The organism is Planctomycetaceae bacterium, from assembly GCA_039680605.1.
GTDB lineage: Bacteria > Planctomycetota > Phycisphaerae > SM23-33 > SM23-33 > JAJFUU01.
In genome coordinates, this window is sequence record JBDKTA010000009.1 from 1 (window position 1) to 115343 (window position 115343).

At 64.8% G+C, this 115343-nt stretch carries 87 protein-coding genes and 2 tRNA genes (1 of these 89 running past the window's edge); 37 read left to right on the top strand and 52 right to left on the bottom strand.

The window, feature by feature from the left end:
- On the bottom strand, positions 1 to 403 hold a 403-nt coding region (locus ABFD92_02720), incomplete at its 3' end, for a dethiobiotin synthase (GenBank protein MEN6503429.1).
- A complete protein-coding gene (bioA, locus tag ABFD92_02725) occupies positions 387 to 1742 on the bottom strand; it encodes an adenosylmethionine--8-amino-7-oxononanoate transaminase (GenBank protein MEN6503430.1) in 1356 nt (451 codons plus the stop codon). The genes ABFD92_02720 and bioA, both read right to left, overlap by 17 nt.
- Positions 1743 to 2078: 336 nt before the next feature.
- Here bioA and ABFD92_02730 point away from each other — a divergent pair, with 336 nt between their 5' ends.
- Entirely contained in the window at positions 2079 to 2762 is a 684-nt protein-coding gene (locus ABFD92_02730) for a PEP-CTERM sorting domain-containing protein (protein ID MEN6503431.1), read from the top strand.
- Between the two features lie 6 nt (positions 2763 to 2768).
- On the opposite strand, the gene ABFD92_02735 is transcribed toward ABFD92_02730, so the two are convergent.
- Positions 2769 to 3647, bottom strand: a complete 879-nt coding sequence (locus tag ABFD92_02735) for a hypothetical protein (protein ID MEN6503432.1) — start codon at positions 3645 to 3647, stop codon at positions 2769 to 2771.
- 258 nt (positions 3648 to 3905) lie between these two features.
- Here ABFD92_02735 and ABFD92_02740 point away from each other — a divergent pair, with 258 nt between their 5' ends.
- Positions 3906 to 4271 (top strand): LysM peptidoglycan-binding domain-containing protein, encoded by a 366-nt coding sequence (locus ABFD92_02740; protein MEN6503433.1) that lies wholly within the window; start codon positions 3906 to 3908, stop codon positions 4269 to 4271.
- A 16-nt stretch (positions 4272 to 4287) separates the two neighbouring features.
- Positions 4288 to 6363: an ATP-dependent DNA helicase RecG gene (gene recG / locus ABFD92_02745; GenBank protein MEN6503434.1), complete on the top strand. Its 2076-nt coding sequence runs from the start codon at positions 4288 to 4290 to the stop codon at positions 6361 to 6363.
- A 2-nt stretch (positions 6364 to 6365) separates the two neighbouring features.
- Here recG and ABFD92_02750 read toward each other — a convergent pair whose 3' ends face one another.
- The gene (locus ABFD92_02750; GenBank protein MEN6503435.1) at positions 6366 to 7154 is read right to left on the bottom strand and encodes a PEP-CTERM sorting domain-containing protein; all 789 of its coding nucleotides are present in this window, start codon (positions 7152 to 7154) and stop codon (positions 6366 to 6368) included.
- Positions 7155 to 7517: 363 nt separating this feature from the next.
- Here ABFD92_02750 and ABFD92_02755 point away from each other — a divergent pair, with 363 nt between their 5' ends.
- Positions 7518 to 7793: a glycogen-binding domain-containing protein gene (locus ABFD92_02755; protein MEN6503436.1), complete on the top strand. Its 276-nt coding sequence runs from the start codon at positions 7518 to 7520 to the stop codon at positions 7791 to 7793.
- A 21-nt stretch (positions 7794 to 7814) separates the two neighbouring features.
- On the top strand, positions 7815 to 8453 hold the full coding sequence (locus tag ABFD92_02760) for a class II aldolase/adducin family protein (protein ID MEN6503437.1): 639 nt from the start codon (positions 7815 to 7817) through the stop codon (positions 8451 to 8453).
- Between the two features lie 25 nt (positions 8454 to 8478).
- Here the strand turns inward: ABFD92_02760 and ABFD92_02765 are convergent, their stop codons facing one another.
- Positions 8479 to 9408: a GNAT family N-acetyltransferase gene (locus ABFD92_02765; GenBank protein MEN6503438.1), complete on the bottom strand. Its 930-nt coding sequence runs from the start codon at positions 9406 to 9408 to the stop codon at positions 8479 to 8481.
- Positions 9409 to 9763: 355 nt separating this feature from the next.
- On the opposite strand from ABFD92_02765, the gene ABFD92_02770 reads away from it, so the two are divergent.
- Together ABFD92_02770 and ABFD92_02775 are read left to right on the top strand one after the other, a co-directional pair.
- Complete coding sequence (locus ABFD92_02770; GenBank protein MEN6503439.1) at positions 9764 to 10435, top strand: hypothetical protein; 672 nt, start codon at positions 9764 to 9766, stop codon at positions 10433 to 10435.
- A 45-nt stretch (positions 10436 to 10480) separates the two neighbouring features.
- Positions 10481 to 10849: a hypothetical protein gene (locus tag ABFD92_02775; GenBank protein ID MEN6503440.1), complete on the top strand. Its 369-nt coding sequence runs from the start codon at positions 10481 to 10483 to the stop codon at positions 10847 to 10849.
- Positions 10850 to 11011: 162 nt separating this feature from the next.
- Here the strand turns inward: ABFD92_02775 and pdxA are convergent, their stop codons facing one another.
- Together pdxA and ABFD92_02785 are read right to left on the bottom strand one after the other, a co-directional pair.
- A complete protein-coding gene (pdxA, locus tag ABFD92_02780; protein ID MEN6503441.1) occupies positions 11012 to 12019 on the bottom strand; it encodes a 4-hydroxythreonine-4-phosphate dehydrogenase PdxA in 1008 nt (335 codons plus the stop codon).
- A gap of 276 nt (positions 12020 to 12295) precedes the next feature.
- Positions 12296 to 12940, bottom strand: a complete 645-nt coding sequence (locus ABFD92_02785; GenBank protein MEN6503442.1) for a riboflavin synthase — start codon at positions 12938 to 12940, stop codon at positions 12296 to 12298.
- Between the two features lie 192 nt (positions 12941 to 13132).
- Here ABFD92_02785 and ABFD92_02790 point away from each other — a divergent pair, with 192 nt between their 5' ends.
- The 5 genes from ABFD92_02790 to ABFD92_02810 all read left to right on the top strand — a co-directional run bounded on the left by ABFD92_02790 (position 13133) and on the right by ABFD92_02810 (position 22615).
- Positions 13133 to 14203, top strand: coding sequence for a DUF933 domain-containing protein (locus ABFD92_02790; protein ID MEN6503443.1), 1071 nt, complete (start codon positions 13133 to 13135; stop codon positions 14201 to 14203).
- A gap of 149 nt (positions 14204 to 14352) precedes the next feature.
- Positions 14353 to 18480: a hypothetical protein gene (locus ABFD92_02795; GenBank protein ID MEN6503444.1), complete on the top strand. Its 4128-nt coding sequence runs from the start codon at positions 14353 to 14355 to the stop codon at positions 18478 to 18480.
- Positions 18467 to 20320 (top strand): hypothetical protein, encoded by a 1854-nt coding sequence (locus ABFD92_02800; protein ID MEN6503445.1) that lies wholly within the window; start codon positions 18467 to 18469, stop codon positions 20318 to 20320. The genes ABFD92_02795 and ABFD92_02800 overlap by 14 nt, the downstream gene beginning before the upstream one ends.
- A 22-nt stretch (positions 20321 to 20342) precedes the next feature.
- Positions 20343 to 21533 carry a glycosyltransferase gene (locus tag ABFD92_02805; protein ID MEN6503446.1) on the top strand — a complete coding sequence of 397 codons (1191 nt, stop codon included), beginning with the start codon at positions 20343 to 20345 and terminating at the stop codon, positions 21531 to 21533.
- A gap of 242 nt (positions 21534 to 21775) precedes the next feature.
- Positions 21776 to 22615, top strand: a complete 840-nt coding sequence (locus ABFD92_02810) for a thymidylate synthase (protein ID MEN6503447.1) — start codon at positions 21776 to 21778, stop codon at positions 22613 to 22615.
- A gap of 364 nt (positions 22616 to 22979) precedes the next feature.
- On the opposite strand, the gene ABFD92_02815 is transcribed toward ABFD92_02810, so the two are convergent.
- Together ABFD92_02815 and ABFD92_02820 are read right to left on the bottom strand one after the other, a co-directional pair.
- The gene (locus tag ABFD92_02815) at positions 22980 to 25220 is read right to left on the bottom strand and encodes an ankyrin repeat domain-containing protein (GenBank protein ID MEN6503448.1); all 2241 of its coding nucleotides are present in this window, start codon (positions 25218 to 25220) and stop codon (positions 22980 to 22982) included.
- A 266-nt stretch (positions 25221 to 25486) separates the two neighbouring features.
- Positions 25487 to 26083 (bottom strand): HEAT repeat domain-containing protein, encoded by a 597-nt coding sequence (locus ABFD92_02820; protein MEN6503449.1) that lies wholly within the window; start codon positions 26081 to 26083, stop codon positions 25487 to 25489.
- A 210-nt stretch (positions 26084 to 26293) separates the two neighbouring features.
- On the opposite strand from ABFD92_02820, the gene ABFD92_02825 reads away from it, so the two are divergent.
- Positions 26294 to 27271, top strand: a complete 978-nt coding sequence (locus ABFD92_02825; protein ID MEN6503450.1) for a hypothetical protein — start codon at positions 26294 to 26296, stop codon at positions 27269 to 27271.
- Positions 27272 to 27386: 115 nt separating this feature from the next.
- On the opposite strand, the gene ABFD92_02830 is transcribed toward ABFD92_02825, so the two are convergent.
- From ABFD92_02830 to ABFD92_02840, 3 genes are all read right to left on the bottom strand, one after another.
- Positions 27387 to 28070: a hypothetical protein gene (locus ABFD92_02830; GenBank protein MEN6503451.1), complete on the bottom strand. Its 684-nt coding sequence runs from the start codon at positions 28068 to 28070 to the stop codon at positions 27387 to 27389.
- Positions 28071 to 28127: 57 nt separating this feature from the next.
- Positions 28128 to 29375 (bottom strand): alpha-L-fucosidase, encoded by a 1248-nt coding sequence (locus tag ABFD92_02835; GenBank protein MEN6503452.1) that lies wholly within the window; start codon positions 29373 to 29375, stop codon positions 28128 to 28130.
- 381 nt (positions 29376 to 29756) lie between these two features.
- Entirely contained in the window at positions 29757 to 30518 is a 762-nt protein-coding gene (locus ABFD92_02840; protein ID MEN6503453.1) for an MBL fold metallo-hydrolase, read from the bottom strand.
- A gap of 146 nt (positions 30519 to 30664) precedes the next feature.
- Here ABFD92_02840 and ABFD92_02845 point away from each other — a divergent pair, with 146 nt between their 5' ends.
- Together ABFD92_02845 and ABFD92_02850 are read left to right on the top strand one after the other, a co-directional pair.
- Positions 30665 to 31981, top strand: a complete 1317-nt coding sequence (locus tag ABFD92_02845; protein ID MEN6503454.1) for a 4Fe-4S dicluster domain-containing protein — start codon at positions 30665 to 30667, stop codon at positions 31979 to 31981.
- The gene (locus tag ABFD92_02850) at positions 31978 to 33258 is read left to right on the top strand and encodes an RnfABCDGE type electron transport complex subunit D (GenBank protein ID MEN6503455.1); all 1281 of its coding nucleotides are present in this window, start codon (positions 31978 to 31980) and stop codon (positions 33256 to 33258) included. The genes ABFD92_02845 and ABFD92_02850 overlap by 4 nt, the downstream gene beginning before the upstream one ends.
- Positions 33259 to 33343: 85 nt before the next feature.
- Here the strand turns inward: ABFD92_02850 and ABFD92_02855 are convergent, their stop codons facing one another.
- The 17 genes from ABFD92_02855 to ABFD92_02935 all read right to left on the bottom strand — a co-directional run bounded on the left by ABFD92_02855 (position 33344) and on the right by ABFD92_02935 (position 57953).
- Positions 33344 to 33970: a hypothetical protein gene (locus tag ABFD92_02855; GenBank protein MEN6503456.1), complete on the bottom strand. Its 627-nt coding sequence runs from the start codon at positions 33968 to 33970 to the stop codon at positions 33344 to 33346.
- 240 nt (positions 33971 to 34210) lie between these two features.
- A tRNA-Asp gene (locus tag ABFD92_02860) sits at positions 34211 to 34284 on the bottom strand.
- A 100-nt stretch (positions 34285 to 34384) separates the two neighbouring features.
- On the bottom strand, positions 34385 to 34711 hold the full coding sequence (locus tag ABFD92_02865; protein MEN6503457.1) for a hypothetical protein: 327 nt from the start codon (positions 34709 to 34711) through the stop codon (positions 34385 to 34387).
- A gap of 85 nt (positions 34712 to 34796) precedes the next feature.
- On the bottom strand, positions 34797 to 34997 hold the full coding sequence (locus tag ABFD92_02870) for a hypothetical protein (GenBank protein ID MEN6503458.1): 201 nt from the start codon (positions 34995 to 34997) through the stop codon (positions 34797 to 34799).
- A 116-nt stretch (positions 34998 to 35113) separates the two neighbouring features.
- Entirely contained in the window at positions 35114 to 35692 is a 579-nt protein-coding gene (gene folE / locus ABFD92_02875; protein ID MEN6503459.1) for a GTP cyclohydrolase I FolE, read from the bottom strand.
- Positions 35693 to 35741: 49 nt separating this feature from the next.
- Positions 35742 to 36764 (bottom strand): tRNA epoxyqueuosine(34) reductase QueG, encoded by a 1023-nt coding sequence (gene queG / locus ABFD92_02880; GenBank protein ID MEN6503460.1) that lies wholly within the window; start codon positions 36762 to 36764, stop codon positions 35742 to 35744.
- Positions 36765 to 36785: 21 nt separating this feature from the next.
- Positions 36786 to 37973, bottom strand: coding sequence for an NPCBM/NEW2 domain-containing protein (locus ABFD92_02885; GenBank protein MEN6503461.1), 1188 nt, complete (start codon positions 37971 to 37973; stop codon positions 36786 to 36788).
- Positions 37974 to 37982: 9 nt separating this feature from the next.
- Entirely contained in the window at positions 37983 to 39206 is a 1224-nt protein-coding gene (locus ABFD92_02890) for a hypothetical protein (protein ID MEN6503462.1), read from the bottom strand.
- The gene (locus ABFD92_02895; protein MEN6503463.1) at positions 39203 to 41449 is read right to left on the bottom strand and encodes a hypothetical protein; all 2247 of its coding nucleotides are present in this window, start codon (positions 41447 to 41449) and stop codon (positions 39203 to 39205) included. Before ABFD92_02895 ends, ABFD92_02890 begins: the two co-directional genes overlap by 4 nt.
- A 62-nt stretch (positions 41450 to 41511) precedes the next feature.
- The gene (locus tag ABFD92_02900) at positions 41512 to 43725 is read right to left on the bottom strand and encodes a hypothetical protein (GenBank protein MEN6503464.1); all 2214 of its coding nucleotides are present in this window, start codon (positions 43723 to 43725) and stop codon (positions 41512 to 41514) included.
- Between the two features lie 7 nt (positions 43726 to 43732).
- Positions 43733 to 44830, bottom strand: coding sequence for a glycoside hydrolase family 172 protein (locus ABFD92_02905; GenBank protein ID MEN6503465.1), 1098 nt, complete (start codon positions 44828 to 44830; stop codon positions 43733 to 43735).
- Positions 44831 to 45057: 227 nt separating this feature from the next.
- Complete coding sequence (locus ABFD92_02910) at positions 45058 to 47625, bottom strand: vWA domain-containing protein (GenBank protein MEN6503466.1); 2568 nt, start codon at positions 47623 to 47625, stop codon at positions 45058 to 45060.
- The gene (locus ABFD92_02915; GenBank protein MEN6503467.1) at positions 47622 to 49940 is read right to left on the bottom strand and encodes a vWA domain-containing protein; all 2319 of its coding nucleotides are present in this window, start codon (positions 49938 to 49940) and stop codon (positions 47622 to 47624) included. The genes ABFD92_02910 and ABFD92_02915 overlap by 4 nt, the downstream gene beginning before the upstream one ends.
- Positions 49941 to 50063: 123 nt before the next feature.
- The gene (locus ABFD92_02920; GenBank protein MEN6503468.1) at positions 50064 to 51005 is read right to left on the bottom strand and encodes a DUF58 domain-containing protein; all 942 of its coding nucleotides are present in this window, start codon (positions 51003 to 51005) and stop codon (positions 50064 to 50066) included.
- Complete coding sequence (locus tag ABFD92_02925) at positions 51006 to 52049, bottom strand: AAA family ATPase (protein ID MEN6503469.1); 1044 nt, start codon at positions 52047 to 52049, stop codon at positions 51006 to 51008.
- A gap of 185 nt (positions 52050 to 52234) precedes the next feature.
- Complete coding sequence (locus ABFD92_02930) at positions 52235 to 53374, bottom strand: prenyltransferase/squalene oxidase repeat-containing protein (GenBank protein MEN6503470.1); 1140 nt, start codon at positions 53372 to 53374, stop codon at positions 52235 to 52237.
- Entirely contained in the window at positions 53361 to 57953 is a 4593-nt protein-coding gene (locus tag ABFD92_02935; GenBank protein ID MEN6503471.1) for a PQQ-binding-like beta-propeller repeat protein, read from the bottom strand. The genes ABFD92_02930 and ABFD92_02935 overlap by 14 nt, the downstream gene beginning before the upstream one ends.
- Before the next feature lie 490 nt (positions 57954 to 58443).
- Between ABFD92_02935 and ABFD92_02940 the strand changes: the two genes are divergently transcribed.
- A complete protein-coding gene (locus ABFD92_02940; GenBank protein ID MEN6503472.1) occupies positions 58444 to 59157 on the top strand; it encodes a hypothetical protein in 714 nt (237 codons plus the stop codon).
- Between the two features lie 254 nt (positions 59158 to 59411).
- Positions 59412 to 60350 (top strand): glycosyltransferase, encoded by a 939-nt coding sequence (locus ABFD92_02945; GenBank protein ID MEN6503473.1) that lies wholly within the window; start codon positions 59412 to 59414, stop codon positions 60348 to 60350.
- A 41-nt stretch (positions 60351 to 60391) separates the two neighbouring features.
- On the opposite strand, the gene ABFD92_02950 is transcribed toward ABFD92_02945, so the two are convergent.
- The 6 genes from ABFD92_02950 to ABFD92_02975 form a co-directional block, all read right to left on the bottom strand.
- On the bottom strand, positions 60392 to 62647 hold the full coding sequence (locus ABFD92_02950; protein MEN6503474.1) for a hypothetical protein: 2256 nt from the start codon (positions 62645 to 62647) through the stop codon (positions 60392 to 60394).
- Complete coding sequence (locus ABFD92_02955; GenBank protein ID MEN6503475.1) at positions 62644 to 63603, bottom strand: biotin--[acetyl-CoA-carboxylase] ligase; 960 nt, start codon at positions 63601 to 63603, stop codon at positions 62644 to 62646. The genes ABFD92_02950 and ABFD92_02955 overlap by 4 nt, the downstream gene beginning before the upstream one ends.
- A 254-nt stretch (positions 63604 to 63857) precedes the next feature.
- Positions 63858 to 64751 carry a carboxylating nicotinate-nucleotide diphosphorylase gene (gene nadC, locus ABFD92_02960; GenBank protein MEN6503476.1) on the bottom strand — a complete coding sequence of 298 codons (894 nt, stop codon included), beginning with the start codon at positions 64749 to 64751 and terminating at the stop codon, positions 63858 to 63860.
- A gap of 372 nt (positions 64752 to 65123) precedes the next feature.
- Positions 65124 to 65945 carry an alpha/beta hydrolase gene (locus ABFD92_02965; GenBank protein MEN6503477.1) on the bottom strand — a complete coding sequence of 274 codons (822 nt, stop codon included), beginning with the start codon at positions 65943 to 65945 and terminating at the stop codon, positions 65124 to 65126.
- 231 nt (positions 65946 to 66176) lie between these two features.
- A complete protein-coding gene (gene uvrB / locus ABFD92_02970) occupies positions 66177 to 68207 on the bottom strand; it encodes an excinuclease ABC subunit UvrB (GenBank protein MEN6503478.1) in 2031 nt (676 codons plus the stop codon).
- Between the two features lie 115 nt (positions 68208 to 68322).
- Entirely contained in the window at positions 68323 to 69540 is a 1218-nt protein-coding gene (locus ABFD92_02975; GenBank protein ID MEN6503479.1) for an MFS transporter, read from the bottom strand.
- 228 nt (positions 69541 to 69768) lie between these two features.
- Between ABFD92_02975 and ABFD92_02980 the strand changes: the two genes are divergently transcribed.
- The 5 genes from ABFD92_02980 to ABFD92_03000 all read left to right on the top strand — a co-directional run bounded on the left by ABFD92_02980 (position 69769) and on the right by ABFD92_03000 (position 76853).
- On the top strand, positions 69769 to 70446 hold the full coding sequence (locus ABFD92_02980; protein ID MEN6503480.1) for an endonuclease III domain-containing protein: 678 nt from the start codon (positions 69769 to 69771) through the stop codon (positions 70444 to 70446).
- Between the two features lie 81 nt (positions 70447 to 70527).
- A complete protein-coding gene (locus ABFD92_02985) occupies positions 70528 to 71994 on the top strand; it encodes an FGGY-family carbohydrate kinase (GenBank protein MEN6503481.1) in 1467 nt (488 codons plus the stop codon).
- A 42-nt stretch (positions 71995 to 72036) separates the two neighbouring features.
- Positions 72037 to 73899: an L-fucose isomerase gene (gene fucI, locus ABFD92_02990; protein ID MEN6503482.1), complete on the top strand. Its 1863-nt coding sequence runs from the start codon at positions 72037 to 72039 to the stop codon at positions 73897 to 73899.
- 201 nt (positions 73900 to 74100) lie between these two features.
- The gene (locus ABFD92_02995) at positions 74101 to 75717 is read left to right on the top strand and encodes a glycoside hydrolase family 43 protein (protein MEN6503483.1); all 1617 of its coding nucleotides are present in this window, start codon (positions 74101 to 74103) and stop codon (positions 75715 to 75717) included.
- A gap of 2 nt (positions 75718 to 75719) precedes the next feature.
- Positions 75720 to 76853: a uroporphyrinogen decarboxylase family protein gene (locus ABFD92_03000; protein MEN6503484.1), complete on the top strand. Its 1134-nt coding sequence runs from the start codon at positions 75720 to 75722 to the stop codon at positions 76851 to 76853.
- 13 nt (positions 76854 to 76866) lie between these two features.
- Here the strand turns inward: ABFD92_03000 and ABFD92_03005 are convergent, their stop codons facing one another.
- The 6 genes from ABFD92_03005 to ABFD92_03030 all read right to left on the bottom strand — a co-directional run bounded on the left by ABFD92_03005 (position 76867) and on the right by ABFD92_03030 (position 82751).
- Positions 76867 to 77334 carry a PaaI family thioesterase gene (locus ABFD92_03005; protein MEN6503485.1) on the bottom strand — a complete coding sequence of 156 codons (468 nt, stop codon included), beginning with the start codon at positions 77332 to 77334 and terminating at the stop codon, positions 76867 to 76869.
- Positions 77318 to 78535 carry an iron-sulfur cluster carrier protein MrpORP gene (locus tag ABFD92_03010; GenBank protein ID MEN6503486.1) on the bottom strand — a complete coding sequence of 406 codons (1218 nt, stop codon included), beginning with the start codon at positions 78533 to 78535 and terminating at the stop codon, positions 77318 to 77320. Before ABFD92_03010 ends, ABFD92_03005 begins: the two co-directional genes overlap by 17 nt.
- 5 nt (positions 78536 to 78540) lie before the next feature.
- Positions 78541 to 78903, bottom strand: coding sequence for a NifB/NifX family molybdenum-iron cluster-binding protein (locus ABFD92_03015; protein ID MEN6503487.1), 363 nt, complete (start codon positions 78901 to 78903; stop codon positions 78541 to 78543).
- A gap of 466 nt (positions 78904 to 79369) precedes the next feature.
- A tRNA-Val gene (locus tag ABFD92_03020) sits at positions 79370 to 79443 on the bottom strand.
- Between the two features lie 137 nt (positions 79444 to 79580).
- Positions 79581 to 80516 carry a sigma-70 family RNA polymerase sigma factor gene (locus tag ABFD92_03025; protein ID MEN6503488.1) on the bottom strand — a complete coding sequence of 312 codons (936 nt, stop codon included), beginning with the start codon at positions 80514 to 80516 and terminating at the stop codon, positions 79581 to 79583.
- Positions 80517 to 80855: 339 nt separating this feature from the next.
- Positions 80856 to 82751, bottom strand: a complete 1896-nt coding sequence (locus ABFD92_03030; protein MEN6503489.1) for a chloride channel protein — start codon at positions 82749 to 82751, stop codon at positions 80856 to 80858.
- 330 nt (positions 82752 to 83081) lie between these two features.
- Between ABFD92_03030 and ABFD92_03035 the strand changes: the two genes are divergently transcribed.
- Entirely contained in the window at positions 83082 to 84980 is a 1899-nt protein-coding gene (locus tag ABFD92_03035) for a KamA family radical SAM protein (protein ID MEN6503490.1), read from the top strand.
- A gap of 3 nt (positions 84981 to 84983) precedes the next feature.
- On the opposite strand, the gene ABFD92_03040 is transcribed toward ABFD92_03035, so the two are convergent.
- From ABFD92_03040 to ABFD92_03050, 3 genes are all read right to left on the bottom strand, one after another.
- The gene (locus ABFD92_03040; protein ID MEN6503491.1) at positions 84984 to 85268 is read right to left on the bottom strand and encodes a hypothetical protein; all 285 of its coding nucleotides are present in this window, start codon (positions 85266 to 85268) and stop codon (positions 84984 to 84986) included.
- A gap of 308 nt (positions 85269 to 85576) precedes the next feature.
- Entirely contained in the window at positions 85577 to 87457 is a 1881-nt protein-coding gene (locus tag ABFD92_03045; protein ID MEN6503492.1) for a von Willebrand factor type A domain-containing protein, read from the bottom strand.
- A 534-nt stretch (positions 87458 to 87991) separates the two neighbouring features.
- Positions 87992 to 88495 carry a sigma-70 family RNA polymerase sigma factor gene (locus ABFD92_03050; protein ID MEN6503493.1) on the bottom strand — a complete coding sequence of 168 codons (504 nt, stop codon included), beginning with the start codon at positions 88493 to 88495 and terminating at the stop codon, positions 87992 to 87994.
- Between the two features lie 322 nt (positions 88496 to 88817).
- On the opposite strand from ABFD92_03050, the gene murI reads away from it, so the two are divergent.
- From murI to ABFD92_03080, 6 genes are all read left to right on the top strand, one after another.
- Entirely contained in the window at positions 88818 to 89666 is an 849-nt protein-coding gene (gene murI, locus ABFD92_03055; GenBank protein MEN6503494.1) for a glutamate racemase, read from the top strand.
- Positions 89663 to 90463 (top strand): HEAT repeat domain-containing protein, encoded by an 801-nt coding sequence (locus tag ABFD92_03060; GenBank protein ID MEN6503495.1) that lies wholly within the window; start codon positions 89663 to 89665, stop codon positions 90461 to 90463. Before murI ends, ABFD92_03060 begins: the two co-directional genes overlap by 4 nt.
- Positions 90464 to 91126: 663 nt before the next feature.
- A complete protein-coding gene (locus ABFD92_03065; GenBank protein ID MEN6503496.1) occupies positions 91127 to 92131 on the top strand; it encodes an alcohol dehydrogenase catalytic domain-containing protein in 1005 nt (334 codons plus the stop codon).
- Between the two features lie 397 nt (positions 92132 to 92528).
- Positions 92529 to 94352 (top strand): DUF3352 domain-containing protein, encoded by a 1824-nt coding sequence (locus ABFD92_03070; protein ID MEN6503497.1) that lies wholly within the window; start codon positions 92529 to 92531, stop codon positions 94350 to 94352.
- 23 nt (positions 94353 to 94375) lie between these two features.
- On the top strand, positions 94376 to 96607 hold the full coding sequence (locus ABFD92_03075) for a DUF3352 domain-containing protein (protein MEN6503498.1): 2232 nt from the start codon (positions 94376 to 94378) through the stop codon (positions 96605 to 96607).
- A 21-nt stretch (positions 96608 to 96628) separates the two neighbouring features.
- On the top strand, positions 96629 to 97945 hold the full coding sequence (locus ABFD92_03080; GenBank protein ID MEN6503499.1) for an alpha-L-fucosidase: 1317 nt from the start codon (positions 96629 to 96631) through the stop codon (positions 97943 to 97945).
- Between the two features lie 125 nt (positions 97946 to 98070).
- On the opposite strand, the gene ABFD92_03085 is transcribed toward ABFD92_03080, so the two are convergent.
- Both ABFD92_03085 and ABFD92_03090 read right to left on the bottom strand, forming a co-directional pair.
- A complete protein-coding gene (locus ABFD92_03085; protein ID MEN6503500.1) occupies positions 98071 to 98499 on the bottom strand; it encodes a thioesterase family protein in 429 nt (142 codons plus the stop codon).
- Complete coding sequence (locus ABFD92_03090; GenBank protein ID MEN6503501.1) at positions 98499 to 98828, bottom strand: carboxymuconolactone decarboxylase family protein; 330 nt, start codon at positions 98826 to 98828, stop codon at positions 98499 to 98501. Before ABFD92_03090 ends, ABFD92_03085 begins: the two co-directional genes overlap by 1 nt.
- 227 nt (positions 98829 to 99055) lie before the next feature.
- On the opposite strand from ABFD92_03090, the gene rpsU reads away from it, so the two are divergent.
- The 4 genes from rpsU to argS all read left to right on the top strand — a co-directional run bounded on the left by rpsU (position 99056) and on the right by argS (position 104224).
- On the top strand, positions 99056 to 99244 hold the full coding sequence (gene rpsU, locus ABFD92_03095; protein ID MEN6503502.1) for a 30S ribosomal protein S21: 189 nt from the start codon (positions 99056 to 99058) through the stop codon (positions 99242 to 99244).
- A 135-nt stretch (positions 99245 to 99379) separates the two neighbouring features.
- A complete protein-coding gene (locus ABFD92_03100) occupies positions 99380 to 101839 on the top strand; it encodes a sodium-translocating pyrophosphatase (protein ID MEN6503503.1) in 2460 nt (819 codons plus the stop codon).
- A 9-nt stretch (positions 101840 to 101848) separates the two neighbouring features.
- Positions 101849 to 102229 carry a ribosome silencing factor gene (rsfS, locus tag ABFD92_03105; protein ID MEN6503504.1) on the top strand — a complete coding sequence of 127 codons (381 nt, stop codon included), beginning with the start codon at positions 101849 to 101851 and terminating at the stop codon, positions 102227 to 102229.
- A 201-nt stretch (positions 102230 to 102430) separates the two neighbouring features.
- Positions 102431 to 104224 (top strand): arginine--tRNA ligase, encoded by a 1794-nt coding sequence (gene argS, locus ABFD92_03110; GenBank protein ID MEN6503505.1) that lies wholly within the window; start codon positions 102431 to 102433, stop codon positions 104222 to 104224.
- A gap of 187 nt (positions 104225 to 104411) precedes the next feature.
- On the opposite strand, the gene ABFD92_03115 is transcribed toward argS, so the two are convergent.
- Both ABFD92_03115 and ABFD92_03120 read right to left on the bottom strand, forming a co-directional pair.
- Positions 104412 to 106184, bottom strand: a complete 1773-nt coding sequence (locus tag ABFD92_03115; protein ID MEN6503506.1) for a sugar-binding domain-containing protein — start codon at positions 106182 to 106184, stop codon at positions 104412 to 104414.
- Positions 106185 to 106370: 186 nt separating this feature from the next.
- Positions 106371 to 106568 carry a hypothetical protein gene (locus ABFD92_03120; protein ID MEN6503507.1) on the bottom strand — a complete coding sequence of 66 codons (198 nt, stop codon included), beginning with the start codon at positions 106566 to 106568 and terminating at the stop codon, positions 106371 to 106373.
- Between the two features lie 166 nt (positions 106569 to 106734).
- Between ABFD92_03120 and lsrF the strand changes: the two genes are divergently transcribed.
- From lsrF to ABFD92_03135, 3 genes are all read left to right on the top strand, one after another.
- A complete protein-coding gene (gene lsrF, locus ABFD92_03125) occupies positions 106735 to 107616 on the top strand; it encodes a 3-hydroxy-5-phosphonooxypentane-2,4-dione thiolase (protein ID MEN6503508.1) in 882 nt (293 codons plus the stop codon).
- Between the two features lie 284 nt (positions 107617 to 107900).
- Positions 107901 to 108068, top strand: a complete 168-nt coding sequence (locus tag ABFD92_03130) for a BrnT family toxin (GenBank protein MEN6503509.1) — start codon at positions 107901 to 107903, stop codon at positions 108066 to 108068.
- On the top strand, positions 108040 to 108267 hold the full coding sequence (locus ABFD92_03135) for a CopG family transcriptional regulator (GenBank protein ID MEN6503510.1): 228 nt from the start codon (positions 108040 to 108042) through the stop codon (positions 108265 to 108267). The genes ABFD92_03130 and ABFD92_03135 overlap by 29 nt, the downstream gene beginning before the upstream one ends.
- 134 nt (positions 108268 to 108401) lie before the next feature.
- On the opposite strand, the gene ABFD92_03140 is transcribed toward ABFD92_03135, so the two are convergent.
- From ABFD92_03140 to ABFD92_03155, 4 genes are all read right to left on the bottom strand, one after another.
- Positions 108402 to 109349 (bottom strand): PEP-CTERM sorting domain-containing protein, encoded by a 948-nt coding sequence (locus tag ABFD92_03140; GenBank protein ID MEN6503511.1) that lies wholly within the window; start codon positions 109347 to 109349, stop codon positions 108402 to 108404.
- A gap of 365 nt (positions 109350 to 109714) precedes the next feature.
- Positions 109715 to 110980 (bottom strand): PEP-CTERM sorting domain-containing protein, encoded by a 1266-nt coding sequence (locus ABFD92_03145; GenBank protein MEN6503512.1) that lies wholly within the window; start codon positions 110978 to 110980, stop codon positions 109715 to 109717.
- A gap of 439 nt (positions 110981 to 111419) precedes the next feature.
- The gene (locus ABFD92_03150) at positions 111420 to 112814 is read right to left on the bottom strand and encodes an amidophosphoribosyltransferase (GenBank protein MEN6503513.1); all 1395 of its coding nucleotides are present in this window, start codon (positions 112812 to 112814) and stop codon (positions 111420 to 111422) included.
- 254 nt (positions 112815 to 113068) lie between these two features.
- The gene (locus ABFD92_03155) at positions 113069 to 114553 is read right to left on the bottom strand and encodes an amidophosphoribosyltransferase (protein ID MEN6503514.1); all 1485 of its coding nucleotides are present in this window, start codon (positions 114551 to 114553) and stop codon (positions 113069 to 113071) included.
- Between the two features lie 418 nt (positions 114554 to 114971).
- On the opposite strand from ABFD92_03155, the gene ABFD92_03160 reads away from it, so the two are divergent.
- Positions 114972 to 115343: the 5' end (the start) of a DUF4349 domain-containing protein gene (locus ABFD92_03160; GenBank protein MEN6503515.1), read on the top strand. Its footprint extends 429 nt past the window's final position; 372 of the gene's 801 nt are visible here — the first part of the coding sequence; the start codon lies at positions 114972 to 114974; its stop codon lies beyond the right edge, outside the window.

Here is a 115343-nt window from a genome sequence, read left to right on the forward strand (position 1 = left end):
CGATGCCTTCGACGACGGCCACCTCGCCAAACCGCGGCAGTTGGCGATAGGCGTCGAAGATGGCGTCGAGGTCGACGCTCTGGCCGAGCTTTTCGGCGGCCACGTTTGGCGCCAGCGGCTGGGCGAAGCGAACAGGGGCGATCTGCGCCAGCGACTGCGTGGTGTCGGCGCAGGCGGCGAGGAACTCGGCGTCGGCGCTGACGAGGTCGTTTCGATAGCGGCGGCAACCGCTGGCGGCCGGCTTGAAGACCGCCACCCGCCGCCCGTCCAGGCGCAGGCGGCGCGCGATAGCTCCGGCAATGAGCGTCTTGCCCACGCCGGTGTCGGTGCCGACGACCATCAGCCCGCGCAGGCGCGGCAGCGGCGGCCATCGCGAGATGTCAAAATCAAATCCTTGTTCCATCGAAGTACTCGCGGATGCTCGTTACGGTTGCCTTGAGCAGTTCGTCCAGCGTGGCCAGATCCATCGCCGGGGCGGGCATGAGGACGACAACATCGCCCAGCGGCCTCGTGAGCACGCCGTGTCGCCGCGCGTGCATGCAGACCCCCGCCCCGGTCCGCAGGGCCGGGTCGAACTCCTGCCGCGCCGCGCGATCCTGCACGAGCTGGACCCCCACCATCATGCCGCGCTGGCGAACCTCGGCCACGTGCGGATGGTCCGCCAGTTCCCCCAGGCGGCGGGCGATCAGTTCCTCCTTGGCCGACAGCGTATCGAGCAGGCCGCTGGAGAAGATCAGGTCGAAACTCGCCACGCCGGCCGCACACGCCAGGGCGTTTCCGGTGAACGTGTGTCCGTGAAAGAACGTCTTGTCGCCGCCGTCGCTGAAGGCGTCGAAGATCTCCCGCGTCGCCAGCGTAGCCGCCAGGGGCAGATACCCGCCGCTGAGGCCTTTGCCCAGGCACATCAGGTCCGGCGCGACGTCTTCGTTTTCGCAGGCGAACAAGCGCCCGGTTCGGCAAAAGCCCGTGGCGACTTCGTCGACGATCAGCAGCACGTCGTGGCGGCGCGTGATCTCGCGCACCCCGGCGAGGAACCCCTCGCCGTGCGTCAGCATGCCGCCGGCGCCCTGGACCAGCGGCTCGACGATCATCGCGCAGTACTCCTCCGGCGCGGCGGCCAGCGCCTGCTCGATCTGCTCGAGCACGGCGGGCACGGCCGAGGCGCCCAGCGGATGCACATACGGACAGGGCGAGGGCATGAGGGTCGTCTCGAACAGCATCGGGCGAAAGATCTGGTGGAAGCTGTCGATCCCGCCGACGCTGACGGCCCCGATCGTGTCGCCGTGGTATCCGTGCTGCAGGGCCATGAACCGCCGGCGCGGGCGGCCGCGATTCAGCCAGTACTGGTACGCCATCTTGAGGGCGACCTCGACGGCGGTGGCGCCGCTATCGCTGTAGAACACGCGGGCCAGGCCCGGCGGCGCGTGCTGCACGAGTCGCCGGCCCAGTTCGATGCTGGGCCCGCTGGCGTGGCCCAGCAGCGTCGTGTGGCTGACCTTCTCAAGCTGAGCGCGGATCGCGGCGTCGATCTGCGGCACGCGATGACCGTGCAGATTGCACCAGAGGCTGGAGAATCCGTCGATGAACGAGTCCCCGCGGCTGTCGATCAGTCGGAAGCCTTGGGCCTCGACGATCAGGCGCGCGGGTTCGTCGCCGCTGTCGAGCCAGATCTGCCCGGGCGTGAATGGATGCCACAGGCACTGCTTGTCGGCTGCGATGAGATCGTCGGCGGGTTTCTTCATGGGCATATCGTACGGAGGCGTCAAATTTCCTGCAAGGCGATTGGCCCGGCGGTGGGGCGAATCCTACGGTGCTGATGCATCGCCCGGAGGGACGGTGCCCAGAAACGATAGTTTGAGCAGGAGGTGATTTGTCCTTAGAGGAACCTCTGCGCAGGGCGGCGGGCTTATTCGTGCGCGGCTCGTCCGGCTCACGCCCTGCGCAGGCAGGAGGTACGGCCCGTCCGGATTCGATCCGGGACGGGGAGTCTATCGGTCGACCCCGGCGCGGCGTGTGCTGCGCAGGTGGCGGCCTTGTCGCAGAGCTGATCTGCCATGGAGGCGGAGAATGCTATGAACATGATCAGGACAATGCGTTTGGCGTCACGACCGCTGGCGGTTGCGGCGTGTGTCGTGGCGATGGCGGCGTCGGCCGCGTCGGCGGAGATTATCGGCGGGATCGAGTTCCCCCAGGGAATCGCGGCGTTCGCCGACGAGGTGGTGGCGTATACGCCCGGCGCGGGGATCGACGCCCCGGACGTGCGGTGGCAGAACCCCGCCGACGCTCTGGGCACGCCGAACTACACCCCCCCGCTGCCCGGGGCCACCGAGCATAACATCGGCCAGTTCGTTTCGCTGGGCAACGGCGGCAGTTTGACGCTGAAGTTCACGGACAACTTCCTGTCCGGCTGCGGAACCAGTTGCTACGACTTGTGGATCTTCGAAGTCGGACCGGTCGTCGAGTCGATGTCGGTCGAGATCAGCAAGGACGGCGCGACCTGGTACTCCGTCGGCAGCGTCGGCGGCGCGACGGCAGGGGTCGACATCGACGCCTACGGATTCTCCCACAGCGACCACTTTTACTACGTGCGCCTGACCGACGACCCGAACCAGTGGCCGCAGTCGGACCACTACGGCAAATGGTCCGGGGCCGACATCGACGCCGTGGCGGTGATTCACGCCCCTGAACCGGCGACGATGTTGATGACGCTGCTGGGCGTGCCCTACCTGGCGATGCGCTGGCGCCGCAACCGCCGGGCGTAGGACCGGCTACCTGCCCCCGCCGTGTGGGACGGGCACCCACTGGTCGGGCGTCACCACGGCTGGCGCGGGTGAAGGCGGGTCGGCCCGGGCAGCGGGAGGATGGGACGGACTTGCCACTTCCGCCGCCTGCGTTGACAGGATCCACGGCGCGGGAACTTCCGCGACGAAGTCCGGACTTGTCGAGGCGAAGTGCGCGCTGCCGCGCCCGCTCACCGGTTGCTGCGTCAACCGCATGTAGGCATCTATGCTGGCCGACGAAGCGTCATCCTGGTCCGGCGGCCGGAAACCGTTGAGACCGGCTGACGCTCCGTGCCCGCCGTCGAGGTTGCCCAGGATCGCCGTCCCGACACCCAGCAGGGCGACATCCTCGGGATTGTAGCAGTTCAGGATTCCGCGCCTGCACATGCCCAGGGCCTTGGTCAGGTCGTATCCGGAGGAGATGCTCGCCGACAGCAGCACCAGCCCGTCAATGGGCTGGGCCTGGCGTTTTGACGCCAGCGACTCGGCGACAAACACCGCCAGCGCCCCGCCGGCGCTGTGCCCGACCACGTGTACCGGCCTGCCCGGAAACGCCTGCTGGTAAGCCACAATCCGCCCGGCGATGGCCGAGGCGTCGATGCGAGCGCCGAGGACGTCGACCTGGTTGATCAGGACGCCGGCCAGCGGAATCGGTTTGCCCCAGGACTGCACCACGATGGCGCGGTCGGCGCCGCCGTCGATCAGACCACGCCGGATGTTCGACGTCAGGGCGTCGGGCCCCTGCACGCCCGGAAGGACGATGATCAGTCCCCGCTCCGCCCCCGACTGCCGCGTGTAATCGGCGCATCCCCCGGCCAGGCACGCCCCCAGCAAAGCTACACTGATCATGATATTCTGTCCGCTCATCGCTCACCATCCCCCGGCGTTGGTCGTCTACTCATGCGTTGGAGAAAAGTCGCGGCGGAGGCACCAAGTATCTATCGAAGCCATCTTTTGGGCTTCGATGGATACTTGCCGCGGTAAGCGTTACCGGCACGACTTTTCCCCCCGTGACTGAGGCATCACACCGTTGGCTGCCTCCCGCTTGACACGCGGCTGGACAATGATATCATCCCCGGCGGGGCAAGAGTGATCTTTTCCCCCCAGACAGGGAAGGAATAACCTATGAAGTATTGTGTGCTTGCCGCGACATGGGCGGCGTTTTTCACCCTCGGATGCAACCAGACCAAGGCCCCCGAGCCCGAGCGGATGACCCTGGCCCAGCCGCGGCCGCTCGAATCGGTTCAGCCGTACACGCCGCGCTATCGCAGCGGCGACGATGACGTCACGCCGGTTCCGGGCGGGCCCAAGCCCCAGCCCGTGCTGCCGCAGTACGTCAACTACACCGTCCAGAAGGGCGACACCTTCTGGTCCATCGCCCAGCGCACGCTCGGACAGGGCAAGCGCGCCTCAGAGATCATGGAAGCCAACCCCGGTCTGTCGCCTTCGGCGCTCAAGGTCGGGCAGGTCATCAAGATCCCTTCCCGGTAACGCCAGCGAGGGCCGCGTGGCCGATCTCACGCTCGACACGCCCGTGCAGTACGTCAAGGGAGTCGGGCCGGTGCGCGCCCAGCAGCTTGCGCAGCTCGGCATCGTCACCGTCGAGGACCTGCTGACCTACTTCCCCTTCCGCTTCGACCTGCGCCGGCAGGTGCAGCCGATGAACACGCTGCGCGGCAGTGAAGAGGCCGCCACCGTCGCCGGCGAAGTGATGGCCGTCCACGAGCACAACTGGGGACCCAAGCCGTTCTTTCAGATCGAGCTGGCCGACCAGACCGACCACGTGATGGTCAAGTGGTTCCACGGCGGGTACCTCGCCGCGCGCATCCGCCCGGGCGTACACCTGGCCGTCAGCGGGCGCGTGGGCCTCTATCGCGAGCAGCTTCAGCTCGTCAACCCGCGCTTCCAGGTGCTCTGGGATCCGCAGGAGACCAAGCTCGATCGCGACGAGCTGCTGCCGGTGTATCCCGCCGGCGGGGCTCTGACCAGCGGGATGATCGCGGCGCTGGTCAAGCACGTCCTGCCCGAGGCGCGGCGGTTGATCCCGCGATGGTACGACCAGGAATACCTCGAGCAGCGCGGGTTGATGAGCCGCCCGGCGGCCGTCGAGGCCATGCACCGCCCCGAGGACAAGGAACACTGGGGCGCCGCCCGCCGCCGCCTGGCGTACGACGAGTGCATGGTGATGCAGTTGGGCATCGCCATCACTCGGATGTCGGAAATCAGCCGCCCCGCACACCCCCTGAAGCTTTCGCCCGCCATCGACGAGCACATCCGCCGGCGGTTTCCCTTCCCGCTGACCGATGCGCAGAACAAAGCCGTCGCCGAGATCGTGGCGGACCTCCAGCGCGACCGCCCCATGAACCGCCTGCTCCAGGGCGACGTCGGATGCGGCAAAACGGTCGTGGCGCTGTACGCGGCGCTGCTGGCGGTGGCGCGGGGCAAACAGGCGGCCATCATGGCCCCGACCGAAATTCTCGCCACCCAGCACTTCGAAAAGATTCAGGAATACCTGGCCGGCTCGCGGGTACACATCGCCATGCTCGTCGGCGGGCAGGGCGCCGCCCAGCGCCAGGCGATTCTGGCCGACCTGGAATCGGGCAAGACCAACATCATCGTGGGCACGCACGCGCTGATCAGCGAGGGCGTGCGGTTCGCCGACCTGGCGCTGGTGGTCGTCGATGAGCAGCACAAGTTCGGCGTGCGACAACGAACGAGTTTCCGCGGCAAGGGCTTCGCGCCGCACTACCTGGTGATGACGGCCACCCCCATCCCCCGCACGCTGGCGATGACGGTCTTCGGCGACCTGGACGTCTCGATCATCGACGCCTTGCCGCCGGGGCGCGGAACCGTCACCACGCGCACGGTCGACGCTGCTCGCTTCGATGAGGTGCTGGCGTTCGTGGCCGACAAGCTCCGCGCGGGGCAGCAGGCGTATTTCATCTATCCGCTGGTGACGCCCTCGCCGGACCTGGAGCTCAAGGCCGCCGAGGAAGCATACCACGAGTTGTCCGCCGGACCGCTCAGCGAGTTCGGCGTGGCGCTGGTGCATGGGCAGATGAGTGCCGCCGACAAGAACGCGGCGATGGAAACCTTTCGCAGCGCCGCGGCCAAGGTGCTCGTGGCGTCGGTGGTCGTCGAGGTCGGCGTGGATGTTCCTGCCGCCAACGTCATGGTCGTGATGCATCCCGAGCGGTTCGGGTTGGCGCAGCTCCACCAGCTCCGCGGTCGCATCGGCCGCAGCCGGCAGAACGCCGCGTGCCTGCTGGTGACCACGCCCCGCAACGTCACCGCCAACGAGCGGCTGGCCGTGCTGGTCAAGACGCACGACGGGTTCGAGATCGCCGAGGAGGACCTGCGCCTGCGCGGTCCGGGCGAGATCTTCGGCACGCGCCAGCACGGTCTGCCGGAGCTGAAAGTGGCCGACCTGGTGGAAGATTTCGATCTGCTGCGGCTGGCGCGCCGCGACGCCTTCGCCATCGTCAACGGCGACCCCGGGCTCAACGCCCCCCACCACCAGCAGCTTCGCCGCGAGGTGCTCCGCGCGTACGCCGGAAAGCTCAACCTCCTGGGCGGGGCGTAGTTCTACCGCCCGCAGTTGCGGTGGCGGCGGATCAACCCCGCCAAACCGCCCAGAACCAGCAGGCTCATCGTCGCAGGCTCAGGAATTACGAAGTTGCCGCTCATGTCGCCGATGATCTGATCTACCGTCCGAACCTGATCATGCACGACAACCCATTCAAACCTGGTGCTGCCGGCATACTTGGTGCTATCGCCGAGTGCGAAGGCATTAGCGGCCGTCGATGAGCCGTTATACGCGCCCTGAGCGACCAGAGTAAGAGCCGCATCATTGGTGCTTTTGGCATAAGTTTTCGCCACGCCGTTTGCCGCGTCGGCCACTACTGCGATGAAGATCCACGTGTACATCGGCGCGCTCCAGGCTCCGCCCGCGGTGGCTGTTGCGGAGTATGAGGGATTGGCGCCGACAGTCGTGCCGATCATGTTGTTGCCCATGTGCAACGAGCACGGGCTCTGCGTCCAGCCGTTCATGGGCCTGAGCCAGCCGTTGCTCCCGGCGGCATCAAGATACAGCCATGTCTCCATCGTAAAACTGGACCCGAAACTCGTCACCGTTGTGGCGGCTTTGCTGTAGCCAAACAGAAGCATGGCCCTGGCCGGGTTGGGATCCCTGCCATAGATGTAGCCGGCACTGCCGCTGACTATGGCCAGACCCGACGGCGAACTTCCCGTGTCAGCTAACCGATTGGCGGAGTCGTCGAAGGTCCACTGGTGGATCAACCCCGCCGAGGCTGAACTGCCCATCAAAACCAATACCGCGGTGGCTGCAACAATCGTGATTGCCGACATCTTCATTTGAATGACTCCGGAAAAAGGGCATATGAGTACACGAACCAGAACATGACCCGGCCCTTCATGTGTCTCAGCCAGAAGTGAGTCTGCCTCTGCCTTAATAAATGAAGCCAGACAGGCTGATAACACAGCCGAATACAAGGAAGACCGTACCACAAATACCCGTACCTGTCAAGCCAAATGTGGCATTTTGGTATCTTTTCTGCACAAATAGCCACAGAACCAGTCTCCGGCGGGCGTCACTGCTGAATATTCCTCGCCAAAACTTTGCCTGGCGGCTCGACTCAAACCGGGTTACAGGCGATAATTCCAACGATTGGATATAATGTCAGCATCTGCGACATGGCAGAGCGAAGGACGGAAATTATGGTCACCAAAGGACGCAGGAAAGGGACGTACCGGTTCGTGCTCCAGTCTGTCGACGGGGCCAAGAAGGCGGAACTGGCCGGGACATTCAATGAATGGACGCCCCAGCCGATGCGGCTGAACAAGGACGGGCAGTTCATCGCCGAAGTGCCGATGTCCAGGGGAACATACGAGTACAAGTTCGTCGTCGACGGCAAGTGGATCCTGGACCCCGACTGCAGCGACATCGCCGCCAACGACGTTGGGACGTTCAACTCCGTCTTCAGTGTGAAGTAAGGCATCGCCCCGGAGTATCTGATGAGTGTGATCGCGGAACTGACGGAGATGGGTCGGCGAATGGTGCGGGCGAATCTGGTCGCCGGGCCCGGCGGCAACATCAGCGCCCGCGACGGGCGGCGGATGATCTGCTCGCCCAGCGGATACGATGTGGACGCGATCCCCGCGCGGGACTGGGCGGTTGTCGATCTGGCGCGCGAGCGCCAGGTTCGCGGCGCCAAGGCCACCTGCGAGTTCGAGCTGCACCTGCGCGTGCTGCAGGCCCGAAGCGACGTCAACTTCATCTGCCACTCCCACCCCGCCACGGTCGTCGGGCTGATCTCCGGCGGGCAGGACCTCCAGCCCTTCACGCCGGACTTCGTGACCTTCGTCGACCACGTCGTGCATCTGCCCTACATGATGATCGGCGGCAGCGAGTTCGCCCGGGCGGTCGCCCAGGCCGCCGCCGGCGGGGCCAACTGCGTCGCCATCCGCAATCACGGCCTGGTGACCTTCGGCGCCACCATGCGCCAGGCCCTGACGCGCACGATCGTGATCGACGACCAGGCTCGCGTGCAGATGGCCGCCCTCGTCGCCGGGCGACCGCGCCCCCTGCCCCGCCGCACGCAGGACATCATCCGCAAGCTCGACTTCGAGGTGATCCGCCAGAAGCTGCAGTGAGTTGTGCTCACTCACAACTCACCACTCACAACTTCTCCAACGGGAACATCGCGTAGGTCACGCGGCGGTATTGCTCGCGGAACCCGGCGTCCTGATAGAGACGCATCGCGTACGTGTTGCCCGCGTCCACCGCCAGCGTCAGGCATTGATAACCGGACATGTACGCCTGCGCCGCCGCCCGCGACAGGAGTTTGCGCCCCAGGCCTTTGCCGCGGGCAGCAGCGGCCACCCCCAGGTACACCACATCGGCCCCAAGCCCGTCATGCGAGGCGTTGACCAGCACGCAGCCGGCAGGAACCTCATCAATGAAGGCGATCCACCACGACTTGGGCGAGAACGCGCCGCTGGCCTTGTGCCCGGCGATCACGTCGGCGATCTGCCGCCTGCCCCGCAGCGGCGGGCAGTCCAGCGACTGTTCGTAGGATGCCTTGATGACCGCGGCGAGTTGGTCCTGCGTGAACTGCCCGTATCGCCGCCAGACGATGGCCGGCTCTTCGAACTCTTCCGGCGGCGTCGCCAGGTCCAGGCGCATGTAGATCAGTTCGGCCAGCAGCTCGAACCCCGCCCCGCGCAGCAGGTCGACGTCGCGATGGTCTTCGGGCGAGCAGGCCGCCTGGACCAGCGAGAGCGGACCTTCGGCCATCGCCGCCGGCGCCAGGGTCGCCAGCAGCGTCGTCAGCGATTCCTCGTCGACCCCGGGCGCCCCCGGGGGGCTGTAGTAGAGCATGCCCGTGCGACCCGCTCCGGCCAGGATCATGGCCGCGGCTTGGCAACGCCCCCACTGCCGCACCCACCACAGCCACGCCTCGCCCACGCGCGAGTCAAACAGGCGTCGCAAGGCCGAGGCCCGCTGGGCGGCCATGTATCCGCTGTCGCGCCCGGCGGCGACAAACCCCATCGCCATACGCCGATGGCGCGCCGGAACCGGGGCAATCTGCATATCTACGTCGGGCATGGCAGAATGGTAACGAGTCGCGGCAAAAAACGGGGAAGAAAAACCGACGACGAGGACGAGGACGAGATAAGACCTCTTCTCCCGTTAGCGATCGAGCTTGCTCGACGCGGTTGTTTGGTTGATTACGAACGCGCGGGGCAAGCCCCGCCGCTAACTAACGGATGCGGCGGAATGTCTTTCTTGTCGTCCTCGTCGTCGTCCTCGTCCTCGTCGTCGGTTTCTTCCCCCTCCGCCCGCGACGAATTGCCTTTTCCCCTCTTGATAAACCCGCACGCGAAGCTTATTCTTTAAGGCGTCCGCGTGGCGCGGGTCGATACCATTAAACGCGGACCCACCGCCTTTGTGGAGTTTGATCATGAGACGACTGCTGACTATGGCATTGCTGGCCGCCATCGCGGCGACTCTGACCGTCAACATCGCGTACAGCGAACCGCCCAAGCCTTCCGAAGCCCAGTTCAAGTGGCAGTTCGACTTCCGCTACGACCCGCCGCGCCCCATCCAGGTCACCCTCCCCGGCGAGACGACCAAACGCACGTTCTGGTACGTGATCTTCACCGTCACCAACCGAACCGGCCAGGACCGCGCCTACGTGCCGGCCTTCGAGTTGTACACCAATACCGGCCAACTGATGCCCGCCGGGCGCAACACGCCGACGTTCGTGTTCAACAAGATCAAAGAGCTCCACAACCTTCCGCTGCTGGTGACCATGACCAGCCTGACCGACAAGACCCTCCTGCAGGGCGAAGACAACGCCCGCCACAGCGTGGCGATCTGGCAGGACATCGATCCCGCCGCCGGGGCATTCGACATCTTCGTCGGCGGGCTCAGCGGCGAGACGGCCGTGGTGAAACTGCCCCAGCCGGTCAAGGTGATGCAGTACGACCCGCGCGGCCAGGCCAAGGAAATCATGACCGACCAGCTCCTGCTGACCAAGCAGTTGCAGCTCACCTACACCCTGCCCGGCGAGGCCTCGGCCCGGATCTACAACCCGGCCGTCTTCGCCAGCAAACAGTGGGTCATGCGCTGAGTTTGGTAGCCGGTGGCCAGTAGCCGGTGAAGGGAATGGGGAGCGATGAGCATTGCCGGCTTTGAGTCTGGGCCGCAGGTGCAGGTGAAGAAACCCTCGTACTTCTGGGTCGTCGCCGTGTCGCTGGCCGGCGTGCTTGCAGGGACGACAATCGCAGTGGTCGTGCCGACATTTGAGCCTATCTTCTCCAAAATGGGGACGCAGCTACCGAAGATGACTCAACTGATGATTAACGCCTCTCAGATGTTTCTCGGTCAGGCATTGATCGCTCTGGTCCCAATGCTTATTGCCAAAGAGTTCATCCCCTTCAACGCCCGCGCCAAGAACGCCGTCAACATCGGCGCGACGGTTCTGTTTCTGGGGATATTCGTCCTGGTGTGTGTGGGATTCTTTATGCCCATGAACCGCATGTGACGCACATGGGCAAGTGAGAGACGGGCTAATGGAGTATGGATGGATGGATGGATGGATGGATGGATGGATGGATGGATGGATGGATGGATGGATGGATGGATGGAAACATCATCTCGCCATCCACCCATCCAATCATCCACCCATCCAATCATCCAACACGTTTCACTTCGTCTTTTTCCCCGCCAGGGTGATCGCCAACTCGATGGCCGCAATCATGCTGGCGGGGTTGGCCTTGTTGCGACCGGCGATGTCGAACGCCGTGCCGTGGTCGGGGCTGGTGCGGATGATCGGCAGGCCCAGCGTGAGATTCACCGCCGTGTCCCACGCCAGCAGCTTGATGGGGATCAGCGCCTGGTCGTGATACATCGCCACTACGCAGTCGAACTTGCTCTCGGTCGCCTGGCGGAAGATCGTGTCGGCCGGGAATGGCCCGACGGCGTCGATTCCGGCCTCGGTCGCCAGCAGAATCGCCGGGGCGATGATGCGGGATTCCTCGTCGCCGAAGCGCCCCTCCTCTCCGGCGTGGGGGTTGAGGCCGGCGACGGCGATCTTGGGCTTGGCCACGCCGAACCAGCGTTTCAGGGCCTGGTCGGCCAGGTCGATCGGGTTGAAGACGGCTCCGATGGTGATCAGGTTCCGCAGGTCGGCGATGGCGTGGTGCGTGGTGGCCAGCGCGACCTTGAGCTGCGGCGAGACGAACATCATCGTCACGTTCCGCACGCCGCAGCGCTCGGCCAGCAGTTCGGTATGTCCGGGAAACCGCTTGACCCCGGCCATCTGCCACGAGGTCTTCGAGATCGGGGCGGTGACGAGGGCGTCGATGACGCCTGTCCGCGCCGCGGCGATCGCGTCTTCCAGAAACGCCAGCGACGCCAGCCCGCCCAGTCGGCTGGGGCCGCGCGGCATCGAGGCCGGCTGCGCGACTTCGTCGTAATCGGCGGCCACCATGTCCACCTCGAAACGCCGCAGTTCCTCGTGATGCACGCGAACGGCGCCCAGGTCGATCTCGGCGGTGTCGGCCGTGTAGCCTAGCTGCTCGTAGAATCCGAAGAGGACGAATCGCGCCCGCGCGCGCAGCTCGCGCGAGGCCAGCGCCTTGACGATCACCTCGGCGCCAACGCCGCAGGGGTCGCCCATGGTGATTCCGATTGTGGGCCGTGCGTCATCCATCAATTACGTCCACGAATGTCACGAATGACACGAATACAACGAGATAAAACCAGTTCTTACCCGGTCTCAGTCTGCAAGGCCCGAAGGGCCGACATATCCTCGCCGGGCCCGTGAGGGCCAGGAAAAGTCTTTTAAAATCGCTTAGCCCCGAAGGGGCGGCACTGCCGCAATTGCAGGTGCCGCCCCTTCGGGGCTCATCTTTTCACAAGACTCTTACCGGGGCCTAACGGCCCCGGCCAAGATATTCCGGCCCTTCGGGCCTGCCCAACCAAGACATCATACGAACCCCGCGCGGCGGAGTTTTTCCAAAGACAATCCCCCGCCTTCGCCGGCGGCGATCTGGGCCAGATAGCGCCGGACGTACTTGCCGATGAGATCGACTTCCACGTTCACCTGATCGCCCGGCCGCAGATTGGCCAGCGTCGTGTCCTTGAGCGTCGTGGGGATGATCGCCACGCTGAAGGTTCCATTGCCCACGTCGACCAGTGTCAGCGAGACGCCGTCCAGAGCCACCGAGCCCTTGGGCACCATCTGGTCCGTCACGTCGGCGGCGGCCGCAAACTCGATCACCCATTCATTGCCGCGGCGGATGTTCTTCACCGTCGCCCTGCCGTCGACGTGCCCCTGCACCAGGTGCCCGTCGATCCCGTCCTGCAGCGTCAGCGCCCGCTCGAGGTTCACGCGCGACCCTGCCGACAGCTTGCCCAAGCCGCTGCGCCCGAGCGTCTCGGCGATCACGTCAAACTCGGCAACGCTGCCGGCAACGGCGCTAGCCGTCAGGCACGCGCCGTTGACCGCCACGCTGTCGCCGACGCCCAGCCCCGCCCCCAGCGGGCCAACGTCGATGCTCAGCCGCCGCGAACCGCCGCGGTCCACCGCCGCTTTAACAACACCAACATGTCGTATGATTCCTGTGAACATGGCAGGAATATGCTAGGCAATGGGCGGCGGTTTCGCCATTGAAAAGGCAATCGGCGGCGCGGCGTCCTTGCTTTCGCTGCCGGGGTCAGTAAACTGACCCGGCCGGGTCACTTCAGTGACCTCGGAACTTTGCCGCAGGTTCAGGGACACGCACAACGGAGTTGTGCGTGGCACCCGTTCGGAGAATCGCTAATGCGTGTAACGCTGATTGGTCCGCCGCAGTCGGGTAAGAGCATGTTGTTTTCGGCAGTGGCCGTGGCGGGCGGGTCGCATGTCGACCTGTCGCGCAGCGACCAGCCTCACATGGCGATGGTCAAGGTGCCCGACGAGCGGCTGGACTGGCTCTCGGAGCATTACAAGCCCGAGAAGACCACGCCGGCTGAGCTGGAGTTCGTGGACCTTCCCGGCCTGGACCTCTCCGACGACGCCGGGCGCACCCGCGCCCGCGCGCACTGGGCGGCGATGCGGCAGAGCGACATGCTCGTTTTCGTCGTGCGGGCGTTTGAAGAGTCCGACGCGCCGGCGTACCGCGACCGCATCGACCCGGCCGGCGACGTCGAGGAACTCATCGCCGAGATGATCTTCGCCGACATGGACCAGGTCAGTAGCCGCATCGACAAGCTGCACGCCTCGATCAAGAAGCCCTCGCGCGACCACAAAGACGAGCAGCGCGAGCTGGAGCTGATGGAGCGGCTGCTGGCGGCATTGGAAAACGAAAAGCCCATCAGCTCGGCCCTGACCAACGACGCCGAGGGCAAACTCGTGCGCAGCTTCGCCTTCCTGTCGCAAAAGCCCATGCTCGTGGTGCTCAACTGCGGCGAGGAGTCGCTGGGCGAGCCCGCGCCTGAAAAAGTGCATGACCTGCCCGCGCTGCAGCTTTCGGCCAAGATCGAAGCCGAGATCGCCCAACTGCCTCCGGCCGAGCGCCAGGAGTTCCAGGCCGACCTGGGCCTCACCGGCAGCGCCCGCGACCGCCTGGTGCAGGCGTGCTACCGTGGTCTGGGGCTGATCAGTTTCCTGACGGCAGGCGAGGACGAATGCCGCGCCTGGACAATTCCCGCCGGCACCGAAGCGGTCGTCGCGGCAGGTGAGATTCACTCCGACATCGCCCGCGGGTTCATCCGCGCCGAGACGGTCAGCTTTGAGGACCACAAAGCGGCCGGGGAGTTCAAGAACGCCCGCGCCGCAGGCAAAGTCCGCCTCGAGGGCAAGACGTACATCGTTCAGGACGGGGACATTATCAACTTCAGGTTTAACGTGTAGGGACAGCAGTAATCAGTGAACGGTAATCGGTAATCAGTAAACAGTAGTCACCGAGTACCCGATTACGGATCACTGATTACTGATTACCGATTACTGATTACCGATGACTGGTTACTCCCCCTCGCGGATCATGGTAGAATCTGCAAACCGTGACTGCATTCGAGGCACAACTTCAACGACGGCGGTGGTGGCAGAATATCCTGCGCGCGGCCGTGGTCCTGGCGCTGGTGCTGCTGACGGTTTACGTCACGCTGCCGTATTGGCTGCCGACCAATTACGTGCGCGACTGGCTGACGCGGGAACTGAGCCGCCAGAGCGGCCTGGTGGTGACCATCGGCGAGGGGATGGTCGCCCCTGACGGAAGGACGTCCGACGAGGATTTCACCGTCGCCTGGCGCAACGACATCCAGATCCGCCACCTGACGTTCCGCCAGCCGCCGCGATTCGGCGGGGGCAGGATGATCTTCGTCGACCGCCTGCGGGTGGACTTCTCGCCGCTGGACTTGCTGCTGCGGCGCCGGATCGAGTGGATGACCCTCCAGGGGCTCGAAGTCGACGTGCGCCAGGACCAGGACGGCAACTGCAACCTGGCCGCCCTGGAGGGGCTCCAGTCCGATCTGAAAACCCAGCACATCCGCGTGCAGAACGCGACGGTCCGGATTGTCCCGGCGCCGTCGACGCAGGCCATGACCATCAAGGTCAGCGACATGGAGTACGTCGCCGGAAAGCTTCAGCACGTCGCGCTGGGATCGGTGACGGTCTCGGCCTTGCTGGAACAGACGCCCGCCTGTGCGCCGGTGAGCCTGCAATACAATGGCAGCGCCGCCCCGGCGCGGACTCGGCTGAGCTTCAGCAATATCGACTTATCGCAGCTTCACCTGGCGAAGCTGCTGAGCCTTCCGGTCAGCAGGCTTTCAGGCCGATGCGGCGGATGGATCGACCTGGCATTCGACCCCGACAGCACTACCGGGCATCTGCCCTTCGAGGTGGACCTGTCGGTTGAGAACCTGGACGTTCAGCCGCTGCAAGGGCGGCGCCTTCCGCCGGTGCCCCAGGCGGGCCTGAGCGTCAAGGCGGTGTACCACCTCAACGGACTGCTGGAGGTTCTCGAGGGCAAGGTGGCGCTGCCGGGCATCGACGTGCGCGGCAAGGCCAGCATCATGACGCGCGCCGGCGGCGAGGCGCTGGGCGACATCGACTCGCTGGAGATCAGCGAGGGCATCGTTCACCCGGCGCGCCTGGCGGCCTTGCTGAGCGGTCGCAGCGATTCGCTGGGCGAGTTGGCGATTTCCGGCCCCGTCCGCGTCGGGCGATTGACCATTTTGCACGAGGGTCCGCGCGTGCGCCTCGCGGCCAACCTCAACGCCTCCGACGCCGAAGTGGCGTACGGCGCCGACGTGCTCAAGGTCGCCGGGCGCCGGGCGCTGCTGGACGTCGAGGCCACGCTCGATCAGCGCACGGCGGCGATCGACCTGGAACTGGTCCGCCTGTCCCTGGGCGGCAACAGCCTCATCGCCCGCGGCACGCTGCCCGACGCCCGAGCCGCGATGGAGCAGATCGCCCACGAGGACGGGCCGGTCCTGAAGGCGGTCCTGGCGCACCTGACAGCCATGAAGCTGCGGGGCGAATGGGAGATCCACGACACCCAGTCGCTGCTGGACATGCTGGGGGCTCGCCTGCGCAAAGAGTGTGAGATGGACCTGCAGGGCTCGGCCACGGGCAAGTGGTATCTCCAGCCCTCGGCCGACATCGGCCTGCACATTTCGGCCGACGTGCCGGGCTCGACGCTGCTGATGATCGGCCGGCGCGTGGCCAAGCCACCGGGCCAGCCCTTGCGCCTGACGATGGCGGCGGGGTTCGACCTTGGCAGGACCGCCTGCACCAACATCAGCCTGGACGCGACAATGGGACCGGCTCGCCTGGCGCTGGACGACGGATTCGTCTCACTGATCGCCGACAAGGACGGCATGATCGCCGCCGGGGGCAAGTTTTCGCTGACGGGCACGCGAACCCTCCTGCAGTGCGTGCCCGACCGCCCCGAGTGGCTGCGGGTCATCGACGGCGACTTCACCGCAGCCTGCAAGCTGCAGATTCGGCCCCAACGCCGCAGCGTGCAGGCGGAGGTGGCGTTTTCGAATATGAACGTGTACGGACATCCCTCCGTGGACGACCAGCGTACTGCCCGGGAGAAGCCCTGGCAACTCCAGGGCGAGATGAATATCGACGCGACCCTGATGTTGAAAGACTCCGCGACGCTCGATCTGTCACTGGAGTGCGACGCTGACGCGATGTCGTTCGACACCGGCGGCCCCCTGCCCCGGCGCAAGCCCGCCGGCGTGCCCGCGAGGCTGCGGATGGACGGGCGGCTCGTGCGGGAAAAGGGCACAGCCGCCGTGACGCTCAACTCGCTGAACCTGGTGATTGGCGGCAGCGCGGTGCGCCTGGGCGGAACGGCCCTGTTCACCGAGGCCTCGGCGCCGCTGGCGCCGGTTCCGGCCGCCGTGGACTCGTATCATGTGAACCTCCACACCACGTGCTGCCTCGACGAGGCGCTGCTGGACCTGGTGCCCGAGCTCAAAGGCCCCGTGGCCGAGCATCGCCTCAGCGGCGCGATCGACACGCACGTTCTCCTGTCCGACGCCGGCCAGGGCGCCCGACTGAACGCCCGCATTGACGCCGAGACACTGGCCGTCGATTCCGCCATGTTCGGATTCACCAAGCCCGCCGGTCTGGCGGCGATGGCGAAGATGCAAACCGCCTTCGGGGCCGACGGGCGAAGCTTCGACCTGACCTCGCTGGACCTTCAAGTGGGGTCGCTGCGCGTCAGCGCCAGCGCTGTCGGGGCGCTGAAACCCCCGGGCGCCGGCGCCCTGCCCGAGGCGGCGCCCCGGGAGGTGCATCTGACGGCCTCGGCGCCCGATGTGGCGGCGCTGGGGAGCCTTATGGGCAGTGTCAGGCCCTACCTGCCCTGCGGCGACTTTTCGCTGCGGATGCACTGGCGCGACGATCATGGCGGCGTCCTGCCGCAGGTTGAACTATTCAGCCGCGGGTTGAGCATGCGGGTGCGGGGCAAGATGGTCACCCTCAAGGGTCAGATGATCGCCCAGAACGTCCGCTCCGACCGGGCGCTGCAGAACATCACCGTCGAACGCCTGACGCTGGAACCGCTGGAGATTTCACTCGAGAAAAACTCCGCCACCCTGGTGGCGGACCTGGAGAACCTTCCCGACAAACCCGCCGGCACGTTCACGCTGCTGGCCGGCGACATCGACGCCGATGAGTTGACCGAATGGATCGCCGGCCCGCCCGACGCGCCGACCTCGCAGCCGGCGGCCTTGACGGCGGCGGAATCGGCCGCCCTCGCCCAGCGCGCCGGGGAGCTGATCGCTGCAAAGACGCCCCGCCTGCTGGCCTGGAATCTGTCAGGCCGCGCCGAACTGGACCTTCTACGGATGACCGACGCCAATACCGGGAAAGTGTTCCAGCCGCGGCAGGTGACGCTATGGGCGTCGCTGTCGAAGGGGCTGTGCAAGGTGAATTACGCCGCCTCGCTGTCGGGGGGAACGCTGGCGGTCGACTACGCGGTGCATCTGGACGACACGACGCCGCTGGTCAGCACGCGACTGTCGCTCACCAGCGCGGTGGCCACCGATACCGTCCAAAGCCTGCTCAAGAGTTCCTTCCCAGGCAACACCGTCGAAGGCACGTTCACCCGCACCGAGGACAGCACCCTGCCGCTGAGAGACCTCGTCGCCTCGGCAATCGACAGCCGCTACCCGCTGCACCCGCGGGGCGTGGCGCAGACAGTGGCCCACGACGGCGTCGTTCGCGGGCGAGCGGCGCCGATGTTCGTCACGCGCGTTTTTCCGGGTCTGAATCTCACGCAATACCCCTACCGCCGCATGACCGGCTTTGCCGAGCTTCGCGAGGACGGCACGGTGGTCAACGACCTGATCTTCGACGGGCTCAAGTATGACCTGTACATGGAGGGCGTCACCGACGCCAACGGAGTCGGGCAGTACCAGGTCGGGCTGATTCTGCTGGGCACGCCCCAGAGCGCCGACTTCAACCACCGCTATCGCCAGGGGCGCATCCCGATCCTTAAGTCCAAGGCCCGCGTCGTCAAGGGGCAGATGCTCGACGAGGAAGTCACCTACCCCTGGCCCAACGAATCGCTGTTCACCATGTTCCTCGACAACAACATCTTCTACCGCATCTGGCTGAACTCCCGAGCCAAGCCCGCCGCGGGGGACGAGTCTGATCATGCTGCAAAATAAGAAGGAACCCTTCGATCACCCTCGCGGACTGCGGCCGTTGCTTCGCAAGGCCACCTGGGGCAAGACCGCGTTGCCCATGACGATCAGCGCTGTCCTCTTCGCCGCCGTCTGCGCATTCCAGCAATATCTCACCAGCGGACGCTGGATCAACTTCAGCGCCATGGCGTACCTGCAGGACGTCAAGAAACCCATCGGGCACATCCTCCTCAATCCCCTGCCGGTGCTGCAGTATCCATGGATGATCCTCATTACCGGCCTGATCCTGGCGATCCTGGTCTTCGTCCCGGTCATCGTCGCGGTGCTCTACCACCTGCGATTCGCGGCCATCTTCATCGTCATCCAGGCGGTCGTCTCCCACACGCCGGTGCTGGCGATGGTCTCGGCGGTGGGATGCCTGCTGGCCGCCCGCACCCGCCTGCGAAGCGAGATGCCTTTCGTCGCCGCGATCCTGGGGCTGATCCCCGCCGCGGCCTACCTGCACCTGATGGGCTACCTCGGTCTCAACACCGCCACCGTCATGTCGCTGCAGCGATGGGTGCTGTACGCCCCGTTCCTGGTGGCGACCGTGGCCGCCGTCCTGGCCTGCGGAATGGTGCTGACCCTGGCCAGCCTCACCGGATTTCGACCCGGCGTCATCTGGCCGGTGCTGCTGGCACTGACGGCCGCCCCCGTCACCCTCTTCTACACGCAGGTCCGCGCCGACGAACTGGACTACCGCCTGCTGATCGAGGGCCTTCCGGCCGGCGATGCGCTGCTCGAAACGCGCAAGTTCAGCGACTGGCTCAAGGCCAGCAACGCCCAGGGTCTGACCGGACAGACCCTCGAGAATCAAATCGAGTCTGACCTCAAAGCCCAGAGGTCCCGGATCTTTCAAAGCTGCAAACAATTTCTGGAATCGCACCCCGCCAGCCGCCGCGCGCCCGAGATCCTCTGGGTGCAGGCACAAGGCATGAGCCTGCAGGTCGACCGCCAAGCAATGGCCGCGGGACTGCTGGCCTATACCTCCACCTGGCCCCTGCAGGGATCCGCCTCCGACTTCACGCGACTGGTGCAGAGTTTCCCCTCCTCGCAACAAGCCGCCCTCGCGCGGCTGCAGCTTGCCCAGTTGGACTTGAGGAACGGCAAAGCCGACGCGGCCATCGAACACCTTCTCGATGCCCAGAAGAGGCTCGCTGCCGCCGTCCTGAACACCCGACCGGAAGCCCGCGAAGCGGACATCTTCGTGCCCAAGGCCGTACTCCCCAGCACCACCTACCTGACCGACCGCCTGTTCAGCGCCAGAAGACTCATCGCCGTCATCCAGCAGGGCGGCGTTGTCACACGGTCGGGAACCGGCCCCTGGCAAGTCGATCCGCAGGCCGCCGCCGCCCTGGGGGCATTCCTTCAGGTTGATCCTTTCTCGCCGGAATACCGCAAGGCAATGCGAGAGCTGGCCGTCGCGCACGCCGCCAGTTCCCTCGGACCTTTCCTCCGGCTGCAAGCGGCCAAGGCCGATCTGGCCACGCCCGGTCAGCCGCCCGCCGCCGTCTTGCATGCGGCCAAAGACCTGCAGGCTCTTGCCTCGGCGCGTCCGCTCGACTACCTTTCCGCCGAAGCGAATTACGCCCTGGGACGCCTGCATGCGGAACTTCCGCCCGACCTGGAAGGCAAACTCCAGGAGCGAGAGTACTATGAGATCGTTGCCCAGGGACCGGTAAGCTTCTGGGCGCGGATGGCCGGAGACGCACTGGCCTCGATGGCGCCGGACGACGTATCGCCGGGCGAAGACCCGACCGAAGACACAGCGGCCACTACGGCGCCCGCGTCGGCCTCGGCCCCGGCGTCCTCGTCGGCCCACTGATTGGGATGGATGAATGGAGACCATGACACAACACAGCGACGCCGGCGGCCCGACGGCCAGACCCGTGAAGGTCCTGATGCTGACCGCCACCGTCGGGGCCGGACACAACTCCGCCACGGCGGCGATCATGGAAGCCCTCAAGCACTCCCCCGTGCCGCTGCAGATCGAGAGGCTGGACCTGATGACGGTCGTGCCGCGGTGGTTTCGCGCGTATTACGCCAGCGGCTACGAGGTCGTCATGACCCACATGCCCCGCCTGTACGGGGTGGGGTATCGCCTGACCAATCACCCCCACGGGGCGCGGCGCGGCGTCATGGAGAGCCTGCGGATGGCGATCGAGCGCCTGGCCATGCGCAAGCTGGCCCGGCGCCTGGTCCAGGACCCGCCCGACCTGATCGTCAACGCGCACTTCCTGGCCGCACCGATGATCGGGCGGATGATCCAGGCGGGGCGGCTGCCCACGCGGCAGGTCACGATCGTCACCGACGTCGAGGTGCATCGCATGTGGTATGCCACCGGCGTCGAGCACTGGTTCGTCGCGTCGGACTATTCCGGGGCCTTCCTGCAGAGGTGGGGTATCGACCCGGCCGCGATCACCGTCACCGGCATCCCCATCCATCCCAAGTGGAATGAACCCCTCGACAAGGACCGGATCCTCAGCGAGTGGCAGCTACCGCGCGACAACCCCATCGCCATCCTGACCGGCGGCACGGAGTTCACCATCGGGCCCATCGTCGATATCGCCCGGGACATCCTGAAGACCTGCCCGCAGGCATACCTGGTCGTGCTGGCCGGGCGCGACAAAAACCTTCTGGGCGAGTTGTCGAAGATCGCGGCCGCCGAAAGCCGCCTCAAGCCCGTCTCGTTCACCGATCGCTCGCACGAGCTGGTCGAGGCCGCCTCCGTCATGCTGACCAAGCCCGGCGGCATCACCACCACCGAATGCCTGGCCAAAGGCGTTCCGATGATTCTGATGAACCCCGTTCCCGGACACGAGGGCGGCAACGCCGAGTACTACCAGCGCCAGGGCGCCGCCATCGTCGCACGCGGGCAGGAGCAGATCGTCTCGGCGCTCAAGACCCTGCTGGACAACCCCGACCGCCTCGCCGACATGGGCCGAAAGGCTCGCGCCCTGTCGCACCTGTCCACCCCGCTGGTCGCCCAAGGCATCATCAACCGCTGCAAGGAAATCTACCAAAACAGTAACCAGTAATCAGTAACCCGTGTGCTCGAATGGCGTGGCGGATTGGATAATGGATGGATGGATGGATGGATGGATGGATGGATGTCGGGTGGCATGGCGACACGCGTTTCTGTTTCTAGCGGGTCGCCATGGCGTTCTTCTCGTCCTCGTCGTCGTCCTCGTCCTCGTCGTCGGTTTTTTCTTTTTAGTCTTTGAACGAACCGCCATAATATCCCCGCACAAGGAAGTCCATTGAACGCAAGGACGCGATCATGAAATCAATCCACATCGTTGAGCAGTCGCTGCCGATGGCATGGGAGAAGGCGGTCCTGGCCTGCTGGCACGTGGGCGACGCATTCCCCACCGAGTATGACAAGCCCGGCGACCCGGCCAGCCGCGACGTCACCGCCACCATCCACGTGACCGCCCCGTTCGACGAGCCGCGAATCCACCGAGCCTTTCCCGGCGGGCTCGACGACCTCGAAAAATACCGCGCCGAAATGCTCTACGGCGTCCATGACCACTGGATCGACCCCGCGGCAGGCAAGTGGGAGTACACCTACCACGAACGCCTGCGTGAGTATCGCGTGCCGGGCCTGACCAACCTCTTCGACCAGATCGAAGGCGCCGTCGAACGCCTCAAGCAGGCCCCCCACACCCGCCGCGCCCAGGCCGTCACCTGGCAGGTCTGGAACGACATGCACATCGCCGACCCGGCCTGCCTGCAGCGCCTCTGGTTTCGAATCTCCAACGGCAAGCTCCACATGAACGCCCACATGCGCAGCAACGACGCGTACAAGGCCGCCTTCATGAACATGTACGCCTTCACCGAACTCCAGGCCGAGATGGCCGCACGCCTGGGCATCGCCCCCGGCGACTACATCCACATCGCCGACAGCTTCCACATCTACGGCAGCTACTTCGCCGACTTCGAAGGCTTCCTCAAGCTCTCGCAATCGCAGGCCCAGGCCAACAAGACCTTCACCATGGACTTCGCCCGCGAGATATTCCTGGAAGGCTGCGACAAGCTGCTAGCCGAGCCCGACATGCCCGAGACCAAAAAGGCCCTAGTCCGCGCCCGTCGCCAGCAGTTGCTGTCGCAGGCGAACTAGCCCGGATATTTCACCGCGGAGATCGCGGAGACCGCAGAGGTGTCTTGAATAACGTGGAGGTCGTAGGTCTTAGGTCATAGGCCATAGAGCAGGTCCGAGGTGACCTCCCGGCCGCAGACCTTCAACCTAAGACCACCGACCTCAGACCTAACCTCTCGTTGTACTTCCTTGCACTTTGTTGTACTTTTCACAGCGGTTTGCAGGGAAGCGCAACCTTCCGCCCTGGCGGCGTAAGTGATCGCCCTAACTCTTAACATCTATTACACAACGACTTATATAGACACCCAATGCCAGTGCCATCGGAGGCTCCTGAACACCTTGCCGCCGGTTCCACAGACATTGAACGCAAGTCGCCGCTCCGGCGCTATGGCAGAGATTGCGTCTTCACCTTTGCCCGTCGGGCGCGATGCTCTTTGAGCAACTGCATGATTTCCCTGCCGGCGTTGAAGGTGGCGGCCTCCACCAGCGGAGGCACATATCCGTCGCCGCCGCCGTGGTGGCGAGCATAGTGGAGGGCTTGGTCGCCGCCCAGACCCGCTCCGCGTTCCAGCAGCAAGGCCAGAGCGTCTTTCTGCTTGTAAAAGATCGCAGATGACACAATGTGTCGGTCCGGCGTCACGCCCTGATCCAGCAGCAGTGTCATGATCTCGATGCGCCCGTGCATCGCCGCCACTCGCAGAGGCGTGTAGTCGACCCCGGAAGGATCTTGCCCCACGCGCGCAAGTTTCGGATCGGCCTTCAACATTGCTCGAACCTGGTCGGTGCGGCCCAGGGCGCAGGCGGACAGAATATCGACCTCTGCACCACGCTCCAGCAGCAGTTTCGCGGTTCGATCGTCGGCAAACCACAGCAGGGGGCGGTCCCAGTGGTCCAGGCCCTTAGGATTGGCGCCCATCGCAAGGAGCGTCTCCACATATTCCGGCACCGCCGACTCTGCAACTCCGGCCAATGCCTCATTCAGCGCCTGCTGCGTATGGCCCTTCTTCTTGTGGTAGTCCATGAACAGCTTGAAATTGCAGGACAGCGCATTCTTGTCATGATGGGGCATCGCCTCGATGAACTTGCCGTCTTCGGGAGCATCGGCTCCCTGCGACAAAAGGAACCGGGCCATCTCCACCTGCCCCGCAGAAATTGCTTTGGGCAGAGGCGGCCAGCCGCCGCTGTCGCTGATATCTGCCTCGCCGTTGATGTCGGCGCCTTTGGACAGCAGGAGGCGCGCCATCTCGATGTCGCCGGCCTCGGCGGCACGGTTCAGCGCGGCACAGGGAGGTTTGACATTGGCGCCTCTATCCAGCAGCAGCTTGACGGTCCGACGGTGGCGATACTGGGCGGCGTATTCCAGGCAGTCGCTGTCGCGGCGCAAGTCATAGCCGCGGGCGAGCAGCAGTTCGATGATGGCATTGCGCCCGCCGGAAGCAGCCTCTCGCATGAGCGCCCCCCACGGCCCGGGGCCCGCATCCTCTTCCGCGTCGCGGGCGGCAGGCAAAGGATTGGCCGTCATATACGCCGCTACCGCATCGGCCATCCCCAGCCACGCCGCACACTCGGGGTTGGGCTTTGCGCCGCGTTCGATCAGCAGCCGCGCCTCCGCTTCATGCCGATGACGATGCGCCCACCCCAAGGCATCCATGTCTTCCCAGCTCAGCCTGGTAGTCCCGGAGCGATTGGCATCCAGAATCCGCCGCAGGTCGTCCAGCCTCCCCAGAGCGGCCGCCGAGACCTCGTCCAGCTTTGCCCCGCGACCCAGCAGCATCGCGACCATTGGAGAGTCGGTTCCGTAACCGCAAGCCGCAACTCGTAGCGGCGGCACCGCGCCGGCTGGATGCACTTTTGCCCCTCGCGACAGGAGCGTCTCGACCGCAAGGGTCAAGTAATAATCGCTCGCGGCCCAGCCCAAAGGGGTGCGCCCGTCGGTAACCGCCTCGATATTGGCTCCATGGGCGATCAACAAGTCCACCGTGTCGGCGAACCCCGACGCTGCCGCATAGTACAGCGCCGTGCGGTGGTAACCGTCCTCCTCATCGACCTTCGCCCCGCGAGCCAGCAACAGTGCAACGATGTCGTTGTACCCGCCGCAGGCGGCCGCGTGCAGCGCGTCTACTCTTACGTCCGCCAGACCGCTCACCATTCCGCCCGGTTTGGCGCCTCGGTCCAGAAGCGATTTGGCCGTCTGGGCCAGACCGCGCTCGCACGCCCACAGAAGCGGAGCGCCGCGCGAGCGGTCGGCATAATTCGGGGCGGCGCCGGCGGCCAGGAGAATGTCCACCGCTTTTTGCCCCAACAGCAATCGCTGCCCCATCGGGCCCGGCGGCGATGTCGCTGAAGTGGAGATGGCGGTTGTCAGGGGCGTGCGGTTCATCCCGTCGGAGGCATTGAGGTCGGCCCCGGCGGCAATGAGCAGACGGACGATTTCCAGGCGGTTTTCTATTGAGATGCCGTGGAGACCCAGGGAATTGCACGCACCGGCCAGGACTGACGGATACCCGAGCCGAGGCTTGCGCGCCAGCAGGACCTTGACGCACTCGACCTGCGCATTGTTGACGGCCAATGCCAGCAATCCGTAACCGCAAGGCGCAGTGGCGTTGGCGTCGAGGCCGTCTTTCAACAGCGCCTCCAGCCGGCGCGCATCGCCGGCGACAATCGCTTTCTCTGCCTGCGACAGCGCGCTGTCCGGTCCTGTGGCCGGGGCAGTGTGCGGCCTGGTGGAGGGTTGGCCAGAGGCCGGTTGCGTCGCCGCCGGCAGCGCAGTGGGATCGGCCGGATACCGGTAGATGGGGCGTTCCCCGGAGAACGCAATGCTGCTGGCAGCACATACGACAAATACTACGACAAGCCGAAGGAGATACATGGATTATTCCTCACGCACCGCACCTATCCCAAGACAGGCTTACTGCGTTGTCTGCAGTCCCTGATAATCTCTTCCAGATGTTCAAGGACGTGCTTCCTTACTTCCTCACTATCCTCATCCTTAAGGGACGCCCATTTCTCACCCAGAATCACGCTGAGCAGCTTACGAAGGGCGGGCTTATCCAGCAACCTGAACGTTTCGTCAACCTCGGATGCTCGGCACGAGCTGCCGATTGCCAGGGCAATATCTTGCCTTGAATCGCTTCTGAAGGCCTCGAGCAGGAACGGAAATGCCGCAGGGTCGCCGATCTCGCCCAGCGCTCTGGCAATCGCTGATGAAAGCTTGGCTTTTGGGGTGTGTGCTGCTATTAAAGCCGGCACAATACCCGCGCCTGCAGCCAGAACTTGTCCACGATATGGATTTGGAAAATCGGCTGAGTTCTTGGGAGGCTGCCAGTTGACATAGTTGCTGACCAATTCTGCTGTCGTCGGGACTGACGACGCGGTTGCGGGTCTTCTACCTGAGCACGAAGTGGCAGCAACGGCGCCCATCGCCGCAAACAGCGCCAGCAGCAGGGTAGAGCATAGAATGCGCGTTCTAGAAGCGAGTTTAGATTTCATTGCCGCGTCCCTTCGCCTGCCGACTCGGCGGGTGTATAGCTTTGACGCGCAGAAGGCATTCGAGTTCCTTTCGTGCGGCAATCTTTGACGAAGTGCAGAATCAGATTGCCTATCCGTGTCATTGGGACCGATAATGACGCCACGGATTTCTGGGTAATGTCGAATCCCTGCTGGTCAGACGAGATGATTTCACTGTAGAGGAGCAACGCGATGTCCATTTCCGTTACCGGTCCGGTCGGGCAGGCGATCGATCGCGCGCGGCTCATGACGTTTCGGCCGTTCGATATCTCCCGTTGGTTTGTGCTGGGCTTCGTCGCCTGGCTGTCGACTCTGGGGGAAGGCGGTGTCAACTTCAACTTCTCGGGCCCGGGCGAATGGGGTGGCGATGGAGGCGGGACAGCATTTGACGAAGTCGGCAACTGGATCTCGGCCAACCTGACATGGGTCATCGTACTGGCCGCGATTGCAATGGTCTTGGTTCTGGCAGTCGCCCTGGCGATCTCCTGGCTCAAGAGCCGGGCGACATTCATGTTCATCGACAACATCGCCTGCAACCACACCCCTGCACAGATCGCCCGGCCGTGGCGGGCATTCCGCGCCCAGGGCAACAGCCTGTTGCTCTTCTGGCTGTGCCTGGCACTCATCGCAACGGCGGCCGTGCTGGTCATCGCCGCGCTGTGCTTTCTGATCTGTCTCCCGGACATCCACCGGCGGGAATTCGGCGGCTCGGCCATCGTGGCGATCCTCGTTGGCGTGGTGCTTCTCCTGGCTGTCTTCTTCATCGTCGCCGTGATCTCGGCCTGCACGAGCAACTTTGTCGTCCCCCTGATGTACCTGCGCCGCTCGAGCACTTTGACGGCATGGCGGGAGTTCCGCCTCACGATGCTCCCGGGCAACGCCGGGGCGATCGTGCTTTTCTTCCTGATGAAGATCGCTATGGCAATGGCGGTCGGGATCATCTCGCTGGTGGCCGGCTGCCTCACCTGTTGCCTGGGCTTCCTGCCGTACCTCAGCGCCGTCCTGACGCTGCCGCTGCACATCTTTCTGCGGGCCTATTCGCTTTACTTCGTTCAACAGTTCGGCCCCGGCTACAACATCATAAGCGAGCCTCCCGCGGCCGGCTTTTCCCCCCCACCCCCCGGCCAGCCGACCGCGCCCCCGACCCTGCCGCCGCCATCGAAATGGTAGGGCCAACGCAGACAGGAACTCGTGCGAAGCAAGCTCCGCCGCCAACGCGGCACTTTGGCGGCGGGTCCGGCCGGCGGAGTATCGACAACAGCGGCGCCCCGCAGACCTCGCCCCCTTATCTTCTTAACGAGTCATCAGGGCCATCGGAAGGGAAAACCAGTTCTCGTATTTCGCGGACTATTCGTCCGGCCAGACGGCCCAGCAGGTAGAAGAACCCACCGGGCACCTGCCAACGCTTGTATGGCTTGCCGGGCGGGCCCAAGGCGACCGCGACATCCCCGCAAGGGTTCGATGCATCATACGGCCAGATTCTGCCACGGACCCTGACGCTGTAGCGAGCATCAACGCCCACACCATAGATGTTGCAGAATAACTCTGTAGCAATTTGTGCCGCACGTTCGGGGCCTTCATCACACTGGCATACAAGCCTGTCGACAAATGTGCCGTCTACCACATGAAAAGCACAGGCGATTCCCTTGTGTTGCAGGCGCTCCAGGAAACCTTGTGAATGTGGACTAACGGACCTGGCATCATCCGCAATTACCATCAGTCGTATCCGAGGGGGGCCGAAGGCAAATTCTTTGCGCAGTCTCACTGCCTTCCCGGTAGTTTTCTCTGAAATAATCATTTCCGAACCGGACTCGCCTCTCTTGGCCAATTCCCCGAAATGTGCCGCAAACTCGTCGGGTTTAACGCCCGTGTATATCAGAGGATGTAGCCTTTCGACGATATGCCAGAAGAGGCTATGGAGCGCCATGCATGCAACAATGACTGCCAGAATCAGGACTACTTCCATCATGCTGGTCCTCAGCTAGTTTCTGGATCCCACGCTCGTGGAAGCAAAGGAACTCTTCCGCTATACCGCCGTCAGCGCCGGGCCGTCGAGGTCGATCGCTACTACCGTGTCGGGCGACAGGCGGTCGCGTTCGCTTACGGTGACGCGGAGGGTGTCGCCGGCGGTGCTTACGTCGACGCTGGCGGCTGTCAGGCTCGTCGCGGCGGTGATCTTGTGTTTCGGGGCCGGCAGGGTCAGCGTGTTCTCCGGCCAATCGAGAATGTGCAGGTAAATGCGGTTGCCCTTGCAAGTGGCGCAGCCCCACCCGGCCGGGGCGTACGGGCCGCCCATTGTGGCGTAGATGCTATCGCCGGCCTGCTGGAGAAAGCGGCCGACCTCGGCAAGGCGGTCGACTTTGCGCTGCTCGATATCGCCGTCGGGGCCTGGGTCGAGGTTGAGCAGCAGGTTGCCGCCGCGCCCGGCCGTTCCCGCTAGCAGGTGGATGACGCCCCGCAGAGTTCGCATGTCCCATCCGGGGCGATAGCCCCACGAACCGGTCAGCGTGTCACAGCGTTCCCACGGGCGGGAGTTATCAAACTGCCCTTCATGGCACTCGAAGGTGGCGTAGTCGCCCTCCCAGCCGCTGCGGGGGTTGATCACGACATCCGGCTGGAGGTCGCGCACCATGCGGTTGAGCTTGAGCGGCTCCCACAGCCACGCCGCGTCGCTATCGTCCTCGGGGGGCTTGCCGGTGTTCCAGCCGCCGTGGGCCAGCCAGCCCCCGTCGTACCAGAGCACGTCGATCTTGCCGTAGTTGCTCATCAACTCGCGGACCTGCGTGTAGCACTGCTGCTTCATCGCCTCGGCGCTGGCGCGGTACATCGTCGGGAAGAAGTACCCCGGGAACCGCCAGTCCATCGGCGAGTAATAGATGCCCACGCCCAGCCCCGCCTCGCGGCATGCCTGGACGTACGCGGCGATGAAGTCGCGACCGGCGGCGGTCTTGACCGAGTTGAAGTCGCCGGCCTGGGTGTCGAAGAGGCTGAACCCGTCGTGATGGCGGGCAGTGAGGACCATGTACTTCATGCCGGCGTTTTTCGCCGCGGCGGCCCACGCCGCCGGGTCGAACTTGCGCGGGTTGAACTGGCCGGCGAGTTTGGCGTATTCGTCCTTGTCGATGCGTTCGTGGAACATGGCCCACTCGCCGCGCCCGAGGATCGAGTACAGCCCCCAGTGCAGGAACATGCCGAACTTGGCATCGCGCCACCACTGCAGCTTCTCGACAGGCAGCTTGAGGGAATCGTCTACGATTTTGTCACCGGTGGCCATGGTTTCTCTCCAAGAAGTGCGGGCATTATCCATTTCCAATTTCCAATTGGCAATTTCCAATTTGAGGACAGGCCAGCACATAACAAGTGTGAGCGTTCCTCCCGATCAAATTGGAAATTGAAAATCGGAAATTGGAAATGCTTTTGGCCGATTTCCAATTTCCAATTGGCAATTTCCAATTTGAAGACAGGCCAGCACACAACACGTGCGAGCGTTCCTCCCCGTCTAATTGGAAATTGAAAATCGGAAATTGGAAATGCTTTTGGCCGATTTCCAATTTCCAATTGGCAATTTCCAATTTGAAGACAGGCCAGCACACAACACGTGCGAGCGATCCTTCCCGTCAAATTGGAAATTGAAAATCGGAAATTGGAAATGCTTTCACAGCACCCCGCGCCGGGCGGACGAGATGACTTTCTCGACGCTGTCGGCGTGTTTCCACTGCAGGAAGCGCCACCAGTCGTGCATGTCGAGCGGGGCGGCCATGCGCGCCCGCAGGGCGTCGTCGTCTTCGCCGGCGGCGATGCCGGCCTTGGCCTGCTGCTGCAACCACTGGAAATACTCGCACCAGCGCCGCAGGTGCTGCACGCTGCACATCGGCCCGTGGCCGGGCACGATGGCCTGGGCGTTCATATCGATCAGGCGGCCGTACGTCGACAGCAGCAGATCGCTCGTTTCGCGTCTGAGCCGCCGCGTCAGGGGGATCAGCCCCCAGCCGAAGATGTCGCCGGTGGCCAGCACGCCGTCGGGCTCGACCAGCACGACGCAGTCCTCATCGGTGTGGCATCCGGCCAGGGGCAACATGCGCACCCGTCGGCCGGGGCCTTCGAACGTCAAGCCCTGCGGGGGAATGGTCGTCGTGTGACGATTGACGATCGTCGCTCCCGCCGCGGCGAAGGCCTCGTTGAGGGCCACGTGATCGTAATGCGTGTGCGTGTTGAGGACGTGCGAGATCTTTCTGTCGCCGGTGCTGGCGGCGATGGCGGCGAAGACCTCCTTCGCCAGATGCGCTTCCTCCAGCGCGTCGACGACAATGATCGATTCGCCCGTGTCGATCCACGTCAGATTGTCCACCGCCAGGCGCACCCACACGCCTTCACTGATGCGCTGCACGGTCGGCGTCAAAGCCGGATCGATGTCCATTCAGGTCTCTCTGGTCCGCAAGGGTTATCGCGCCGCTTCTATTGTACGCCGATTCGCCCGCGGCCGCGCGTGGCTGGGGCGATTTTTGCCGCCGCGGCAGTCGACTCCGCTGGAGTCGCGCCGGCGTATCCGGTAACATTACGGCTATGAAGTACGGGACATTCAGCGGCGGTATCGATCTGCCTCACGAGAAGTACGCGACGCAGGATTCGCCCATCGCGTCGTGGCCGCATCTCGATCGCCTGCAGGTTCCGCTGGCGCCGTGCGGTCGCGGGGCGGCTGAATGCATCGTCGAGACCGGTCAGCGTGTGACAGCCGGTCAGCGGATCGCGCGGGCGCTGGACAACACGTCGCTGGACATTTTTTCACCCGCGGCGGCGCAGGTGACCGGAATCACGACCGTCGACGTCTGCATGGGCGACCGCTTCGTGCCCTCGCCGGCCATCGAGCTGGTGGACGTGGTCGAGCCGCCGCTGCAGGCGCCGCCGGCGCCGAGCGACTCCTGGCGCAGCGCCTCGTCGGAGTCGCTGCGGCGGCGTCTGGCCGAGGGCGGCCTGACCACCTGCCGCAACCCGCTCGAGCCGCTGCACCTGTTCATCGACCGCGCGCGGATGTATCGCTGCCGAACGCTGATCGCCAACCTGATGGAGAACCAGCCCTACCTCACCGGCGACCACCGCCTCATGGTCGAGCACGGCTCGGAGATCCTGACGGGCCTGGTGATCATCGCCCGCGCCATCGAGGCCGGCGATATGATCCTGGCCGCCGACCGGCGATATACCGACTCCTACAGTCACCTGCTCCCCCTGGCCGAGTCCCTGGGCGTCACGCGCATCGCCCTGCCGCACAAGTACCCCATCGGGGCCGACCGGATCCTCGTCAAAGTGCTCACGCGCCGCGAGGCCCCGCACGGGTCGTCCCTGATGTGTACCGGCGCCGCGGTCGTCGGCGCCTGGGCGTGCGTGGCGGCGTACCGCTGGGTCGCCTGCGGGATCAGCCCCACGCACCGCGTCGTCACCGTCAGCGGCGAGCATTCGTCGGCCCACGGCAATTTCCTCCTGCCGCTGGGAACGCGCTGCAGCGACCTGGGAAACTTCTATCACCACGCCCCGCTGCATGGCGGACCAATGAACGGGTGCCTCTGCCCCGCCCGGGCCGTCGTCACCTGGGCCACCGAGGCGATCCTGTCCATCACGCCGGCGCAGGCCCAGCCGGCCAGCCCGTGCATCCGCTGCGGGTGGTGTACCGACTACTGCCCGGCGAGGCTCAACGTGTCGGCCCTTAACGACGCGTACGAACTGGGATTGCTGGACGAAGCCCGGCGCGATCACGCGACCGCCTGCGTCGAGTGCGGCGTCTGCTCCTATATCTGCCCCGCGCGCCTGCCCCTGACCGAACGGGTGCGGCAGCTTAAACGGGCGATTCACCCCGGACCGGCCGTGGCGGCCGTGGTGGGCGAATGACCGAAGCCCCAAGACCCATCGACTCGCTGGACCCGCCGCGTCAGGGCGTGACGACGGCGCCGTTTCTGCGCGCCCCCGAGGCGGCGCGGACGATCTTCATCGTGACGCTGGCCGCCGCCTGCGCGCCGCTGGTGGCGGGGCTGATCCTGTTCGGCTGGTACGCCGCCGTGGTGTCGGCTTTGTGCATCGGCTCGTGCGTGATCCTGGAACGCCTCTACTACCGCGTCACGCGAACGCCGGCATTGCTGGGTCGCACGCACGCGTACCTCACCGGCGTGTTGCTGGCGTTGACCATGCCGCCTTTCGTGCCGTGGTACATTCCGGTCGTCGCTGCCGCGTTCGCCATTATCGTCGGCAAGGCGATTTTCGGCGGCGTGGGACACTTTCTCTGGCAGCCTGCACTGGTGGGGCGAGTCGCCGTGGCGGTTATTTTTCTGACCACCCTGACGCCGACGTACTGGCCGATCCTGGCGCGAGACAAACTCCTCAACGGCGACATCCGCGCCGCCCAACGCCTTGAACGCTCCGATCAATGGTCCACCAGCGTCGCCCCCGACGGCGCCGACGCCTTCAGCATGCGCCCCCCGGCCGACATCCTTGCCGGCCTGACCAGCACCGATGACGTTCCTTACAGCGGCTTGGCGAGCATTCACCCCAAGCGGCTGCGCGTGGCCTTGAACACCTCGCCCCAGCAGCACGTGCCGCGGCTGCGCGGAGCCATCATGCCCAACCTGCCACCGCTGCGGGAGATGCTTCTGGGGACGCGCCCGGGAGGCATCGGGGAGACCTGCGCGGTTGTCATCCTCGTCGCCGGGGTCTACCTGATCTATCGCGGGTACGTGAAATGGCAGTTGCCCCTGGCGTTTATCGCCTCGGCGGCGGCGGTGGTGGCCGTGGCGCCGGTACACCTGGCCACCGGCTCGGACGGCCATGTCGCCTGGAAGTGGCTGCCGCTGGTTTTTGAAGGCGCCGATACCGGGTTTACGTACGTGCTGTACCAGCTTCTCAGCGGCGAGTTGCTGCTTGCGGCGATGTTCCTGGCGCCGGAGATGACCTCGCGCCCGGTGACCACCGGGGGGCAGGTCATATTCGGCGTTGGCTGCGGCGTGGCGGCGATGCTCCTGCGCCTCTACGTCGACCTGCCCGTCCCATGCTATACCGCCATCTTGATCATGAACAGCTTCACGCCCAAGATCGACCGCCTGTGGCGGCCGCACAGCCTCGGACAGCCCGCGTGGCGCTGGTTCGGGCGAACGCCGCCGGCGTCACGCCCCTGATGCCGCCCCCAAACGATACAAAGAAGCGGACGCTCGCACGAAACGTCCGCCTCCCCCCACTTTTGTTGCTTAGCGCCTGACGGATTTACCTGTGCTGGAATATCCCAAGCAGGCTTGAAGCCACTGCCGTGCCGCTGAGAATTAAGGCGGCCCCCAGCGCCAGAAACGCCGAGAGGCAGAGGACCGTCACATTGCCTACTCCCACCAGCGCCAGAATTCCCAGGACGATCACGCCCAGCCCCACCAGCAAGCGCACGCTCGTCGCGCCGCCCATGGCCAGGGTCTCCAGCTCATGCAGCGGCATGTTGACGCTCCTTTCGCTCTCGGGCGCGGCCAGGGTGCGGACCTTTTCTGTCGCTGCTGCGCCGACGGCAAGGGCACAGCCGAACAGCAAGACCGCCACGGGCATCAGGATAGCCGGCGCGATTCCCAGCAGCGACAGGATGCCAAAGACAATCCCGCCGACTCCAGCGAAGAACTCGACCGACATTCCCCCGCCAACGGCTGCCAGATCCTCTGATTTGCCGCCCAGAAATCCGGCTACGCGTGCGTAGCGTGCGGCAATGGCCCCGCCCTCAAACAGGAACGCGCCGGCAACCGTCAATGCCGCAATGGGCAACAACAGTTCAGGATATAAACCAGCCAGAGCGATGATGCTCAGAACGATGGCCGCCACTGCGGCTATAGCTTCCCCCAGTGAGCCTCCCGCCATTATCCCAATCGCCTTTTCGTGGCGAATGGGTTCACGTCCTACAGTAGTCATTTTTCACCGTGCCTTTCTTCGCGTGCGCATTGCGCGACGCAAGTTCTTTTACACACCATGCTAGGAACGCGATCGTCTAACCGCCAATAAGACGCGAATTGCTTCTTCCCTGCGACTTCCGGCAGGGTGGTCTGGGGGATCTTCTTAAGACATGAAAAAAGGCCAGCCTTTAAGCTGGCCCTTTTCGACCGAGGCCGACGGGATTCGAACCCGCAACCACCGGCGTGACAAGCCGGTACTCTAACCAATTGAGCTACGGCCCCAACAGGGCTATACACTATACAGGGCGTCGAGCCGGAGTGTCAAGCCGGCGCAAGCGAAAAGTGGAAATTCGCGCGCCTTGCCCCCGGGGCGACCGGGGCGTCAGAACAGCCTCCCCTGCATGACGCTGCGGACCTCTTCGAAGAACTCGCCGGGCCCGCCGCCGGCGGAAACCGCCACAGGCTGGGCCGACGATTGTTCCGTCTCGACCGTGGGCTCCGCTGCCACCGCTTCCTTGCGAAGGAGTTTCGAGGCGTCGGAGATATACGTGCCCGCCCGGCCGCGCCATCGCCAAGGGCGAGGCATCCGTGCGGCCGTCAGATGATTCAGATACGCGTCGAGTTCGTCGTCGCGGAATTTCGAAAGAAACTCCGCTTCGGCGGTCTGGTTCAGCGACAGAATCTGATCGATCAACTGGCGTTTGGTCATCCACACACCTCGGCAATTCGGGACAACTAGCCCAAGTGAGAGTATCGGCCCCTAAGGCACGCGGACTTTAGGCGCACCGCCCGCCTTACTGAGAAGGCTTTCGTGGCTTAAGAGCAAGAAAGTAGACGACGGTCAGGCCGGCCAGGATGCATCCCAGCACCGGATAGTACATTACCAGCAAGACCAACGCCACCAGCCATAGGAGGGCACCCACATAGGAGAGAATAGCTTTGCCCGGAGTAACGGCATCTGGATCGGGGAGAAGATCCGGGTCTTCCTGCGCCAATCGCGACTCATTTTCCTGCAACGGACTCTCGCAGGCAGGGCACAGCATGGTACCGTCCTCGACTGCCTGGCCGCAGATTGGGCATTTGTCCATATGACACCTGGCTTGGGGCGCCATCACCGTCCGGTCAGAAGATTGATCGCTTCGTTGCGGGTGGCGACGTTGGTCTTGAACAGCCCCCGCATGGCCGAGGTGACCATCTGCGAGCCGGGCTTCTTGATGCCGCGCAGGGTCATGCAGGTGTGCTCGGCTTCAATGATCACGCCCACGCCGCGGGCGTTGAGCTTGTCCATCAGCAGGTCGGCGATCTGGCAGGTCAGCCGCTCCTGCACCTGGGGCCGCCGCGCACATGACTCGACCACCCTGGCCAGCTTGCTGATTCCCGCGATCTTGCCGTCGGGCAGATACGCCACATGCGCCTTGCCGATGAAGGGCATCAGGTGATGTTCGCACATGGACGAGAACGGGATATCGCGCAGCACCACCATCTCGTCGTACTGCTCGGCGAAGGTGACGCCCAGATAGTCAGCCGGGTTCTCGCCCAGGCCCGCGAACAACTCCGCATACATTCTGGCCACGCGGTCGGGGGTGCGCGCCAGCCCCTCGCGGGAAGGGTCTTCCCCCACCGCCGTCAGTATCGCCCGGACAGCATTCTCGATCGCGGTCATGTCCATCTTGCTGGATTCGTCAGCCATGCTCGACTCCTCGAAAGCCCCTACCTTATACGAGCGCCGCCGCCGGGCGTCAAATCTCGATTTCAAGAGCCTCCAGCGCCCACTTCACCAGCGCCGCCTGGCCCGGCCACGCCCGCCCCGCCGCGCGGACGTGTGCAACCAACTCCCGCCGCCCGCTGTTGGCTGCGGCGATGATCGCGTTGCGAACCAACATCTCGCACGAGGCTCTGCGAGCGGCGCTGCCCCGCGTGACGCGGTCCCAATCATCATACGTCAGTTGCAGCAGGTCCTCCAGCGAGGCTGCGGCGATTGCGCCAGCCGTCGCCAATTCGCCGTCGCCCGCGCCGGCGCCGCGATTGTGCGGGCATGCCTCCTGGCAGGCGTCGCACCCAAGGACGCGCTGACCCAGGGCGGCCCGATGTGACGTTGCGATCTGCCCGCGGTTTTCGACCGTGTGGTAACTCAGGCAGCGGCGGCAGTCGACACGCCCCTGCTCCCCTATCGCCCGCGCCGGGCAGGCCTTGACGCACGCCCCGCACCGGCCGCAATGCCCGGCCAGCGGCTCGCCAGGCGGCAGAGGCAGGTTGCACAAAATCTCGCACAGCACCACGTAGCTGCCCAGTCCCGGAACGATCAGACACCCGTTGAGACCGATCCAGCCCAGCCCCGCCGACGCCGCCAGCCTGCGCTCCGACAGCGGGCAGGCGTCCACAAACGCCTTGCCTTCAAAGTCCGGGGCGATAGCCGCAATAGCGGCCATCAATCGCCTGCACCGCTGCCGCAGCACGCGGTGATAGTCCCGCCCGCGAGCATAACGCGCCACGTGCGAGTCGCCCGGTCCGGCCGGGGCGTACGAGACCGCCAGACAGATCGCGCTGCGGGCCCAGGGCGCGACCGCGGCGACGGTCCGCCGCAGCGGCAGGTGCCGCTCGAGCCAGGCCATGTCGGCATGATTGCCCTCCGCCAGCCAGGACTCGAATGTCGCGTCGTGCGGCGACGGCGCCAGCGGTGCAATGCCCATCCTGGCAAAGCCCGCCTCGGCCGCCAGCAATGCGACAGTCTGGGCGAGCTGCTGTGGAGTCTGTAAGGACATGACCGGCCGTGCTCCCCGGCCTCACTTGATGAGGCGCGCCGCCACAATATCGACATGGTCGCCCACGTCGAGCTTGTCCTGGCCGAACTCGACGCGGATCGTCAGGCGTTTGACGCCGGCCAGGTCCACGCGCAGGACCTGCGGCGGCTGGGCGCTGCGCAAGCGCAGCGGCTGGCCCAGCGGTTTGTCGTCGCCCAGCACTACCAGCGTGGCGTCCGCGGCGGCGGCAGCAGCGTCGTCGATGCCCACCAGCGCCGCCAGGCGCCGGTAGCGCCCGTCAAGGTTGTAGCTCAGCGAGGTGAAGCTGTGGAGGCCGAGCCCCGAGGCGTACGTCTTCTTGTTCATGCGAAGCGGGCCGCCGGCAACGCTGCGCCCGCGACGGTACTTGAAGCCCTCGCCCAGCAGCCCGTGCTGCTCGACGGCGTCGGGGGCCAGTTCGGCCAGATCGGTCACCCGGTCGCTGATAAAGGTGATCTCCGCCACGCCCGCCGGGTCCAGCGTCAGCCGTTTGAACGCCGCGGTCTCCAGGCCCAACCCTTTGGCGTCCATCGTCAGCGACGACCAGGGCAATCGGCTTCCGTTGCGCAGGGTCACCACCCCGCCGGCGCGAGCCGGCGCCGCGGCGCCCGTCTGCCCCAGCAGCACGGCCCGGACTGTATCGCGGGCGCTGCGGCGGTCGGTGTCTTTCCAGTTGAACGTCACCTGCGCAGCGTCGATGGCCTTGACGGCGCCCTGCACCGAGACGTACCCGCCGTCTTTCTTGACGGCCACCAGCACGTCCTGGGCGCCGGCGACTATCTTGAACTCTTCGCACTTGAGGCGGATGTCCTGGACAGTCGTCCCGGCGTCGGGCAGATAGACGGCTTTAACTTGCGCGATGGGCAGTTGGACGCTGCCCACGCCCGCCACGGCCGCGGTGAGCGTCCCCTGGTCCATGGTCACGCTGTCGGCGGCGAGCTGGGCGCCGTCGAGGGTCATCACCATCGCCTTGCCGAGGCGTGCCGTGGGGTCATCGGCCTCGGCCAGGGTGATCCGCACCACCTGCTCGCGCGGCAGCGACTGCTTTGCGTCTTTGGATTGCAGCTCGACTTTATCGGCCGTCACGGCAGTGAGCGTGCCTTCGACGGTCGCGGCATCAACCATCTCCACGGTGTGCGTCGCCGGCGCCGCCCACAGCCCCGCCGCCATCATGACCGAGAGCCATACCATATGAAGCTCCTAGCGTCCGCCCTCTTCCGCCACGGCGGAGTGATAGTCGCGAATCAGATCGCGATAGCGCTCGGAGATCACCTTGCGCATCATGGCGTCGAGTTCTTCGCGTTTTCGCGGGGGCAGTTGCGACCAGTCGCCCGATTCGCTGGTATTTCGCACCGCCGCAAGCTTGCCCGGGCGGTTCACCGCCCCGGGAACGACCATGCTCTTCTGCGCCGGCGACGAGGGCTGACCGCCGCCGGGCTGCTGCCCCGAGGCCGACTGCTCGCCCTTCTGCTCGCCTTCCTTTTCCTTGGGCTTCTTGCCCGAGGAGGAGGAAGAAGATTGCTGCGACTGCTGATCCGACTGCTCCTGCGCGGTCTTGATCAGATCGTCCAGAATCGCCACGATGAGGTCTTCGGCTTCCTGGGTTTTGGCGCCAGTGTCTGCCGCCGCCAGACGCGCTCGCACGCCGCCCATCTTGGTCGCCACCGCGTTCATCGGGTCCTTATACAGGTCGGTGTACTCCTGGATCTTGTCGGCGATGAGCTTGATCTGGTCCTCGCCCAGCGTCAGCGGGTAGTTGTTCAGACAGTAGACGTACATCTCGGTGGCGTAGCGGAAGCGGTTGTCGCGCTCATAGCACTGCGCCGCGGCCAGCGCCGCCCCGGCGGCGAAACCGATCCGGTCGGGCATGTTCATCAGGATCGCGCGGTAGACGTCGATCGCGTCTTCGGTCTGGGCGGACTTCTCCAGCGCCTGGGCCGCTATGAAATGCGTCGCGGCGCTGAGATACGTCGTGCGATTCACGTCGGCCAGCGTCTTTGCCGCCACGGCGGCCTCTTTGAACTTGCCTGCCGTGAACAGCTCGTACGCCTTGCGGAAGGGCGCATCGACGCGGGCCAGCGCCCGGCAGATGCGCTCGATGTTATCCTGTTGCGTGTTGGCGGGCTTGTCGTCCAACAGGGCCTTGGCGGCCTTGATGTCCTTGGGTTCGTACAGCAGCCCCTGCGTGATCTCGGCGGCGACCTGTCGGCGCTCCTCGACCAACCGGCTGGTGACGGCAATGGCGATGAACTCCTTGAGCTGTTCGGGGGTCATCGCCTGCAGCAGGGCATCCACGTCCTGGGCGGCCGGTTCGGCCGGTCGCGTCGCCGGCACGGGGGCGGCGGCACGAGTGACCGGGCCTGCAAGGGCCGACGCGGCGCAGAGGAGTGCGGCAAGCAGTGTCCTGTTCTGGTGGGTCATCATTGTCCCCTCCCGCCGCCGGAAGTCTTGTTGAACTTCTCGGTCAGCTCTTTGGCCATGACTTCGACTTTCTTCTGACGGCCGGCGAGTTCGGCGTGCTGGGCGGCGGCCGGCTCGCTCAAAGCCTGGCCGGGGCGCTTGAGCGTTTCGAGCACGCGCGTGCGGGAATTGATCTGCACCTGCAGGGTCTTGAGCATTTTGAGCTCGGCCACCGGGGGCACGAGCGGCTCTTTGCCGCCTCCGCCACCTCCCCCGCCGCCGCCACCGCCGCCTGCAGCGGCGGCCTTCTTGCGGCGGGCCTGCTCGTTCTGCAGCGCGGCGATCATCGCCGCCAGGTTGCTCTCGATCTCCTTCTGGATGCTCTGCGTCAATTGCCCGGAGTCTTTGGTCGCCAGGCGGGCCTGGACGGCGCCGAGGTCGGTCTTTACCTCGCCCAGCACCGATGGGAACACCGCCGTCGTCGCCTCGCGTTTCAGCAGCTCGATGACCTTGGCGGTCTCCTCGGCCAGCGTGCCCTCGCCTTTGGACATCTCGGCCAGCTTGAGTTCCTCCGGGCGCTCCAGGGTTCCGGCGGCGGCTTTGACCGCCACGGCCTTGGTGTCGCGCGAGATGGTTTTCTGCCCTTCCAGGATCTTCGTCAGCAGCGTCTCGATCTTCACCAGTTGCTCGGCCTGGGCCAGTTCCTTTTCATCCTTGATGGCCTTGTCGAGTTCGGCGGCGGCCTTCTCCAGATCTTCTATCGCCTTCTTCTGCGAGCTGTTGGCGGAAGAACTGTCCTGCTGCCCCAGTTGGCCGGCGGCCTTGGACATCGATTTTGACGCCTTGGCGACCGAATCCTGTCCGGGCGCCTGCCCGCTGGGCGAGCTCTTCATGGCCTCGCCGATCTTGTCGGTCTTCTCGCCCAGTGACTGCTGATCCTTGGCCTGCTCCTGCGTGGGGCGGTCCATCTTTTCCAGGATCCGCCGCGACAGGTCTGCCACCTTGTACTGCTTGTCCTGGAGTTCTTTCAGGGCGTTCTTCTGGTGCTCGGTGGCGCCCTTGGGGTTCTGGTTGTCCAGCTTGCCGGCGGCCTTGTTCATCTCACCGGCGGCCCGCTTGAGATCGGCGTCCTTGGCGTCGAGCCCGGCCTGGGCGGCGCTCTTCTCGACCGCCTTGGCAAGGTCTCCGGCGGCCTGGGCCAGCTTCGCCTGCTTGTCGGCCAGTTGGCCGCTGGGCGTGCCCTGGCCCATCTTTCTCAAGGCGCCCGACAGGGCGTCGCGGGCGGCTTCGAGGTCGATCATCGCCTGCTTCTGGCGCTTGGCCGTCTCTTGGGCGTCCGATTCCTTGAGCGTCGTGGCGGCCTTGTTCATCTCTTGTGATGCCTGCAAAACGTGCTTGGCGGCCTTGGACAGCGCCTCGGGCGATGCACCGGCTTTGGAGATCGCTTTGCCCAGATCGGCGTCCTCATGCGCTTTGGCCAGCGACGCCGCCGCCTCCGCGGCCTCCTTGGCAAGCTTCTTCTGCGGGTCGCCCGCCAGGGGCAACTTGTCGACGGCCGACGCCTTGACCGCTTCAGTGATCCTGTTCTGCTCGGCGATGAGTCTCTCGATCTGGTCGTGGAGCTTGCCGATCTCGGCGGCAGCCGGGTCGGCCGGTGGGGCTTTCTGGGTTTCCTTTAGAAGATCTTCCTGTGCCTTGACGAGCCCCTTCATGGCCGCCTGGATCGCCGCGACGTCATCGCGGACGGCCTTGGCGTTGGCATGGATTCGCGATTCGGTTTCGAGCTTCTTCTGCTCGTCCAAGGCGCCTTTGATCTGGTTGAGCATTTTCTCCCACGCCCGCGCGCGGTCGAGGCGGTCCTGGGGGTCCATGCTCCCGTACTGGATGATCTTCCACAGCTCGGTCAGTTCCAGGATGACGCCCTGCTTGGTGTTGGCCGCCGCCCCGGCCAGACCCTTTGAGAGCAGTTCGGCCACCTTGTCCATGTCTTCGGCAATGAATGCTTTTCGCGAGCGGTCGACGGCTTCCAGGAGAATCTTGGCCGTCTGCGGTTCGGTCGCCTCGACGCGTTTGGCGACTTCCTGCATCCGGTCGATCAGGTGCGTGAACTGTCGTTTGAGCAGCTTCTCTCGCGCGGCCAGCTCCGTGCTGATCTTTGTTTTGTCGTTGGCGTCGGGGGTCGACTTGTCCTGTGCGGCGACTGTCATCACGAATATCCCCGTCACCGCCGCCGTCAGCAGCACTCGATGTGTACGTGATGTTCCCATAGTCAGACCTCGTTCAAGCAAAGTAACCGCTACGCCGCAAGCGGCGCTGCGCCCGCGCCACGTTATTTATTCCCCCCGCCGGTGGCGGGTTGCGTTGCCGGCGCGAAGATCGGCTCGGCTTCGCTTTCGCCTTCGCGATTGATCAGTTTCAGGAGCTTCTTGGACTCCTCTATGATGATACCCACTTCGTTCGCCAGTTCCTGTCGCGTCGCTTCCTTTTCCATCGCCTCGGCGATGGTCTCCATCTCGTGGCGGATGGCGTCTTGCGCAGCGGCCAGTTCGGTCACCTTGGCCCGCAGCGGCGGCGTCGGGACGGTGGATATCGCCGACAGCGCCGCGGACGTCTCGCGCAGACGCGCCGCGACCTTGCGCAGCGGGCCCACGATCGCCTCGCCGATGCGCTTCTGGTCGGCCTCGCCCGCAAGGCGGTTGCAGGCCAGTTCTTCGAGGATGGCCGCAAACCCCTCGGCCGTGCGGGCGCAGTCGCCGCTGACGCTGGTTTCGGTGCTGGCGGCGCTGGCCAAGCGCTGCGCCGCCGAGGCGGGCAGCGTCTCGTCAGTCAGGCTTGTCGCCACGGCCAACGTCCGCGCCTGCGCGTCGCTCTGGAGACCGATGGCCTGCAGGAACTCCAGGCGCAGGGCTTTTTGCCGTCCGACCAGTTCGGCCTTGAGAACCTCCGGCCGCACGATGCGCAGTTCAAAGGCGGCGCTGCGTCCGACGCCCGGTCCTCCCATGGTCACAGGCAGCGTGTCGTGCGCCTCGACCTGCAGGATGACGGTTTCGTCGGGGGCGAGTTTGAAGGCCCGCAGGTCGACGACGTGCTGGGCGCGGCGGCTTCGCTCGCCGATGACCAGGCTGGCCACGTCCTGTGCGGCCGGGGGATCTTTGCGTTTGACGACGCTGGTCGCGGCCTGCAGTTTGCTCAGGCCGTGATCGTCCTTGGCGTTGATCGCCAGGGGGACCATCGCATCGGGCGTGACGGCAGGGCCGACCACCAGCTTGCGGGCCTCGACGGTCGGGGCGTTGTCCGGACGCACTTCCACCAGGTACGTCCCGCCGCGGCGGTTGACGTAGCCGGCGGTGTCTTTCAGCGCCAGTTGCAGCGTCAGGAGGGTCGAGCGATTCTCCTGGGCCAGCGTGAAATGTCCGCTGACCTGGCGGGCAGCGTCAGGGCCCGAGGACGCGACCGTCATGTCGCTGACGCGCCGCGCGCCGCGACCTTCCAGAATAATCTGCGCGCTCTGGAGGTCCTTGGTAGCCGTGGCGGCAATCTGCACCGTCGCGCCGATCGGAACGCCCAACGACGCGACCGCGCCCGAAACATCGCTCGCCGGCGCCTTGGCATACGCCGGCGGCGTGATCGTGAACACCAGCGAGCGGATAGCCGGCGGGTCCACCAGGCGGACGGCGTGCTTGCGGCGCTGGTCGCGCCGGTCGTCGCCGCCGATGGCGTAAAAGCTGAACTCCTCGGTGACCGATCGGAAGGTCTGCACGAACCGGCGGCGGTCATCGGGATTGGGATCGACGCTGGCCTCGGTGTCGCCCACCGACGGGAACCGGGCGCACACCATCACGCTGGGCGGGCTCTCGCTGCCCTCGTCGGCTGTCACGTGGACGGCCATGTCTTCCCCCCGGACGACCAGCACCTCGTCGCCCAGGATGTTCATGTTCTCGTCGCGCACGGTCAGGTAGGTGCGCTGGGGCCAATCCACGTCGGCCAGCAGCACGTTGCGCTGGAACCATCGCGACAGGGCGTCGCCGTTCCACAGGGCGAACCCCAGCAGCAGCGCCGCGGCAGCGCCCGCGATGGCGCCGACGCGCCGCAGGTTGGCCCGCTCGACCACCGGGGCAAAGTCGATCTTGGCGGACATGGCGTGCGCCTGGTCAATAACGATCCGGACCATATCTTCGCTGGCGCCGGGCGCTGCGCCGCAAGCGGCAAACTGGACGGCGCTGATCAGGCGGTCGCACAGTTGCGGGTGCCCGCGTTCGATCAGCAGCGCCAGGTCCTCGGCGCTCATGGGAACCCGCAGCGGCGCGATCAGACGCCGCCACCCGACCACGCCGACCCCCGCCAGCGCCGCGAGCATGAAGACCGCCCGCAGCGGACGCTCCGGCGGACGCAGCAGGAAGTCCACCCCCATCGTCACGAACACCGCCGCAACCACCGCCAGCACGAGCCAGGCCAGGCCCTCGGCGGCCAGTCGGCCGCGAAGCATGCGCCGCAGCGAGCTGAACTTCTTGAGCAGATCGGGCTGTATCAGCGACTGAGCCATTAGAGGATTAGACGACCTCCAGGTGATCGCGATCCGGGAATTTTGGAAACGCCGCGGCCGGCAGCGTCTGGTACCAATACGCCGTCGAGCAGATGTCGTGCATTCCGGGATAGAACCGCCCCTCGCTGCGCCAGCCCAGCGACTGGATCGTGATGCGCAGGTCCTTCTCGAACCGCACCGGGTCCATCACGTGCCAGCGGTACATCGCGTGGCGATGCTGCGAAAGATACGTCCCGTTGGGCCGCAGGACCTGGTGCATTCCGCCATAGGGTCCGGTGTAGGTGACGTACTGGCCGTCGACGTCCCAGTTGTAGGCGCCCAGGAAATAGTCTTCGGTGCCCGTGCCGCAGATGGTCGGGAACTCGCCGTCGCCGTCGATGTAGAACTTGATCTCGCCCTCGCCCCACCAGTTGCTGGCGTTGATGCCCCAGCCCATCGACGTGCCGACATACTGCCCGCGGCCTTTGACGCCGTCGACGATCGTGTAGACCTCGCCGTACGGCAGCGGGTTGACGCGGCGGTACTGCGCGTGGAAGTACGCGCAGTCGTCAGGCACATCCGTCAGCGTGTAGTTGATCTGGTAGTAGGTCGTGCGACCGTCGCTGGGGCTGATATTCTCCAGCGTCATGCGGCAGCGTTTGCGGAAGGGCATTTCCCAGAAGCAGTTCAGCGCCCGGTTGGGGTTGACGCACACCGGCAGCGAGTTGATGTGAACGTACGGGCCCTTGTGGCAGTAGTCGTCGGGGCGGAACCAGTGCATCCCGAAGAAGTCCGGCAGCGGGCACTCGACCGAGGGGGTGTCCTGGCCTTCCCAGTAGATCCGCAATATCAGGTCGCGTCCGACGTAGCCGGCAAGCCACATGCTCTGGATCGCGCCGCTGCCGGTGATGTCCGCCAGCGTGTAGGTGGTCTTGGGGGGGATCGTGTGGCACGGCGCGCACTTCCACCCCAGTCCCAGTGTCGACGAAGGGTGCCCCGGCGAAGGCTCGGCCATCGCCCCGCAGCCCTTCTCGCCGGTAAGATTCTCTGCCGAGATCGACCGGCTCTTGGCCGCACTCAGCCGTGAAAGATTGCCCAGGTTCATTCCCAATCCATTGAAACTCATCATCTTCTCCCGTAGCACGGGCGTCTCGCCCGTGAGTCTCACGGGCATCCTGCCCGTGCTCTTATCTGTGTGGCATGGGCGTCTCGCCCATGTTCTTTCTTCGTGGCATGGGCGTCTCGCCCATGCTCTTGCTCTTCTCTTCTTCCTCCGGCGGGCGAGACGCCCGCCGGATGCATGGGCGAGACGCCCATGCCACACAACCATGCACGGGCAAGATGCCCATGCTACTACGCCATGTTGTATTTCTTGCGCAGGATCCATTCGACCGCCAACAGCACCACCACCAGGATCAGCATCGCCGGGGTGTCCCACAGGAAGTGCGGCTGCAGCTTGACCGTGCGGATCATCCCGGGGGCGATCAGCTCGGACAGGCGGTCGATCTGCTCGATGGGCAGATACTGCTCCGCTCGGGAGGCGACATTTTTCATGGTGTCCACGTCGGCCTCGGGGCGGCGCGATTCGGCCTGGGGCAGTTCGATCACGATGCGCTTGGGGGCGACCTTGAGAGCGGCCTGGGGGTCGCTGTCCAGCGCCGTCAGATCGTACGTGCCGGTGTGTTTGGCCTCGAGAATGCCGCTGTAGCGCCCGGGTTTGTTGGCGGCGTCGAGAGGCTTGAGCGTAATCTTCTCGACGGCCTCGCCGGTGATTTTCCGCAGCGTGACGGTGAACGAAGGATCCTTGAGGGCCTCGAACTTCTCGTCGTAGGCCTCGACCTCGACGGAGATCTTCTGCCCCGCCGTGAAGCGGTCGCCGCCGGTGGTGATGACGACCTGGCGGGCCTTGAGCGTCGCAAGGTACCGCACCAGTTCGCCCCAGAAGCGGCGGTGATAGTAGCCTTCCTGAACGAACCGCCAGCGCCATGTCTCGTCGGTTCCGACATAGACCGCCCGCCCGGCGCCGAAGGGCTGCACCGCCACGATGGGCAAGGGTTCGTTGCGCCCGGTGCGATCCATCGGATTGGCGCTTTCGGCCAGCACCTTGCCAGCGGGCTTGACGCGCGCGACGGGGTGCGACCAGTAGACGCCCGGAAGCACCGACCAGACCTGGCCGCTCTGCTCGGCCGTGGCGGCCAGTCGCATCATCGGATGGTCCGCGCCGTAGCTGGTGACTTTCAGGGGCCAGGCTTCGGGTTTGCGCGTCCCCATGCGGACGGCGATGTCGGCGGTATTCGGCGCCAGCACCACCGGCATGATGTCGGCCAGGTCTTTCATGGCGCCTTCGCCGCTGAGGGCCTGGTGGCTGTACTTTCCGCCGGCGATGTAGCAGAGCCCGCCGCCGTGCTTCTCGACGAAGTCTCGCAGCATCTTGACCAGCGCGCTATCGAAGCCGCCCTCTCCCGGTTGCGGGTCGTGCAGGATGATCGCGTCGTATCCGGGATGGGGTTTGCCGCCGGGGCTTCCGATGAGCTCCTCGAGCGTGCGGGGCAGTTGCGAGAGTTTCATGCCCGTCGATGCGGCCTGGTTGATATCCTTGTCGGCGTTCTGCTGCCAGATGCTGACGCGGTAGGAATCGCCGGCCCGCAGCAGAAGGTTCCGCAGGTACTGGAAGTCCCATCCGGCGTCGCCGGCGATCACCAGCACCTTGACCTTCTCGTCGGAAACCTGCACGCGCGCCTCGGCGGAGTTGTCGTCGGGGTTGGCCTCGTCGGCTACCGGGTCGACGACCGCCTTATACACGAACTGCCCCAGCGCGTCGGGCTCGACAAACAGCTCGACCGTCTGCCGCACTTCCGCGGCGACGGCGGACTCGGCGGGCGGGGCCTTGAGCGTGACGCTCTGGCGGACCTGGGTGTCCGTCCAGTTGGCCTTGCCTGCCTCGCGCCGCAGCACGCGCAGCATGACGGTCGTGCCGGCCAGGTTGCGGTGCGACAGCACGGCAGAGAGTTCCGCCCGCGTGCCGCGGCGGACTTCATTGGGCCCCTGGAGGGCGGTGACGGTCACGTTGCGGGGCGGCTTGGGGTCTCCGACGGATACCGCGTACAGGGGCACGGCCCCGCCGACGCGCCGGTTGGCCGACTCGACCGCCGCGCCCAGGCGTCCGGCGGCGCCCTCGGCGGTGATCTGCCCGTCGCTGATGACGACGATCGCGGCGACCTGCTGGCCGCGGGTGCTGTCCAGTGCGTCGCGGATGGAGGCGGGAATGTTCGTCTCGTATCCGTCGGCCTGCAGTTGCGATAGCGCCTTGGACAGCTCCGCGGGCATCGTTGCGGCCGCGGGGGCCTGGCCTCTGCGGGCGGGCAGCTCGATGAGCTTGCGGGTATAGGTTTCCTTGCCGGGTTGGGCGGTCGAGAATCGCATCAGGACCAGCGGGTGCGTCTGGCCCAGGCGAGTCAGGACGCTGTCGGGGCGGACCAGGGCCTCTCGCACAATCCGGCTGCGGCTGAGGCTGGCCAGCGCCGCGCGATCGGTCTTGAGGAACGCCGCCAGCGCGTCGCCGTCTTTGCCGGAGGCGTAGCGGTCGGCGAAGGACATCGAGCGGCTGTCGTCGACGAGCACCACGACCTTGCTCAGCAGCGTCTCGACGAATCGCAGTTCGATAGCCGGGCGGAACAGCATCAGCACGACGGCGGCAAAGACGAGCACCCGCAGGACGATCAGCACCGCCTTGGCTGCCGTCGGGGCGTCGCCCTCGCGCCGGTAGCTGCGCACCGTCAGGTACACCAGCGCCAGAAAGGCCGCGATCAGCGCGACGATGGCGTAATTGCTGTAGTCGGCGACGAAGGTCAGTCGCCAACTATCGGCGCGGGCCATTTCGGCGGCGGGCAATCCCAGCACCCATTGGATGAATGCGGTCAAGGCTGTCGCTCCGCGGCGGCCTTGCGGCCGGCGTAATGTCCGAACTTCTGCCCCAGGAACGTCTCCCCCGCCAGCAGCACCAGCGCCGCCAAGGCCGCCAGAAGCCAGTATTCCTTTTTGGCCGCGGCGGCGGCGAGCGGCTCATTGCCGCCGGCGGCCTTGGCGGCGTAGGCGAAATCGTCGCTGCCCAAGGCGGCCTCGAGGGCGGTACGCCCGCCACAGGCGAGGTCGCCTTCGGCGGGGTCGATATTGCGGGCGAAGAGCACTTTCTTTATCGAGCGGTCCGGCGAGACCAGTTCGAGCCAGTAGATCCCCGCGCCGTCTGTTGCCGCGTACGAAAGATGTCCTGCCGCGGCGCCCTGCCGCCGGGCTACCAGCGTGACCAGGTCGTCCGCGGGGAACCGCGGCGTCTTGAGCGTGGCCTGGGCGTCGAGCAGGTCAGCGGCGAGGGTGTAGTCGATCGGGTGGCCGACGCGGGCCGTCAGGTTCTGCGACGCCGACCGGGCGACGAACTTGACCGTCTCATGGGCGATGACGGCGTAGGTGCCGACTTCGTCGCTGGGCCAGTCGTTCCAACGCTTGCTGGCGGTCGTGCAGAACAGCACCACCTCGCCCAGCCCGAAGCGGCGCGTGATGACGGCAGGCGAGTTTTGCGGGTCCGCGAACGCCGCCAGCACCTGGGGGGCCTTGATGTCCGGCGGCAGAACCACGCCGTGGGGTTCCTCGGCGGGGGTGAAGGCGAAGAACCGAACCAGCGACGTCACGTCGCTGCCTTCGGCCGCGAACCGCGTGAAGGCCTGCATGATGTTGTGATTGGCGATGCTCGACGGCGCCAACCGCACGTACGTGTCGCTCTGGTCCGGCCGACCCTTGTGCGGACCCACGCGGTACGGCAGCAGCCCGACGCCGCCGGCGTAGAACGGGCCGTTATAGAAATCGAGATTGATGTGGCCGCCGGTGAAGATGATCAGCCCGCCGCCGCCTCTGACGTACTCCTCCAGCGCCTTGAGCTGAGGATACACCACGGCCGGTCGCGTGGCCGGGCCGGTCTCGACCGAAGAGGGAAAGTCGGCCACGTCCAGCAGCGCCACCGCGTCGTAGTCGGCGAAGTTGGCCCCGCCCAGGGTGTCCGACGAGATCACCTCGGCGCGAACGCCGAAGGCGCCGTCGCCCCGCGGGTCGAGCACTTTGCTCAGGAAGAACGACTCGCTCTCGGTGCGGTCGGTCGGGTCGGTGTTGCCGTCGACGATCAGCACCCGCGTGACCTTGCGGATGTCCAGCGCCAGGTGGGCGCGGTTGTCGGCCTGCAGATCATCGCCGGCGGCCTCGACGGTCACCACCGCCGAGCCGGGGCTGCGGCTGGCGGCCTCGAAGATCACGCGCGTGCTCTGGCCGCTCTCGAGCGAGGCGATCACCTGCACCGGCAGCACGACGGTCCGGTCGCCTTGGCCCGGCAGCACCATTCGCGGGGTCAGGGCGACGTTCTCGATGTTGGTCGTGCCGTTGTTCCGCACGGTGACGGCCACATTGAACGGCACGTTCGCTACCGCGAAACGGTCCAGCAGCTCGATCGATTCGATAGTGAGATTCTTGCGCGATTCCTGCCCATAGTCGAGCACCTCGACGTTGACGCCGCTCTTTCGCAGGGCGGCGAAAGCTTTCTGCAGCGGGCTCTGCGCCGCGGGCGCCGTCAGATCGATCTTGCGGCAGTCCGTCAGCACCACCACCTGCCGCGCGCCTGCCTCATTGGCCAGCAGCGCGCCGGCCCGCCCCAGGGCGGTCGCCAGGGCCAGCCGCCCGTCGGAGGCGTCGAGACTCTCCAGCCGCGCCGCCAGCGAGACCGGTTCGGCCACGTAGTTCAGATCGAACAGCGGGGCTTGCCCGTCGTCGCCGGCGCCCATCAGCACCGCGACCTTCTCCGAGCGCGAGGTTCGCCGGATGCGCTCGGCCAGGTCGTGGCGGGCGTTCTCAAAGAGCGACAGGGCGGCCGATTTCTGCAGCATCGAGTAGCTGTTGTCGAGGATGTACACTGTCGAGCGAGGCCCGGACATGCCCGGCAGAACCGACGTGGCGGCGCAGCCGGTGAACCGAGCGATCGCCAGCGCCAGCAGCAGCACCGCCAGGCACCGCATCGCCAGCAGGATCATCTCCTCGATCCGAAGCCGCCGCCGATTGCGCCGCAGCGAGTCCAGCAGAAACTGCATCGCCGCCCAGTGGCGCAGCCGGAACCGCCTGCGGTTGAGCAGGTGAATGATGATCGGCGCCGAAACGCACGCCGCGCCGATCCAGAAGATTATCGGATGAACAAACGGCAAGTCAGATTTCCAATTTCCAATTTACAATTTCCAATTTCATGGATGGCTGGATGGTTGGATGAATGGATGATTGGGGGAACATCTGCCCGCATCCATCCACCCATCCATTCATCCATCCGTTCTTCATCTTTTCGCCCCCGCTTTGCGTGTCGCGGCGGTTCGGGCGGCCAGGAAGGCCAGTAGCGCGGCGTCCATGTGGTCTGCCGTCGAGATCCGCTTGTAGTCGATGCGCCGGGCGATGCAGCGGCGCTTCACCTGGAGGCAGAACTCCTCGACGGCTTTGAGATACCCCTCGCGCAGGGCCCGCGGTTCCACGAGCAGATCGCCCATGGCCTCGAGGCCGCGGAACATCGTGTTGCCCTGGAAGGGAAAATCCAGTTCGTCCTGGTCCATAATGTGCAGCACGAGCACTTCATGATCGTAATGGCGAAAATGCTCCAGGCCGCGGACCACGCCCTCGATGTCGCAGAACAGGTCGCTGACCAGGCACACCAGCCCGCGCCGCGGGATCTTCTCGGCCAGCGAATGGCAGATATCTTCGATGGACGTCTTGGCCTTGGGCTTGGTGATGTCCATCGCGTGGACGATGCTCTTGATCTGGTTGACGCTGCCCGAGGCCGGCAGGTACTGGCGCAGGTCCTCGTCGAAGATCGCCAGGCCCGTCGAGTCCTGCTGCTGCAGCAGCAGAAACGCCAGCGACGCCGCCACGGCCGCGGCGTACTGATACTTGGTCATGCCGCCGTCGCCGTTTTCGCTGCCATAGTGCATCGACTCGCTGGCATCGAGCACGAAGGTGGCCTTGAGGTTGGTCTCTTCCTCGTACTGCTTGATGTAGTAGCGGTCGGTCTTGGCCTGGACTTTCCAGTCGATGTGCTTGGTATCGTCGCCAGGCACGTACTGGCGGTGCGAGGCGAACTCGACGCTGTAGCCATGGAACGGGCTGCGGTGCAGGCCGCTGATGAACCCCTCGACCACCAGGCGCGCCTGAAGATCCAGCCGCGTGATCTTCGAAAGCACCTTCGGGTCAAGGTACCGCTTGAGTTCCTGGCTGTCCTGGAAGACCACTTACAGCTCCTTGACCGCTCCGGCCGTGGCGGGGTTGCTGGCGATGGACGAATCCTGCGCGGGAATGATCCGGAGCAGCTCGTCCACGATGCGGTCGGTGTCATAGCCTTCGGCGTCGGCGTTGAAGTTCGTCACGATGCGGTGGCGCAGGACGGGCTTGGCGACGGCCTGGATGTCTTCCGTCGAAACGTGGTATCGCCCGTTAAGCACCGCGCGCACCTTGGCGCCGAGGATGAGGTACTGGCACGCGCGCGGGCCGGCGCCCCAGGTAACGTAATCTTTGACGATCTTGGGCACGTCGGCTTCGTGTACGCGCGTGGCGCGCACGAGCTTCATGGCGTAGTGGATCACGTGATCGGCCGCCGGCACGCGGCGGATGATCTCCTGCAGTTCGAGGATCTGCCGCCCGTCGAGCATCTTCTGCAGGGCGATATCGGCCACCGCCGTCGTCAAGCGCACGACGGCGAACTCTTCGTCCCACGAAGGATACTTGACGAAGATCTTGAACATGAAGCGGTCCTGCTGCGCCTCGGGCAGCGGGTACGTGCCTTCCTGCTCGATGGGGTTCTGCGTGGCCAGCACGAAGAACGGGTCGAGCATGGGCATGCGCTGGCCGCCGACGCTGACCTGGCGTTCCTGCATGGCCTCGAGCAGGGCCGCCTGCGTCTTGGGCGGCGTGCGGTTAATCTCGTCAGCGAGCACAATGTTGGTGAAAATGGGGCCTTTGAGGAACTTCATCTCGCGCTGCCCGGTGGAGCGGTTCTCCTGGATGACCTCCGTGCCGGTGATGTCGGAGGGCATCAGGTCGGGCGTGAACTGGATGCGGGCGAAGTCCAGGTCGAGGCACTTGGCCAGCGACGAGACCATCAGCGTCTTGGCCAGGCCCGGAACGCCTTCGAGGATCGCATGCCCGCGGGCGAAGATGCAGATCAGCAGCTCTTCGAGCACCTGTTCCTGCCCGACGATGGCCTTGGACATTTCCTTGCGGATGATCTTGTAGGCGTCGGTCAGCTTCGCGGCCGCCGCCACGTCGTTGTTGTTCAAGGCCTCTGCTTGCGGTGTTACGTCTTGGGACACGAATGTCTCCTTCGTAGCACGGGCGTCTCGCCCGTGATTCTCACGGCCGTCACGGCCGTGTTCTTCGTTTTGTGGCATGGGCGTCTCGCCCATGCCACACAACCTGCACGGGCGAGACGCCCGTGCTACTCATGGGCAAGATGCCCATGCTACTACTTCTGGCAAATCGGCAGGTAGCCGTACGGCAGTTGCAGGATGATCGTGGCGATGGCCGTGCCATAGGTCGTGCCAACGCTGTCGCCGTTCCAACTGCCGTCGGGCGCCTGTCGCTCGATCAGCATCTTGCTGATCTTGGGGTAATAATCTTTCCAGTCGTTGCCTCCGCGATGGTACATCCCCTGGGCGTAGTAGAAGTGCGCGTAAAAGTAATGCCCGGAGGTTTCGGAGGAATCCATCTTGCCCTTGCAGTACTTGACCAGCCGCTCGACCATCTCGTTCTCGCCCCCGCCGGCGGTGCGGTCGTAAACCCCGGCGGCGTAGAAGCAGGCGATGGCGGCCGCTGAGATCGGCGGGCGGCTGGACCCGCGCGACTGGGCGGAATAGCAGATGCCCCCGTCGGGCATCTGGCAGTGCTTGAGGTACGCCACCGCGCGATCGATGGTTTCCTTGGGCACCTTGATACCGGCGTTTCGGCAGGCGCGCAGGGCCTGCAACTGCGTGACGGTCACGCTGCCCTCGTCGCCTTGCCCGGTGGGAGTGTAGATCCACCCGCCGGCGTTCTTGAGCGGCGCACCGAGGTCGGACTGGCTCTTGACCGTCAGGGCGACTGCCTTGTCGAGCACCTTCTTCAAGCGCGCCTCGTCGGCGCTTTGAAGCTCGTTGCCGTAGCACTGGGCCAGAAAGAGCATTCCGAATCCGTGTCCGTACATGCTGCGGCTTTCGGCGCCCTGGCCGACGATCAGACCGTCGTCGTTAGCCTCGGCGAGGCGCAGCACGTAGTTCATGGCGCGCGAGACTTCGCGGCTGTGCGGACCCGATTGCGGATTGGACCCTCCAGCCATCAGGGCGATGCCCGCCAGAGAGGTCATCACGCAGGGATACACGCCATAGCCGCCGCTGTTGAGCCAACTGCCGTCGCGCCGCTGGGTCTTGGCCAGGTAGTTCATGCCCTTTTCGATGGCGGCGACCGTCGCGCGGTCGACCATGTCGGGCAGGACGGTGCTCGGGGCAGCCGCGCGGGCGGTCCCCCGCGAGGCCGGCTCCGGCCATGCGGTGGCGAGAACGGCTGCGAGCACCGCCGCGGCGGCGGCAGCCCAGGTTGCGGCCAACTGCCTGCGTTTATTCTTCGCCATAGACGGTCACCCCGTTGCTGCCTTCGATGCCGGCGCGGTTGCCGATCACGACCGGCGGACCGATCATGAAGCGGCGGATGTAGGTTTCATTGTTCACCGGAGGCCCCGCTGCGGGAACGTCCACCCTGGCGGCCTCTTTGCCGTCGCCGGCGGAAAGAATCCTCAGCGAGACAGGCCTGGAATAGTTTGTGGACTGGCACATCAGCAGCACCTGCTCCCGGGCGGGCATTACCGGCGAAGCAAAGTATACATTGGTGGGACTGGCGTCGATAGTGGTTGTCCAGAGGCGCTTGCCGGCGGCGTCAAAGGCCTGCACCACCATGCCGCGGCAATAGTTGTTAGCCGCCCGCGAGCCGACGGCCAGTTGCAGGTTCGACAGCGAATAGACCACCACGACCTTGTCGCCGACGAGGCTCAGGCTGACCGGATCGGGCACGAACCCGCTGACGTTGGCCCCCTGGAGCGTCCCGAGCAGTTGCCCCCCGCGGGTGATCGACAGCACGTCGATCGCGCTGCCGCCGCGGCAGACGTACAGGCGGTCGGCGAACATGCCCATGATCTGCTGATCGGGTTTGGAATCGTATTTCCGCGTCCACAGCGCCTCGGTGGCCGACCCGTCGTGCATCGTCACCACGCCGTCGGACATCACGGCCATCATGGCCCCTTCGCCCAGGCACCCGTCGACATTCTGTCCGCGCCACTGGTTGAGAACCTTCCCGCTGACCAGGTCGAAACACGTCAGGCGGCTGCCGCGGTGGCGGACGAGCATGAAGCGGTCGGAGATCTGCGGCGGGTCCACCGGAAGTATCGGCGTGTTGCGGTCGTTGGGATTTCCCAGCCGCGCCGGCCAGCGCGGGGCGCCCTTGGCCACGTCGATGCACACCAGACCGCCGGTAGGATCGGCGATGGCGATCACGCCCGATCCGGCGCCGATCGACAGCACGCCGTGAACCCCCAGCTTTGCCAGCTCCATTTCTTCCAGAAGCTTTCCGTCGGCGGCATTGAGGCGGATGGCGTTCTGCTTGTCGACGAGCATCAGCACCTTGCCGTCGGCGCTCATGGCCGCGCCCATGCTGTACCCTCGCCCGGCGCCCTGGTGTACCGGCAGCAGGGCCAGCGGGCGCACCTTGGTTCTCCAGCGCAGGGCCTTCTCCGCGTCGGCGGCGGCGGTGTCGAACATGACCACGTGCTCGACCTGGCGCAGGAAAATGCACGTTCCCACCCGCAGGGGGCGAAGGTCCTGGTCTCGCAGGATGATGGCCTTTTCGCCCACGGTCATGAGTTCTTTGAGCGGCAGCGGCACGCGCCCCAGCGCCTCGGTCGGCGGAGCGGCCACGCTGCCGGCCTCGATCTTCTGGATCAACTCGCCCAGCGTGCCCTCGATGTCGGCGAATTTGATCGGGGTCTGGGGCGGGAGGTTCCGCACCAGGTTGCAGTACAGTATGGGAATGGCCGTCTTTCCGGACCGCCCGTGCAGGATCGCCAGGGCGATGGTCGCCGAGGGGCGCAGCGGACTGCCGGTCATGTACGCCAGAGTCGAGAGGCTGGCGATGGCCTTGTCCATGGCGTCTTTGGACTGCCGGGCCGGTTGAGACGCGGCGGCGGTGGTGGCAGTGCGATACCAGCTTTCAGCCGCGGCCATCAGGGCGTCGTCGGCCCAGGCGCTGTGCGGCCAGCGGGCGGCGACGGCGGCCAAGCCCGCCGGGTCGTCCTTGGCGGCAGCGGCGTCCATAGCGGCCTTGGCCAGGCGGTCGAACTTCTCCAGGATGGTCGGACCCTGGATTTCCAGGAGCCTTTCGATAATGCGCTGCCCGATGACTTCACCGGTATAGCGTTGCATGTCGCCGTCGAGTCTCACGCCCAGGTCGGCGTCGGGCCCGATCTCAACGTCGACGAGCTCTTCCTGGGGATGGCTCTCAGCCAGTTCCTGCGCCAGGTCGGCAGCCTCCTCGGCGCGCCCGAGCTTGTCCATGCACTTGGCCAGGCGGATGAGCATGTGGGCTTTTTCCTGGCTGGTGCCTGCCGCGGCGCGGGCCCTTGTGAAGAACGCCAGCATTTTCTCGCCGTCAGGCGCCGAATTGCCCAAGGCCACCAGGGTGCGGTACTTCCAACTGGCCAGTTGCGGGACCAGGGCGGTCTCATTTGCCTGCTGGGCCAGTTCGTGGCAGGCCTCGACGTCGGCCAGTGCGGCGTCGAATCGGCGGGCGTTGAACGACAGGCGTAAGCGTTGGAACAGGGCGTCGCACTTCTTGGCGCCCGGGGGCGACTGCTCGAACTGCTCGGTCAGCCGCTGGAGCATGCGGTCGTAATCGAGATAGGCGCAGACTCCGGCGGCGTTGGCGGCAATGAGCTTACCGTCGACGCTGACGAGGTTTCCCAGCAGGGCGGCGGCGTCGACCAGGTCGCTGCTCTGGAGGGTGTATTTGTCCAGCGAGAACCGCACCAGTTTGCCCTCGGTCGATGCCAGGGCGCACTTGGCGGAAACGGCCGGGCGACCGATGATGTCCTTGGCCTCGGAGGGCTGGCTGAGGATCTTGCCATCTCGTGTGCCCACCACGGCCAGCCCCGGACTGCTCAGCAGCACGCGCTGGGGGTCGATGGCGCTGAGGTCGCGCAGCCCTTCGCGGGACCGCTCCCACAGCAGCTTGCCGTCCTCGGTGGAAAACGCCATCGCCTGCTCGCTGTCGGCGGGAAGGCACAACAGCCGCCCCTGGCAGACGATCAGCGGATTGCGGGGCATCGGGGCCTGGGCGGCCATGCCGCCGTAGCCCGAGGCCGCCAACAGGCGCTGGACGCCTTCGGAGGTGTTGGTGGAGCTGTCATACTGGTAGGCCCAGACGGCCTGGCCGCTTTGGGCGTCGTAGGCGGCGACGGCGCCGGCGTTGGTGAGCACGAAGACGCGCCCTTCGGAGACCGCCGGGTTGCTGCAGCGTTCGATCAGATTGGCGATGCCGTAAGCATAGTACTGCATCGGCACGATCGGCGCCTGCGAGATCAGCGACGTCCACAGCAGCGCCCCCGATCGGGCGTCCAGGCACAGCAGATGGTAGCTGTCGAGGTAGTGGGTGACGATGTACAGCCGTCCGCGGCAGTACGTCGGGGGCGAGACGAACTTTCCGTCGTTGACGATGTCTTCCTTGACCTGCGAGTTGGGCAGGCGCCAGAGATTGACGCCCTGGTCGGTCATGGAAAACGCCGCCAGGGTCGCCCCGTCGCGGGCTTGGCCGCCGTCGTTGCCCCTGGCCATCATCATGCGGTTCATCATCGACGAGAACTCGCCCAGGGCGAAGACCTTCCCGTCGCCGCAGGTCAGGACGTAGCGCCCACCGTCGTCCAGGCTCGGCACCGGGCGGTAATAGTAGTAGGACCCGTTGCGGGCGGTCGACTTGCGGGTCATGGCGAAGTTGGCCTTCCACAGCGGCTGGGCGGGGGAGAAGATGTCGCAGGCGATGACCGACTCGTCGGTGCGGAAGATCACCGTGCTGCCGATGACCACCGGCTGCACCATCGCCGGAACGATGCCTTCGCGGACCTGCTGTCCGAACTGCTGGCGGTAGGATACCATGCCCCGCCGCAGCGTCATGTCCAGGCGCATTTGCTGATGGGCGTTGCCCTGCGTCATCGATTCGTCTGCCGCGATCAGGTTGTCGCTCGTCAGCGTGCTGCCCCCGGCGGGAGGATACCGCCAGTGCGGGGCAAGGACCACGTCGGCGTCGCTCATCGTGGCCATGCCATCGCTGACGCCGCCGAGTCCCGGCCAGTCGCCCGCCGGTTGCGGCGCCCATTGCGGGTTGGGCGCGACGGTCATCATCTCCCGGACGAACCCCGCCAGGTTCTGCCGCCGCCCGCCGACGAAGCCCTGCGCCTCGGGGAAGCGCTGCTGCAGCGTCGCCAGCGCCTTGGCGGCCTGTGCCGCATCGCCGCCGAGGTGTTCACTCACCGCGACTCGCGCCAGGAGCGTGGCATGCTCGGACTCGTCGATGCGCCCCGAAAGGGCCTCGCGCCACAGTTGCGCGGCCTGGCTGTACTGGGCGCGGTCGAAGTTCATCGCCGCCACCGTCAGCAGGGCCAGGCGTCCGTGAATGGTGTGCGCGTATTGCCGGGCGACCCGCCGCAGGGCGTTGAGGTCGCCGCTGCGGTTGGCCTCTTCGAACATCCGCATGGCTTTGGGGCCGTGGACCGAGCGGTAGAACTCCAGCCCCTGGGCGTTCATCGAGCCGATCGCGTCATTGGCCTTGCTGGCCAGCGAAACGAACCGCCTGCCCTCCTCGACGGCGACGAACCCCGTGTCATTCTGATCGATCAGCGACTGCAGGATGTCCAACGCCTCGCGGAACTTGTTGTCCTTGATAAGATCCTGCGCCTGGCTGAGGAAACCGGCCAGCTCGTCGTCGGCATTGACGATCGGAACGGTCTTGCCGGCCTTTTCGCTGGGCGCCTGCCGCACGGCCACGGGGCGGATCCGAGCGATCTGGGCGGCGCTGGGCGCGCTCGATGCCAGCGCAATCCCGATCACCGCCAACACCGCCATGGCGGCTGTCAGCCCTTTACGGGCAGGTTGACTGCGACAGATCCTCATTCACCATCCAATCCAATGCTGCAGCAGGCCCCCGTCGGGGCGGAAGGCACGTCCACAGAATACGTCATCAGGCCGTCGCAGGCAACCATCCTGCATCGCCCCGCCGGAACTGTTAGTCGCCCCAGTGGCAGTGTGGTTCCCGGAATTCGCACCCTATATTACCGCCGAACCGGGTGGCATGGCCATGGTTGTGCGCTGAGCATCGTGGCGACCCACGAAAAACAGGCACGGGCGCCGCCATGCCACCCGTCGGATCAAACAAATTCAGGCCGTTATTTTTCTTGTAAGCCGACGGCGCGTGTCGAATAATATTATGTAGCACAATTGAATAGGCGCGGTTGCTCAGCCGTAAAATACACGCTGCACCCGGCATCATCCATCTCTCATACCACGGCAGAGCGGCCCGGCACGTTTGGAAGGGTCGCTGAATCCCTATGCTTGGTTTCATGGTCTTCCATCATCCCAAGGCCTTGAAAGGCAGGTACTTCATATGTGCGCGTCATTCGACTCCGGCAGTGAATCGACATTGGGCGGCCCGGGGCAATCCCTCAGCGACAGCCGCATCAGCAGCGATTCGCCCGACATGGACCTGGCACTGGGGGAACTTCACGACGCCTTGCGGCAGAGACAGGTGCAGTTGATCTGCGCGGCGTACGAGGCCTGCCGCCGTGCGGCGCGCCGCGCGGGCATCGACGACGTGATGGAGGCGGCCCAGGCGTCGTGCGATCAGCCGGTCCGCCCGCTGATCGTCTCGGCGTACTCGCACCGCCACTGCTTCATGTGCAACCGGGGAACCCGTCTGTGCGAGCGCTGCCACGGAACGGGGCTCGACGGTGGTTCACGCTGCCCCAACTGCGAGGGCCTGGGCCTGCTCGAGTGCGGGTTCTGCGGCGCCACCGGCTGGGCCGATCGGGCTCCCAATCCGCCCGAGATCTTTGGCGAGGTGCTCCACCGCCAGTACAGACATATGAAGGACGGCTTGGAAAAGGCCGACGCCGAACTCAAGAGCGTTCTGGGCGGCGGCAAGATTGCACCCATGCCTCGCGACGCCAGGCTCAAAATCGTCGCCGCCGTGCTGCGCCTCCAGGCGCGAATCCGCGACCTGATCCACGCCCAGGCCGTCCCCCAAGGCGAGATAACCGCCCTCGAAACCGTCACCGAGAAACTCGATCAAAAGCTCGATCTCTTCCGGGCGAAACCGTAACCCGAAAACTCCATGAACCGCAGAGTACGCAGAGAAGCAAATGGCTATAACAAGACCATCTAACGTCGCCGTCGGCGTTAATCCGGAAAAACAGACTGTCCATGCGGCCCGCTTCCGTAGGTTTCTGTAAGTCTCTTTTTTCAAAATACCTCTGCGGCCTCTGCGATCTCCGCGGTGAAATATCCGGGCTAACCGCAGAACCGATTACTGATTACCAATTACTGATTACTGTTCTTGACGGTATAGTGTCGTCTATGACAAGCGACTATCGCCCCATGTTTTCAGTCATCATGCCGGTCTACAACCACCGGCCGTTCGTGGGCGAGGCCATCCAGTCCGTCCGGGACCAGACCTTCGGCGACTGGGAGCTGATCGTCATTGATGACGGGTCCACCGACGGCAGCGGCGGCGTGATCGACGTGTACGCCGCGGCCGATGCCCGCGTGCGCGCTGTCCACCAGGCCAATGGCGGACAAGCCGCGGCGCGCAACGCCGGAATCGACCTGGCGCGGGGGCAGTGGGTGGCGTACCTCGACAGCGACGACGTGCTGCTAACGCAGACCCTGGAGCATTACGCCGCGTATATTCAGGAGCATCCCCAGGCCCAGTTCATCTACGGATACCGCAATCGTATGAACGCGGACGGGACGGTGGAGGAACTGCCCCTGCCGGAGTATCAGCTTCGCGTGACCGACGCCCGCGACCTGTTCGAGAAAACGTTCCTCTCGCAGTTGTGCGTCTGTTACCGCCTGGACCTGCTCAGGAAAGTCGGCGGATTCGACCCGCGATTGTTCTGCGCTGAAGACTACGACCTGAACCTGCGCCTGAGCCTGCACACCAAATTCGAGCCCATCGGCAAGCTTACCGGCGTTCGCCGCCGCCATACCACCAACGTCTCCGCCCAGACCGGCCCCACGCGGATGCTCGAGGCCGGCGTGCTCAAGCGATGGGTCGAAAAGCACGGCGGGCGCGATCTGCTGGCGCCCGAGGTCATCGCCAATCGCCTCGCCAAGCTCTACTACAGCGCCGGCCGCCAGTACTTCAAGAGCCGCTGCATGGCCCAGGCGGTGGTGGCATTCCAGCATGCCCACCAGTACCGCCGGACCTTCAAGAGCGTCACGCTGATGGCGATGGCGGTGCTGCTGCGCCCCATCGGCAAACACGACCCCAAGCTGATCCCGGCGTTGGATTAGCGAGTTGTAATCTCACCACTCACCACTCACCACTGCTTTATCTACTTCACCGCATGGCTTTGAATCCAGGACTCCAGCGTGGCAGGGATGGGATAGTTATTCGCCTGGTGCGCGCCGGGCAGCGCCAGGCTGATCGGGGCGATCGTCGGCCAATCGCGATAGTAATCGTCCGTCAGGACCGCCTGTAGTCCGCTGCGCCACTGAGGCCAGTTCGCAGCCTCGGCCGGGCCCACCAGCAGCAGGTCGACCTGTCGCTGGGGACCAAACTGCACCACCGCCCACGACGAACCCACCGCCTCGTGGAAGGTCTTGATCACGGCGACAGCCGCGGCCATGTTCGCGCCGTCGCACGACGTGCGAAGCACCACCACGCCCTTGTCATGCACGCGCCCGCGGCAGCGGCGCAGCGTCTGATAATTGAAGCACCGCCACGCCTGGGGCTGGTCTGCCGGAAGGGGCGAGATGAACGCGCCATCGTATCGCTCCATGGCGGCGCCGGTCAGGGCGGCTTGGAGAAAATCCCGCTCGCTTCCGCGCACCAGGGCTTCCTGCCAGATCCCCGAGGGCAGCGCTCCGGCCTCGGCAAGGAAACCGCTGACCATGTCGACCGAGGCCCCGCGGCTGGCCGGGCGTGAGCTGGGCCGCCGACGCGGAACCGCCGCCGGATCGGCTGTCGAATGAACCATCGACACGCGCGGCGGAACCCTCTGCAACGGGAAGTCGTCGCGGCTGCCGCGGATGACCCACCACCGCCCGCGATGACCCGCCACGGCGCTCTGGCGACCGGTCGTGCCGGACATCACTTGCACCACGGCCTCGGTCAGCGCTTCGCTGTGCCAGGTCTTGCCCGTGGGAAGGTAGCTCACGTCCTGCACGCCGGCGCTGGTGGCCTCGGAGGTCAGCCACACCCCCACCGTCAGCGGTCCGCTGCGAGCCCGTGCCTCCAAGACCGCCGACCACAGTCCCACCGACGCCGACGCCAGCAGCAGCGGGACCCACCAGGCCCATGCGGCCGCCGTGGCAAGCCTTCGGCCGCTTGCCCACACGACCATCCACGCCAGGCATGCCGTCGCGGCCACACCCGCCAGCATCCATCCGCCCCACGGCAGCGACGCGAAGATCGCGTATGCCAGCACGCCCAACCCGCCGCCGAAAACCAGCGGGGCGACCCACTGCTCGACGCGACCGCCCCGCCGCATGAAATCGCCCTGGCCAGCCGTCAAGAGGCACGCCGCCAGCATCGAAAGCGGAATCTGAAGCGCCGCCGCCACCGGCACGCAGATCCAGATCGCTTCGCTGCGATTCGCGAAGGAAATCATCAGCGCGGCCTGGACGATCACGATCGTCACCGCCCCGGCGCCGGCAGCGAGTTGCTCGCGGCCGCTGATCGCGTCGCACCGCCGGCGGCTGCGATTCAGACACAGCGCCAGCAGACCCAGCATGGCCGCGACCGCCATCGCCTGATCGCCGGTGCCCAGGCCCAGCAGGTCCTCCAGGAAACGAAGCTGCACAAGAATGCCCGCCACGAGCGCAGCGCCGCCCACCGTCGCCGCCGGCGGTCCCGCGCCCCTAAGCGAGGCCGCCGCGCTGACCCGACGGGACGAGCCCTGGGCCTGGCGCTGTTGAAGAAGACCAAACGCCGCCAGCAGCATCGCAAACCCCGCCATGGCCGCCAGGCCGAGCATGTTGACGCCCTGGCCGAACAGCAGACCCAGCAGCGCGATCGCCCCGGCCAGCGCCGCTGCCCAATCGACCACCAGAGCGCTGAACGACGGACCGGGCAGTTCCCGCCGCACCAGCCTGGCGCCGGCCAGCAGCGACGCCATGCCCAGCCCCATCGGCGCCATGCCGGCAAACACGATGGCCAGCTTGACGGCAGTCCATCCCAGCGGCGTCCAGAGCATGCCCTGGCAGAGGGCGTACGCCAGCAGCGCCCCGCCATAGATCGCCAGCGTGCTGAGCACCCCGCCCAGCAGCGCCAGCCCCACGGACCAGGTCATTACCGCCGCGGCAGCCTCGCGACCCGCCGGAACGCTGCTGGCACGCTGCTGCACGAATGCCCGCAGCGCCTTGCCCCGTCCGCGCCGCTCGAACCATCGCTGCAGCGAGCCCGCCAGCGCCGCCGGCGCCCGCGCCGTCGCGCCGATGCTCAGGAGCGTCGCCGCCAGGATCACCAACGCCGAGCCGCCGCTGGAATCAAACGCCCATCCCCAGAGAATGCACAGGCACGCCGTCCAGAACATCAATACCATCGGCAGCGCGACGCTCATCAGCTTTTCGACCACGACACGCTTCATCGCAGCACCGTGGCGTTGGAAGCCGCCAGATGCACTCGCGTGCCGCCGTCGCACGCCAGCACCAGCCCCTCCAGCGGGCTGACGTCCATCACGCGGCCTTCATATCGCCGGCCGCCCGCCTGCACCACCACGCGCGTCTCGATCATCCCGCATCGCCCCAGCCACGCGCGGCGCAGATCGTCGAACCGCCCGCGCGAGATCTGGCCGGCCCAGTGATCCAGCCGGCGCAGCAGGCAACGCATCACCTCGACCCGCTCGACGCTGTGCCCCAGCGCGTCGCTGAGACACGCCGCACTCTGGTGGACCTCGCCGGCGGCCGGGGCCGCGTTGACGTTGATGCCGATGCCCGCGACGATGCAGGGCGCCGGGCGGTTGTGCCGCTCGACGAGCACGCCGGCCACCTTCGCGCCCTCCAGCAGCACGTCGTTGGGCCACTTGAGCTGGCACTGGACGCCGCACGCGTCGGCGACGGCCTCGGCCACCGCCAGCCCCGCCGCGATCGTCAGGGCCTCGTGCGGCAAGGCGCCGCCGCTGTCCAGCAGCAGCACGCTGGTCAGCAGATTCTGACCGGCCCGGCTGACCCAGTCGCGACCCCGCCGCCCGCGCCCGCGCCGCTGGCTCTCCGCCGTGACGGCCAAGCCGTCCGTGCCGCCCTGCCGCGCCGACGCCAGCGCCACATCGTTGGTCGAATCCACCGCGTCGAAGCACAGCACGCTGCGCCCCACGCGCATCACACCCAGGTCTCGCTCGATCAGGCACCCGTCCAGCCGCACCGGCCGGTGCAGCCGCACACCCGCCGGCGAAGTCTCGATCTGGTGTCCGCGATGGGCAAGCTCCTCCAAGGCCGCGGGTATCCTGGCCCGAGGCGTCGATGCCGCCCGCGCGAGCTCTTCCAGAGAAAAGAAAACCTCTCCCCGATCATAAAGAAGCGACAGCAGCATATCGGCAACGGTCATGGGCGGAAGTGTACCGGGCCACGCAGCAGCGAACAAGATATATGGAGTGCGGCAGCAGCAGCAGCAGCCGCTTTGGGAGCTGTTGGAATAGAACAACTTTTAAAGCGGCAGCTAAGGCTGCCGCACTCCACATCCGGCGGGTGGCACGGCGCGCGGCGCAGCAAGGAACAAGTTCCACTGTGCGCGTTAGCGGCGGGGCTTGCCCCGCGCGTTCGCCGGGTCGGGGAAACAACCGCGTCGAGCAAGCTCGACCGCTAACAGGCAATATCCAGACCGATGTCCACCGCCGGGGCCGAATGCGTGATGGCCCCGACGGCAATGCGATCGACCCCCGTCCGCGCCACCTCCCCGACATTATGCAGCGTGATCCCGCCGCTGGCCTCCAGGGCGATCTTGCCCTTGAGACCGGCCCTGTCGCGAATCGTCACCGCACGGACCATTTGCTCAGTAGAGAAATTGTCCAGCAGGATGATGTCGACGGGCAAGCGCAGCGCCTGTTCGAACTGATCGAGGCTGTCGACCTCGACCTCGACGAACCCGCCGCCGGTGCCGAGGCGCGCCCGGGCTGCATCGAGTCGCTCGCCCAGCGCCGCCAGCCCTTCCCCGCCGGCGATTAGCGCTGCCAGATGGTTGTCCTTCACCAGCACCGCGTCGTACAGCCCCCGGCGGTGATTGCGCCCGCCGCCGATGCGCACGGCGTATTTCTCCAACTCGCGCCAGCCGGGGGTCGTCTTGCGCGTGTCGTAGATCGCCGCACCAGCGCCGGCTACCGCGTCAACGTACCGCCGCGTGGCTGTCGCGACACCTGAAAGACGCTGCAGAAAGTTCAACGCAACCCGTTCAGCCGCGAACATCGCCCGCGCCGGTCCGGTCCACGTGGCCACTACCGCCCCGCGTGCGGCCTTGTGCCCCTCGCTCATCAGCACGTTGGTGACAATCGCAGCGTCATACGCGGCCGCAATCTCGCCCAGAAACACCCCGCCGCAGAGCACCAGTTCCTGCCGCGCAACAAAACTCGCCGTCGCCCGAGCCGTCGCCGGCAAAAGGTCGCTCGTCACGTCGCCACTGCCGAAATCCTCCGCCTTGGCCATCGCCAATAGCGCCCGGAAGGTCTCCAGCACAGCCTGACTTAGAGTTTGCATTTTCATGTCCACGTATCGAACAACTCCGACAAGCCGCTTCAGCGGCTTTCGTCCCGCCGAAGGCGGGTTTGGCCCCGGCGTTTACGCCGGGGTCCCAGGCCCTGGATATATCCTTTTTTCCAATCAGCCTGCTTCAGCAGGCTTACCAAAGCCCGCTGAAGCGGGCTGAGAAAAGTCTATTCGCCCCTGCCTACCCAGAGCTAAAGCTCTGGGCTAAGCCGGCCTTCGGCCGTACCAAGGCCGCTGAAGCGGCCTCCAAACTTCATGCTCCGTCCATTCATGTCGCGGACGTCTCGTCCGCGCGTCCCGCGAGCGTCTCGCTCGCGGAGAACGAGGGCAAGATGCCCTCGCCACGCGCGGGCGAGACGCCCGCGACACTCAATTCTTCGTCAGCAGCCCTCGGTATTTCATCCACATCGCAAGAAGGCTTGTCCAGATCGAATGCGGCTGACCGTCGTCGCACATGCCCCACCCGTGCCAACCGCCCTGCAGGATGTGCATCTCCACCGGCACCTTGGCGGCCGTGCAGGCCTGATAGTACGCGATGCTGTTCTCCGGCGGCACGGCCGTGTCGTCCTGCGAGTGGACCAGGAACGTCGGCGGCGTGTCGGGCGTCACCATCAATTCATTGGAGAGGCTCTTCTGCAACTGCGGGTCGGGGTTCTTGCCGATGAGGTTCTCGCGCGAGCCGACGTGGCAGAACGGCTGCGTGAACGTGATGACCGGGTACACCAGCACGGAGAAGTCCGGCCGGCAGCTTACGCGCTCGATCGCATCGGCCGCAGCGGCGGTCCCGGCGTCGAAGTGCGTGCTGGCCGTCGAGGCCAGGTGCCCCCCCGCCGAGAAGCCCATGATCCCGATCCGCTCCGGGTCAGGCCCCAGCGAGCCCGCGCGGCCGCGAACGGTGCGTATCGCCCGCTGGGCGTCCTGGAGCGGCGCCGGATGGGCATACCCGCGCCCGGCGTGGCGATACTCGAGCATGAACGCCGCCACGCCGATGGAGTTGAGCCATCGCGCGACCTTCACGCCCTCGTGATCGGTAGCCAGCCCGCCATACCCGCCGCCGGGGCAGACGACAATGCTGGCCCCGGTGGCAACCGCCGGCTCGGGCAGAAACGTCGTCAGCGTCGGCTTGTCATTCGGCTCATTACCTTTAGCCCCCGGCGCGCCGTTGGGCCAAAGCGGTTCCGCATTACTCATATTGATGTTCTCCAGGCAGAGGATTCTACTGCGCATGAGGAAGGTTGGGTAGAGACTGGGAACGTTAGCGGTTGAGCTCTTGTCAGGCCGAAGCCTTGGCGAAGGCTGATGCTCGACGCGGTTGTTTCTCTGACGCAGCTCGCGGGAAGAAACCACGTCGAGCAAGCTGGACCGCTAACGTCGCTATCCAGCATTTTCTTCCTCAGCGTCCTCAGCGACCTCAGCGGTTAACTATCTCGGTTTCCCGCGGGCGTGTTTCTTTTGGCGCATCTGGGAGAGCGTGGTAGTCTTGGTGGCGGCTTCGCCTTTGATCTCGGCGATCTCGTCGCGGAAGCGGGCGGCGGTTTCGTAGTCCATCGCCTCGGCGGCGGCTAGCATCTGGCGCTCGAGCTCGGCGATGTATTCGGTCTTATCCAGATCGCTCTCGCTGGCGTGGATGGCCGCGGCGGCTGTGCGGCGAGCCTGCATCTGGTCGGTCAGCGACGTGTTGATGGCCTTGATGATTGTCGTGGGCGTGATGTTGTTGGCCTTGTTGTATTCGAGCTGCAGGCTGCGGCGGTAGGCGGTCACGTCGATGGCTTCCTGCATCGAGGGCGTAATCTTGTCGCCATAGAGCACCACCTTGGCGTTGACGTTCCGGGCGCAGCGCCCGATCGTCTGGATCAAGCTCGTGGCCGAGCGCAGGAAGCCTTCCTTGTCGGCATCGAGAATCGCCACCAGCGAAACCTCCGGCAGGTCCAGACCCTCGCGCAGCAGGTTCACGCCCACCAGCACGTCGAACTTGCCCTCGCGCAGGTCGCGCAGGATGTCCACCCGCTCGAGCGTGTCGATCTCGCTGTGGAGGTACTTGCATCGCATCCCCTCGGCGCGGATATACTCGGCCAGGTCCTCGGCCAGGCGCTTCGTCAGCGTCGTCACGAGCGTTCGTTCGCCGGCCTTGACGCGGTCACGCACGCGTGACAGCAGATCGGCCACCTGCCCGGTGGCTGCATGCACCTCGATCTCCGGATCAATCAGCCCCGTCGGGCGGATAACCTGCTCGACGACTTCCCCGCCGGTGAGCGTCAGTTCATACGGCCCGGGCGTGGCGGACACGAACAGCACGTCCTTCCACATCGCCTCGAACTCCTCGAACCGCAACGGGCGGTTGTCCAGGCAGCTCGGCAGGCGGAAGCCGTAATCCACCAGCACCTGCTTGCGCGACTTGTCGCCGTTGTACATCGCCCGGATCTGCGGCAGCGACACGTGCGACTCGTCGATGATCAGCAGGAAGTCGTCGCCGAAATAATCGATCAGCGTGTAAGGCCGCACGCCGGGGCTGCGGCCGTCCAGGTGCCGCGAGTAGTTCTCGATGCCCGGGCAGCGCCCCACTTCCAGCAGCATCTCGCAGTCGTAGCGCGTGCGGGCCGCGAGGCGCTGGGCCTCGAGCAGCTTGCCGCCGTTGCGCAGTTCGATGAGCCGCTGCTCGAGCTCGGCCTTGATGTTCACGACGGCCGCGTCGATGACGTCCTGGTCGGCCAGGTAGTGTACGGCGGGGTAGATGAAGAGCTGGTCGATCTGGCTGAGCGTGTCGCCGGAGACGGGGTTGATCAGGCGCAGGGCGTCGATCTGGTCGCCGAACATCTCGATCTGGTAGCCGAACTCCTCGTACGCCGGGAACAGGTCAATGGTGTCGCCGCGGACGCGGAACTTGCCGCGCTCGAAGGCGATGTCGTTGCGCTCGTACTGCAGGGCGATGAGGTGCTTGAGCAGCTCGTCGCGCTCGATCCGGTCGCCCACGCGAACGGCGCAGACCGACTTCTTGTACTCCTCCGGGCTGCCCAGGCCGAAAATGCACGAGACGCTGGCGACGATCACCGCGTCCCGCCGCGACGACAGGCTCGTGGTGGCCGAGAGTCGCAGTCGGTCCAGATCATCGCTGCGGGCGGCGTCTTTCTCGATGTAGATGTCTCGCTGCGGGATGTACGCCTCGGGCTGGTAGTAGTCGTAGTAGCTGACGAAGTACTCGACGGCGTTTTCGGGCAGAAGCGTCTTGAACTCGCCGTAGAGCTGGGCGGCGAGGGTCTTGTTGTGACTGATCACCAGCGTGGGCTTCTGGAGCTGCTGGATCACGTGCGCCATGGTAAACGTCTTGCCCGAGCCGGTGACGCCCATGAGCACGTTGCGATTCTGCCCGCGCTGGAAGTTTTCCACCAGCTTGGCAATCGCCGCCGGTTGATCGCCCGCCGGCGACATGTCCGAGATGACTTTGAAGTCTGGCATGGTCCTCTTAAGTAGTACGTTACGATTCCAAAACAATCATTATACCGTGGGGGGAAAGAGGAAGAAACCGACGACGAGGACGAGGACGACGACGAGTACGCAACAAAGCGCGGCACTACGCTTGCGGTGAGGCGTTCTCGTTCCCAACCGGCGCGCGAGGAACGAACAGCAGCACGACCAATCCCAGCGCGGCGACGCCGGCGAAGGTGCGGTACAAACCCGCGTATCCCCATGCTTGGACCACCGCGCCGCCCAGGGCGCCGCCGATGAGCGAGCCCACGCCGTAAGCGATTCCCGCGAAAACCGTCTGGGCGCTGGTCTTCATCTCCGGAGCCACCAGGCGGCTGACGTAGGTCACCGAGGCGGTGAAGAACGCCCCGAACGACAGCGAGTGCAGCAGTTGCAGCGGGATGATCTGCCACCAGGCCGTGGCCGCTCCGTACCCCAGAAGCCGCACGATCGTGCCGACCAGGCTCAGGGCGAACAGGCCTCGCACGCCGAAACGCTTCATCAGTCTGCCGCTGAAGAAGATCATCGGGATTTCGCTCACCGGCCCGATGGCCCAGAGCCACCCCGCGTGCGGGAAGTGCAGCGACTCCTTCACGAACAGCGTGAAGAAGTAGTAGTAGCTCATCATGGCCACGCGGCTGAGCACTGCCGCCAGCGTCAGCAGCACGAACCCGCGCTGCAGCAACACTCGCAGATCGGGTCGGTAGCGAATCGACGCGCCGCCGGCATGCACGGGCGGCAGGGACAACAGGCTCAGGGCCTGGTGTGCCAGGCCGATCATGAACGCCGCGGCGATCAGCGGTCGCACGTCGCCGGGGCGGCTGACGCCCAGCAGTTCCATCGCCCCGACGGCGACGATGAACGCCAGCGACCCGAACGAGCGGACGAATCCGTAGTCGCCGCCGCGCAGGTGGATGTACCGCAGCGTCAGGCCGTCAGTCAGGGCGATGATCGGTTCGCGGAAGAGCCCGTAGACCACAATGGCGGCCATTACCGCCCAGAGCGACCCGCCCGCCAACCAGACCAGGCCGAAGGCGGGGATCGACGCCAGGACCGCCACGCTCAGCGCCAGGCGCGGGCGACCGAGGCGGTCGGAGAAGTAGCCCCACAGCGGCGGGGCCAGCATGGTCGTCATGCCCAGAGCCCCCTGGATGAGGCCGATGTTCTCCTTGGAGAACCCTGCGTTCTTGAGGAAGACCTGCAGGTACGGCGCCACCACGCCCACCGGCAGAAACTCTGCAACGTACACCCAGACAAAGCACGCCGCCACGCCGGGCGGGAAGCCCGCCAGACCCGGACGCTCGTGCTGTAATCTTTCACTCATTCGAGCGGACATGATAACAACCATGACCGTAATGAACATGCACTCGTTTTGTTAGCGGCGGGGCGCTGCTCGACCCATGGCGACCCGCATGAAACAAAAACGCGTGTCGCCATGCCACCCAACATCTTTCCCCATTCGTGTCATTCGTGACATCCGCCTTCGCCAAGGCTACGGCGGACAGGTTCGTGGACGTAACTTCCCCGATCCCCACATGCGGGTTACTATGCAATGATGAGGAACCCCACGCGAACGCTCATGGCCATGTACGCCGCGATGCGGCGGCGGTTCGGCCACCAGGACTGGTGGCCGGGGGATACGCCGCTGGAGATCTGCGTCGGGGCGATCCTCACCCAGAACACCAACTGGGGCAATGTCGAACGGGCCATCGGCAACCTCAAGGCCGCCGGCGCGCTCGACGTGGGCGTGCTGCACGCGATGCCGCCGACCGCGCTGGCCGAATTGACCCGCCCGGCGGGGTACTTCAACATCAAGGCGCGGCGGCTGAAGAACTTCACCGCCCGCGTGGTCGAGCACTCCGGCGGCGACCTGGGCCGCTTCCTCGACCGCGACGTTCACGAACTGCGCGAGGACCTCCTGAGCGTTAACGGCGTCGGTCCCGAGACGGCTGACAGCATCATCTTATATGCGGCCGGTCGGCCCAGCTTCGTCGTCGACGCGTACACGCACCGGATCCTGCTTCGCCACGGGATGGCGAGGCGCCGGTACGACTACACGACGATCAAGAAGAAGATCGAGACCGCCCTGCCGGCCGACGCGGCATTGTGGAATGACTTTCATGCGCAATTCGTAGCCGTGGGCAAATACCACTGTCGCCCCAAGGCCCTCTGCCGCGGCTGTCCGCTGCAGCGATTCGCCCACGACGAACACAGGCAACCGCGACGATGACGGCGATGTCGGGGCTACCACTTGCATCCTCAGGACCAAGTGAGTAGATTTTTCTCTTTGCCAATGGCGGAAGGAACAATGATGGGTGAACAATATCATTTCCTGGCGATCGACTTCGGCGCATCGAGCGGCCGGGGTGAACTTGTCACTCTTGAAGACGGCGTCCTGCACCTGCAGGAAATCCACCGCTTCGAGAACCGCCCGGTCAAGATGGGCGGCACGATGTACTGGGACCTGCCCTATCTCTTCGGCGAAGTCATCGAGACGCTCAAAGTAGTCGCCAAGCGCGGGATCAAGCTGGCCGGCATCGGCGTCGACACCTGGGGCGTGGACTTCGGCCTCCTGGCGGCCGACGGCAAGCTCCTGAGCAACCCCGTCCATTACCGCGACGCCCGCACCGAGAACATTCACGCTTACAGCGACCCGATCATGTCGCGCGACGAAGTCTTCGCGGCCACCGCGATGGAGCCCTGGAGCATCGGCTCGCTCTTCCAGCTCCTGGCGATGCAGCGCGACAACAGCCCGCTGCTCAAGGCCGCCGACACGATGCTCTGGATGGCCGACTTGTTCCGCTATTTCCTCTGCGGCAAGAAAGTGGCCGAACTGTCGCTGGCGCAGACCTCGTGCCTGATCGGCACCAACCGCAAGCTCTCCAGTGAAGTCGTCAAGCGGTTCAAGCTCCGCCGCAAGATGTTCCCCCAGCTCGTGCGCCCGCCGCTGGTGCTGGGCGACCTGCTGCCGGAAATCGTCCAGGCCGCCGGCCTGACCGGGCCGGTGCCGGTCATCGCCACGGCCGGTCACGATACAGCCGCGGCCGTGGCGGCGGTTCCCGCCCGCGGCAGCGACTGGGCGTTCCTGTCCTGCGGCACGTGGAGCATCACCGGCACGCTGGTCAAGCACCCCGTCGCCACGCCCGAGGCCTTGAGAATGGGCTACTCGTGCGAATGCACCATCGGCGACTGGTTCACGTGCAAGAACATCCCGGGCCTGTGGGTCGTTCAGGAGCTGCGCCGCAAGTGGCACAGCAGCGAAGACCCGTGGGACTTCAACCGCATGGTCGCCGAGGCCGCAGCGGTCAGCGAGGTTCCCCTGTTCGACGTGAACCATCCCACCCTGATGGCCCCGGCCGACATGGAAGACGCTCTGCGCAAACTCCTGGCCGGCGGCGCCCATCTGGACCGCGGCCACCTGGTGCGTTCGGCGCTGGAGAGCCTGGCGGCCGAGTACGCCCGCTCCATCGACGCCATCGCCACCCTGACGGGCAAGCGCCCCAGCGCGCTGTACATGGTCGGCGGCGGGATCAAGAACAAGCTGCTCTGCCAGCTCACCGCCGACGCGTGCAACATGACGGTGTACGCCGGCGTCGACGAGTGTACAGCCGTGGGCAACGGCCTGGGGCAGGCGCTGGCGCTGGGCATCATCAAGACCAAGGGTGACATCCGCAAGATCGCCCGCGCTTCGTTCGAGATGTCGACATTCATGCCTGAAAATCGTCAGCATTGGCAAGCCAGGCTGGCACAGTATGCCCAGTTGCAGGCGGGCAAATAACACCGCACCGGAAAAACTAACCCAGACGCAGAAGGAGAGAGCATGGCAAGCAACGCACCGAACTTTGAGAAGCTTTCCGCCACCAAACGAAAGTTTGAGACTTTCGACAGCACGCTCGTGGGCCCGACGCCGACGATCGCCCTGACGCCCGTGGCCGACGGCCGCGTCGGCGCCTACGAAGACAACGTCGACCGCACCTGGGCGATGACCCAGCGCGTCTACGACCTGATCACCAGCAAGGTCAAGCTGCCCGACGGGCGCCCCGTGCGCGTGGTCGTCGCGCCGGAAATCGTCTACGGACCCCGCACTGGCGCCATCGCCCAGAAGTACTACGCCGAGCAGAACGTCGGCGCCAACATCTGGATCAGCCGCTCGTGGTCGTACTCGGACGAGTTGATGAGCGCCGCGGCCGGCGTGGGCTCCACCGAGTGGATCCAGGCCGCCTACGGACTCAACCAGACCGACCGCCCCGGCGCGGTGTGGCTCAAGGCCTTCACGGCCGCCATGGACGAGAAGAAGCGCCCGATCTTCTGCATCTACTCGCCGGACCTGGAAGACGAGACCAAGGGCATCAACGACTTCGTGACCGAGCGCCTGGTGCGGTTCGCCCGCTGCGCCGCGGCGGTGATGTACATGCGCGGCAAGAACTACCTGTCGATCGGTTCGGTGTCGATGGGCATCATCGGCTCGGACGTTCGCCGCAACATGATGGAACAGTACCTGGGCATGGGTTCGGTGTCGGTGGACATGGTCGCCCTCCGCGGCCGCATGGACAAGGGCCTGTTCGATCACGAAGAGCTGGCCGAGTCGATCAAGTTCTTCAAGAAGTTCAAGATGGACTTCGGCCCGGGCAAGCGCCCGCAACCGCCCGAGAAGCTCATCGAAGACGTGATGAAGATGACGCTGATCGTGCGCGACTTGATGATCGGCAACCCGCGCCTGGCCGACTCGAAGGTCGCCAAGGCCCAGGGCTTCGTCGACAACGTCGAGTTGGCCCAGGGCGCCAACGCCATCGCCTCGGGCACGCAGGGGCAGCGCCAGTGGACGGACCTGTACCCCAACTTCGACGTCGCCGAGAGCCTGCTGTGCAGCTCGTTCGGCTGGGAAGGCCCGCGCACGCCGTTCATCGTGGCCACCGAGAACGATTCCAAGAACGCCATCGGAATGCTCGCGGCGCACCTGCTGACCGGCGGCATGCCGCAGCTCTTCGCCGACATCCGCACCAACTGGACGCCCGAGAGCATCAAGGCCGCCACCGGCAAGGACGTCACCAAGATCTGCCCGCAGGGCATCATCGACAAGCGCAACAGCGGCGCCGGCGCGCTGGACTACGCCGTCAACGCCCTGGAACTCGCGGGCAAGAACTGGAAGAAGATGTCGGCCGCCGACGCCTGGGACGCCATCCGCTCTAACCCGGCCGTCCATAACAAGCTGATGAAGGCCGCGATGGACGCCACGACGTACATGGGTGCCGGCCTGACGTACTTCCCCGGCGACGGCCTGTCGAGCCACTACCGCACCCCCGGCGGCGTGCCGATGACGGCCTACCGCTACAACGCAGTCGGCGACATGCTGACCTGCTCGATCGTCGAGGGCGAGACGGTCGAACTGCCCGTCGCGGTGGGCGACCACATCAGCCGCGTGACGGACAAGACCTGGCCCGAGAGCTACTGGATGCCCCGCGGCATGAGCAGCTTCGAGTACATGAGCCGCATCGGACCCAACCACGACGCCAACAGCTTCGGCCTCATCGGCGCGGACATGATCACGTTCAACGCGATGCTGCGCATCCCGGTGGACATGCACAACGTCTGCAAATGCGAGATCTTCCGCCCGACGATGTGGGACCGCTTCGGCGGCGACGACTACCGCGCCTGCGAATACCTCGGCGCGCTTTACGCCTGATAGTGCATCCGTAACACAAAGGGCCCGGGAGCAGCGATGCTTCCCGGGCTCTTTTCTTGCGCGGACGGATTTCCAATTTCCAATTTGGCATTTCCAATTTAACAACATTAAACAACAAAGACGCCAGCCCTGGGCCTGCGATGTTTTTGAATTGCTTTTCAATTGGAAATTGTAAATTGGAAATGGGAAATTGGTCACCCTATGAACTACACCAACCCGATCATCCCCGGCTTCTATCCCGACCCGAGCATCTGCCGCGTGGGCGAGGATTACTACCTCGTCACCAGTTCATTCGAGTACTTCCCCGGCGTGCCGATCTTTCATAGCCGCGATTTGTACAACTGGCGGCAGATCGGGTACGTGCTGAACCGGCCCGCACAATTGCCGCTGGACAAGAGCCCGATCTCCTGCGGGATCTTCGCCCCGACGCTGCGGTACCATGCCGGCCGCTTCTACATGATTACCACCAATGTCTCCTTCGGCGGCAACTTCCTGGTGACGGCTACCGACCCGGCCGGGCCTTGGTCGGCGCCGGTTGCGGTGGACTCGCCGGGGATCGATCCTTCGCTGACGTTCGACGGCGACGGCACGTGCTACATCACCGGCAACTGGTGCGACGACGGCCGCGGGGGCAAGGGGATCGGCGTTGCCCGCATTGACGCCGCCTCGGGCAAGTTGCTCGAGCCGATGCGGTTCATCTGGTCCGGCACGGGCGGCCAGCACGCGGAAGGGCCGCACCTCTACCACATCGGGCGGTGGTGGTATCTGCTGATCGCCGAGGGCGGCACGGAACTGTGCCACATGATCACCATCGCCCGAAGCGAGAGCCCGTACGGGCCATTCGAGTCCTGCCCGCATAACCCGATCCTCACGCATCGCTCGCTGCCGTCGCGCATTCACAGCATCGGCCATAGCGATCTGGTGCAGGACCATCGCGGCAACTGGTGGATGGTCTTCCTGGGCACGCGACATTCGCTGTTCATGTATCCGACGCGGCACCACCTGGGGCGCGAGACGTTTCTGGCGCCGGTGACGTGGACCAACGGGGATTCCGGGGTCACTGAAGTGACCCGGCCGACGGACCTCGGTTGGCCTGTGATAAACGCCGGGCGTCCGATTGAATTGCAGATGGATGTCCCCGCCGCTTTACCGGCGCATCCATTCCCGCCGACGCCGACGCGCGACGATTTCGACTCGCCGCAATACGCCATGTCATGGAACTGGCTGCGAAATCCGGTGATCGAGAATTACTCGCTCACGCAGCGCCCGGGGTGGCTCACGCTCAAGGGCTCGGCCGTCACGCCGGACGCGGAAGACTCCCCCACCCTGATCTGCCGCCGCCAGCAGCACTTCAACTGCCGCGCGGCCGCACTGCTGGACTTTGTTCCCGCGGCTGAAAATGAAGAAGCGGGTGTCTCCGTGCGGATGAACGACCGCCATCATTACGATCTGGCGGTGACGATGCGCGGCGGCAAACGCTGCGCGATCGTCCGCCAGCGCATCGGCGACATTTTTCAAGAGACGGCCTGTCAGCCGCTGCCGGATGGGCCTGTGGAATTGTCCATCGAGGCCACGCGCGACACGTATTCGTTCGCAGCCCATGGCGACCCGCTTCGCGTGTCGCCATGCCACCCCGAAGACGGCAAAGGAGTGATTCCCCTCGGCAAGGCCTCAACCGCCTACCTCACCAGCGAGGCCGCCGGCGGGTTCACCGGCGTGATGATCGCACTCTACGCCACCGGCTGGGGCAAACCCTGCACCGCTACGGCAGCATTCGACTGGTTCGACTACATCCCCCTTCCCGACGACGAGCGATAATCATGACATCCAAAGAGCGAATCAAGCGGCAGGTGCTGGGGCAGGAAGTGGACCGCATTCCAACCGTCGGCGGGTGGATGCTCAGCGCCGGCGTGCTAGCCGAGTTCGCCGGCGTGAGCGTCGAGGCGTTCCTGGCCGACGCGCAGGCGATGACGATCCGCGCGTACAGGAATCTCGGCGCCGACGCGCTGGTGGGCGGGCTGATCGTGCCCAGCGTGGCTGACCAGGTGCGGAACGGGCAGGTCGAGGAGGCCAAGTTCTCCCAGTTCACGCCGGAAGACCTCGTCAAGCGAGCCGAGCAGGCCCCGGCGTCGGAGCAGGAGTTCCTGGCCAAGGTCGACCGCCCCAAGATGCGGGCCGATTACGCCAACTGGATCGGCGAGCAGCGCAAAAGCTTCGACGGCATGGAACTGATCCCCACGTTCTGGCACGTGGTGCCCAACTTCATGATGTACTGCAGCTACGGCTACGAGGCATATCTGGCCGCCTGCGCGATGTACCCCGACGCCGTCGAGCGGATCTACTGGGAAAGCGCCATCGACGCCCGCTCGACCAACTCGATCCTCGTCGACGTCTACCGCGACCTGGACCTGCCGCCGATCCTCTTCACCGGCCACGATATGTGCATCAACACCGGCACGATGGTCAGCCCGGCCTTCCTGCGCCAGCGCTACTGGCCGCTGTGCAAGTACGCCATCGCCCCGCTGGTCGAGGCCGGCATCCGCGTGATCTACCACTGCGACGGCAACGTCATGCCGATCATCGACGACATCATCGCAGCCGGGTTCTCGGGCTTCCAGGGCTTCCAGTACGAGTACGGCGTGGACCCGTTTGCCTTCTCAAACCGCCGCAGCCTGCAGGGGCAGGAGTTCCTGTACATGACCGGCATGAACATCTCCCGCACGCTGCCCTGGGGCACGCCAGCCGACGTACGCGAGGAACTCGAGTATGTGCTGGACTACACGCGCGGCGGTAGAGGCCTGCTGCTGTTCTCCAGCAACGTGATCGGCCCGGAAGTACCCGCCGCCAACGTCGAAGCCGCCTACGACTTCTGCCGCACCTACGACCCCAACACCCCCCGCCCCACCGCCGCCGCCAAGCCACGCCCGTGGCCTTGGGGCGCCAGGCACGGCTGAGTCATCGGCTGAGTCATCGGCTGACTCCTTGAGGCACTCCGTGGCTTTCGGGACGTTCCATGAACTTCCCGGCGGCGGTGGCTTTTACTTGCTCCCTCTGGACGATCCGGGCCTCGATCACATGCAGCGGGGACTGCGAGCGTGCTATGCGGGCGCTGACGGTCAGCGAATCGTGCAGCTCGATGGGATGTCTGAATCGCACGGTCATCTCGGCCGTCACCGCCGCGATGCCGTGGGCGAACAGGCAGTTGGTCATTGCCCCATCCAGAAGCGCCGCCGTCACGCCGCCATGCATCGTGTCCGGGTAGCCTTGAAGGCGCTGGCGGCACTGAAAACTCGCTTCGACGCTGCCGTCGTCGCGCAGCGAGAAACGCAGGTTCAGCCCGCCGCCGATCTCGCGGCCGCAGACGATGCACAGGGGATGCATCGCATCGCGCGTTCGTTCGAGAACATCCTGGCGCGGTTCAGTGGTCGCAGGCATTAGGACCGGCTTTCAGCGTGCCCGAGAGGTATGCCGCGACCGTATCCTCGATTCCCTCAGGCGCAGCGCCGACGACCACGGCGATTCCGTTCTGTGCGAACAGGTCCTGGGCCCTTTGGCCCATGCCGCCGGCGATAATGACGTTGACCCCTTGCTCGTGCAACCATCGCGGCAGCACGCCGGGCTCGTGGGGCGGCGGCGTCAGATAGTCCGTGGCAATGACAGCCTTGGCGGCGTCATCGACTTGCACGATGGCGAACTGCTCGCAATGTCCGAAGTGCATGCACAGTTTGCCGTCGGCCATGGGAATGGCAATCTTCATAACGCTCTCCTTATGCGGGCAAGGCATATCGTGGGTGGGGGTAAGGTTCAGGATCGGTCCGATGATCACGGCGAAGGCCTTGGCTGCCTGGCTGTCCGCAAATGCCTGAACGAACGGTTTGCCGCTGTCCCCGGAGGCGACGATCTGGGGGTCGAAGGGAACACGCCCAAGGAATGGAACGCCCATCTCGGCGGCAAGTCGTTCGCCGCCGCCGCTCTTGAACAGGTCGATCTGCTTGCTGCAGTGCGGGCACGCCAGGCCGCTCATGTTCTCGATGATCCCGGCAATACGGAGGTCGAGGGTTTTGCAGAATGAGACGCTGCGGCGGACGTCGGCGACGGCCACCTCCTGCGGCGTGGTGACGACGACGGCCCAGGCGCCTTTGCCCACCATCTGCGCCACGGCAAGGGGTTCGTCACCGGTGCCCGGCGGGGAGTCGATCACCAGGCAGTCCAGCGGTCCCCATTCGACGTCCTTGAGGAACTGCCGGATGACGTTGTACTTCATGGGCCCGCGCCAGATCACCGCGTCGGCGGGGCTGTCAAGCAGCAGGCCCACCGAGACGACCGAAAGATTCTCGCTGATCCGGATAGGCGAGACGCCGCCGGCATCGTCGCCGACAAGGCGTTGGCCGCCGAGGCCAAGGATTGTCATGATGCTCGGGCCATGCAGGTCCACGTCCAGCAGGCCGACCTTCTTGCCCGCGGACGCCAACGAGACGGCCAGGTTGGCCGCAACCGTGCTCTTGCCCACGCCGCCCTTGCCCGACAGGACGAGGATCTTGCAGCCGATGCGTTCCATGCGCGTTTGAAGCGTCAGTTCGTCCAGTTGGCGCTGGGACTCATCGACACTACATGCTTCTGAAGAGTGCTGGCTCATATCGGCTACACCCAATGCCCTTCGACGTCCGCGTCGTTGGAGGGCTTGAGTTTACCGGCCTTGAATTGCTCGAGGGCCTCGCGCACGCTGCCGGCGGCGCCGGTGTAGATTGTCACCCCGCCGGCCTGGAGGGTGACGAAGGCCTTGGGCCCGACGTGCCCGGTGATGACGGCCTCGACGCCCAGTTGGACGACATTCCGTCCTGCCTGAATGCCCGCCCCCTGTGCGGCGTTGAGGTTTTGCTCGTTGTCGGCGGCGTTGAAGTCGCCGGTTTCGGTATCGGCAATGATAAAGAACTTGGCCCGCCCGAATCTCGGGTCAAGAGGCGCATCGAGGTCCCGCCCCTGTGCAGTCACTGCGATCTTCATATGGAGTCTTCCTTGCGTGCTATGACGGCCATCGGTTGACCGCATGCCCTGATACCAGCAACCGCCATGCCATCACGAAGTTCGCGATCACAAGAGGGGCAAACCCCATCTATTGCAGTCCCCAAGGAAGCGGGCGACGAAAAGTGCCTCGCGTAATCGTGCATGCTGTCGGGCATAATATCATGGTCTCGACCGCGCATGAACGCATAATGCACGATTACACCGGCATCCTTCTTCCCCGGGTTCCCATGACATGATCAGCCGCGCAGGGAGACAATCCGCCAGTGTGCGATAGTGCTCCCGGTTCCGGAAGAAATACGTCTGGGCGACGCTCAGTTCGTGATACGACCTCCACGACAAGTCAGTGAGATGTGTCGGGGTCTCCGCGCTCGCGGTGCAGTAGAACCGCAGAACAACGGGCGAGTGCTCCGCCCCTTGCTCACCTGCTCTGCGCCCGCGGCGGCAGTGGGCGTTGCTGGATTCGAACCAGCGGCCTCCTCCTTGTAAGGGAGGCGCTCTAACCAACTGAGCTAAACGCCCGCGATGCATTGCGACAGGCAGATTATAGGCACTGAGGCCTGAATCGCAACGAGGAAACGATATGCAATGACTGCAAAGGACCCGCCGGGGCGCTCCCTCCGTGCGCCCCGGCGGGGGTCCGCGCACTCATGCTTGTGCTAGACGTGCAGGTACTCGCTGTCGAGGGCGGCCCGGATCTTGGCCAACGCCGAGTTCTGCAGTTGGCGAACCCGTTCGTTGGTCAGGCCGACGAGCTTTCCGACCTCGGCCAGCGTGCGCTTCTTCTCGACGGTTCCCAGGGCGAATCGCGCCTGGACGATCTTGCGCTCGACATCCGTCAGGTGCGCCCGATTCTGGGCGAGGATCTCCTTCAGGGCGTCGACGGAACTGTCGCGCTGGATCTCGTGGCGCTTCTCGTCGAAGTCGCTGCGCTCCATCTCCGGGTCGTACTCGACGGGGAAATGGCTGCGGTAGCGCCCGGTCTTTGTGGCGAGCCTGTTGAAGCTCTTGAGGATCGCCCGGCAGGCGTAGGTCGAGAACTTGAAGCCCATCGAGGCGTTGAACTTCTCGATGCTGCGCAGCAGCGCCATGTTGCCCTCGGAGACGATCTCACCGAAGTCCACGTTGGGGATGCGCGTGCGCTTGGCCATCGCCAGCACCAACGCCATGTTCGCCCGCACCAGGGCCGAGCGGCACTTCATCACCCGGGTGAACCATTCGCTCATCTCCGCCGCCCGCGACAGGCTCGAGCGCTTCTTCTGCTGGGCGATCAGCTCGGCCAGGCGCCGGCGAGCGTAGTTGTACCGCAGGAACAGGTGCGTCTCCTGCCCGGGCTTGAGCGCCACGCGCCGCTGGCGGGTGGCCACCGCATCCTCATGCACTTCGGGAAAGTGCGTCCATGCCGGCACGGGGATCTCGCTGTCAGGGCCGAAGAACCGCTCTTCGGCGTCGCTCTTGTCAAACTCAGAGCTCTCGACATAGTCGATCGCGTCAGGGATACGTTCATAAACCCGTCGCTGCTCGGCGGTCAGGCCGTCAAGCTGCTCCCGGGCACGGTCCGTTTGATTTTCGGTCAACTTCTCAAGGGTGGTCATGTCTTTACCTTTCCTGAATCATTCCTTAGCGAGTGGCCTTGGACTCCTTGGCTTGTCTTTCGGCCTCACACTAATGGTACGTTTTTGGTCCTAAAGGCGGATGGCCCGGCGGCCATGAAGTTTCCTTCAGATTTTCCCCCAAAGCCCATACACCAGCGCCCAGGCGGGGAAGAAGCCCATAAGGCATATCCCGTAACCTTTGAATGTAGACTGGTTTAGTCCACGTTGACCCGGCTGACATAACTCCCTGGGCAGCTATGCTCGCTCACTGAAAAATATGCGAAAAGTTTCAGGAAATGTTGGGTGGACAGTTTGGTTAAATCGGACTTTCGTTGTCCACTATTCCGAAGCCAACGCCAGGCGGCGATTGTATGCCGCTATCACATCCTGGCGGCGCAGCAGCCCCAGCACCTCCCTGCCGGAACCGGAGTTCACCACCGGAAGCTCTTCAAACTCCAGGCGGGCGAAGTCTGTCATAGCCGTCGACAGGTCGACATCCAGCCGCAGAGGCTCCACCTCATTGACGATGTCGCTGACGATGGCGAATTTGCCGAACTCCCGTTCGTAGATGACGCGCCGCATCTGGTTGAGGCTGAAAAGGCCGCAATAGTTGCCGGCTTCGTCCACCACCGGAAAGACGCTCTGGGTGGTGACGGGGATCGCCTCCATGACCTTGGCCAGCGGCGTGGCCATGCCGAACGTCATGACGGCGCTCGCGGCGGGCTTCCAGATGTCCCCCACGGATACGCCCTTGAGGACGCCGATCACGAAGTCGCCGCGGTGGGCGGGCGACTGAAGACGCGAGGGCACCTGCTCGCGGTAGATCGACCATCCGCGGCTGAGCAGGTACGCCAAGGCCGAGACCCACATCGCCGGCAGCAGCAGTTCGTACCCGCCGGTCAATTCCGAGACCATGATGATCGTGCTGACGGGCACTTTGGCCGCGGCGGAGAAGAACCCCGCCATTCCCAGGATCACGAACACGTCGATGCGGGTGACGACGGTGGGCATCCAGTGCTGGAGCACCAGGCCCACCGCGGCGCCGAGCGTTCCGCCGATGACCATGCTGGGCCCGAAGATGCCGCCCGAGCCGCCCGAGCCGATCGTCAGCGAGGTCGTCACGATCTTGCCCAGCCCGATCGCCCCCAGCACCAGCAGCGCCGCGGTGAACCCGTACTGGAACTGCCCGGCCAGCAACTTCTGCAGGATCCCATATCCGAACGACAGCACGTTGAGCGAGTCGTTCTGCACTTCGCTGCCCAGTCCCGACAAGGCGTAAAAGATGCCCAGGGCGAAGAGCCCGGTGGCCGCGGCGCCGATGGCCGGGCGGAAATGCGCCGGCACCTTGAAACGATGGAACATCCCCTGCGCCGCGTAGAAGAACCGCACATACACCAGCGAGGCCACCACCATCCCCGCGGCCAGGATCGTCAGCGGACCCAGCAGCAGCGGGTTATTGAACGCCAGCCCCGGCTGAACCGACAATAGCGGCTCGAACCCCGTCCCCACGCCGAAGCCGTACAGCGAGACCATGGCAAAGACGCAGTACGCCACCGTGCAAGAGATGAATGCCGGAATCAGGGCCTCGGCTTCGAAATCTTCCTCGCGGTACAGCACCTCGATGGCGAAGATCGCCCCGGCCAGCGGGGCCTTGAAGATCGCGGCGATTCCGGCCCCCAGCCCCGCCGCCAGGAGCATGCGCCGCTCCGATTCGGAGAGCTTGAGCAGCGTCCCCAGCAGCGAACCGAATCCCGCGCCGATCTGGGCGATGGGGCCTTCCCGCCCGCCCGACCCGCCGGTGCCCAGCGTGATAGCCGAGCAGATGATCTTCACCACCGGAACCACCGGACGGATGATGCCCCGGTTCTTGTGGTAGGCCTTGATCGCCGCGTCAGTGCCGTGCCCTTCCGCCTCGGGGGCGATCTTGTAGACGATCAACCCCGAGATCAGCCCGCCCAGCGTGATCACCGCCAGGATCATCCAGGGCACAAACCCGCCGAACATCGGCGTGACGCTGTGGAACAGGCTCCACTCCCCCGACGGACCCGAGGGCTGATAGCCGGCGAGCAGTTCCAGTCCATACCGCATCACGAGGTGCGAGAGATACTGAAACGCCACCGCCCCCAGACCCGCCACAACGCCGACCATCCCCGCCAGCAGCACGAGCCTGGCCACGGTCCGAAAATGCCCGCGCTGGGCAGGCCACATATCCAGTCGTCTCAGGTATTTAATCATCTCTCCGGCTCCGGCTCGTCTTGCCGGGGCGCCGCCGATGCGGATCCAGCGCTGGTCCCGGCCGTGGCGAACCGGCCCGCTCGCTTCTCAAGTGCCGTGGTAAACAATACTTGTGGCGGCACAGAAAGGCAGTGCGGGTTTGTCCTCAGATCGCCCTTGATCCACCTTGGCGAAGCGATTATACTTTAACACATACCGGGAGCAATGGATTTCCCGGGGGGCAAGAACGGCGTTCATTCAATCACGTAAGGGTGCGGCCGCGCGGGCGGTCGCAGGCTTCCTGGGTGGTCGGGCCACCACCCTCTGACCTCCTATTTTTCGGAGAACCTTATGTCTATTTTTCCCACGGCCCATGCGCCGCAACCGCGCGACCTGAATAACGAGAATGATGATTTCGTCGGTCGCAATGATGCGTCCGGAATCCGCCGCCCCATGCGCCTTGACCCGACCGCCGACGAGGCGGCCACGCAGGACGCTCTGGCGCGCGAGGCGTCCGGGCTGCTCCGCGGCGCCGCGGCGGCAGAGAACATCGCCGCGGCGCGCGAGATGATCTCGGCCAACATCGCCCGCATTTACAATGAGTGCGCCTCGGCTTCTCGCGGGGCGGCCTCGCATGAACTGATCCGCTCGCGCGACTGCGCGAGGGCTCTGTCGGACATGCTCACCGAGCGCGCCGAGCAGCGCGGCGGGTTCAGCCTCGCCGGCGCCTTGTGGGACGTGGCGGCCGACAGGCCCCGGCCGGACCTCGAGGAAGGCTTTTTCGCCGAGATGATCCACCTCGTCCGCGGGCTGGAGTGTCGCGCGCCCTTCCGGTTCCTCGTCGAATCGCACGAACCCTCGCAGCACCAGGGGCGCCAAGCCGCCCTCGAACGCAGCGACCAGCTCGACGGAATATGGTCGGTCGTCGAGACGAAGATGGCGCGGTACGCCCACGGACTGACCCCCGACGCCATCGGGCGCAGAGAGCAGCGCCGTCGCGACATCCTCAAGGCTCTCGGTGGCACCGAAAGCGACTGGCACGACTGGAAATGGCAGACCGCCCGCGTCATCGACAACGTCTCCCTCCTGGCCGCCACCGTACCCCTGACGGCGCAGGAGCACGCCGCCGCCACCGCCGCCCATGAGGCCGCCATCCCCTTCGCCGTCACGCCGTACTATGCCTCGCTGATCGACGAAACGCCCGGGGCCGACCGGGCCCTGCGCGCCCAGGTCCTGCCGCCGCTGGACTACATCGAGGAAATGCAGCGGCGCGGCGACGACGTGCGCGAGGCGTGCGACTTCATGCGCGAGACCGACACCTCCCCCATCGACCTGGTCACGCGGCGATACCCCGCCATCGCCATCCTCAAGCCTTACAACACCTGCCCGCAATTGTGCGTCTACTGCCAGCGCAACTGGGAACTCAAGCCCGCCATGGCGCCCGGCGCCCTGGCCGACGAAGCCACCCTCAACGCGGCGATCGACTGGATCGGGCAACATCCCGCCATCCGAGAGGTGCTTATCACCGGCGGCGACCCGCTGGCCATGCCCGATGAACGCCTCCGCTGGATCCTGGAGAAAGTCGCCGCGCTCGACAGCGTCGACATGATCCGCATCGGCTCGCGCGTCCCGGTCACCATGCCCATGCGCATCACCGACAACCTGGCCGACATGCTCGGAAGCTTCCGCCGCCAGGGCGCTCGCGACGTGGCGCTCATGACGCACGTCGAACACCCTTACGAGATCACGCCGGACCTCGCCGCGGCCGTCAACCGCCTCAAACGCGCGGGCCTGGGCGTGTACAACCAGCAGGTCTTCACGTTCTACGTGTCGCGCCGATTCGAGACGGCGCTGCTGCGACTGATGCTTCGCCGCATCGGGATCGACCCGTACTACACCTTCGCCCCCAAGGCCAAGCCCGAGACGTTCAGCTATCGCCTGCCGCTGGCGCGCCTCCTGCAGGAGCGCAAAGAAGAGGCGCGTCTGCTGCCGGGCCTCTGCCGCACTGATGAACCGGTGATCAACCTTCCGGGCCTGGGCAAGAACTATCTGCGGGCGACCCAGCATCACGATCTGCTGACGGTCCTGCCTGACGGGTCGCGCGTCTACGAGATGCACCCGTGGGAAAAGAACATCGTCGAGTGCAACGAGTACGTCCTGAAGGACATGCCGATCCTCGACTACCTGCGCCGGCTGAAGGCCATCGGCGAAGACCCCGGCGACTACGACAGCATCTGGTATTACTTCTGACGTCTACGCTGTTCTTCGCCTGCCGCCCAGGATGTTGTAGACCGCCACGACGACGAGCGTGCCCACAAACGCGTCGACAAAGCCCCAGAGCAGGCCCCAGAACGCGCCGGGCCAACTGGACCCGAACCACCAGTAGATGCTGGCGAAAACCTTGACCATCTCATGAGCATAGGTCGTGGTGTACGTCGCCACTGCGCCAGTGACGAACATCGCCCCGCCCCAGACGATCCCCAGTGCCAGAGCCAGCCGAAGAGCGTTCGGCCACGGATACTTGGTGCTCGATTCCATCACACACCTCCCTCAATGCATTCTACGTGCCGCCGCGCCCCCCCGTAGCACGGGCATCTTGCCCGTGAGTGGCATGGGCGTCTCGCCCATGCTCCCGCTTTGTAGCATGGGCGTCTCGCCCATGCTCCTATCGTGTCGCGGACATCTTGTCCGCGCGTGCCGCGGGCGTCCCGCCCGCGGAGGATGACGAAACACCGCCAGGCGAGGGCTAAGATGCCTTCGCCACGCGCGGGCGAGACGCCCGCGACACGACATGTTCTTCCCCATGGCGACCCGCTGCGCGTGTCGCCATGCCACCCTTCTGCCAATCACTTCTTCAGCGACTTGGCCATCTCCACCAGCTTGATGAACTCGGCGCGATATCCTTCGGCGTCGGGACCCTTGACGGCCCGGGCCAACTCCAGCACCGCATCGAGCGTGTACGCGCCTTTGTACTGCGAGTCGCGCAGAAGCATTCCGAACGACGCGACCGCGGCCGCAAACTGCATGTCGGCGTCGGCCTTGGGGAAGTCCTTGCCTTCATCCTTGATCGCGAAGCTCAGCAGCTTGCTCGTATCGCCGTCGGGGGCTTTGTACCGAAGCTTGAGCGTCAGCGTCTCGCCGCTGGCGGCCGCCTCGGTGACCTGGGCCGGGCGGCTGTACTTGAGATCGTCCACGTTCGAGGCCGGCACCTGATCCCCTGCCGGGATCAGCTCGTACAGCGCCGTCACCGTATGCCCGGCGCCGATTTCGCCGGCGTCTTTTTTGTCATCGTTGAAGTCTTCCTTGCGGAGCATCCGGTTCTCGTAGCCGATCAGCCGATAGCCCGCGACCTTGGCCGGGTTGAACTCGACCTGGATCTTCACATCCTTGGCCACCGTCACCAGCGTGCCGCCGATCTGCTTGACGAACAGCTTGCGGGCCTCGCTCAGCGTGTCGATGTACCCGTAGTTGCCGTTGCCCTTGTCAGCCAGCTTCTCCAGCGTCGAGTCCTGCAGGTTGCCCATGCCGAAGCCCAGCACGCTCAGGAACACGCCGGTCTTGGCCTTGGCGGTGATCAGGTCCGTCAGGCTGCCCTGGTCGGTCGTGCCGACGTTGAAGTCGCCGTCGGTGCAGAGAATCACGCGGTTGATCCCGCCCTTGATGAAATTCGCGGCCGCCACCTTGTACGCCAGCTCGATCCCCGCCCCGCCGTTGGTGCTCCCGCCAGCCGACAGCCGCTCGATGGCCGCCAGGATGTCTTCCTTGCGGTCGCACGGCGTCGAGTCGAGCACCAGCCCGCTGGCCCCGGCGTAGACGACCATCGCGATACGGTCCTGCTTGTTGAGCTCGCGCACGAGCATCTGCATGGAAGCCTTCACCAGCGGCAGCTTGTTGGGCTCGTTCATCGAGCCCGAGACATCCAGCAGGAAGACGAAGTTCCCCGCCGGCCGCTCGGCCGCCTTGATTTCCTTGGCCTTGATCGCGACGCGAGCCAGGCGGTGCTTGGGCGCCCACGGGCAGGAGGTGATATCCATCACAGCCGCAAACGGCACGTCGTCCTTGGGCCCGGCGTAGGAGTAGTCGAAGTAGTTGACCATCTCCTCGATGCGCACCGCGGCCTTGGGCGGCAACTGCCCGGCATTGAGCATCCGCCGCAAGTTGGCATAGCTGGCCGTGTCGACATCGATCGAGAACGTGCTCAGCGGATGATCCATCACCTTCGTGAATGGATTCTCAACGATCTGATCGTACGCCTCGCGGTTCCACGGCTGCGTGGCGGCGCGGATGTCCCCCACGAGTCCCAAGTTACTACCGTCATATCGTTCGTTCCGCTTCGCCATTAGACCCTGGGCGAGGTAACTGCTGTACGCCGCCACAACGTTTGGTTCCACTTTTCTGTGAGTGCTGGCTACCCACACGAACACGAGAATCATCGCCGCTGCCGCGGCTGCTGTGCCGCATGCGGCAAAGATCTTGAAGAGGCGCCACCGTCGCGAAATAAACGGCGAGGCCCTCTTGTCAATCGTGGCCACGTGCTGCGATGTCAGCCCGTCGCCCTTCTCGCCCGCCAACTCGGCCGTCAGTTGCCCTGCCAGGGCGCGAATGCTTTCGACAGCCGCCGCGGCGGCGGGGTCGTCTTTTAGCTGCGACTCGATCCGGGCGGCCTCGTGCTCGTCAAGCTCGCCCAGGGCGTATGCGGTCAGTTTGGGATCATCGATATTCATCATGGTTATCTCCTACGGCCGTGAGTCGACCGTGTCGCGGACTTCTCGTCCGCGCGTGGCGAGGGCGTCTCGCCCTCGCACAGGCATGAGTGTGCGTTCGCCGCGGGCGAGACGCCCGCGGTACGCGCGGACAAGATGTCCGCGACACGGTTCAATCGCCCGCTGGGCGGGCTCGATGGCGACTCTGCATCCCGCAGGGACGCCAGGATTTAGCCGGAGGCGTAAGCCTCCGGAACCGGTTCTTGAGAACACACCGCCTCGCAGAGGCGGCAGGTTGTTGACGCTGCAACATCCGTAAAACCTTCCGCCTCTGCGAGGCGGGCAATCGGAAGAGACTTCTTCCGGAGGCTTACGCCTCCGGCTAAACCCTGGGGCCTCTTCGAGGCCCGGGCGGCCGCCGAGGACACGCACAACGGAGTTGTGCGTGGCACCCGCCGGCACATGTTCGTTTTCTTTGTCCGCGTTCATCCCATTCATCCCTGCTATTGCCCCGGCGTCAGGGACACGCACAACGGAGTTGTGCGTGGCACCCGTGTTTCACGCCTGCATGATTTCCTGGATGCGTTTGATGCCCGTGTGAATCAGGAAGCCCACGTTGGACGCCGACAGGCTCGTGATCTCGGCGATCTGCTTGTAGCTGAAGCCTTCCTGGAACTTCAGACGCAATATCTCCTGCTGGCGAGCCGGCAGCGTGGCCATCGCCGCCGAGGCTCGGCCGAGATCTTCCTGCTGCTGCACCGCGGCTGCCGGGCCGGGCGATTCGCCCGGGCTGAAATCAGCATTGGTTTCCAGATGACTCATGCGTTTCTCCTTGCGTCTGACGCTCAGCGCCGCGTTGCGGCAGACGGTAAACAGCCACGTCGCCAAGGCCGCCTCGTCCGGTGCGCGGCCCTGCCAGAGCTTGAGGAAGGTTTCCTGAACGACATCGCGGGCCCGGTCAAGGTCGCCGGTGATGCGCTGGGCATAACGCACCAGCGGCCTTTCGTACCGCTCCAGGGCCCGGCGGATCAGTTCAGCACGTGCAAGATCTTTGTCGTTCATCAGCGCCTTCCGCGTTGGCAGTCATAGATAGGACGCCGCTGCCGGGGGTTTATTAGAACAAATCCGGAATCCTCCCGGGGGACCAAATCCTAAATCCTAAGCTCTAAATTCTAAATAAAACCAAAGCTCAAAACTCAAAGGTCCAAAACACGACACCGCGCGGCAGACACGCGCGGTACGCCCAGTCCGGTCTGTTATGAATTTGTCTATTTGCTTTTTTCAATTTGTTTAGAATTTCGTACTTAGGATTTAGGATTTCCCACGTCACGCCCCTTCAAACGCCATCCTTGATTTGCGATCACGAGGGCGTTACCCTCATTGCGTGTCCGATGTATCCTTCCCAACACGCGGCGCCCCGATCGGGGTCTTTGACAGCGGCCTGGGCGGCTTGACGGTCGTGCGCGAGCTGGCCGCGGCCTTGCCGGGCGAGTCTATCGTTTACCTGGGCGACACCGCCCGCGTTCCGTATGGCATCAAGTCGCTCGAGACCGTCCGGCGGTTCGCGCGCGAAGACGCGGCGTTTCTGATGGGCTTTGCGCCCAAGATGATCGTCGTGGCGTGCAACACCGCCTCGGCTGCCGCTATCGACCTGCTCGAGAGTACCTGCCCCGTTCCGGTGGTGGATGTGGTTCGCCCCGGCGCGGCGGCGGCGTGTGCGGCCTGCACCGGCGCCATCGGCGTCATCGGCACCGAGGCCACCATCGCCTCCGGCGCGTATGTGCGCGCGATCGCGGCGGTGGACCCCACCCGCGAGGTTCACTCGCGCCCCTGCCCGCTGCTGGTGCCTATCGTCGAGGAAGGGCGCAGCGAAGACGACCCCATCGTCCTGCACGTGCTGGCCGACTACCTCCGCGACCTGCAGCGCATCCGACCGGCCGCCCTGATCCTCGGCTGCACGCATTACCCGCTGCTGTCGGGCGCTATAGCCAAGCTGATGGGTCCGCAAGTGGCGATCGTCAATTCGGCCCGCGCCACCGCCGTCCGCGTGCGGGAGACGCTGGCGGCGATGGGCATGCTTTCCGAAAGTTCCGCCGGAACGCTGCGGTGCTTCACCACCGACAACGCCCCGCGTTTTGCCGTCCTGGCGGGCTCCTTCGCCGGTCGACCGATCGAAGGCGTCGAGCAGGTCAGCCCCGACGAACTCGAAAAAGGACCGCTCGGCCGCACATGAAATACCTGGCTGTCATCCTGGTGCTGGCCGCGACGTTCCTGATGGGCGGATGCAAGGGCGACAACAAGCCCATGTCGCTGGACGACATGATCAAGAAGATGAAGCGTCCCAGCCCGACCGAGGCCGTCGCCATGGCGTTCGACCCCGACGACCCGGACCGCGCCCGCCAGGGCATCGCCGAGTTGGCCCGCCACGACTGGGGACTGCAGGAGCCCCACCTCAAGGGCTACGCCACGATTTTGCGGGTACACCCTAACCCGACCGTTCGCTGCGCCGCCGTGCGGGCGTTGGGCAAGGCCGCCGATCCCAAGTATGCACCCGACATGATCAAGGCGATGGAAGACTCCTCCATCGCCGTGCGTTGGGACGCCGCCATCGCCCTGGGGCAACTGGCCTGGCCCGACGCCGAGAAGCCCCTGCGAACCCACGCCCTCAAGGCCGACGAAGATCCCGACGTCCGCGGCGCCTGTGCCGCGGCCCTGGGCAGCTACTTCACCAAGACCTCGATGCTGGCGCTGATCCAATGCCTGGGCGACGAAGACGCGGCCGTCAGCCACCGCGCCCGAAAGTCGCTGACCAACATCACCGGCGGAGTGGATATGGGCCCCGAGCCGGCGGGCTGGCGCGGGCTGGAGAACTTCGTCGTTCTCCAACCGCCCGAAAAACCTCGCCCCTGGTACGATGCGGCAGGGATGTTCAGCAGCGAAGAAGAACTGCCCCCCACCGACGTGACTCCCCTGCCCCCTCCCCCCGCCACGCGCCCGGCGACCCGCCCGGCGTCCAGGCGGGTGTATTAGCCGGGAATGGGAACCGGGAGTTGGGAACGGGGAACCGGGAAGAGACGCCGGTTCGGTCGCAACGAGGTCTAATCGCCGGAACTCCACCGTTGTCCGCTTGTTGTTCTTTCTTGTCTGTTTTCAGCATTTCCCAGACCTCACTATTTGATATACGTTATTATTTCATAAGCACTTAAGTACACTTTCCCAGGCCGGGTTCTGCTCAGGTAGACAATCCCCTCGGCATCGCCACCGCGGCGGAGCGGATTCACTGCGAAGTTGCAGAAACCACCTGTCCACTAAGCGCAAAATTATTTTTTAATAGCGGGTTTTCCCGCTGTTTTGGCACGTGGATTATTGACCCCCGCTGTCCAGCGGCTATAATAGGGGTAGGGAACATGTCTGTGAGTCTCTATGTCTCTGCCCGCGCAATAACCGCGCAATCAGCGGCGTGGCAGGCTTAGGTCTGCGTCCCGCAGGGACGCCAGCATTTAGCCGCAGGCGTGAGCCTCCGGAAGTCGGCGGTTGTTTACCACCCGCCTCGCAGAGGCGGGACCATGAAGAACACGTTCCCCGGAGGCTGGCTAAACCCTGGAGCCTCGCCTAGGCTCATTGAATCTAATCCGAAATCTGAAATCCGCAATCGGTCGCGGCCGCGCCGCGACCTGGCTATAATCTCCCCCCATGCTCGCACTGTGCTATGACAAGACGGTAACGCTCCGCAGCGACTACCCGGCCCCCGCTCCGGAGGCGGGAGAGGTTCTGCTGGCTGTCCGCCTCGCGGGGGTGTGCAAGACCGACCTGGAGATCGTTAAAGGCTACATGGGCTTCGCCGGCGTGATGGGGCACGAGTGCGTCGCCACCGTCGCACGCGGACCGGCGGACTGGCTCGGCCGGCGCGTCGCGGTCGAGATCAACTGCCCGTGCGGACGCTGCGATCTGTGCCGGCGCGGCCTGGGCAACCACTGCCCCATGCGCGGCGTGCTGGGCATCGCCAAACGGGACGGCGTCTTCGCCGAGCTCGTAGCCGTGCCCGAAGCTAACCTGCACGCGATACCCGACAGCGTCAGCGACGACGCCGCCGTCTTCGTCGAGCCGCTGGCGGCCGCGATGCAGATCTTCGAGCAAGTACACATCGACGCCGGCCAGCGCTGCGTGATCCTGGGCGACGGGCGATTAGGGCAACTGACGGCGCGGGCGTTCAGGTCGCGCGGGCTTGACGCGCTGCTGGTGGGCAAGCACGAAACCAAGCTCGCCCTGGCGCGCGGGGCGGGCGTACGGACAGCGCAGGTGGCACAGGCTTTCCAGCCTGTGGGACACAGCCTGGAAAGGCTGTGCCACGAGTTCTCACCCGCCGCCGACGCCGACGTGGTCGTCGACGCCACGGGTTCTGCGGCCGGGTTCGATCTGGCGATGCGCGCCGTGCGCCCGCGCGGCGTCATCGTGCTCAAGAGCACCTTCGCGGCCGAGGGCGGCATGAACCTCGCCCCGCTGGTGATTAACGAGGTGACGGTGGTGGGCAGCCGCTGCGGGCCTTTCGACAAAGCCATCGCCGCCCTGGCCGAGGGCAGCGTGCGGGTGGAAGATCTGATTTCCGCCCGCCTGCCGCTCTCGCGCGCGGCCGAGGCGCTCGCCCTGGCCGCACGACCGGACATGATGAAGGTTCTGATCGATGTCGATTCACGCTGATGCGGCGTGAATAACAACATGACCACAGAGGCACAGAGAAGAACGAGGGGGTAAAAACAAAACTCGCGGGCGAGTCTTGTTCCCAACCTCATCCTACTCTGCGCCTCTGTTCTGAAATACCGCGGGGTGGCATGGCGACACACGTTTCTGTTTCTCGTGGGTCGCCATGATGCTCGCCTCGAGCCCATGGCGACCCGCTGCGCGTGTCGCCATGCCACCCAATATTTTCATGGTTTCGGGTGAACTGAAGGTTCATGTCGACTGTGGTGAGTTTGGGGCGATAGCGCGTGCCGTGGCGGGAGGGCTTCAGAATTTTCTGGAAGCCTCCGGGCGTCATCCGTATCATCGCGGCCTGAAGTTGCACGTTCGCAAATTAGACAATGGGAAAGGGACATCTATGTACAGTCGTGGGACGATTCTATTACTGGTTCTGGTTCTTGCCGTCCCGGCGGCCGCTCAGGCGCCGCTGGCCGACCGCCTGCCTGCCGAGTCGCTGGCCTACATGGGCTGGGCCGGCGCCACCGACGCCTTCAACGCCTCGGCGCCGGGGCAACTGCTCGGCGAGCCGGCCCTGGCCGACCTGCTGGCGTCGCTGCACAAAAGTGCGCTGGAGAATCTCAGCCGAAAGGAGGGCGAGTCCTTCAAGCTGGCCTGGGAGATGGGGCGCCTGGCGTGGCGACACCCGGCGGCCCTGACCGTAACGGCCCTCAAGGCCGCCGGCGGCGAGCCGCAGCCGCAGATGGCGATCCTGGTAGACCTGGGCAAGGACCGCGCCGCGTTCAGCGTACAGTTCGACGCGTTGATCAACGCGCACCTGCCGCCCATGCAGGATGCGCAGGAAGGCGCGGTGGCGTACAAGACCGTCGACGCGCCGCCGGGCCCCATCAGCACCGGCTACATGGGCGACACGTTCTTCTTCGCGATCGGCAAAGACATCGTCAAGCAGTTGCTGGCGGTCAAGCCGGAATCGAGCCTGGCTTCCAACGCCAGGTTCGCCGGCGCGGTCAAGCAGGTCACCGGGGCCGACGTGCTGACAATCAGCTTTGTGGATCTTCCGGCGATTGTCAAAGCGGTCGATTCTTTCATCCCCGCCCCGGCCAGCGAATCCGCCCCCGCCGCCGGCGCAACGCCCGCCGCCGGACCGATGAAGAAGTTCGTCGCCGCGCTGGGCCTGGGCAGGACCCAGCTCCTGGTCTCCTGCACCCGCGTTCTCAAGCCCGGCCTGTACACCCGGACGCGGATCATCTCCCCGGCCCCGCATCAGGGTCTGCTGGGGGTGCTGGCCGCGGCTCCGCTCAAGGCCGATGCCCTGGCCGATGTCCCCGCCGACGCCGACATTGCCGTCGCGGCGAACATTTCCCTTCTGGCGCTCTGGCGCGAAATGCTGGGGCTCGTCCAGGCCGTGCCCGACGCGCCGCTGACGGCCGAAAGCATCAAAGCCATGGTCCAGGCCTCGATCAACCTGGCGGTTGAGGAGGACCTGCTGGCGACCTTGGGCGATAGCTGGACGATGACCAGCGCGCCGTCGCTGGGCGGATTCCTCACCGGCACGGTCGTCTGGGCCGATGTCAAGGACAGCCCCAGGCTCCAGCAGTCGCTCGACAGCCTCTGCTCGCGGTTCCTGGCCGCCCCGACCACCCAACCCGCCCGGCGCAGCAGAGGCCCGCAGTTGATGGTCAGCAACGCCGGCAACGTCAAGTACATTGGCTTTGCCCCCGACGTCGTGCCGGTAGCCCCGGCGTGGACCATCCAGAACAACCGCCTCTACATGGCGCTGTTCCCGCAGGTCGTCGCCGCGGCGATGCAGAAGCCGGCCGCCTCGCTGGCGGAGAACCCCAAGTTCCTGCAGTACCGCCGCCTGGTTTCGCCCAAGGCCTCGATGATCAGCTACGTCGAGTGCCCCCGGATTCTTCAGGAAGTCTACCCGCTGATCCTGACGCTGGGCACGGCGGGCGCAAATGAAGCCGCCGGCGAGGGCATCAACCTGCGCCCGGGCATGCTGCCTTCGCTGCTGACGATGCAGAAATACGTTTCGCCCGCGATCTCGGCGCTGTCCAGCGACGAAGGCGGCGTCACCACCGAAGACTACTGCACCCTGCCGATGGGCAATGTCCTGTCCAGCGTGCTGAACATGGCGATGCAGTTTGGGTTCACGGCAAGCAAACCAGTACGCTACGCCGAACCAATACACGTCGACCCGCAGGTCTTCCCCCAAGAGTAGACGCTTCGAGAAAGGAAACTCAAATGCGTATCACCGCAATGTTGACCGTGACGCTGGTGCTGATGTCGGCGATCCCCGCGGCCGCCCAGGCTCCGGCAAACGCACAGGCCCCCCTGGCCGACCGCCTGCCCGAGCAGTCGTTGATCTATTTCGGCTGGGCCGGCGCCACCGATGCCTTCAATGCCGCCGCGGCAGGGCAGATGCTCCAGGAACCCGCCCTGGCCGAACTGTTCAAGTCGCTGCAGGCGACAACCATGGCCCACCTGCCCAACGACGATCAGGGCAAGGAAATTGCGGCGATGTGGGAGGCGGCGCGCCTGGCGTGGCGGCATCGGGCGGCTTTGAGCCTGGTGGACCTGACGGTCCCGAAGACCGGTCCGCGCCCGATGATTGCGTTTCTGGTCGATCTGGGCAGTGACAAGGCGGCATTTGCGGCACAGTTCGAGATCATGCGAAAACCCGGAACGACCAAAGATGTCCAGGAAGGCGGCCTGACGTATAAGCAATCAACAGACGGCGCAGTCTGCTTCGGATACGTCGGCGATACTTTCTTCTTCACCGTCGGGGAAGGCATGGTCGCCAGGCTGCTGGCCGTCAAGGCCCAGACGAGCCTGGCCGCCAGCAAAAAGTTCCAGGCCGCCTTCCAGCAGGTGCAGGGTCCGGACATTCTGACGGTGACCTATGCGGACATCCCCGCGGCCGTCAAGGCCTTCGAAGCCGTCGCGAAGTCGCCGGCGCCGACGGACGCCCCGCAAGAGGCCGCCGCGCCGACAACGCAACCCTCGCCTGCCAAGGCGGTGATCGCCGCCCTGGGCCTGGACAAGGCCCAGGCTCTGGTCTCCTGCACGCGGGTGCTCAAGCCCGGACTGTTCTCCAAGACGAGGCTCATCAGCCCCGGCCCACACCGAGGCCTGCTCGGGGCGGTCGTCGGTTCGCCGTTGCCCGCCTCGGCTTTGACTGACGTGCCCGCCGACGCCGACATCGCCGTGGCGGCGAATATTTCCCTGCTGGAACTGTGGCGCGAGGCGCTCAAGGTGCTTCAGCACCTGCCCGATTCTCCGCCCTCACCCCAGGCCGCCAATGCCGCCATCCAGGAAGTGCTGGGACTGTCCATCGAGGATGACGTGCTGGCGCCACTGCAGGGACCCTGGACGCTGGCCAGCGCGCCGTCGCTGGGAGGCTTCCTGACCGGCACGGCCGTCTGGGTCGACGCGAAGGATCCTCAGAAACTTCAGGCCTCGATCGACAGCCTGTGCCAGCGGTTCCTGCCGCTACCGGATCCGCAGCAGCGGCGACGACGACAGCCTCTGCTGCAGTCGCTGCCCGGCGGCGCCGGGGCGATCAGCTACATCGCCTTCGCCGGAGAATCCGTCCCCGTCGCCCCCGCCTGGACCATCCAGAACAACCGCCTGCACCTGGCCCTGTTCCCGCAGGTGCTCACAGCCGCGACCGTCAAACCCGCCGCCGGCCTCGCCACTACTGCCCGATTCATGCACTACCGAAAGCTCGTTTCACCCAACGCCTCCATGATCGCCTACACCGACAGCCCGCGGCTTTTGCAGCAGGTCTATCCGCTGCTGCTGGCAAGCTGGTCGGCGGCGGCCAACGCCTCACGCGAGATTCCCCTGGCGTTGCGGGCGGACATGCTGCCGACGCTGCTGGCGGTGCGCAAGTATGTTTCGCCCGAGATCAGTGCGCTGTCCAGCGACGACGGCGGCGTGACGTTTGAACGCTATTCGACTCTGCCCGCCGGCGACGCGTTTGTCGGCCTGGCCCCGGTCGCCGTGGCCGTTGCCGTGCCCGTCGTGGGCTCGGCGCTGGGGGAGGCCCGCAAGACCGCGACCCTGACCAATCTCAAGACCATCGGCGGGGCCTACCGCGAGTACCAGATGCGCAACAACAAGTTGCCCGAGCATCCGGGGCTGCTGATCGAGGCGGGCTATCTGCCCGCAATCGCGTTCAGGAGCGCCTTTAACCAGCAAGGCCGTCCCACTTACGACCCCACGACCAAACGCCTCAGTGGCGCCGATGTGACGTGCGTTCCTTACCCGTCAGACTCACAGCCGGAACCGAACATGTTGCTGGCGTACGACAATCCGCGATACTACGACGGGCAGGGCACCCCCATCCTGACCGTCGCGGGCAACGTGTTTGTCGTCGATACCCAGCGATTCAACGCGATGCTTCAGGAAGCCTCGCAGTTCATCCAGCAGTCGAAAAAAGCCCCTCCCGAGGCGCCCAAGGAAGAGCAGTAAAACAGCGACCGCTGAGACAACATGAGCAACGACTTCACCCCACCGGGCGACCTGACCGACTACACGCCTGAGCAGGCATCGCCGCAGGAGCCGCCCACGCAAGGCGGGCAGATCGCCCGCCCGACGCCGAGGCAGCTCGAGTTCCACAACTGGCAACTCGGGTTGTTCATCCACTTCGGCATCGAGACCTACACCCGCCAGGTCAGCGGCGACGGCGTGGCCGACACGGCGCACTTCAACCCCGTCGAGCTCGACTGCGAGAACTGGATGGACGCCGCCGTCGCCATGGGCGCGCAGTACGTCGTCTATACCGCCCGGCACGAGGGCGGGTTCTGCACGTGGCCGACGAAGACGCACGATTACAGCGTGGCCCACTGCCCCTGGCGCGGCGGCCGCGGGGACGTCGTGCGCGAATATGTCGACGCCTGTCGGCGGCGCGGGCTCAAGGTCGGCTTCTACCACACACCCTCGCACGACGCGCACTGCCTGCACATCTACAACACCACCCACGGCACGTACAACGAGCGGTACATCCAGACGCAGGTCGACCAGATGACCGAGCTGCTGACGCAGTACGGGCCCATCGACTACCTCTGGTTCGACCATCACAAGGGCAACGAGCTCTACCGCCGCGTCGACGACACCGTGCGGCGGCTGCAGCCGGATTGCCTGATGTTCGGCCCGGACACGTGGATCGTCGGCGGCCACACCGGCGTGGCCGAGTACCCGCTCTGGCACGCGGTGAATACCTCCGACGACAGCGAGTACGCCCGCCCCACCACCACCGGCGGCGAACCGTACGGGCGATACTATCGCTGCTGGGAAGCCAACACGATCTTCAGCGGCAACTGGTTCTGGTGGGGCCGCGACATTCTGCCGCTGGCGAACATGATCGAGCTGTACTATCAATCCGTCGGCCGCGGGGCCAACTTCCTGCCCAACTTCGCCCCCGACCCGCGCGGGCTGATGACCGACGAGGTGCTGGCGGCCGCCAAGGCTTTCGGCGACGCGATCGCCAGCCGCTTCGCCCGCCCCATCGCCACGGCCGGTCCCTTCGAAGGCCCGCAAGCCATCCTCGACCTGCCCCAGGGCAGCACGGTCAATCACATCATCGTGCGCGAGGATTTGTCACAGGGCCAACTCATCGCCGAGCATCGCATCGAAGTCTTCTCGCAAGGCCGCTGGAGCATCATCGACCAGGCCCAGACCGTCGGGCCCCAGCGGATCATCAAGCTCGACTCATTGCCCGCTGAATCCATCCGCGTGACCTGCACCAACAGCCTCACCGCCAACCCGCGAATCGCAAGCCTAGCCGCATATGGAGTGCGGCAGCCTTAGCTGCCGCTTTCGGAGTTTTTCAGCGATGGGCAGTTCTACCGCTGGCGTGAACGCGCCGGCGCTTTCAACAACTTCCAAAGCGGCAGCTGCTGCTGCCGCACTCCATAGTACCGCCGCCTGCGGTATTAGCTGTCGCGCAAGCCTTTCATGCGGCCGGTGATCTCCGGCGGCAGGGGGACGATCTTGCCGCTGCGGTCGATGCAGCCCAGGGTCGTGCTGCCGCTGGCCACCAGCACGCCGTCGTCTTTGCGGGTGAGTTTGTACCCGTGCTCGATCTTCACCCCGCCGACGCGGTCGAGCGTGGTCGTGATCACCAGCAGGTCGTCGTACCGCGCAGGGGCGTGATAGCTCACGCTGGCCCGCACCACCACCAGCAGGATGCCCCGCTGCTCCCACTGGCGGTAACTCACGCCCCCCTGCCGCAGCAATTCGGTGCGGCCCATCTCGAAGTATTCCAGGTAGCGGCTGTGATGCACCACGCCCATCTGGTCCACTTCGGCGTAGCGGACGCGAACCTCGATGTCGCACGTGCTGGGCTGATCGGGCTGATGCATCAGGCGGGCTCCTCGTCGAAGGCGGCGATGGCGGCCGGCAGCGCCGCCGTCACGCCCAGCCCCGCGGCAGGCAACCCCACCAGGATGGCCGATATAATTTCGCTGCGTGAGGCGCCGGCGGCCTTGGCTTGCTGAACATGAAACGCCACGCCGCTGACGCGTCCGATCGCCGCCAGCACGGCCAGGTACGCCAGTTCGCTGGTCTTGGCGTCCAGCGCACTGGCGGCCGCGCACTGCCGCACCATGGCCATGAAGGCCTGGGCGTGTTCCGGGGCCTCGGAAAAGAAGGTCTTGAAGGCGTCGCTGGTGCTGGGGGGCACATGGTCCATACCGGGTCTCCTGCGGGCGCGTCGGGGACACGCACAACGGAGTTGTGCGTGGCACCCTGCAAAGGGCGCATTGTAGAGCGCTGGGTCGCGGCGTCAAGATGGCGTTTTGCGTGGAAAATTTGTGTTGAAGTGATTCCCGTTATTAGGGATAGTGTTCCCCACGGAGGACGCCGGCGCGACGGTCGCGCGGGCGGGCCTTCCGCGGCGAAAGGAACTGTGGTCGCAGAATGATCAAAGTGAAGTCCAGAGGCAGCGAGTCGATTCACCAGATGCTCAAGCGCTTCAAGAAGATGTGCGAAAAAGAAGGTCTGGTAAAAGACATCAAGCGCAACAGCTACTACGAAAAGCCCTCCGAGCGTCGTCGCCGCCGCATCCGCAAGAGCGTCAAGCGCACCACGTTCGGTCCCAGGCCTTAACGTTCTTCGGCGCCTTGCCGGAGGCGCTCGTACATCAACGACTCCCCCTGGCTGCCCGGCGCAGGCAGCCGGCTCACTCCGGCCTGAAGAATGGAGTCTAACGGCACGCGCCGCTTCCGCATTCGGAGCATGGACATGGAATTTCTCGGTCTGCCCTTGTTATGGTTTCTCGCCCCCGTCGGGGCAATCTTGGCGCTGATCTTCGCGGGCGTTTTCTACGGCCAAGTCAAGCGGGCCAATCCCGGCGACGAGCGGATGATCGAGATCGCCGGATACGTCACTCGCGGCGCCATGGCGTATCTGCGTCGCCAGTACAAGGTCGTCGCGGTCTTCTTCGTCGTCGTCTCGGCGATTCTCTTCGTCATGGGCTGGGTCTTCCACGTCCAGCACGAGATCGTGTTCGTCGCGTTCCTCACCGGCGGATTCTTCTCGGGCCTGTGCGGCTACATCGGAATGCGCACGGCCACCCTCGCCTCCAACCGCACCACGCAGGGCGCCAAGGAAAGCCTCAACCGCGGTCTGACGATCGCCTTCCGCGCCGGGGCCGTCATGGGCCTGGTCGTGGTCGGCCTGGGCCTGCTGGACATCTGCGGCTGGTTCGTCGTCCTGCGGACCTTCTCCGACATGACGCTGGTCGACATCACCGTGGTGATGCTGACGTTCGGCATGGGCGCATCGAGCCAGGCGCTGTTCGCCCGCGTGGGCGGGGGCATCTACACCAAGGCCGCCGACGTCGGGGCCGACCTGGTGGGCAAGGTCGAGGCGGGCATCCCCGAGGACGACCCGCGCAACCCCGCCACCATCGCCGATAACGTCGGCGATAACGTCGGCGACGTCGCCGGAATGGGCGCCGACCTCTACGAAAGCTACTGCGGAAGCATCCTCGCCACCGCCGCCCTGGGCGTCGCGGCGGCCATGAGCCTCGACTTGGGCGAAAAGCAGGCCCTTAACCTGCTGGCGGCGCCGATGGTCCTGGCCGGAGCGGGCATCATCCTCTCGATCCTGGGCATCTACATGGTCCGGACGAAGGAAGGCGCCTCGATGAAGCAGTTGATGGGCGCCCTGAACACTGGCGTGTTCGGATCGAGCGCCCTGATCGTGCTGGCGGCGGCAGGCATCTGCTACTTCCTGCTGGGCGGCATCGCCGGCGTGACGTGGTGGGGAATGTGGCTGGCCATCTGCGTGGGGCTGGGCGCGGGCATCGTCATCGGCAAGGCCACGGAATACTACACCAGCTACGACTATAAGCCCACCAAGGGCGTGGCGCACAATGCCGAAACCGGTCCGGCCACCGTCATCATCGCCGGGATCGCCGAAGGCATGGGCAGCACGTGGCTGAGCCTGATGACAATCATCGTGGCGATCATCCTGGCGTACATCTTCGCCGGCGGCGGGCACGAACCGCTGATGGGTCTCTATGGCGTGGGCATCGCGGCGGTGGGCATGCTCGCCACGCTGGGCATCACGCTGGCGACCGACGCGTACGGCCCCATCGCCGACAACGCCGGCGGCAACGCCGAAATGACGCACCAGGACCCGGAAGTGCGCCGCCGCACCGACGCCCTGGACAGCCTGGGCAACACGACTGCGGCCGTCGGCAAGGGCTTCGCCATCGGTTCGGCGGCCCTGACGGCGCTGGCGCTGCTGGCGGCATACGTCGAGGAAGTCCGCGTCGGGCAGGTTCGCGAAGGTCGCGCCGCCATCGTGCAGCAGATTCCCGCCGCCGGCACCGACGCCAAGGCGGGCATCGGGTCGCTGGTTTACATCGGACACGACAAGATCGCCGCCAAGCCGCGTGAAGGCCTCAGCGACGCCAGCTTCGACACCTACATGATCATGGCCCGTCCCAAGGAAGGCAACCTCCAGCAAGGCCCGCTGACCGGCGCCGTGCTGGGCGACCTCGATCCCGATACGGGCGTCAGGGCACTGACCGCCGGCGGCAAGGTCTACCAGGTTCGGGCGGCCTCGCGGGCTTCGCTGCGGCAGTACATGGACTTCTACGCCGTCAACCTGATGAACCCCAAGGTGCTCTGCGGAATGTTCGCCGGCGTGATGCTGGTGTTCGTCTTCAGCGCCCTGACGATGAAGGCCGTCGGCCGCGCCGCCATGGCCATGGTCATGGAAGTTCGCCGGCAGTTTAAGGAAATCCCCGGCATTCTCGAAGGCAAGAACACGCCCGATTACGCCCGATGCGTCGAGATCTCCACCGCCGGCGCCCAGCGGGAAATGATCCTGCCCAGCCTGCTGGCGCTGATCGTGCCGGTCGCCGTCGGCCTGGTGCTCGACGTCGGCGGCGTCCTGGGCCTGCTGGCCGGCGGGCTCTGCTGCGGGTTCGCCATGGCCGTCTTCATGGCCAACTCCGGCGGCTCGTGGGACAACGCCAAGAAGTTCATCGAGAGCGGGCAGATGGGCGGCAAGGGCAGCAGCGCCCACAAGGCCGCCGTCGTCGGCGACACCGTCGGCGACCCGTTCAAGGATACTTCCGGGCCCAGCCTGAACATCCTGATCAAGCTCATGAGCATGGTCTCGGTCGTCTTCGCCGGGCTGATCGTCAAGTACGCTCCCCAGATCAGCGCGATGCTGGGTCTGGATTAAAAGGAAACTATGGCAAAGAAGGTTCGCAAAGACGATGCCGCAAAGCGATTCGCCGCCCAGGCCGCGATAATCGCCGCCGAGGACAACGCCGAGGACATCGTCGTCCTGGACCTGCGCGGCGTCAGCCCGATCACCGACTACTTCGTGATCGCCACGGGAACCTCAAGCCGACAGCTTCAGACCGCCGCCGAGGACATGATCGACTACGGCCGCAAGAACGACATGAAGGTCTGGCAAGTCGCGGGCTTCGAGCGCGGGCAGTGGATCGTGCTGGACTTCGTCGACGTGGTGGTACACCTCTTCGACGCCGAGCACCGCTCGTTCTACGACCTGGAACTGATCTGGGGCGAAGCCCCCCGCGTCCAGTGGAAACGCTACGCGAAAAAATAGCCCTTTACAGGCCTGAAGGGCCTGCATTCGCCAGCCCAGGGCGAAGCCCTGGGAATGACGTTTGTTTTCGATCGAGCCCCGCAGGGGCGGCACAAAACTGCCGGACCTGGTCACGCCCCTTCAGGGCGTGCTGAATATCAAAACCGTCTTCCCAGGGCTTCGCCCTGGGCTGACGAATGTGAGCCCTTCAGGCTCGACACAATGAACCTCAAACAAGAACTAATCCGACGAATCAGTGCTGCACTGGCTGCCTGCGGCGCGCCCGAAGGCACGCCTGCCCTGCTGGGGTATCCCGCCCGTGCCGAGTTCGGCGACTACCAGGCCAACGGCGTGATGGCGGCCGCAAAGGCGCTCAAGACAAATCCTCGCGACCTGGCGCAGAAGGTCGTGGCCGCGATGGACCTGTCGGACCTGGCCGCCAAAGTCGAAGTCGCCGGACCGGGGTTCATCAACATCACGCTCAAGAGCGAGTTCCTGAACTCGCAGCTCGCCTCCGCATTGGCCGACGAGCGCCTGGGCGTGTCTCCCCTGCCGCGGCCGCAGACGGTCGTGGTCGACTACTCCAGCCCGAACCTGGCCAAGGAGATGCACGTCGGCCACCTGCGCAGCACGATCATCGGCGACGCCCTGGCCCGAACGCTCAAGTTCATCGCCGGCGAGCCACTCGAAGCCCGCCAATATGTCATCCCCCAAAACCACGTCGGCGACTGGGGAACGCAGTTTGGGATGCTGCTGGCTTACCTGAAAGATCTTCTTTCCGCCAATCCGATGGGGACGGCAGCGGCATCTGAATTGAGCGACCTCGAAGAGTTCTACCGAAAAGCCAAGGCTCGCTTCGACGCAGATGCGGCCTTTGCCGACGCCGCCCGTCAAGAGGTCGTCATTCTGCAATCTGGCGACACTGAGGGGGTAGACCTGTGGAACCGCTTCAGGGAAGTGTCCATGCGGCATTGTCAGCAGGTCTATGAGCGTTTGGGCACGCTGCTTTGTGTCAGCGATGTTCGTGGGGAAAGCACCTACAACGACATGCTCCCGGGCGTGGTCGAGGCCCTCAAGGCCAACGGCATGCTGCAGGAGTCCCAGGGCGCGCAGTGCGTGTTTCTGGATGAGTTCAAAGGCAAGGGCCCCGAAGATTCCGACGCGCCGCTGATCGTGCAGAAGACCGATGGCGGGTATTTGTATGCCACGACGGACCTGGCGGCCATTCGGTATCGCGTCGGGACGCTGCATGCCGATCGCGTCCTGTACGTGACCGACTCGCGGCAGGGGCAGCATTTTGAGATGGTGTTCCTGACAGCCCGCAAGGCCAGCTTCGCTGGCAATGCGTCGCTGGAGCACGTCCCGTTCGGGATGATGCTCGGCGCCGACCGACGGCCGTTTAAGACGCGCGAGGGCGGCACGGTCAAACTCATGGACCTGCTGGATGAGGCAATCCAGCGCGCGAGAGACTTTCTGGCCAACCGCCGGGCGCAGGAACTCGCCGACGGCCGCGAGCCTTCGCTGACGGAAGAACAGATTCCCGAAGTCGCCCGCGTGGTCGGCATCGGGGCCGTCAAGTACTCCGACCTCTCGCAGAACCGCGCGAGCGACTACGTCTTCTCGTGGGACAAGATGCTCTCGCTCGATGGCAACACGGCCCCCTACATGCAGTACGCCTACGCTCGGATTCGCAGCATCTTCCGCAAGGGCGCATCTGAGATCTCAAATTTGAGATCTCAAATCTCAGTAACCGAACCTGCCGAGCGGGCGCTGGCCGTCAAGCTCGCGCAGTTCCCCGAGACGGTCCAGACCGTGGCCGACGACTGCCTGCCCAACGTGCTCTGCGCATACCTGTACGACGTGGCCGGGGCGTTCATGAGCTTCTACGAAGCCTGCCCCGTCCTCAAGGCCGACGAGCCCGCGCGCTCCAGCCGCCTGGCCCTGTGCGACCTGACCGCCCGCATCATCAAGACCGGCCTGGGACTGCTGGGCATCGAGACCATCGAACAGATGTAATATGGAGTGCGGCAGCCTTAGCTGCCGCTTTGGCTGTTCCTAGGGATCGACCAACACACCGGAGACGCAGAAGACGCCTCTGCTTCTGTCCATCCGTCTTCTCTGCGTCTCTGTGTCGCATTCAGGCCGAACAACATCCAAAGCGGCGGCTCAGGCCGCCGCACTCCATAGTTCGCGCGGGTGGCGGCTATTTCTCTATCGCCGCCTGGCGCGACTGGATCGCGTGGAGTTTCTTCATGTCGAACTTCTCGCCGCGGTCGAAGTAGACCACGCCGTTCTGTTCCTGGAAGACGTCCGTGAGCTGCGTGTAGCAGTAGCCCATCATGTTCGGGTCGTCCAGCAGCGCGTCGCAGAGGCCCTTGAAGCGATTGTAGAACTCTTCGACGTCTTGGGGCCGCTGACCGTAGCCCCAGGAGGGCTCGTCCTTGGCGGCCTTGGGGTTCCACCAGATCCCGCCGAACTCGCTGACGAAGTACGGCTGACCGCGGTACGGCTGCGACCATCGCGAGTGCGCGTGGCCGCCGTTGTTGACGAACGGCTCGCCCTTGGCCAATCCGGCGTGGCGCTGGGCGAAGGTTGCGGGGGCCTGGTCGTAGTCGTGGCTGTCGTAGATGTCGACGAAGGGCACGCGGTGGCTGTATCCGCTGGCGTCCAGCACGGGGCGCGTCGGGTCCATCGCCTTGGTGGCGTAGTAGAGGCCCAGCGTCAAGTCGTCGGTGCCGGAGATCTCGTCGGTGATCTCCTCGGCCGACTCGTTCAGCGGGCACCATCCGACGATGGACGGGTGGCTGTAGTCGCGCTGCAGGGCCTCGAGCCACTGCGTGATATACGTCGCCCTGGCGCGGGGGCGGTCCTGCCCCCAGTCGCCGAACTCGCCCCAGACGATGTACCCCAGCCGGTCGGCGTGGTACAGGAACCGCTCCTCGAACACCTTCTGGTGCAGCCGCGCCCCGTTGAACCCCGCCGCCTGAGAGATCTCGATGTCCTTCACCAGCGCCTCGTCCGACGGCGCCGTCAAAATGCCGTCGGGGTAATAGCCCTGGTCGAGCACCAGCCGCTGGAAGACTTTCTTGCCGTTGATCTTCACGGCCATCCCATCGATGGTCACGCTGCGCATGCCGGCGTAGCTGTCGAACTTGTCGACCACTGCCCCAGCCGAATCGAGCAGCTCGATCGTCAGACCGTACAGGAACGGGTCTTCGATGCTCCAGGGGCGCAGGCGCTGGGCGGGGATCTTCAACTCGACGGTGGGCGTGAAGTCCAGGTCGGCCGGCACGGTGGCGGTGACGACGGCGCCCTTGTCGTCGGCGAGGGTCGCGCGGACGCTGGTGCCCGGGCGGCTGTTGGTGACCGGCTGCAGAATGCGCAGCGTGCCGGTTGTCATGTCCGGCGTGAGGCGCGGGCGCATCAGGTACACGGCCGGGACGGGTTCGAGCCAGACCGTCTGCCAGATGCCCGTCGTGCGCGTGTACATGCAGCCGCTGCGCTCGTAGCCGGGGCATTGCTTTCCGCCGGCCTGGCCGATCATGTTGCCCTTGAGGTCGCGGGCGCGGACGACGATGGTGATCTCCTGCCCCGCCTGGGCGATGCCCGTCAGGTCGCACGTGAAGGGCGTGAAGCCGCCGCGGTGCCGACCCGCGAATGTGCCGTTGACCCAGACGGTGGCGTCGTGGTCGACGGCCTGGAAGTGCAGCAGCACGTTCTGCCCGCCCCACTGCCGCGGGATCATCACCGTGCGGCGGTACCACACGGCATTCATGAAGTCGAAGTGCCCCACGCCCGACAGCGGGCTCTCGGGGCAGAACGGCACGGTGATGCTGCCCTTAAGCTCGACATCGCGCAGCCCGCGCTCGCGGCCGGTGTCGGCGTAGTCGATCTCGAACTGCCATGTGCCGTTAAGGCACAGCCACTGATCTCGCACAAACTGCGGCCGCGGATATTCGCTGCGGGGAATGCTCATAGTCTCTTCCTTTGTACAGGTTGAAACGACCTTATGGCCGAACGCGGATGAAATGGCAACAGGAAACTCCAGTGGATGGGTGGATGAATGAATGGACCGGGTGGCATGGCGACACGCGAAGCGGGTCGCCATGGGGCAATGGGGATGGATGGATGCGATGGATGGATGGATGGATGGATGGGACCGTTAAGGCAGCCTTATCACTTTGGCCCCGCGACGAACGTGCTCCTCAATATGCCGCTCTACGATAGACGGATCGGCCGCAATTGCCATCTCCGACATCTCAAGGACGATTTCCAAGCGACGTTCCATGCTCAGTGTTCGAAACCAATGAACGCGTTCTTCCATCGGAAGACGCCACATTTTCAAGGTCTCTTCGTCCATGTCCATATTGTAGCTGACCAAGCCCCCTGGCGGTATCTGTTTCGTCCTCGTCGTCGTCCTCGTCCTCGTCGTCGGTTTCTCTTTTTTCCACAGCGATTTATTGCTTTCCCGCCCGGAAAAAGTAGAATACGCTCCGTCAGACCCCCCCGCGCGACAAGGAACAAGCATGGCCGACAAAGACGTCAAGAGCGACGCCAAGGACTTCCACGAAAGCGTTCCGGTTTCCAGCGACAAGTTCTTTCTCAAGGGTGCGCACTCGCTCGACTGGGGCATGCAGAACCGCCTGGCGCGGATCTTCAACCCGCGATCGGGGCGCACCGTTATGCTGGCGTTCGACCACGGGTACTTCATGGGCCCGACGTCCGGCCTGGAGCGCATGGACCTGAGCATCGTGCCGCTGGCCGAGCACGTCGACGCCCTGATGTGTACCCGCGGGGCGCTGCGGACGACGATCTCGGCGGCGACCTCGCGCCCGGTCGTGCTGCGGTGCAGCGCCGGCGTGAGCATCCTGAAAGAACTGTCCGAGGAGCTCATCGGCGTCGACATCGAAGACGCCATCCGCATCAACGCCTCGGCGATCACCTGCCAGGTGTTCATCGGCGGGCCCTTCGAGCACCAGACCATCGGCAATCTCGTCAAGCTCATCGACTCGGGCAACCGCCACGGCATCCCCACGCTGGCCGTCACTGCCGTGGGCAAAGAGCTCGTCCGCGACAGCCGCTACCTCGGTCTGGCGACGCGCATCTGCGCGGAGCTGGGCGCGCACTTCGTCAAGACGTACTTCTGCGAAGAGGGCTTCGAGCAGGTCGTGGCCGGCTGCCCGATCCCAGTGGTGATCGCCGGCGGCAAGAAACTGCCCGAGATGGACGCGCTGGACATGGCATACAAGGCCATCGACCAGGGCGCCGCCGGCGTCGACATGGGCCGCAACATCTTCCTGTCCGACAGCCCGCTGGGGATGGTCAAGGCCGTCCGCGGCATCGTGCATGACGGGCTAAGCGTCAAAGAGGCATACGAGCTTTACCAGACGATCAAGAACGAGCGATAGGGACAGCAGGCGCGCTCTCGGTTGTCGAGGGTAAAGGATTACCCAAAAAGCGAGCCCCGGACCGCAAGATCCGGGGCTCGTTTTCAGTAGCATGGGCATCCTGCCCATGAGTAGTTTGGAAATCCATACTTTTGTATGGTATAATTTATGGAGAGCTTGCAATGGCGAAGGCGAGTTTCGAATGGGACATTCGCAAGGATGTTGAGAACCAACGCAAACACTGAGTCTCGTTTGGGCTGGCACAGCAGGCTTTCCTGGATACGCGCCGCATCATCGCACGTGACTTGGCCCACAGCGCAGGGGAAGCCAGGTATTACTGCATCGGGCGAGTTGGCCCGGGGATTCTGACCGTCCGGTTCACTTACCGTGGCGGAACCATCCGCCTGATTGGCGCGGGGTATTGGCGGAAAGGAAAGAAGTTATATGAAGAAGAAAATAAAATACACGGATGAACCTTTGGAGATGGAGAAGATCAAGGACTTCCTGCCTTCGCCCGACCAATTGGCTCTTAAAGAGCCGACAGTGAAGGTCACGCTAAGCCTCAGCCGCGGGACCGTGGAGTTCTTCAAGGCCCAGGCCCGCAGACGCGGCTCACCTTACCAGAAGATGATCCGCCGGCTTTTGGATGTCTACGCATCCCGTTTTCTTTAGATTCTTCTTCTGACTGAGGTGTGCCGTCTCGATGCTCTCGCAATGCATGGGCGGGACGCCCATGCCACACAACGAATAACGGGCGGCCGTTTTGCGACCGCCCGTTGGCATTGAGCTCTCTTCGTTGTATCCGATTACTTCTTGCGACGGCGAATCAAGGCCGCCACGCCGCCGATGACCAGCAGACTCATGGTCGCCGGCTCGGGGACTGGAACGGGATTGTAGAAAGCGATTCCCCAGACCTGCGACATGCTGTTGTCGCTGATAAAGAGCGTCTGCGTGAACGTGTCATCGGCGATGGACCATATCTCGTGTCCGCCGGCGGCAGGATTGACGGCGTAAAATGCCGTCGTACCGTCCAGCGCTGTCGAGACCGCGCCCCAATACGCCGCGCGGGAATCAATGACCAGATTGGCCGAGGCGCCGCCGACAATATTCATCGTCAGGGTCAAGCCCGACCCGCCCGTGCCCCCATCCGATCCACGAATATAGACCGCCCGCCCGACCGTGTAGGTCAGGTCCTGCTTGCCTTCGTAGTTGGCGATACCGTACGTGTGGTCATGCACGAACGTGCCGGTGGCGGTGTATTCTTTGAAGCGGTCGGCTCCGGAGACATCCACGTAGGCAATGACGTTGCCGTTGGCTTCCGGGGCGGCGGTCAGCGCCACGGCGGTATCGGGCGTGGTGGCGATCTGCGCGGCCGCACCCGCAGTGGAGCCGGAGATGTCCGTCGCGTAGATCGTGTTGCCGCTGGCGGTGAACAGGACCTTGTTGACGGTATCGACGGCCATGGCGTTGCGGCCGACGCTCGTGGCCATGCCGACATAGGCCTTGGTGATCAGGTTGTAGTACGCCACGCCGCTTGCGGTGTTGATGTACAGCAGGTCTCCCACCACGTCCATGTGTGTCGGGGAAGAAAGACCGTTGAGGGTCACGTCCGCAAAGAGCGTCTTGGCGCCGCCGGCGTTGTTGTACTGCCAGATCATGCCAGTGCCTTTGTCTCCCACGAACACATCCGCCTGGGCCAAGGTCGCCAGGCACAGAACCAGAATCAATCCCATGATTACGGAACACTTCTTCATCGCACTTCTCCTGACCACTGGGCCTTAGGATTCATGTGCCGTGAATATCCGCAACGTGCGGAAACATGTTTTTCAAGAACGACCACTCGCACGATCAACAAAAAGATGGATGCAACAAACGTCAATGGGCCGGGATTTGCCCGCCTCCGTCTCTGCTGGCCCGACCGCTCCTGAGGGAACGGCTTCTCCGGGGCTCATCAACGGGGCATCAGGCCCACGACAGATGCAAAATATACCTGAATCCGCCATAACTTCAAGTAAATTCAGGGACGACTACGCAATTACTCGGCAAAGCCGGGATGCAAAACGGGCGACCGTTTCCGGCCGCCCGTTTAAGACTGCACTTACGAACCGTTGTGCTTCGATTACTTTCTGCGACGGCGAATCAAGGCCGCCACGCCGCCGATGACCAGCAGACTCATCGTCGCCGGCTCGGGGATAGCGCCCAACTGCTCGAGGAAGATGCCCTTTTCGCCGTTGTAAACCTGATGCAGTTGGAAGTTCACTCCACTGACGGTGAAGGTGGTATCCCAACTGACGCCGTAAGCGTTGATGTCACCGAGCGCGCCGGTCGTGACGCCGTCGGTCAGGTCTCCGCTACCGACAAGCTGGACGATCGCAAAGACCTGCCCGCCTTCCACGGGCGTATAGCCGTCCAGCGACAGCAGGAAATCGACCGGGATGACATCGTCCTCGGGGTTTGGGTAGCCCAGGGTATAGGTCTGCTCCGCCGGCGATTCCAACTTGAGATTGCCTGAAACCTTGACCGTGTTGAACAATCCGCCGTCGTTAGAGGCATCCAGGATCACTTCCAAGTCTGCCGCATCGGATTTGCCCAGCGGGTCAAAGGCCGGATAAGCCTGAGCATTGTTGAATGAAATGCTTCCCATGTTGATGTCAGAGGCGGCATCATAGCCCTTGATCTTAAGGAAGCCGCCGCCGATGCCACTGCCGCCACCTCCGGCTGCATAGTCGCCACTCACCGTGACCTTAGCATTGCCTTCAATGAAGATTCCGGTGTTGCCCACGCCCCAGACGTCACCAGGGGAAACACAATAGTTAGAAGAGGTATTCGTGTTTGCCCAAGCGCCGATCGTGAACTGCCCGCCATCGTACACATGCACCGTCCCGGTGGCGGTGTAGCTGTTGGTGGGATAAAAATACAGGTAGCTGGTGACACCATAGTTGGTCATCGTCGGCGTCCCTGCGACATATCTGTTGTACTGCTCAAGGGAATTGTTACTCACTCCATTTGCAGTGCTGCCGCCGCTGATGGTGAGGTTGCCTGAGCCATGTACGCGAATGTCCGCGTAGGCGTCGATCTCAGTTCCTCCATACGTGAATGAAACAGTCGAAGTGACGTCAACAGGCACCGCAGTCTCAATCACATAGCGCTGGCTGGTTACATCGGAGAAACTGGCAGGGTGCCCGAACCCATAGCTATTTGGGTCCAGTACTGGGTCCCCAAGATAGGGATAGGAGGACGACCTGGACCACCGCCAGTTCGTCGGGTCGGTTATGTCAGACGATGTCTCTCCAGTCCACTGCCACCAGTCAAAAGCCCCAGCCATTGCCGGCGAAGCCAGCGCCAAGCCGGCCAGCACAACCAACACGAGAACTCTCTTTTGCATGTGATCTCTCCTTCTCAAGCCTTCGACTGCTAATGGTCTTTCTGCTCGCTACACCGCAAGCACGAAAAATCGCCATCATTCCTTCAGAATCTGCTCTGCTAATGCCTTGATGTTCGCATCACACTGCGGCAGCTTCGGTAAAACCTGGAGAATCGGACATCGATACAGCCTTCCAGCAATCTGAAAACGTGTTGCGGCCTCAATAATACCACATGCGACTGTTTCAACAAGACAATTCCGGGTCTCTTGGTACTTATTTTTGTATCGGACATGCCTCCTCGCACCCACGGCCGACGTGAAACCTAGCACCGGCCGATTCGCGAATATTGCACATTACCTTATGCTGAAACAAGGCTTGCGCTTACAGCCGGATTAGAGCACCGGACCCTCATCGCTAAGAAGTGGCCGTCTCTGCCATTACATGGGCAAGATGCCCATGCTACTCCTGCCCGTCCCAGCAGTACGTGCAGAGCTTTTCCTTGGGCAGGCCGATGGCGGCTACGAGGTCTTCCAGGCGCTGGTACTTGAGCGTCGTCAGGTTCAGTTCCTTGCGGATGACCTCGACCATGGCCTTGTAGCACGTGTCGTTGCCGCGGGCGGTTTTGGGGTCTTTGCAGGCCCCGCCGATCTGGTCCAGCGCCCGGCGGCCGGCGAGGTCCATCTCGCTGCGGCTGCGCGAGAAGTTCAGGAACTTGCAGCCGTACACCAGCGGCGGGCAGGCGGGGCGCATGTGTACTTCCTTGGCCCCGGCTTCGTAAAGCATCCGCACGGTGTCCTTGAGCTGCGTGCCGCGGACGATCGAGTCTTCGCAGAACAGCAGCCGCCTGCCTTTGATGAGCTCCTTGACAGGAATGAGCTTCATGCGGGCCACCAGGTCGCGCATGGTCTGGTTCTGCGGCATGAAGCTTCGCGGCCACGTGGGCGTGTACTTGACGAACGGGCGGCGATACGGCACGCCGGCGGCAGTGGCGTATCCGATGGCATGTCCGGTTCCCGAATCCGGAATGCCGGCGACGACATCGACCTTGACATTGTCGTTGCGCGCCAGAGCTTCGCCGCAGCGGTTGCGGCAGTCTTCGGTGTTGATGCCCTCGTAGGTCGAGGCGGGATAGCCGTAGTACACCCACAGGAACGAGCATATCTGCATCCGACTTCCGGGCTTCTTCATCTGCTGGGCGCCGTCGGGCGTCAGCAGCGCGATCTCGCCGGGGCCCAGGTCGCGCTGGTACTCAAAGCCCAGGTTCGCGAAGGCGCAGGTCTCGATTGTGGCGGCCATCGCGCCGTCGCGGCGGCCCAGGATGATCGGCGTGCGCCCGAGCTTGTCGCGCGAGGCATAGATGCCCTCTGCCGTCAGCAGCAGCACCGAGCAGGAGCCTTCGATCTGTTCCTGGGCGTTGGCCAGGCCGTCGGTAAAATTGGCCTCCTGGTTGATCAGCGTGGCGACCAGTTCGGTGGGGTTGACCTCGTTGTTGGCCATCTCAGAGAAGTGCGTGGTGCGTTTGCTGAAGGCCTTGGCGGCCAGTTGCTCGGCGTTGGTGATCTTTCCGACGGTGACGATGGCGTAGGTGCCCAGGTGCGAGAAGACGATGACGGGCTGGTCTTCGTGGTCGCTGATGGCGCCGATGCCCAGGATGCCTTTGAGCTTGTGGACGTCGTCCTCGAACTTCGAGCGGAACTGGGCATTCTCGATGTTGTGGATGTATCGCTGAATGCCGCTGCCGTTGAGAACGGCCAGCCCGCCGCGTTTGGTGCCCAGGTGGGAATGGTAATCAGTGCCGTAGAAGAGGTCGCTGACGCAGTTCTCGCGCGAAGCGACGCCAAAAAAGCCGCCCATGCCAGCCATCCTTTCGTTTTGTGCATCTGCCTGTGGAGACTCTTACCGGATGGAGGGGCGTTTGTCCAGCGGTGCAAGAAGATTACCACAGAGGCACAGAGAGCCCTGAGGTGAAAGAACGTTCCGGGAGAAAAGTTGGGACGCTTACCACTTTCGATACATCCAGAATGTTAACGGCCTCTGCAGGGTAATCGTCTTAAGACTCGGCAATCTCGCCTTCGGGACCAGAAAGTGGTAAGCGTCCCAACTTTTTCCTACTCGTACGTGCGGCCTTCTTTGCCGTCGAGTTGTTTCTGGCGGGCCATGGCCATCAGCTTGTTGCCCCATCGGGTGGGGTATTTGCCGGTGACGCATCCGGTGCAGAGCGAGTCAGGGGGAACCTGGATACAGCCGGCCAGCGCCGGGACGGGCAGGTATTTCAGCGAGTCGATGCCCAGGGCCTTGGCCATGCCCGCCAGCACTTTGGGCGTGGGCGTTCCGTTGTACTTCTTGCCGACCAGGTGGGCGGCGAAGAGTTCCTTGAGCGTCGACATGTCGATGCCGTAGAAGCACGGAGCGATAATCGGCGGGCAGGCCACGCGGACGTGGATTTCTTTGGCCCCGCCGCGCTCTCGCAACTGCTTGGCCAGCGCCGCCAGCGTCGTCGAGCGCACGATCGAGTCTTCAAGCAGGAAGACCTTCTTGCCGCCCAGCACGGCTGGCAAGGGCGTGTACTTATACCGGGCGCTGCTGGTGCGCGTGGCGCCGGGCTGGATGAACGTCCGTCCCACGTAGCGGTTGCGGATGAGCCCCTCGACGCAGGGGATCTTCATCGCAAAGGCAAACGCGTCGGCGGCCGCCTTGGCGGTATCGGGCACCGGCACGACGATGGAGTTCTCGTCGACGGGCTGGTCTTCCATCGCCGCCAAAGCCGCCCCGCTGCGGGCGCGGGCCAGGTACACGCTCGAGTCGTCCATCGTGCTGCCGACGCTGGAGAAGTACACCCACTCGAAGAAGCACCGGGCGACCTTCTTGCGCTTGGCATAGCGATGCACCCGCATGCGGCCGTTCTCGATGATCACGATCTGGCCGGGCTCGAGGTGCTTGATGTCGGTGAAGCCCAGGTTCGACAGGGCGACCGACTCGCTGGCGGCCGCGAACAGCCGCCCCTTGACGCCGTAGCTCAGCGGTCGCAGGCCGACGGGGTCGCGGGCGACGAACATGCGCCCCATGGCGTCGAGGAAGGTGATGTTGTAAGCCCCGTCGAACTCGCGGGCCAGCAGGCGCATGACGTTGGCCAGGTCGGGGGCCTTATTGCCCCGCAAGGCGAACGAGAGCATGTGCATGATGATTTCGGTGTCGGTGTCGAGCGTGAAGTGGTAGTCGCGCTTGCTCAGCAGGCGGTTGCGGAGCACGGAGTAGTTCGCCAGGTTGCCGTTGAAGGCGAAGGTGAACCACTTCCACAGCCGCCCGTGATGCCGCTCGAACGGCTGGGCGTAACGCTCGTCGTCGAGCCCGCAGGTGGCGTATCGGGTGTGCCCGATAGCCGCCGGGCCGGCGTATTTTTCCAGGATGGCCGTGTGCTTGGCCGGGTGCGACATGCGGAAGACTTCGTTGACGGTGCCGATGTCCTTGAAGGTGTCGAGCACCTGCTTGCGGCAGGGATTATAGCTGGACAGGCCCGCGGCGAGCTGGCCGCGATTCTGGAGATTGAGCAGAACCTGCGGCATGAGGGCAACGACGTCGTCGCCGCGTTTCATATGCCCAGAGTTTTCGAGGTCGCAACGGGGCTTTCCCAGCCAATAGAGAGCCGCTACGCCACACTCTTCCTTGATTTCATCGAGCAAGGGAACCTTCCTGCCGCGCCTGCCCGCGCAGATCAGCCAACGCCCCGCATCATACACGATTTCATACGCCCGTCAACTCCCGCCCGTTCAGGGAACCCCTCGGGGCGGCATGACGACACGCGCAGCGCGTCGCCATGGCGGGCGCGTCAGGGACGGGGAGTGCGGGATTTACGGGATTGGGAAAAGATTAAGAGGATTAAGAAAGAGGCAAAGACGTTGCGATGCGTTCTGTCGTTTGTAAAAAAACGAAAATTCTTTACGCACTTCCGCGTCAAAGGGATACTGACGGACAGCAAGGATCCACTTGTCCTGTGGCAGAAAGGGGAACGTTATGTACAAAACGTTCATCGTGTCGGTGGTGCTGGCGGCCGCAATGGTCTGCGGCGGCTGCTCAAATTCCAAGGACTCGCAGGTGCAGGCTCTTTGGCGCGACAAACACATGCTCGCGCAGCAGAAGGATGAGATGGCCAGGCAGTTGTCGGAGGCGCAGGCTCTCGGGGCCGCCGCATTACAGCGGTCCGAGGCCGCGCGGCCCGCCGCCGCGGCCACCTTGGTGCCTTCGGCGGCTGCGGCGGCCCGGCCTGCGGCTGTCGATCCGCGCAGGATCATCTACAGTGCGCAGTTCGCCATCGTGGCGCCGGACGTTGCGGCCGCACTGAACAAGGCTAAATCGATGGCCGCCGCCTCGGGCGGGTATATGCAG

Excerpts from the sequence above, each read along its gene's own strand:
- ABFD92_02950 (MEN6503474.1), bottom strand. The coding sequence starts at position 62,647 with ATGAAGCGTGTCGTGGTCGAAAAGCTGATGAGCGTCGCGCTGCCGATG.
- ABFD92_02805 (MEN6503446.1), top strand. The coding sequence starts at position 20,343 with ATGACACAACACAGCGACGCCGGCGGCCCGACGGCCAGACCCGTGAAG.
- bioA (MEN6503430.1), bottom strand. The coding sequence starts at position 1,742 with ATGAAGAAACCCGCCGACGATCTCATCGCAGCCGACAAGCAGTGCCTG.
- ABFD92_03030 (MEN6503489.1), bottom strand. The coding sequence starts at position 82,751 with ATGATTAAATACCTGAGACGACTGGATATGTGGCCTGCCCAGCGCGGG.
- ABFD92_02855 (MEN6503456.1), bottom strand. The coding sequence starts at position 33,970 with ATGGCGGGAGGCTCACTGGGGGAAGCTATAGCCGCAGTGGCGGCCATC.
- ABFD92_03070 (MEN6503497.1), top strand. The coding sequence starts at position 92,529 with ATGTACAGTCGTGGGACGATTCTATTACTGGTTCTGGTTCTTGCCGTC.
- ABFD92_02730 (MEN6503431.1), top strand. The coding sequence starts at position 2,079 with ATGATCAGGACAATGCGTTTGGCGTCACGACCGCTGGCGGTTGCGGCG.
- ABFD92_03000 (MEN6503484.1), top strand. The coding sequence starts at position 75,720 with ATGACATCCAAAGAGCGAATCAAGCGGCAGGTGCTGGGGCAGGAAGTG.
- ABFD92_03120 (MEN6503507.1), bottom strand. The coding sequence starts at position 106,568 with ATGGACGAAGAGACCTTGAAAATGTGGCGTCTTCCGATGGAAGAACGC.
- ABFD92_03015 (MEN6503487.1), bottom strand. The coding sequence starts at position 78,903 with ATGAAGATCGCAGTGACTGCACAGGGGCGGGACCTCGATGCGCCTCTT.
- ABFD92_02845 (MEN6503454.1), top strand. The coding sequence starts at position 30,665 with ATGAAGTACGGGACATTCAGCGGCGGTATCGATCTGCCTCACGAGAAG.
- ABFD92_03075 (MEN6503498.1), top strand. The coding sequence starts at position 94,376 with ATGCGTATCACCGCAATGTTGACCGTGACGCTGGTGCTGATGTCGGCG.
- ABFD92_02840 (MEN6503453.1), bottom strand. The coding sequence starts at position 30,518 with ATGGACATCGATCCGGCTTTGACGCCGACCGTGCAGCGCATCAGTGAA.
- ABFD92_03140 (MEN6503511.1), bottom strand. The coding sequence starts at position 109,349 with ATGAAGAAGTGTTCCGTAATCATGGGATTGATTCTGGTTCTGTGCCTG.
- ABFD92_02810 (MEN6503447.1), top strand. The coding sequence starts at position 21,776 with ATGAAATCAATCCACATCGTTGAGCAGTCGCTGCCGATGGCATGGGAG.
- ABFD92_02765 (MEN6503438.1), bottom strand. The coding sequence starts at position 9,408 with ATGCCCGACGTAGATATGCAGATTGCCCCGGTTCCGGCGCGCCATCGG.
- uvrB (MEN6503478.1), bottom strand. The coding sequence starts at position 68,207 with ATGCCAGACTTCAAAGTCATCTCGGACATGTCGCCGGCGGGCGATCAA.
- ABFD92_03005 (MEN6503485.1), bottom strand. The coding sequence starts at position 77,334 with ATGCCTGCGACCACTGAACCGCGCCAGGATGTTCTCGAACGAACGCGC.
- ABFD92_03065 (MEN6503496.1), top strand. The coding sequence starts at position 91,127 with ATGCTCGCACTGTGCTATGACAAGACGGTAACGCTCCGCAGCGACTAC.
- ABFD92_02820 (MEN6503449.1), bottom strand. The coding sequence starts at position 26,083 with ATGAAATCTAAACTCGCTTCTAGAACGCGCATTCTATGCTCTACCCTG.
- ABFD92_02905 (MEN6503465.1), bottom strand. The coding sequence starts at position 44,830 with ATGAGTTTCAATGGATTGGGAATGAACCTGGGCAATCTTTCACGGCTG.
- ABFD92_03035 (MEN6503490.1), top strand. The coding sequence starts at position 83,082 with ATGTCTATTTTTCCCACGGCCCATGCGCCGCAACCGCGCGACCTGAAT.
- ABFD92_02835 (MEN6503452.1), bottom strand. The coding sequence starts at position 29,375 with ATGGCCACCGGTGACAAAATCGTAGACGATTCCCTCAAGCTGCCTGTC.
- queG (MEN6503460.1), bottom strand. The coding sequence starts at position 36,764 with ATGTCCTTACAGACTCCACAGCAGCTCGCCCAGACTGTCGCATTGCTG.
- ABFD92_02830 (MEN6503451.1), bottom strand. The coding sequence starts at position 28,070 with ATGATGGAAGTAGTCCTGATTCTGGCAGTCATTGTTGCATGCATGGCG.
- ABFD92_02760 (MEN6503437.1), top strand. The coding sequence starts at position 7,815 with ATGAGTGTGATCGCGGAACTGACGGAGATGGGTCGGCGAATGGTGCGG.
- ABFD92_02935 (MEN6503471.1), bottom strand. The coding sequence starts at position 57,953 with ATGAGGATCTGTCGCAGTCAACCTGCCCGTAAAGGGCTGACAGCCGCC.
- ABFD92_02945 (MEN6503473.1), top strand. The coding sequence starts at position 59,412 with ATGACAAGCGACTATCGCCCCATGTTTTCAGTCATCATGCCGGTCTAC.
- folE (MEN6503459.1), bottom strand. The coding sequence starts at position 35,692 with ATGGCTGACGAATCCAGCAAGATGGACATGACCGCGATCGAGAATGCT.
- ABFD92_02790 (MEN6503443.1), top strand. The coding sequence starts at position 13,133 with ATGCGTGTAACGCTGATTGGTCCGCCGCAGTCGGGTAAGAGCATGTTG.
- ABFD92_03090 (MEN6503501.1), bottom strand. The coding sequence starts at position 98,828 with ATGGACCATGTGCCCCCCAGCACCAGCGACGCCTTCAAGACCTTCTTT.
- ABFD92_03100 (MEN6503503.1), top strand. The coding sequence starts at position 99,380 with ATGGAATTTCTCGGTCTGCCCTTGTTATGGTTTCTCGCCCCCGTCGGG.
- ABFD92_02955 (MEN6503475.1), bottom strand. The coding sequence starts at position 63,603 with ATGACCGTTGCCGATATGCTGCTGTCGCTTCTTTATGATCGGGGAGAG.
- ABFD92_02770 (MEN6503439.1), top strand. The coding sequence starts at position 9,764 with ATGAGACGACTGCTGACTATGGCATTGCTGGCCGCCATCGCGGCGACT.
- ABFD92_02995 (MEN6503483.1), top strand. The coding sequence starts at position 74,101 with ATGAACTACACCAACCCGATCATCCCCGGCTTCTATCCCGACCCGAGC.
- ABFD92_02980 (MEN6503480.1), top strand. The coding sequence starts at position 69,769 with ATGATGAGGAACCCCACGCGAACGCTCATGGCCATGTACGCCGCGATG.
- ABFD92_02940 (MEN6503472.1), top strand. The coding sequence starts at position 58,444 with ATGTGCGCGTCATTCGACTCCGGCAGTGAATCGACATTGGGCGGCCCG.
- ABFD92_03145 (MEN6503512.1), bottom strand. The coding sequence starts at position 110,980 with ATGCAAAAGAGAGTTCTCGTGTTGGTTGTGCTGGCCGGCTTGGCGCTG.
- ABFD92_02865 (MEN6503457.1), bottom strand. The coding sequence starts at position 34,711 with ATGACCAAACGCCAGTTGATCGATCAGATTCTGTCGCTGAACCAGACC.
- ABFD92_02985 (MEN6503481.1), top strand. The coding sequence starts at position 70,528 with ATGGGTGAACAATATCATTTCCTGGCGATCGACTTCGGCGCATCGAGC.
- ABFD92_02755 (MEN6503436.1), top strand. The coding sequence starts at position 7,518 with ATGGTCACCAAAGGACGCAGGAAAGGGACGTACCGGTTCGTGCTCCAG.
- ABFD92_02800 (MEN6503445.1), top strand. The coding sequence starts at position 18,467 with ATGCTGCAAAATAAGAAGGAACCCTTCGATCACCCTCGCGGACTGCGG.
- ABFD92_02750 (MEN6503435.1), bottom strand. The coding sequence starts at position 7,154 with ATGAAGATGTCGGCAATCACGATTGTTGCAGCCACCGCGGTATTGGTT.
- ABFD92_02900 (MEN6503464.1), bottom strand. The coding sequence starts at position 43,725 with ATGGCTCAGTCGCTGATACAGCCCGATCTGCTCAAGAAGTTCAGCTCG.
- ABFD92_03045 (MEN6503492.1), bottom strand. The coding sequence starts at position 87,457 with ATGATGAATATCGATGATCCCAAACTGACCGCATACGCCCTGGGCGAG.
- ABFD92_02785 (MEN6503442.1), bottom strand. The coding sequence starts at position 12,940 with ATGTTCACAGGAATCATACGACATGTTGGTGTTGTTAAAGCGGCGGTG.
- ABFD92_03080 (MEN6503499.1), top strand. The coding sequence starts at position 96,629 with ATGAGCAACGACTTCACCCCACCGGGCGACCTGACCGACTACACGCCT.
- ABFD92_03085 (MEN6503500.1), bottom strand. The coding sequence starts at position 98,499 with ATGCATCAGCCCGATCAGCCCAGCACGTGCGACATCGAGGTTCGCGTC.
- ABFD92_02740 (MEN6503433.1), top strand. The coding sequence starts at position 3,906 with ATGAAGTATTGTGTGCTTGCCGCGACATGGGCGGCGTTTTTCACCCTC.
- ABFD92_02965 (MEN6503477.1), bottom strand. The coding sequence starts at position 65,945 with ATGAGTAATGCGGAACCGCTTTGGCCCAACGGCGCGCCGGGGGCTAAA.
- ABFD92_02975 (MEN6503479.1), bottom strand. The coding sequence starts at position 69,540 with ATGAGTGAAAGATTACAGCACGAGCGTCCGGGTCTGGCGGGCTTCCCG.
- ABFD92_03040 (MEN6503491.1), bottom strand. The coding sequence starts at position 85,268 with ATGGAATCGAGCACCAAGTATCCGTGGCCGAACGCTCTTCGGCTGGCT.
- ABFD92_02775 (MEN6503440.1), top strand. The coding sequence starts at position 10,481 with ATGAGCATTGCCGGCTTTGAGTCTGGGCCGCAGGTGCAGGTGAAGAAA.
- rsfS (MEN6503504.1), top strand. The coding sequence starts at position 101,849 with ATGGCAAAGAAGGTTCGCAAAGACGATGCCGCAAAGCGATTCGCCGCC.
- nadC (MEN6503476.1), bottom strand. The coding sequence starts at position 64,751 with ATGAAAATGCAAACTCTAAGTCAGGCTGTGCTGGAGACCTTCCGGGCG.
- ABFD92_03150 (MEN6503513.1), bottom strand. The coding sequence starts at position 112,814 with ATGGGCGGCTTTTTTGGCGTCGCTTCGCGCGAGAACTGCGTCAGCGAC.
- ABFD92_02885 (MEN6503461.1), bottom strand. The coding sequence starts at position 37,973 with ATGGTATGGCTCTCGGTCATGATGGCGGCGGGGCTGTGGGCGGCGCCG.
- argS (MEN6503505.1), top strand. The coding sequence starts at position 102,431 with ATGAACCTCAAACAAGAACTAATCCGACGAATCAGTGCTGCACTGGCT.
- lsrF (MEN6503508.1), top strand. The coding sequence starts at position 106,735 with ATGGCCGACAAAGACGTCAAGAGCGACGCCAAGGACTTCCACGAAAGC.
- ABFD92_03135 (MEN6503510.1), top strand. The coding sequence starts at position 108,040 with ATGAAGAAGAAAATAAAATACACGGATGAACCTTTGGAGATGGAGAAG.
- ABFD92_03060 (MEN6503495.1), top strand. The coding sequence starts at position 89,663 with ATGAAATACCTGGCTGTCATCCTGGTGCTGGCCGCGACGTTCCTGATG.
- ABFD92_02895 (MEN6503463.1), bottom strand. The coding sequence starts at position 41,449 with ATGGGAACATCACGTACACATCGAGTGCTGCTGACGGCGGCGGTGACG.
- ABFD92_02735 (MEN6503432.1), bottom strand. The coding sequence starts at position 3,647 with ATGAGCGGACAGAATATCATGATCAGTGTAGCTTTGCTGGGGGCGTGC.
- ABFD92_02890 (MEN6503462.1), bottom strand. The coding sequence starts at position 39,206 with ATGATGACCCACCAGAACAGGACACTGCTTGCCGCACTCCTCTGCGCC.
- ABFD92_03115 (MEN6503506.1), bottom strand. The coding sequence starts at position 106,184 with ATGAGCATTCCCCGCAGCGAATATCCGCGGCCGCAGTTTGTGCGAGAT.
- ABFD92_02930 (MEN6503470.1), bottom strand. The coding sequence starts at position 53,374 with ATGGCGAAGAATAAACGCAGGCAGTTGGCCGCAACCTGGGCTGCCGCC.
- rpsU (MEN6503502.1), top strand. The coding sequence starts at position 99,056 with ATGATCAAAGTGAAGTCCAGAGGCAGCGAGTCGATTCACCAGATGCTC.
- ABFD92_03025 (MEN6503488.1), bottom strand. The coding sequence starts at position 80,516 with ATGACCACCCTTGAGAAGTTGACCGAAAATCAAACGGACCGTGCCCGG.
- ABFD92_02850 (MEN6503455.1), top strand. The coding sequence starts at position 31,978 with ATGACCGAAGCCCCAAGACCCATCGACTCGCTGGACCCGCCGCGTCAG.
- ABFD92_02825 (MEN6503450.1), top strand. The coding sequence starts at position 26,294 with ATGTCCATTTCCGTTACCGGTCCGGTCGGGCAGGCGATCGATCGCGCG.
- ABFD92_03155 (MEN6503514.1), bottom strand. The coding sequence starts at position 114,553 with ATGAAACGCGGCGACGACGTCGTTGCCCTCATGCCGCAGGTTCTGCTC.
- ABFD92_03010 (MEN6503486.1), bottom strand. The coding sequence starts at position 78,535 with ATGAGCCAGCACTCTTCAGAAGCATGTAGTGTCGATGAGTCCCAGCGC.
- pdxA (MEN6503441.1), bottom strand. The coding sequence starts at position 12,019 with ATGGATGACGCACGGCCCACAATCGGAATCACCATGGGCGACCCCTGC.
- fucI (MEN6503482.1), top strand. The coding sequence starts at position 72,037 with ATGGCAAGCAACGCACCGAACTTTGAGAAGCTTTCCGCCACCAAACGA.
- ABFD92_03050 (MEN6503493.1), bottom strand. The coding sequence starts at position 88,495 with ATGAACGACAAAGATCTTGCACGTGCTGAACTGATCCGCCGGGCCCTG.